The 112,241-nt window shown below is 69.5% G+C and carries 107 protein-coding genes, 2 tRNA genes, 1 pseudogene and 1 riboswitch (2 of these 111 cut by a window edge); of the genes and pseudogenes, 51 read left to right on the forward strand and 59 right to left on the reverse strand.

Annotated features, from left to right (window positions below):
• The 3 genes from BLT78_RS15030 to gshA all read left to right on the forward strand — a co-directional run.
• Positions 1-765, forward strand: the final stretch of a protein-coding gene (locus BLT78_RS15030) for a Tex family protein (RefSeq protein ID WP_090349824.1). It extends 1,563 nt beyond the left edge of the window; 765 of the gene's 2,328 nt are visible here — the last part of the coding sequence; its start codon lies off the left edge, out of view; it ends in the stop codon at positions 763-765.
• 1 nt (position 766) lies between these two features.
• Positions 767-1,150, forward strand: coding sequence for a PaaI family thioesterase (locus BLT78_RS15035; RefSeq protein ID WP_090349826.1), 384 nt, complete (start codon positions 767-769; stop codon positions 1,148-1,150).
• A 240-nt stretch (positions 1,151-1,390) separates the two neighbouring features.
• Positions 1,391-2,968, forward strand: coding sequence for a glutamate--cysteine ligase (gshA, locus tag BLT78_RS15040; protein ID WP_090349829.1), 1,578 nt, complete (start codon positions 1,391-1,393; stop codon positions 2,966-2,968).
• A gap of 106 nt (positions 2,969-3,074) precedes the next feature.
• On the opposite strand, the gene argA is transcribed toward gshA, so the two are convergent.
• From argA to BLT78_RS15060, 4 genes are all read right to left on the reverse strand, one after another.
• Positions 3,075-4,373, reverse strand: coding sequence for an amino-acid N-acetyltransferase (argA, locus tag BLT78_RS15045; protein ID WP_090349832.1), 1,299 nt, complete (start codon positions 4,371-4,373; stop codon positions 3,075-3,077).
• Positions 4,374-4,518: 145 nt separating this feature from the next.
• A complete protein-coding gene (gene argE / locus BLT78_RS15050) occupies positions 4,519-5,676 on the reverse strand; it encodes an acetylornithine deacetylase (RefSeq protein WP_090349835.1) in 1,158 nt (385 codons plus the stop codon).
• Between the two features lie 94 nt (positions 5,677-5,770).
• Entirely contained in the window at positions 5,771-7,036 is a 1,266-nt protein-coding gene (locus BLT78_RS15055) for an inorganic phosphate transporter (protein ID WP_090349838.1), read from the reverse strand.
• A 39-nt stretch (positions 7,037-7,075) separates the two neighbouring features.
• Entirely contained in the window at positions 7,076-7,753 is a 678-nt protein-coding gene (locus BLT78_RS15060; protein WP_090349841.1) for a TIGR00153 family protein, read from the reverse strand.
• A 115-nt stretch (positions 7,754-7,868) separates the two neighbouring features.
• Between BLT78_RS15060 and BLT78_RS15065 the strand changes: the two genes are divergently transcribed.
• From BLT78_RS15065 to BLT78_RS15075, 3 genes are all read left to right on the forward strand, one after another.
• A complete protein-coding gene (locus tag BLT78_RS15065) occupies positions 7,869-9,230 on the forward strand; it encodes a CYTH domain-containing protein (protein WP_090349844.1) in 1,362 nt (453 codons plus the stop codon).
• 210 nt (positions 9,231-9,440) lie between these two features.
• On the forward strand, positions 9,441-11,225 hold the full coding sequence (locus BLT78_RS15070; protein ID WP_090349847.1) for a GspE/PulE family protein: 1,785 nt from the start codon (positions 9,441-9,443) through the stop codon (positions 11,223-11,225).
• Positions 11,226-11,262: 37 nt separating this feature from the next.
• Entirely contained in the window at positions 11,263-12,186 is a 924-nt protein-coding gene (locus BLT78_RS15075; RefSeq protein WP_090349849.1) for an SPFH domain-containing protein, read from the forward strand.
• Between the two features lie 97 nt (positions 12,187-12,283).
• Here the strand turns inward: BLT78_RS15075 and BLT78_RS15080 are convergent, their stop codons facing one another.
• The 10 genes from BLT78_RS15080 to BLT78_RS15125 form a co-directional block, all read right to left on the reverse strand.
• Entirely contained in the window at positions 12,284-12,715 is a 432-nt protein-coding gene (locus tag BLT78_RS15080) for a GlcG/HbpS family heme-binding protein (protein ID WP_090349851.1), read from the reverse strand.
• Between the two features lie 77 nt (positions 12,716-12,792).
• Positions 12,793-13,257, reverse strand: a complete 465-nt coding sequence (gene hpaR / locus BLT78_RS15085; RefSeq protein WP_090349854.1) for a homoprotocatechuate degradation operon regulator HpaR — start codon at positions 13,255-13,257, stop codon at positions 12,793-12,795.
• Positions 13,258-13,337: 80 nt separating this feature from the next.
• Positions 13,338-14,792 (reverse strand): NADP-dependent succinate-semialdehyde dehydrogenase, encoded by a 1,455-nt coding sequence (gene gabD / locus BLT78_RS15090; protein WP_090349857.1) that lies wholly within the window; start codon positions 14,790-14,792, stop codon positions 13,338-13,340.
• Positions 14,793-14,813: 21 nt separating this feature from the next.
• Positions 14,814-15,617, reverse strand: coding sequence for a 4-hydroxy-2-oxoheptanedioate aldolase (gene hpaI, locus BLT78_RS15095; protein ID WP_090349860.1), 804 nt, complete (start codon positions 15,615-15,617; stop codon positions 14,814-14,816).
• Between the two features lie 10 nt (positions 15,618-15,627).
• Positions 15,628-16,431, reverse strand: a complete 804-nt coding sequence (gene hpaH / locus BLT78_RS15100; protein ID WP_090349862.1) for a 2-oxo-hept-4-ene-1,7-dioate hydratase — start codon at positions 16,429-16,431, stop codon at positions 15,628-15,630.
• Positions 16,432-16,463: 32 nt separating this feature from the next.
• Positions 16,464-16,871, reverse strand: coding sequence for a 5-carboxymethyl-2-hydroxymuconate Delta-isomerase (locus BLT78_RS15105; RefSeq protein ID WP_090349865.1), 408 nt, complete (start codon positions 16,869-16,871; stop codon positions 16,464-16,466).
• Between the two features lie 10 nt (positions 16,872-16,881).
• On the reverse strand, positions 16,882-17,802 hold the full coding sequence (gene hpaD, locus BLT78_RS15110; RefSeq protein WP_090349868.1) for a 3,4-dihydroxyphenylacetate 2,3-dioxygenase: 921 nt from the start codon (positions 17,800-17,802) through the stop codon (positions 16,882-16,884).
• Positions 17,803-17,941: 139 nt separating this feature from the next.
• Positions 17,942-19,402, reverse strand: coding sequence for a 5-carboxymethyl-2-hydroxymuconate semialdehyde dehydrogenase (gene hpaE, locus BLT78_RS15115; RefSeq protein ID WP_090349870.1), 1,461 nt, complete (start codon positions 19,400-19,402; stop codon positions 17,942-17,944).
• 10 nt (positions 19,403-19,412) lie between these two features.
• The gene (locus BLT78_RS15120) at positions 19,413-20,192 is read right to left on the reverse strand and encodes a fumarylacetoacetate hydrolase family protein (protein WP_090349873.1); all 780 of its coding nucleotides are present in this window, start codon (positions 20,190-20,192) and stop codon (positions 19,413-19,415) included.
• A gap of 10 nt (positions 20,193-20,202) precedes the next feature.
• Complete coding sequence (locus BLT78_RS15125) at positions 20,203-20,952, reverse strand: fumarylacetoacetate hydrolase family protein (protein ID WP_090349875.1); 750 nt, start codon at positions 20,950-20,952, stop codon at positions 20,203-20,205.
• Between the two features lie 200 nt (positions 20,953-21,152).
• On the opposite strand from BLT78_RS15125, the gene hpaA reads away from it, so the two are divergent.
• Entirely contained in the window at positions 21,153-22,061 is a 909-nt protein-coding gene (gene hpaA, locus BLT78_RS15130; protein WP_090349878.1) for a 4-hydroxyphenylacetate catabolism regulatory protein HpaA, read from the forward strand.
• A 61-nt stretch (positions 22,062-22,122) separates the two neighbouring features.
• Here the strand turns inward: hpaA and BLT78_RS15135 are convergent, their stop codons facing one another.
• A complete protein-coding gene (locus BLT78_RS15135) occupies positions 22,123-23,367 on the reverse strand; it encodes an OprD family porin (protein ID WP_090349880.1) in 1,245 nt (414 codons plus the stop codon).
• A gap of 606 nt (positions 23,368-23,973) precedes the next feature.
• On the opposite strand from BLT78_RS15135, the gene BLT78_RS15140 reads away from it, so the two are divergent.
• The 5 genes from BLT78_RS15140 to BLT78_RS15160 all read left to right on the forward strand — a co-directional run bounded on the left by BLT78_RS15140 (position 23,974) and on the right by BLT78_RS15160 (position 29,158).
• Positions 23,974-24,996, forward strand: a complete 1,023-nt coding sequence (locus BLT78_RS15140; protein ID WP_090349883.1) for a TRAP transporter substrate-binding protein — start codon at positions 23,974-23,976, stop codon at positions 24,994-24,996.
• A 6-nt stretch (positions 24,997-25,002) separates the two neighbouring features.
• Entirely contained in the window at positions 25,003-25,530 is a 528-nt protein-coding gene (locus BLT78_RS15145) for a TRAP transporter small permease (RefSeq protein WP_090349886.1), read from the forward strand.
• A complete protein-coding gene (locus tag BLT78_RS15150; RefSeq protein WP_090349889.1) occupies positions 25,527-26,849 on the forward strand; it encodes a TRAP transporter large permease in 1,323 nt (440 codons plus the stop codon). Before BLT78_RS15145 ends, BLT78_RS15150 begins: the two co-directional genes overlap by 4 nt.
• Positions 26,850-26,909: 60 nt before the next feature.
• Positions 26,910-28,118, forward strand: a complete 1,209-nt coding sequence (locus BLT78_RS15155) for a Bcr/CflA family multidrug efflux MFS transporter (RefSeq protein WP_090349892.1) — start codon at positions 26,910-26,912, stop codon at positions 28,116-28,118.
• A 71-nt stretch (positions 28,119-28,189) separates the two neighbouring features.
• Positions 28,190-29,158 (forward strand): MBL fold metallo-hydrolase, encoded by a 969-nt coding sequence (locus BLT78_RS15160; RefSeq protein WP_231975638.1) that lies wholly within the window; start codon positions 28,190-28,192, stop codon positions 29,156-29,158.
• 210 nt (positions 29,159-29,368) lie between these two features.
• On the opposite strand, the gene BLT78_RS15165 is transcribed toward BLT78_RS15160, so the two are convergent.
• The 18 genes from BLT78_RS15165 to BLT78_RS15250 form a co-directional block, all read right to left on the reverse strand.
• Positions 29,369-31,750 (reverse strand): DUF6701 domain-containing protein, encoded by a 2,382-nt coding sequence (locus BLT78_RS15165; RefSeq protein WP_090349895.1) that lies wholly within the window; start codon positions 31,748-31,750, stop codon positions 29,369-29,371.
• A 269-nt stretch (positions 31,751-32,019) separates the two neighbouring features.
• Complete coding sequence (locus tag BLT78_RS15170; RefSeq protein WP_090349898.1) at positions 32,020-32,418, reverse strand: hypothetical protein; 399 nt, start codon at positions 32,416-32,418, stop codon at positions 32,020-32,022.
• Positions 32,408-33,286 (reverse strand): PulJ/GspJ family protein, encoded by an 879-nt coding sequence (locus BLT78_RS15175; RefSeq protein ID WP_090349901.1) that lies wholly within the window; start codon positions 33,284-33,286, stop codon positions 32,408-32,410. The genes BLT78_RS15170 and BLT78_RS15175 overlap by 11 nt, the downstream gene beginning before the upstream one ends.
• Positions 33,279-33,743, reverse strand: a complete 465-nt coding sequence (locus BLT78_RS15180; protein WP_090349904.1) for a type II secretion system protein — start codon at positions 33,741-33,743, stop codon at positions 33,279-33,281. Before BLT78_RS15180 ends, BLT78_RS15175 begins: the two co-directional genes overlap by 8 nt.
• Positions 33,740-34,189, reverse strand: a complete 450-nt coding sequence (locus BLT78_RS15185; protein ID WP_090349906.1) for a prepilin-type N-terminal cleavage/methylation domain-containing protein — start codon at positions 34,187-34,189, stop codon at positions 33,740-33,742. Before BLT78_RS15185 ends, BLT78_RS15180 begins: the two co-directional genes overlap by 4 nt.
• A 4-nt stretch (positions 34,190-34,193) precedes the next feature.
• On the reverse strand, positions 34,194-34,655 hold the full coding sequence (locus BLT78_RS15190; protein WP_090349908.1) for a type II secretion system protein: 462 nt from the start codon (positions 34,653-34,655) through the stop codon (positions 34,194-34,196).
• A 206-nt stretch (positions 34,656-34,861) separates the two neighbouring features.
• Positions 34,862-35,314, reverse strand: coding sequence for a type II secretion system protein (locus BLT78_RS15195; RefSeq protein WP_090349911.1), 453 nt, complete (start codon positions 35,312-35,314; stop codon positions 34,862-34,864).
• A 47-nt stretch (positions 35,315-35,361) separates the two neighbouring features.
• Positions 35,362-35,850 carry a prepilin-type N-terminal cleavage/methylation domain-containing protein gene (locus BLT78_RS15200; protein WP_090349914.1) on the reverse strand — a complete coding sequence of 163 codons (489 nt, stop codon included), beginning with the start codon at positions 35,848-35,850 and terminating at the stop codon, positions 35,362-35,364.
• A gap of 32 nt (positions 35,851-35,882) precedes the next feature.
• On the reverse strand, positions 35,883-36,389 hold the full coding sequence (locus BLT78_RS15205; RefSeq protein WP_090349917.1) for a hypothetical protein: 507 nt from the start codon (positions 36,387-36,389) through the stop codon (positions 35,883-35,885).
• Positions 36,389-37,630 (reverse strand): type II secretion system F family protein, encoded by a 1,242-nt coding sequence (locus BLT78_RS15210; RefSeq protein WP_090349921.1) that lies wholly within the window; start codon positions 37,628-37,630, stop codon positions 36,389-36,391. Before BLT78_RS15210 ends, BLT78_RS15205 begins: the two co-directional genes overlap by 1 nt.
• Positions 37,630-39,351: a GspE/PulE family protein gene (locus tag BLT78_RS15215; protein WP_090349924.1), complete on the reverse strand. Its 1,722-nt coding sequence runs from the start codon at positions 39,349-39,351 to the stop codon at positions 37,630-37,632. Before BLT78_RS15215 ends, BLT78_RS15210 begins: the two co-directional genes overlap by 1 nt.
• Positions 39,351-40,787, reverse strand: a complete 1,437-nt coding sequence (locus tag BLT78_RS15220; RefSeq protein WP_090349926.1) for a tetratricopeptide repeat protein — start codon at positions 40,785-40,787, stop codon at positions 39,351-39,353. Before BLT78_RS15220 ends, BLT78_RS15215 begins: the two co-directional genes overlap by 1 nt.
• Positions 40,784-41,728, reverse strand: a complete 945-nt coding sequence (locus tag BLT78_RS15225; protein ID WP_090349929.1) for an ExeA family protein — start codon at positions 41,726-41,728, stop codon at positions 40,784-40,786. Before BLT78_RS15225 ends, BLT78_RS15220 begins: the two co-directional genes overlap by 4 nt.
• A 3-nt stretch (positions 41,729-41,731) precedes the next feature.
• Positions 41,732-43,327: a pilus (MSHA type) biogenesis protein MshL gene (gene mshL / locus BLT78_RS15230; protein ID WP_231975639.1), complete on the reverse strand. Its 1,596-nt coding sequence runs from the start codon at positions 43,325-43,327 to the stop codon at positions 41,732-41,734.
• Positions 43,327-43,662 (reverse strand): Type II secretory pathway component, encoded by a 336-nt coding sequence (locus tag BLT78_RS15235; RefSeq protein WP_231975640.1) that lies wholly within the window; start codon positions 43,660-43,662, stop codon positions 43,327-43,329. Before BLT78_RS15235 ends, mshL begins: the two co-directional genes overlap by 1 nt.
• Positions 43,655-44,347 (reverse strand): hypothetical protein, encoded by a 693-nt coding sequence (locus tag BLT78_RS15240; RefSeq protein ID WP_090349932.1) that lies wholly within the window; start codon positions 44,345-44,347, stop codon positions 43,655-43,657. Before BLT78_RS15240 ends, BLT78_RS15235 begins: the two co-directional genes overlap by 8 nt.
• On the reverse strand, positions 44,344-44,967 hold the full coding sequence (locus tag BLT78_RS15245; protein ID WP_231975641.1) for an MSHA biogenesis protein MshI: 624 nt from the start codon (positions 44,965-44,967) through the stop codon (positions 44,344-44,346). Before BLT78_RS15245 ends, BLT78_RS15240 begins: the two co-directional genes overlap by 4 nt.
• Complete coding sequence (locus BLT78_RS15250; RefSeq protein WP_231975642.1) at positions 44,964-45,884, reverse strand: type IV pilus biogenesis protein PilM; 921 nt, start codon at positions 45,882-45,884, stop codon at positions 44,964-44,966. The genes BLT78_RS15245 and BLT78_RS15250 overlap by 4 nt, the downstream gene beginning before the upstream one ends.
• A gap of 105 nt (positions 45,885-45,989) precedes the next feature.
• Here BLT78_RS15250 and trmL point away from each other — a divergent pair, with 105 nt between their 5' ends.
• Positions 45,990-46,451: a tRNA (uridine(34)/cytosine(34)/5-carboxymethylaminomethyluridine(34)-2'-O)-methyltransferase TrmL gene (trmL, locus tag BLT78_RS15255; protein ID WP_090349934.1), complete on the forward strand. Its 462-nt coding sequence runs from the start codon at positions 45,990-45,992 to the stop codon at positions 46,449-46,451.
• Between the two features lie 188 nt (positions 46,452-46,639).
• Here the strand turns inward: trmL and secB are convergent, their stop codons facing one another.
• Genes secB through BLT78_RS15270 form a run of 3 tightly spaced genes read right to left on the reverse strand, consistent with a single transcriptional unit; the run spans position 46,640 to position 47,799 of the window.
• Complete coding sequence (gene secB / locus BLT78_RS15260; protein WP_090349936.1) at positions 46,640-47,101, reverse strand: protein-export chaperone SecB; 462 nt, start codon at positions 47,099-47,101, stop codon at positions 46,640-46,642.
• A 28-nt stretch (positions 47,102-47,129) separates the two neighbouring features.
• Positions 47,130-47,384: a glutaredoxin 3 gene (gene grxC / locus BLT78_RS15265; protein ID WP_090349938.1), complete on the reverse strand. Its 255-nt coding sequence runs from the start codon at positions 47,382-47,384 to the stop codon at positions 47,130-47,132.
• 1 nt (position 47,385) lies between these two features.
• Complete coding sequence (locus BLT78_RS15270; protein WP_090349941.1) at positions 47,386-47,799, reverse strand: rhodanese-like domain-containing protein; 414 nt, start codon at positions 47,797-47,799, stop codon at positions 47,386-47,388.
• A gap of 187 nt (positions 47,800-47,986) precedes the next feature.
• Between BLT78_RS15270 and gpmI the strand changes: the two genes are divergently transcribed.
• The 3 genes from gpmI (at position 47,987) to BLT78_RS15285 (ending at position 52,217) form a co-directional block, all read left to right on the forward strand.
• On the forward strand, positions 47,987-49,525 hold the full coding sequence (gpmI, locus tag BLT78_RS15275; protein WP_090349944.1) for a 2,3-bisphosphoglycerate-independent phosphoglycerate mutase: 1,539 nt from the start codon (positions 47,987-47,989) through the stop codon (positions 49,523-49,525).
• 83 nt (positions 49,526-49,608) lie between these two features.
• A complete protein-coding gene (locus BLT78_RS15280) occupies positions 49,609-50,871 on the forward strand; it encodes a murein hydrolase activator EnvC family protein (RefSeq protein WP_090349946.1) in 1,263 nt (420 codons plus the stop codon).
• 26 nt (positions 50,872-50,897) lie between these two features.
• Entirely contained in the window at positions 50,898-52,217 is a 1,320-nt protein-coding gene (locus tag BLT78_RS15285) for a S41 family peptidase (protein WP_090349949.1), read from the forward strand.
• 67 nt (positions 52,218-52,284) lie between these two features.
• Here BLT78_RS15285 and BLT78_RS15290 read toward each other — a convergent pair whose 3' ends face one another.
• From BLT78_RS15290 to hisB, 5 genes are all read right to left on the reverse strand, one after another.
• The gene (locus tag BLT78_RS15290; RefSeq protein WP_090349953.1) at positions 52,285-53,046 is read right to left on the reverse strand and encodes a substrate-binding periplasmic protein; all 762 of its coding nucleotides are present in this window, start codon (positions 53,044-53,046) and stop codon (positions 52,285-52,287) included.
• A gap of 218 nt (positions 53,047-53,264) precedes the next feature.
• Entirely contained in the window at positions 53,265-54,023 is a 759-nt protein-coding gene (gene hisF, locus BLT78_RS15295; RefSeq protein ID WP_090349956.1) for an imidazole glycerol phosphate synthase subunit HisF, read from the reverse strand.
• Positions 54,024-54,130: 107 nt separating this feature from the next.
• A complete protein-coding gene (gene hisA / locus BLT78_RS15300; RefSeq protein WP_090349959.1) occupies positions 54,131-54,865 on the reverse strand; it encodes a 1-(5-phosphoribosyl)-5-[(5-phosphoribosylamino)methylideneamino]imidazole-4-carboxamide isomerase in 735 nt (244 codons plus the stop codon).
• Positions 54,866-55,081: 216 nt separating this feature from the next.
• The gene (gene hisH / locus BLT78_RS15305) at positions 55,082-55,720 is read right to left on the reverse strand and encodes an imidazole glycerol phosphate synthase subunit HisH (protein ID WP_090349962.1); all 639 of its coding nucleotides are present in this window, start codon (positions 55,718-55,720) and stop codon (positions 55,082-55,084) included.
• A complete protein-coding gene (gene hisB / locus BLT78_RS15310; RefSeq protein WP_090349965.1) occupies positions 55,720-56,313 on the reverse strand; it encodes an imidazoleglycerol-phosphate dehydratase HisB in 594 nt (197 codons plus the stop codon). The genes hisH and hisB overlap by 1 nt, the downstream gene beginning before the upstream one ends.
• Positions 56,314-56,459: 146 nt before the next feature.
• On the opposite strand from hisB, the gene BLT78_RS15315 reads away from it, so the two are divergent.
• The 6 genes from BLT78_RS15315 (at position 56,460) to BLT78_RS15340 (ending at position 60,921) form a co-directional block, all read left to right on the forward strand.
• Entirely contained in the window at positions 56,460-56,864 is a 405-nt protein-coding gene (locus BLT78_RS15315; RefSeq protein ID WP_090349968.1) for an acetyl-CoA sensor PanZ family protein, read from the forward strand.
• A gap of 121 nt (positions 56,865-56,985) precedes the next feature.
• Complete coding sequence (locus BLT78_RS15320) at positions 56,986-59,217, forward strand: AsmA family protein (RefSeq protein ID WP_090349972.1); 2,232 nt, start codon at positions 56,986-56,988, stop codon at positions 59,215-59,217.
• Between the two features lie 78 nt (positions 59,218-59,295).
• Complete coding sequence (gene mutY / locus BLT78_RS15325; protein ID WP_090349976.1) at positions 59,296-60,381, forward strand: A/G-specific adenine glycosylase; 1,086 nt, start codon at positions 59,296-59,298, stop codon at positions 60,379-60,381.
• Entirely contained in the window at positions 60,378-60,650 is a 273-nt protein-coding gene (locus BLT78_RS15330; RefSeq protein WP_090349979.1) for an oxidative damage protection protein, read from the forward strand. Before mutY ends, BLT78_RS15330 begins: the two co-directional genes overlap by 4 nt.
• Positions 60,651-60,738: 88 nt before the next feature.
• A tRNA-Phe gene (locus tag BLT78_RS15335) sits at positions 60,739-60,814 on the forward strand.
• Positions 60,815-60,845: 31 nt separating this feature from the next.
• A tRNA-Phe gene (locus BLT78_RS15340) sits at positions 60,846-60,921 on the forward strand.
• 113 nt (positions 60,922-61,034) lie between these two features.
• Here BLT78_RS15340 and BLT78_RS15345 read toward each other — a convergent pair.
• The 3 genes from BLT78_RS15345 to tesB form a co-directional block, all read right to left on the reverse strand.
• Positions 61,035-61,409, reverse strand: coding sequence for a DUF4345 family protein (locus tag BLT78_RS15345; RefSeq protein ID WP_090349981.1), 375 nt, complete (start codon positions 61,407-61,409; stop codon positions 61,035-61,037).
• A 160-nt stretch (positions 61,410-61,569) separates the two neighbouring features.
• Positions 61,570-62,181 (reverse strand): HAD family hydrolase, encoded by a 612-nt coding sequence (locus tag BLT78_RS15350; RefSeq protein ID WP_090349983.1) that lies wholly within the window; start codon positions 62,179-62,181, stop codon positions 61,570-61,572.
• A gap of 4 nt (positions 62,182-62,185) precedes the next feature.
• Positions 62,186-63,058 (reverse strand): acyl-CoA thioesterase II, encoded by an 873-nt coding sequence (gene tesB, locus BLT78_RS15355; protein ID WP_090349985.1) that lies wholly within the window; start codon positions 63,056-63,058, stop codon positions 62,186-62,188.
• A gap of 185 nt (positions 63,059-63,243) precedes the next feature.
• Between tesB and BLT78_RS15360 the strand changes: the two genes are divergently transcribed.
• Entirely contained in the window at positions 63,244-64,158 is a 915-nt protein-coding gene (locus tag BLT78_RS15360) for a histone deacetylase family protein (RefSeq protein WP_090349988.1), read from the forward strand.
• A gap of 122 nt (positions 64,159-64,280) precedes the next feature.
• Here the strand turns inward: BLT78_RS15360 and speA are convergent, their stop codons facing one another.
• The 3 genes from speA to BLT78_RS15375 form a co-directional block, all read right to left on the reverse strand.
• The gene (speA, locus tag BLT78_RS15365) at positions 64,281-66,191 is read right to left on the reverse strand and encodes an arginine decarboxylase (protein WP_090349992.1); all 1,911 of its coding nucleotides are present in this window, start codon (positions 66,189-66,191) and stop codon (positions 64,281-64,283) included.
• A gap of 82 nt (positions 66,192-66,273) precedes the next feature.
• On the reverse strand, positions 66,274-66,645 hold the full coding sequence (locus tag BLT78_RS15370) for a translation initiation factor Sui1 (RefSeq protein WP_090349995.1): 372 nt from the start codon (positions 66,643-66,645) through the stop codon (positions 66,274-66,276).
• A 10-nt stretch (positions 66,646-66,655) separates the two neighbouring features.
• Positions 66,656-67,702: a DUF2333 family protein gene (locus tag BLT78_RS15375; protein WP_090349998.1), complete on the reverse strand. Its 1,047-nt coding sequence runs from the start codon at positions 67,700-67,702 to the stop codon at positions 66,656-66,658.
• 193 nt (positions 67,703-67,895) lie between these two features.
• Here BLT78_RS15375 and BLT78_RS15380 point away from each other — a divergent pair, with 193 nt between their 5' ends.
• The 11 genes and pseudogenes from BLT78_RS15380 to BLT78_RS15430 form a co-directional block, all read left to right on the forward strand.
• On the forward strand, positions 67,896-69,710 hold the full coding sequence (locus BLT78_RS15380; RefSeq protein WP_090350002.1) for a protein-disulfide reductase DsbD: 1,815 nt from the start codon (positions 67,896-67,898) through the stop codon (positions 69,708-69,710).
• 130 nt (positions 69,711-69,840) lie between these two features.
• Entirely contained in the window at positions 69,841-70,284 is a 444-nt protein-coding gene (aroQ, locus tag BLT78_RS15385; protein ID WP_090350005.1) for a type II 3-dehydroquinate dehydratase, read from the forward strand.
• Between the two features lie 22 nt (positions 70,285-70,306).
• Positions 70,307-70,774, forward strand: coding sequence for an acetyl-CoA carboxylase biotin carboxyl carrier protein (gene accB, locus BLT78_RS15390; RefSeq protein WP_090350009.1), 468 nt, complete (start codon positions 70,307-70,309; stop codon positions 70,772-70,774).
• Positions 70,775-70,791: 17 nt separating this feature from the next.
• Positions 70,792-72,141, forward strand: coding sequence for an acetyl-CoA carboxylase biotin carboxylase subunit (gene accC / locus BLT78_RS15395; protein ID WP_090350013.1), 1,350 nt, complete (start codon positions 70,792-70,794; stop codon positions 72,139-72,141).
• Between the two features lie 177 nt (positions 72,142-72,318).
• Entirely contained in the window at positions 72,319-73,197 is an 879-nt protein-coding gene (gene prmA, locus BLT78_RS15400) for a 50S ribosomal protein L11 methyltransferase (protein WP_090350016.1), read from the forward strand.
• A gap of 86 nt (positions 73,198-73,283) precedes the next feature.
• On the forward strand, positions 73,284-74,729 hold the full coding sequence (locus BLT78_RS15405) for a DUF3426 domain-containing protein (protein ID WP_090350019.1): 1,446 nt from the start codon (positions 73,284-73,286) through the stop codon (positions 74,727-74,729).
• 116 nt (positions 74,730-74,845) lie between these two features.
• On the forward strand, positions 74,846-75,844 hold the full coding sequence (dusB, locus tag BLT78_RS15410) for a tRNA dihydrouridine synthase DusB (RefSeq protein ID WP_090350021.1): 999 nt from the start codon (positions 74,846-74,848) through the stop codon (positions 75,842-75,844).
• Positions 75,841-76,161: a DNA-binding transcriptional regulator Fis gene (gene fis / locus BLT78_RS15415; protein WP_090306550.1), complete on the forward strand. Its 321-nt coding sequence runs from the start codon at positions 75,841-75,843 to the stop codon at positions 76,159-76,161. The genes dusB and fis overlap by 4 nt, the downstream gene beginning before the upstream one ends.
• Positions 76,162-76,234: 73 nt before the next feature.
• Complete coding sequence (purH, locus tag BLT78_RS15420; RefSeq protein WP_090350023.1) at positions 76,235-77,842, forward strand: bifunctional phosphoribosylaminoimidazolecarboxamide formyltransferase/IMP cyclohydrolase; 1,608 nt, start codon at positions 76,235-76,237, stop codon at positions 77,840-77,842.
• 213 nt (positions 77,843-78,055) lie between these two features.
• Positions 78,056-79,348 carry a phosphoribosylamine--glycine ligase gene (gene purD / locus BLT78_RS15425; protein WP_090350026.1) on the forward strand — a complete coding sequence of 431 codons (1,293 nt, stop codon included), beginning with the start codon at positions 78,056-78,058 and terminating at the stop codon, positions 79,346-79,348.
• A gap of 190 nt (positions 79,349-79,538) precedes the next feature.
• A pseudogene (locus BLT78_RS15430) lies at positions 79,539-81,515 on the forward strand (response regulator); the annotation flags it as partial.
• Between the two features lie 3 nt (positions 81,516-81,518).
• Here the strand turns inward: BLT78_RS15430 and BLT78_RS15435 are convergent.
• Complete coding sequence (locus tag BLT78_RS15435) at positions 81,519-82,412, reverse strand: AEC family transporter (RefSeq protein WP_090350029.1); 894 nt, start codon at positions 82,410-82,412, stop codon at positions 81,519-81,521.
• A 108-nt stretch (positions 82,413-82,520) separates the two neighbouring features.
• Positions 82,521-82,970, reverse strand: coding sequence for an azurin (gene azu / locus BLT78_RS15440; RefSeq protein ID WP_231975643.1), 450 nt, complete (start codon positions 82,968-82,970; stop codon positions 82,521-82,523).
• Positions 82,971-83,050: 80 nt separating this feature from the next.
• Here azu and BLT78_RS21460 point away from each other — a divergent pair, with 80 nt between their 5' ends.
• The gene (locus BLT78_RS21460; protein ID WP_157719552.1) at positions 83,051-83,218 is read left to right on the forward strand and encodes a hypothetical protein; all 168 of its coding nucleotides are present in this window, start codon (positions 83,051-83,053) and stop codon (positions 83,216-83,218) included.
• Here BLT78_RS21460 and BLT78_RS15445 read toward each other — a convergent pair.
• Together BLT78_RS15445 and BLT78_RS15450 are read right to left on the reverse strand one after the other, a co-directional pair.
• On the reverse strand, positions 83,215-83,862 hold the full coding sequence (locus BLT78_RS15445) for a response regulator transcription factor (RefSeq protein WP_090350035.1): 648 nt from the start codon (positions 83,860-83,862) through the stop codon (positions 83,215-83,217). The two genes, BLT78_RS21460 and BLT78_RS15445, sit on opposite strands and share 4 nt — an antisense overlap.
• Positions 83,863-83,865: 3 nt before the next feature.
• Complete coding sequence (locus BLT78_RS15450; protein WP_090350038.1) at positions 83,866-86,175, reverse strand: PAS domain-containing sensor histidine kinase; 2,310 nt, start codon at positions 86,173-86,175, stop codon at positions 83,866-83,868.
• 196 nt (positions 86,176-86,371) lie between these two features.
• Between BLT78_RS15450 and BLT78_RS15455 the strand changes: the two genes are divergently transcribed.
• The 5 genes from BLT78_RS15455 (at position 86,372) to BLT78_RS15475 (ending at position 92,979) form a co-directional block, all read left to right on the forward strand.
• A complete protein-coding gene (locus tag BLT78_RS15455; RefSeq protein ID WP_090350041.1) occupies positions 86,372-87,991 on the forward strand; it encodes an acyl-CoA synthetase in 1,620 nt (539 codons plus the stop codon).
• A gap of 123 nt (positions 87,992-88,114) precedes the next feature.
• Positions 88,115-88,444 (forward strand): DUF485 domain-containing protein, encoded by a 330-nt coding sequence (locus BLT78_RS15460; RefSeq protein ID WP_090350044.1) that lies wholly within the window; start codon positions 88,115-88,117, stop codon positions 88,442-88,444.
• The gene (locus BLT78_RS15465; protein ID WP_090350046.1) at positions 88,441-90,114 is read left to right on the forward strand and encodes a cation acetate symporter; all 1,674 of its coding nucleotides are present in this window, start codon (positions 88,441-88,443) and stop codon (positions 90,112-90,114) included. The genes BLT78_RS15460 and BLT78_RS15465 overlap by 4 nt, the downstream gene beginning before the upstream one ends.
• Positions 90,115-90,210: 96 nt before the next feature.
• The gene (locus tag BLT78_RS15470; RefSeq protein ID WP_090350051.1) at positions 90,211-91,992 is read left to right on the forward strand and encodes an acyl-CoA dehydrogenase C-terminal domain-containing protein; all 1,782 of its coding nucleotides are present in this window, start codon (positions 90,211-90,213) and stop codon (positions 91,990-91,992) included.
• Between the two features lie 120 nt (positions 91,993-92,112).
• Complete coding sequence (locus BLT78_RS15475) at positions 92,113-92,979, forward strand: MBL fold metallo-hydrolase (RefSeq protein WP_090350054.1); 867 nt, start codon at positions 92,113-92,115, stop codon at positions 92,977-92,979.
• Positions 92,980-93,188: 209 nt separating this feature from the next.
• Here BLT78_RS15475 and BLT78_RS15480 read toward each other — a convergent pair whose 3' ends face one another.
• The 3 genes from BLT78_RS15480 to mpl are packed head-to-tail and all read right to left on the reverse strand — an operon-like array spanning position 93,189 to position 95,470.
• Positions 93,189-93,476: a YceK/YidQ family lipoprotein gene (locus BLT78_RS15480; protein ID WP_090350056.1), complete on the reverse strand. Its 288-nt coding sequence runs from the start codon at positions 93,474-93,476 to the stop codon at positions 93,189-93,191.
• Positions 93,476-94,105 carry a flavin prenyltransferase UbiX gene (ubiX, locus tag BLT78_RS15485; protein ID WP_090350057.1) on the reverse strand — a complete coding sequence of 210 codons (630 nt, stop codon included), beginning with the start codon at positions 94,103-94,105 and terminating at the stop codon, positions 93,476-93,478. The genes BLT78_RS15480 and ubiX overlap by 1 nt, the downstream gene beginning before the upstream one ends.
• A gap of 12 nt (positions 94,106-94,117) precedes the next feature.
• Complete coding sequence (mpl, locus tag BLT78_RS15490) at positions 94,118-95,470, reverse strand: UDP-N-acetylmuramate:L-alanyl-gamma-D-glutamyl-meso-diaminopimelate ligase (RefSeq protein ID WP_090350058.1); 1,353 nt, start codon at positions 95,468-95,470, stop codon at positions 94,118-94,120.
• Positions 95,471-95,645: 175 nt separating this feature from the next.
• On the opposite strand from mpl, the gene BLT78_RS15495 reads away from it, so the two are divergent.
• The 11 genes from BLT78_RS15495 to BLT78_RS15545 all read left to right on the forward strand — a co-directional run bounded on the left by BLT78_RS15495 (position 95,646) and on the right by BLT78_RS15545 (position 108,464).
• Positions 95,646-97,877 carry a YdbH domain-containing protein gene (locus BLT78_RS15495; RefSeq protein ID WP_090350059.1) on the forward strand — a complete coding sequence of 744 codons (2,232 nt, stop codon included), beginning with the start codon at positions 95,646-95,648 and terminating at the stop codon, positions 97,875-97,877.
• Between the two features lie 15 nt (positions 97,878-97,892).
• Positions 97,893-98,084 (forward strand): YnbE family lipoprotein, encoded by a 192-nt coding sequence (locus tag BLT78_RS15500; protein ID WP_090350061.1) that lies wholly within the window; start codon positions 97,893-97,895, stop codon positions 98,082-98,084.
• 10 nt (positions 98,085-98,094) lie between these two features.
• Positions 98,095-98,439, forward strand: a complete 345-nt coding sequence (locus tag BLT78_RS15505; protein WP_090350062.1) for a YdbL family protein — start codon at positions 98,095-98,097, stop codon at positions 98,437-98,439.
• A gap of 82 nt (positions 98,440-98,521) precedes the next feature.
• Positions 98,522-99,340 carry a M90 family metallopeptidase gene (locus tag BLT78_RS15510; RefSeq protein ID WP_090350064.1) on the forward strand — a complete coding sequence of 273 codons (819 nt, stop codon included), beginning with the start codon at positions 98,522-98,524 and terminating at the stop codon, positions 99,338-99,340.
• A 121-nt stretch (positions 99,341-99,461) separates the two neighbouring features.
• Positions 99,462-99,989 carry an inorganic diphosphatase gene (ppa, locus tag BLT78_RS15515; protein ID WP_090350067.1) on the forward strand — a complete coding sequence of 176 codons (528 nt, stop codon included), beginning with the start codon at positions 99,462-99,464 and terminating at the stop codon, positions 99,987-99,989.
• Positions 99,990-100,115: 126 nt separating this feature from the next.
• Positions 100,116-102,008 carry a putative bifunctional diguanylate cyclase/phosphodiesterase gene (locus tag BLT78_RS15520; protein ID WP_090350070.1) on the forward strand — a complete coding sequence of 631 codons (1,893 nt, stop codon included), beginning with the start codon at positions 100,116-100,118 and terminating at the stop codon, positions 102,006-102,008.
• Between the two features lie 54 nt (positions 102,009-102,062).
• Entirely contained in the window at positions 102,063-102,833 is a 771-nt protein-coding gene (locus tag BLT78_RS15525; RefSeq protein ID WP_090350072.1) for a sulfite exporter TauE/SafE family protein, read from the forward strand.
• Positions 102,834-102,952: 119 nt separating this feature from the next.
• Positions 102,953-103,192, forward strand: coding sequence for an exodeoxyribonuclease VII small subunit (locus BLT78_RS15530; protein WP_090350075.1), 240 nt, complete (start codon positions 102,953-102,955; stop codon positions 103,190-103,192).
• Positions 103,189-104,079 (forward strand): (2E,6E)-farnesyl diphosphate synthase, encoded by an 891-nt coding sequence (gene ispA, locus BLT78_RS15535; RefSeq protein ID WP_090350078.1) that lies wholly within the window; start codon positions 103,189-103,191, stop codon positions 104,077-104,079. Before BLT78_RS15530 ends, ispA begins: the two co-directional genes overlap by 4 nt.
• Before the next feature lie 196 nt (positions 104,080-104,275).
• On the forward strand, positions 104,276-106,186 hold the full coding sequence (gene dxs, locus BLT78_RS15540) for a 1-deoxy-D-xylulose-5-phosphate synthase (RefSeq protein ID WP_090350080.1): 1,911 nt from the start codon (positions 104,276-104,278) through the stop codon (positions 106,184-106,186).
• A gap of 42 nt (positions 106,187-106,228) precedes the next feature.
• Positions 106,229-106,438, forward strand: a riboswitch (cobalamin riboswitch).
• Between the two features lie 94 nt (positions 106,439-106,532).
• Positions 106,533-108,464, forward strand: a complete 1,932-nt coding sequence (locus BLT78_RS15545) for a TonB-dependent receptor family protein (protein WP_090350083.1) — start codon at positions 106,533-106,535, stop codon at positions 108,462-108,464.
• Positions 108,465-108,511: 47 nt separating this feature from the next.
• Here the strand turns inward: BLT78_RS15545 and BLT78_RS15550 are convergent, their stop codons facing one another.
• The 5 genes from BLT78_RS15550 to BLT78_RS15570 all read right to left on the reverse strand — a co-directional run.
• Positions 108,512-109,321: a cobalamin-binding protein gene (locus BLT78_RS15550; protein ID WP_090350086.1), complete on the reverse strand. Its 810-nt coding sequence runs from the start codon at positions 109,319-109,321 to the stop codon at positions 108,512-108,514.
• The gene (locus BLT78_RS15555; protein WP_090350089.1) at positions 109,321-109,743 is read right to left on the reverse strand and encodes an MFS transporter; all 423 of its coding nucleotides are present in this window, start codon (positions 109,741-109,743) and stop codon (positions 109,321-109,323) included. Before BLT78_RS15555 ends, BLT78_RS15550 begins: the two co-directional genes overlap by 1 nt.
• Positions 109,740-110,351, reverse strand: a complete 612-nt coding sequence (ribA, locus tag BLT78_RS15560; protein WP_090350092.1) for a GTP cyclohydrolase II — start codon at positions 110,349-110,351, stop codon at positions 109,740-109,742. Before ribA ends, BLT78_RS15555 begins: the two co-directional genes overlap by 4 nt.
• A 188-nt stretch (positions 110,352-110,539) precedes the next feature.
• On the reverse strand, positions 110,540-111,445 hold the full coding sequence (locus tag BLT78_RS15565; RefSeq protein WP_090350095.1) for a ribose-phosphate diphosphokinase: 906 nt from the start codon (positions 111,443-111,445) through the stop codon (positions 110,540-110,542).
• Positions 111,445-112,241, reverse strand: the 3' portion of a protein-coding gene (locus BLT78_RS15570) for a thymidine phosphorylase family protein (RefSeq protein ID WP_090350097.1). 787 nt of this gene lie beyond the right edge of the window; 797 of the gene's 1,584 nt are visible here — the last part of the coding sequence; its start codon lies off the right edge, out of view; the stop codon is at positions 111,445-111,447. Before BLT78_RS15570 ends, BLT78_RS15565 begins: the two co-directional genes overlap by 1 nt.

Here is a 112,241-nt window from a genome sequence, read left to right on the forward strand (position 1 = left end):
CGCGACGCCAACGGCGCATTCAGGAGCCGCAGCGAACTGAAGAAGGTACCGCGCCTGGGCGACAAGACCTTCGAGCAGGCCGCCGGCTTCCTGCGCGTGATGAACGGCGACAACCCGCTGGACGCCTCGGCGGTGCACCCGGAAACCTACCCGCTGGTCAAGCGCATCGCCGCGGATACCGGCCGGGACATCCGCTCGCTGATCGGCGACTCGGCGTTCCTCAAGCGTCTCGACCCGGCGAAGTTCACCGACGAGACCTTCGGCCTGCCGACCGTCACCGACATCCTCAAGGAACTCGACAAGCCCGGCCGCGATCCGCGCCCGGAGTTCAAGACCGCCGAGTTCCAGGAAGGCGTCGAGAGCCTCAAGGACCTGGTGCCGGGGATGATCCTCGAGGGCGTGGTGACCAACGTCACCAACTTCGGCGCCTTCGTCGACATCGGCGTGCACCAGGACGGCCTGGTGCACATCAGCGCGCTGTCGGAGAAGTTCGTCAAGGATCCCTACGAGGTGGTCAAGGCCGGCGATATCGTCAAGGTCAAGGTCATGGAGGTGGACATCCCGCGCAACCGCGTCGGCCTGTCCATGCGCATGAGCGACACCCCGGGCGAGAAGGTAGATGGCGCACGCAGTGGGCCGCGTGGCGGGCAGTCCCGCGGCAACACCCCGCGCAGCGAGCGCCACTCCGCGCAGGACAAGCCGGCGCCGGCCAACGCCGGGATGGCCGCGCTGTTCGCCAACGCCAAGCAGATCAAGAAGCGCTGAGATGACCGACGTCCGCGAAGTGACCACCAGCGCCTTCAGCCACCTGCTCGGCTGCGAGCCCGTGCGCATCGACGGCGGCGCAGCCGAGGTGCGCCTGCCGCTGAAATCCGAGCTGCGCAACCGCGCCGGCAAGCTGCACGGCGGAGCGATCTTCAGCCTGGTCGACATCGCCATGGGCCTGGCCTGCTCCAGCGCCCACGGCTTCGAGCGCAAGAGCGTCACCGTCGAGTGCAAGATCAACTACATGCGCGCCATCGACGATGGCGAGGTGCTGTGCGCAGCGAAGGTGATCCACCACGGCAGCCGCACCCTGGTGGTGGACGCCGAGGTGCGCCAGGGCGAGGCGCTGGTCGCCCGCGCCCAGGGCACCTTCATGCTGGTCTAACCTGATCGGCAGGGACCGGCAACGACGGCGGGGCTGGCGCTGCCGGCCCTGCCCGAAGCGGGGGACACGGCCCGCGCACGGCGCTGTCGCCGGCCGACAAGCAGCCGTCGCTCCCTGCCATGGTCCACCGGCACGCGGGGGGAAAATCGCTGCCGAGCCTCCATCCGCCAGCGCCCGGCCCTTGAGACCGGCGCCCTGCGCCCCCATAGTGCGCAGACTCTGCGAAAAGGAACCTGACTTTTGAGCGACCTACTTTCCCGCCGCCTGGCCCTGCTCGCGCACGCCGACCAGCGCGACCTGCTGCGCCACTGCCGACACGGGCTGGAGAAGGAAAGCCTGCGCGTCGACCCCGCCGGCCACCTGGCCCTGACTCCGCACGCGCCGGTGCTGGGCTCGGCGCTGACCCACGCGCAGATCACCACCGACTACTCCGAGGCGCTGCTGGAGTTCATCACCGACGCCTGGGAGGATCCGGCGCGCACCCTCGACGAGCTGGACGCCATCCACCGCTTCACCTACGCCAAGCTCGGCGACGAGCAGCTGTGGACCCACTCGATGCCGTGCCAGCTGCCGGACGAGGCGACCATCCCGATCGCCGAATACGGCAGCAGCCACATCGGCCGGCTCAAGCACGTCTACCGCAAGGGGCTGGCGGTGCGCTACGGCAAGGCCATGCAATGCATCGCCGGCATCCACTACAACTTCTCGCTGCCCGAGGCGCTGTGGCCGCTGCTGCAGGCGGCCGAGGACGACGGCCGGCCGGCGCAGGAGTGGCAGTCGGCGCGCTACATCGCGCTGATCCGCAACTTCCGCCGCTACAGCTGGCTGCTGATGTACCTGTTCGGCGCCTCACCGGCGGTGTGCGCCAGCTTCCTCAAGGACCGCGAGCACAACCTGGAAACGCTCAGCGAGGGCACCCTGTACCTGCCGTGGGCGACCAGCCTGCGGATGAGCGATCTGGGCTACCAGAACAACGCCCAGGCCAGCCTGCGCCCCTGCTACAACGACCTCGACAGCTACCTGGCCAGCCTGCGCCAGGCGGTATCCACTCCCTACCCGCCCTACGAAGCCATCGGCACCCGGCAGGACGGCGAGTGGCAGCAGCTCAACACCAACGTGCTGCAGATCGAGAACGAGTACTACTCGACCATCCGCCCCAAGCGCGTGGCCAACTCCGGCGAGCGGCCGATCCAGGCGCTCGGCGCGCGCGGCGTGCAGTACGTCGAGGTGCGCTGCCTGGACATCGACCCGTTCCTGCCGCTGGGCATCGACCTGCCCGCCGCACGCTTCCTCGACGCCTTCCTGCTCTACTGCGCGCTGGAAGACAGCCCGGCGATGCCCGGTGACGAGTGCCGCGAGTGCTCGGCCAACTTCGCCCTGACCGTCAAGGAAGGCCGCCGGCCGGGCCTGCAGCTGAGCCGCAACGGCCAGCCGCACGAGCTGAAGGCCTGGGGCCTGGAGCTGCTCGAACGCATCGCGTCCTGCGCCGCGCTGCTCGACGCCGCCCACGGCGACGACCTGCACCAGCAGGCGCTGGCCAGCCAGCGCGCCAAGCTCGAGGACGCCCGCCTGACGCCGTCGGCACGGGTGCTGCAGAGCCTGCGCGAGGACCGGCTGAGCTTCCACGCCTTCGCCCTGCGCCAGTCCGAGCGCCACGCCGCCTGGTTCCGCGGCCGGCCGCTGGATGCCGCGCAACTGACCGCCTTCGAGCAGTCGGCGCGCGACTCGCTCACCGCCCAGGCCGAGCTGGAGGCCAGCCAGCAGGGCAGCTTCGACGAGTTCGTCGAGCGCTACATGGCGGCGATCGAGCCGGCGTGAGCCGGTAGGGTGGACAACTCGCGCCAGCGATTGTCCACCGCCAGTGGCGCGGAAGATCGGTAGAAGATCGCTGCGCGAGTCTTCTACCCTACCCCTCCCTCAGCCGTCACAGCGGCTTCTCGAACACCTTCGACTGGCGCTGGAAGTTGTACAGCGAGGCGCGCGCCGGCGGCAGCCGCTCGACGCTGCTGGCCTTGAAGCCGCGCTCCTGGAACCAGTGCGCGGTGCGCGTGGTGAGCACGAACAGGGTCTTCAGGCCCTGGGCGCGGGCGCGCTGCTCGATGCGCTCGAGCAGCTGATCGCCGCGACCGCCCTGGCGGTACTCGGGGTGCACGGCCAGACAGGCCAGCTCGCCCCAGTCGGAATCCGGCACCGGATAGAGCGCCGCGCAGGCGATGATCAGGCCGTCGCGCTCGACGATGCTGAACTGGCCGATCTCGCGCTCCAGTACCTCGCGCGAGCGGCGCACTAGGATGCCCTGCTCCTCCAGCGGGCGGATCAGCTCGAGCAGGCCGCCGACGTCGTCGATGCCGGCCTCGCGCAGCTGCTCGAACTGCTCCTGGGCCACCAGGGTGCCGGCGCCGTCGCGGGTGAACAGCTCGTTGAGCAGCGCGCCGTCCTCGGCGTAGCTGACGATGTGGCTGCGCCGCACGCCGCCGCGGCAGGCCTGGGCGGCGGCGTCGAGCAGCTCGCCCTGGTAGTCGCTGCCCAGGCGCGCCAGGTGCGCCGGCACCTGCTGCGGGCGCAGCTCGCGGACCAGCGCGCCGTGTTCGTCGAGCAGGCCGCGCTCGGCGCCGAACAGGATCAGCTTCTCGGCCTGCAGGTCGATGGCCGCGCTCATCGCCACGTCCTCGCAGGCCAGGTTGAAGATCTCCCCGGTCGGCGAGTAGCCGAGTGACGACAGCAGGACGATGCGCCGCTCGTCGAGCAGGCGCTCGATGCCCTTGCGGTCGATACGCCGCACCAGACCTGTGTGCTGGTAGTCGACGCCGTCGACCACGCCGATCGGCCGCGCGGTGACCAGGTTGCCGCCGGCCACGCGCAGCCGTGCGCCCTGCATCGGCGAAGCGGCCATGTCCATCGACAGGCGTGCCTCGATGCCCAGGCGCAGGCCGCCGACCGCCTCGACCACGCACTCCAGGGTCGGCCCGTCGGTGACCCGCAGGTTGCGGTGGTAGCGCGGGGTCAGGCCGCGCGCGGCCAGGCGCGCCTCGATCTGCGGGCGCGAGCCATGCACCAGCACCAGGCGCACGCCGAGGCTGTGCAGCAGCACCAGGTCGTGGACGATGTTGCCGAAGTTGGGATGTTCGACGCCCTCGCCCGGCAGCATGACCACGAAGGTGCGCTCGCGATGGGCGTTGATGTAGGGGGTGGCGTGGCGGAGCCAGTTGACGTAGTCGTGCATGAAGAACCTGCCTGTAGGGGCTGTTCGCGCCCCGGGGTACGCGGCCACCCCGGGGTGTGACCGCGCTCGTGTCTACGGTTGGTAGGAGCCAGCTAGCTAGCGATCCGTGCACCTGCACGAACCATAATCGCGAGCAAGCTCGCTCCTACGGGGTCGGTTGGGCGTCGAGGCAATAGTGCCCGATCAGCCCGCGCAGCAGCTCGACGGTCGGCGCGATGCGCGAAAGATCGAGGTATTCGTCCGGCTGGTGGGCGCAGGCGATGTCGCCGGGGCCGAGGACGATGGTCTGGCAGCCGAGCTGCTGCAGGTAGGGCGCCTCGGTGCCGAAGGCCACCGCCTCGGCGGCATGCCCGGTGAGACGCTCGGCGACGCGCACCAGCTCGCTGTCCGCCGCCTGCTCGAACGGCGGTACGCCGGGGAAGATCGGCCCGTAGTCGATGCGCACGCCGCGCTGCTCGGCCAGCGGCTGCAGCCTGGCGCGGATCGCCGCGCGCAGCTGCTCGGGGTCCATGCCCGGCAGCGGGCGCAGGTCGAACTCCAGGGCGCACTGGCCGCAGATGCGGTTGGGGTTGTCGCCGCCGTGGATGCAGCCGAGGTTGAGGGTCGGCTGCGGCACGTTGAACAGCGGGTTGTTGAACTCCTGCTGCCACTGGCCGCGCAGCGCCAGCAGTGCGCCGATCGCCGCGTGCATGGCCTCCAGCGCGCTGCGCCCGAGGCGCGGGTCGGAGGAGTGGCCGCTCTGCCCCTGGATGTCGATGCGCTCCATCATCACCCCCTTGTGCAGGCGGATCGGCCTGAGGCCGGTCGGCTCGCCGATCACCGCGGCGCGGCCCAGCGGACGGCCGGCCTCGGCCAGCGCGCGGGCACCGCTCATCGAGCTTTCCTCGTCGCAGGTGGCGAGGATCAGCAGCGGCTGGCGAAACGGCTGGTCGAGCAGCGGCCTGACCGCCTCGATGATCAGCGGGAAGAAGCCCTTCATGTCGCACACGCCGAGGCCGTACCAGCGGTCGTCGGCCTCGCGCAGGGCCAGCGGGTCGCTCTGCCACAGCGCGGCGTCGAAGGGCACGGTGTCGCTGTGCCCGGCCAGCACCAGACCGCCGGGACCCGCGCCGTAGCTGGCCAGCAGGTTGGCCTTGCCGGGGGCGATGTCCTGGATCTCGCAGGCGAAACCGAGGTCGCCCAGCCAGGCGGCCAGACGCTCGATCAGCGGGCGGTTGGGCAGGTCGAGGCTCGGCTGGGTGCAGCTCACCGACGGCAGGGCGATCAGCTCGGCGAACTGTTGCTTGAGGCTGGGAAGGGGCATGCAGGCACTCCGGGAGATATGCCTTGCATGATAGGTCGCCAGGGCGGCGGGGGAAACCGCCCGCGCCCGCACGAAGCGGGCGCGGCGGTACGGGTCAGGCGAAGATCGCCTTGAGGATCTCGAAGAACACGATGGCCAGGATGGCGCCGGCCGGCAGGGTGATGATCCAGGACATGAAGATCTTGCCGATCACGCCGAGGTTCAGCGCACCGATGCCGCGCGCCATGCCGATGCCGAGCACCGCGCCGACCAGGGTGTGGGTGGTGGACACCGGCAGGCCGATGGCCGAGGCGCCGACCACGGTGGAGGCGGTGGCCAGTTCGGCGGCGAAGCCGCGGCTGGGGGTCAGCTCGGTGATTTCCTTGCCGATGGTGGCGATCACCTTATAGCCGTAGGTGGCCAGGCCGACCACGATGCCGATGGCGCCGAGCAGCAGCACCCAGCCCGGCACGGCCGACTTGGCGGCGATGTCCGCGGCGCCGCCGGACTGGATCACACCGACGATGCCGGCCAGCGGGCCGACCGCGTTGGCCACGTCGTTGGCGCCGTGGGCGAAGGCCATCGAGCAGGCGGTGAACACCATCAGCACGGCGAACACCTTCTCCACGCTGGCGTAGTGGAAGCCCTTGTCCGCCTCGGTGTCCACCTGGATACGGCTGAGGATGGCCATGCCGAGCAGCATCACCAGCACGCCGACGCCCAGCGCCAGCAGGATGCCCTGGTTGCCGGACAGGTGCAGGCCGACGTGCTTGAGGCCCTTGGTCACGGTCATCAGGGCGACCATGAAGCCGGTGACGAACATGTACAGCGGCACGAAGCGCTTGGCGTTGCGGAACGGCTCGTCGGTGTCGATGATCAGCTTCTGCACGCTCATGAACAGGCCGAAGGCAACCAGGCCGGAGAGGAACGGGGTGACCACCCAGCTGGCGACGATCGGGCCGATGGCGCCCCACTGCACCGCGTCCATGGACACGCCGACCGCGGCGAAGCCGATCACCGCACCGATGATCGAGTGGGTGGTCGATACCGGCCAACCCTTGGCGGTGGCCACCATCAGCCAGGTGCCGGCCGCCAGCAGCGCCGACATCATGCCCAGCACCATCAGGTCGGGGGTGATCACTGTCGCGTCGACGATGCCGTTCTTGATGGTCTCGGTCACCTCGCCGCCAGCCAGGTAGGCGCCGCAGAATTCGAAGACCATGGCGATCAGGATCGCCTGCTTGATGGTCAGCGCACGCGAGCCGACCGAGGTGCCCATGGCGTTAGCCACGTCGTTGGCGCCGACGCCCCAGGCCATGAAGAAACCGAAGGCGCAGGCGAGCACCAGGAGTACGAAGCCGTAATCCGCAATAAGGGACATAGAAGAGTTCTCGTAGATTCCAGACAGAACGCCGGCGCATCAGCGCGCCAGCAGTTGCTCCAGACGGTTGCCGACACGCTCGGCGCGGTCGGCCACATCACCGATCCACTCGATGATCTGGTAGAGGAACATCACGTCGACCGGCGGCAGATCCTTCTCCAGCTTGAACAGGCCACGACGCACTTCGATCTGCAGACGATCGGTGTCACGCTCGATGACCTCGATCTCCTCGACCATGTTTTCCACCAGGGTCGCCTCGCGGCCGGCGAAACCGGTCTCGAGCAGTTCGTCCAGCTCGTTCATCGCCTTCAGCGCCTGGGCGCTGGCGTCGACGGTGCGCTGCACGTAGGCCAGCATCAGCGGCTGCAGGGCCTGCGGGATGGTCATCTGGCGACCCAGCATCAGGCCGGCGATGTCCTTGGCACGGTTGGCCACTTTGTCCTGTACACTGAGCAGCTCCAGCAGATCCGAGCGCGGCACCGGCAGGAACAGGCTTTTCGGCAGGTGGATGCGTACGCTCTTCTTGAGCTTGTCGGCTTCCTGCTCCAGACGCGACATCTCCTGTTGAATCTGCTCCACCCGCGGCCAGTCCTCGGCGATGACGGCCTGGAAGAAGGGCAGGAGATTCGCCGCACATTCATGTGCCTTGGTAATGTGCTGTTGCATCGGCCCGATGGGAGAACGTCCGAACAGGCTGACGAAGGGATTGATCGGCATGGGGTAAAACCCTGTTGAAAAGGACCTCGATTATAAGTCCGCCCCCGCACACCCCGCCAGCACGCCGTCATGGCACCGTAATACACGCATGTTAGGGGCAGAGGCCCCCGCCCTCATGGTCAAAGAAACCGAAATCAAGCTGCGCGCCAGCCGCGCCACCCTCGCCGCGCTGCGCGACCATCCGCTGCTGAAGAAGCGCAACAAGAGCGGCTGGCAGCACGGCGAGCTGTTCAACCAGTACTTCGACACCCCCGCGCGCGACCTCGCCCGCGCCCGCGTCGCCCTGCGCCTGCGCCGCGACGGCGAACAGTACATCCAGACCCTGAAAAGCCGGGGCCAGAGCGTCGCCGGACTGTCCGAACGCAACGAGTGGGATTGGTATCTCGACCAGGCCGAACTCGACCTGGGCAAGCTGAGCGACGACTGCTGGCCGGCCGAACTGGCGGGGCTGGACAAGGCCGGCCTGCAGCCGATCTTCACCACCGACTTCGCCCGCGACAAGGCCGAGATCGCCTGGGGCCGCGGCAAAGCCAAGGTGGTGATCGAGGCCGCGCTGGACCTCGGCAAGGTGCTTGCCGCCGGTCGGGAAGAGGAAATCTGCGAGCTGGAGCTGGAGCTGCGTGAGGGCGAGCCGGCGGCCCTGCTCGAGCTGGCCTGCGAGCTGGCCGCCGAGCTGCCGCTGATGCCCTGCGACATCAGCAAGGCCGAGCGCGGCTACCGCCTGTTCGATCCGGCCTGCTACAGCGTCAGCCTGCCGGAGCCGCAGCTGAACGCCGCACAGCCGCTCGACGACGCCTTCGCCGCCCTCGCCTGGCAACTGCTCGGCAACAGCCAGCGGCTGGCCGAGCAGTACCGCTTCAACGGCCACTGGAAGCTGCTCGAGCAGTGGCTGCAGCAGCTCATCGACCTGCGCGCCCTGCTCGGCAGCCTCGGTCAGGCCGCGCCGCGCGCCAGCTCGCGCGAACTGCGCGAAGGGCTGGACGGCCTGCTCGGCGACTGGCGCCCGCGCCTGCAGGCCGGCCAGCACGACGATGCCGCCCGCCAGGCCGCGCCGGCACAGTTCGCCGCAGAACTGACGCAGACCCGCTGGGGCCGCTTCTCGCTCAACGCCTCGCGCTGGCTGCTGAGCCGCGCCTGGACCGCGCAACGCAACGAGCGCGGCCAGCGTGCCGGGCAGGCGCCCATCGGCCGCTGGCTGGCCCGCCTGCTCAACGAGGAGATCGCCGCCCTGCCGCTGGAGCGCTACCAGAACCAGCCCTATGACCTGCCCGAGCAGCTGCCGCGCCTGGAGCGCATGTGCGCCTGGCTGCGCCTGGCCCGCGGCGTGCTGGACATCCCCGAGGCCGACCGCCTGTACGGCGAGCTGCACAAGCTGGTCGAACTGGCCCGCCAGCCGGCCGACGAGGACACCCTGCAGGCGCGCGCCGCGCAGGTGCAGACCGTGTGGATGCTCAAGGGCTGGAAGGCGCTGAAGTAAGCCCGCGACACCCGTAGGGGGGATGGCCACCCCGTGGAAAACTCGCGCAGCGATTTTCCACCGTGACCATGCCCCCGACGGTAGGAAATGCCTTCGGCAGTTTCCCACCTACGGCAGGTCGACCACCCGAAACATGACCCACCCCGGCGACAGTCCGGACATTTCCCGGCATGCTGGCCCCTTGCTCCAGCCGCTCGCCCGAGGAAGCCGATGACCGCCATGACCACGCCCGCCCAGGACCGCTGGCTCGATCTCAACGACCTGCTGCGCGAACTGATCGCGCAGGGGCGCATCGACCAGGCGGTCGCCGAGCAGTGCCTGGCGATCCGCCGCAGCAGCCTGGACAGCCAGCAGCACCCGCTGGAGTTCCTCGCCGCCCAGCAGGTCGACGACCGCGCCCATCCCGGCCGCAAGCTCGACCTGGAGGGCTTGACCCAGTGGCTGGCCGAATACGCCGGCCAGCCCTACCTGCGCATCGACCCGCTGAAGATCGACGTCGCCGCGGTAACCCCGCTGATGTCGCACGCCTTCGCCCAACGCCACAAGATCCTCGCCGTGGCGGTGGACGCCGAGAGCGTGACCATCGCCAGCGCCCAGCCGCTGGTCGGCAGCTGGGAGGCCAATCTCACCCACGTGCTCAAGCGGCCGATCCGCCGCGTGGTGGCCAATCCGGCGGACATCCAGCGCTTCACCCAGGAGTTCTACCGCATCGCCCGCTCGGTCAGCGGCGCCAGTGCCAGCGAGCAGAAGATCAGCGGGGTCGGCAACTTCGAGCAGTTGCTCAGCCTCGGCGCGGTGGACGGCGAGCCGGACGCCAACGACGCGCACATCGTCACCATCGTCGACTGGCTTTTCCAGTACGCCTTCCAGCAGCGCGCCAGCGACATCCACATCGAACCGCGCCGCGAGCAGGGCACGGTGCGCTTTCGCATCGACGGCGTGCTGCACAACGTCTACCAGTTCCCGGCGCAGGTGGTGATGGCCATCGTCAGCCGGCTGAAGACCCTCGGCCGGATGAACGTCGCCGAGAAGCGCAAGCCGCAGGACGGCCGGATCAAGACCAAGGCGCCGGACGGCGGCGAGGTCGAGCTGCGCCTGTCGACCCTGCCCACCGCCTTCGGCGAGAAGCTGGTGATGCGCATCTTCGACCCCGAGGTGCTGCTCAAGGGCTTCGACAAGCTGGGCTTCTCCGCCGACGACCTCAGGCGCTGGCAGGGCATGACCGGCCAGCCCAACGGCATCATCCTGGTCACCGGCCCCACCGGCTCGGGCAAGACCACCACCCTGTACACCACCCTCAAGCAGCTGGCCACGCCGGAGGTGAACGTCTGCACCATCGAGGACCCGATCGAGATGATCGAGCCGGCGTTCAACCAGATGCAGGTGCAGCCCAACATCGACCTGACCTTCGCCAGCGGCGTTCGCGCGCTGATGCGCCAGGACCCGGACATCATCATGGTCGGCGAGATCCGCGACCTGGAGACCGCCGAGATGGCCATCCAGGCGGCGCTGACCGGCCACCTGGTGCTGTCCACCCTGCACACCAACGACGCGCCCAGCGCGATCAGCCGCCTGCTCGAACTGGGCGTGCCGCACTACCTGCTCAAGGCCACCATCCTCGGCGTGATGGCCCAGCGCCTGGTACGCACCCTGTGTCCGCACTGCAAGGCGCCGCACACGATCGACGCCAGCGACTGGCAGGAGCTGACCCGACCGTGGAGCGCCGCGCTGCCCAGCGGCACGATGCGCGCGGTGGGCTGCAACGAGTGCCGCGACACCGGCTACCGTGGCCGCGCCGGGGTCTACGAGATCATGCTGATGAGCGACGGCCTGCGCCAGCTGATCCACGCCGACACCGACCTTACCGCGCTGCGCCGCCAGGCGTTCAAGGAGGGCATGCGCAGCCTGCGCCTGTCCGGCGCGCAGAAGGTCGCCAGCGGAATGACTACAGTGGAAGAGATCCTGCGGGTCACCCCGCAGAGCGAGCAACGCTGAACAACATCCCTCAACGCAAGGAAAGGAAAGCACGCAGATGGATATCGGAATCGTCATGCTGCTGTTCGTCGCCCTGGCCGTGGCCATCGTGTTCATGGGCTTCAAGGTGGTGCCGCAGGGCAGCGAGTGGACGGTGGAGCGCTTCGGCCGCTACACCAATACCCTCAAGCCCGGCCTCAACATCATCGTCCCGGTGATGGACACCATCGGCCACAAGATCAACATGATGGAGCGGGTGCTCGACGTGCCGCCGCAGGAGGCGATCAGCGCCGACAACGCCATGGTGCAGATCGACGCGGTGTGCTTCTTCCAGGTGGTCAACGCGGCGCAGGCGGCCTACGAGGTCAGCGAACTGGAGTACGCCATCCGCAACCTGGTGATGACCAACATCCGCACCGTGCTCGGCTCGATGGAGCTCGACCAGATGCTCAGCCAGCGCGACGCGATCAACGAGCGCCTGCTGCGCACCGTCGACGAGGCCACCGCGCCCTGGGGCGTCAAGGTCACCCGCATCGAGATCAAGGACATCAGCCCGCCGGCCGACCTGGTCGAGGCGATGTCCAGCCAGATGCGCGCCGAGCGCCTGAAGCGCGCCCAGGTGCTGGAGGCCGAGGGCAAGCGCCAGGCGGAGATCCTCACCGCCGAGGGCGAGAAGCAGGCGGCGATCCTGCGCGCCGAGGGCGAGCGCCAGGCCGCCTTCCTCGAGGCCGAAGCGCGCGAGCGCGCCGCCGCGGCGGAAGCCGAGGCGACCCGCGTGGTGTCCGAGGCGATCGCCGCCGGCAACGTGCAGGCGATCAACTACTTCGTCGCACAGAAGTACGTCGACGCCCTCGGCAAACTGGCCGCGGCGAACAACAGCAAGGTGGTGCTGATGCCGCTGGAGGCCAGCCAGGTGATCGGCGCGGTCGGCGGTGTCGGCGAGCTGGTGAAGGCGACCTTCGGCGACAAGGGCAAGGCGTGAGGTCGCCCGCCTGAGCTTGGCGCGCCGCCTGGTGCGGCGCGGCGGGTGGATGGCCACGCGGTGGGAAATCGCCACGCGAGTTTCCCACCCTACGAAATTACTGAGCGAGCGCCTCGAGAATCGCGCGCACGCCGGCCTCGGCGCACTGCTCGTCCTGCGCCGCGGTGGCGCCGGACACGCCGATGGCGCCGACCGTGGCGCCGTCCACCTTGACCGGCACGCCGCCGCCGAACATGGCCAGACGCGGGCGCTGCAGCAGGCCGTCGCGCACGCTGGGCGGCATGCTGGCCAGGCGCTCTTCCCAGGCGCTGGTGGCCAGGCCGAAGCCGGTGGCGGTCCAGGCCTTGTCATGGGCGATGTCGCGGCTCGGCGCCGGCGCGCCGTCCATGTGCGCCAGGTTGATCAGCTGGCCGCCGGCGTCGACGATCGAGGCGCTGATGCGCACGCCCAGGCGGCGCGCCTCGGCGAGCACGGCGGGCATGGCGATGAGGGCCAGCTCGAGGGACAGGGACGGTTGGTTGCGCAGCATCGGGGGACCTCACGGGAAGTTGTTGTTATCGGGGCGGCGAACGAACCCCGCAGCGGGCGCCACGGGGCGGGGCTGGCTCAGGCGCTCTTGCGCGGCGACGGCGCGCCGGGGCTGATCTTGCCCAGTTCCTGGAGCAGGCGCATCAGGGTCTGGAAGTTCTCCGGACCGAACTGACGCTGGATTTCCTTGTACTGGCGGGCCATCTCGCCGCTCATCTCCTCGAACAGCTCGGCGCCCTTGGGAGTGAGACTGACGCACAGGCGGCGCTGGTCGTTGGCCGGCTTCCAGCGGCGCACCAGACCGTCGCGCTCCAGGCGCACCAGCACGCCGGTCATGCTCGGGCGCAGGATGCAGGCCATCTCCGCCAGCTGGTGGCTTTCCAGCTCGCCGTGCGGGTACTGGCTGAGGATGCGGATCACCCGCCACTGCTGTTCGGTGAGATCGTGCTGGTTGAGCAGCGGGCGGAAGAAGCTCATCGCCGCTTCGCGCGCCTGCAGCAGCGCCAGGGTGAGGGACGGGTCTTGCTTGTGGGTGGACGCCATGATGATCCTGCCAAAAACGACATAACGCCGCCCCCGTGAGGGAGCGGCGCCATGTTTTACCACAGATGAACGACGGCCTTTCAGCCACCGATCCCCAGACACATGTATTTCAGCTCAAGGTAGTCGTCGATGCCGTACTTGGAGCCCTCGCGGCCGGTGCCGGACTCCTTGATGCCGCCGAACGGGGCGATCTCGGTGGAGATGATGCCCTCGTTGACGCCGACCATGCCGTACTCCAGCGCCTCGCCGACCCGCCAGGCGCGGCCCAGGTCGCGGGTGTACAGGTAGGAGGCCAGGCCGAACTCGGTGTCGTTGGCCATGGCGATGGCTTCGGCCTCGGTCTGGAAGCGGAAGATCGGCGCCAGCGGGCCGAAGGTCTCGTCGCGCGCCACCAGCATCGCCGGGGTGACGTCGCCGAGCACGGTCGGCTCGAAGAAGCTGCCGCCCAGGGCGTGCGGCTTGCCGCCGGCGAGCACCTTGGCGCCCTTGGCCACCGCGTCGTCGATGTGCTCCTGGACCTTGAGCACCGCCTTGGCGTTGATCAGCGGGCCCTGCTGGGCGCCGTCCTCGTGGGCCGGGGCGACCTTGAGCGCATTGACCGCGGCGACCAGGCGCTTGGCGAACTCGTCGTAGACGCCGTCCTGCACCAGGATGCGGTTGGTGCACACGCAGGTCTGGCCGCTGTTGCGGTACTTGGAGGCCATGGCGCCGGCCACCGCGGCGTCGAGATCGGCGTCGTCGAAGACGATGAACGGGGCGTTGCCGCCCAGCTCCATGCTGACCTTCTTCATGGTGTCTGCGCACTGCGCCATCAGCATCTTGCCGATGCCGGTGGAGCCGGTGAACGACAGCTTGCGCACGCTCGGGTTGCGGGTCAGCTCGCCGCCGATGGCGCGGGCGTTGCCGGTGACCACGTTGACCACCCCGGCCGGGATGCCGGCACGGCTTGCCAGTTCGGCCAGGGCCAGGGCCGACAGCGGGGTTTCCGAAGCCGGCTTGATGACGATGGTGCAGCCGGCGGCCAGTGCCGGGCCGGCCTTGCGGGTGATCATCGCGTTGGGGAAGTTCCACGGGGTGATCGCGGCGACCACGCCGATCGGCTGCTTGATCACCACCAGGCGGCGGCCCTGCTTGTCGTGCGGGATCACGTCGCCGTAGACGCGCTTGGCTTCCTCGGCGAACCACTCGATGAAGCTGGCGCCGTAGGCAATCTCGCCGCGGCTCTCGGCCAGCGGCTTGCCCTGCTCCCAGCTGAGCAGGCGGGCCAGGTCTTCCTGGTTAGCCATCATCAGCTCGAACCACTTGCGCAGCAGCGCCGAGCGCTCCTTGGCGGTCTTCTCGCGCCAGGCCGGCAGGGCGGCCTCGGCGGCGGCGATGGCGCGCTCGGTTTCCGCGGCGCCCACGGAGGCGACGCTGCAGATGGGCGACAGGTCGGCCGGGTTGGTCACCGCGAAGGTGGCGCCGTCGTCGGCGTCGACCCACTCCCCGCCGATGAAGGCCTGGGTGCGCAGCAGGGTGCTATCGGTCAGTTGCATGGCGAATCTCTCGAAAGGAAGTCAGTAGACGCTGCTGCCGGGCGCGGCCACGGCGGGCGCGCTGCCCTTGAAGCTGGCGGCGAGGTTCTTCAGCGAACGCATCAGCAGGCTGGTGTCGACGCCCACGGCGACGAACGAACAGCCCAGTTCCAGGTAGCGGCGGGCCAGCTTCTCGTCGGCACTGAGGATGCCGGCGGCCTTGCCGGCGGCGCGGATGCGCGCGATGGCGTCCTCGATGGCGGCCTGCACCTCCGGGTGGCCCGGGTTGCCGCGGTGGCCCATGGCCGCCGACAGGTCGGCCGGGCCGATGAACACGCCGTCGACGCCCTCGACCGCGGCGATGGCGTCGAGGTTCTCCAGGCCCTTGAGGCTCTCCACCTGAACCAGCAGGCACATCTGCGCGTCGGCCTCGGCCAGGTAGGTGGGGATGTTGTTCCAGCGCGAGGCGCGCGCCAGGGCGGCGCCGACGCCACGGATGCCCTTGGGCGGGTAGTGCATGGCGCGCACCAGCTCCTCGGCCTGCTCGGCGCGCTCGACCATCGGCACCAGCAGGGTCTGCGCGCCGATGTCGAGCAGCTGCTTGATCAGCACCGCATCGCCGACCGGCGGACGGACGATCGGGTGGCTCGGGTAGGCCGCCACCGCCTGCAGCTGGCCGAGCAGCGCGCGCAGGTCGTTGGGCGCGTGCTCGGCGTCGAGCAGCAGCCAGTCGAAACCGGCGTTGGCCGCCAGCTCGGCGCAGTACGGGTCGGCCAGGCCGACCCACAGGCCGATCTGCTGTTCGGCGCTCAGGCGCTGCTTGAAGGTGTTGACGGGCATCTGCATGGCGGTTTCCTCAGACGAAGCGGCAGGAGATGGAGCCCAGCATGTCATAGTCGACGTGGAAGGTATCGCCGGCCTTGGCCGCCACCGGACGGGTGAACGAGCCACCGAGGATGATCTGTCCCGGCTCCAGACTCACGCCGTAGGGGGCCAGCTTGTTGGCCAGCCAGGCCACGCCCTTGGCCGGGTGGTTGAGCACCGCGGCGGACACCCCGGACTCCTCGATCACGCCGTTGCGGTAGAGGATCGCCGGCACGCGGCGCAGGTCGACGTCGTGCGGACGGATGGCGCGGCCGCCGAGGACGATGCCGGCGTTGGCGGCGTTGTCGGAGATGGTGTCGAACACCTTGCGGGTGATGCCGGTTTCCGGGTCGACGTTGTGGATGCGCGCGTCGATGATCTCCAGCGCCGGGATCACGTACTCGGTGGCATCCAGCACGTCGAAGATGGTGCAGTTCGGGCCACTCAGCGGCTTGCCGAGGATGAACGCCAGCTCGACCTCGACGCGCGGCACGATGAAGCGGCTCATCGGGATGTCCGAGCCTTCCTCGAACTGCATGTCGTCGAGCAGCACGCCGTGGTCCGGCTCGGTGATGTTGGAGGAGACCTGCATGGCGCGCGAGGTCAGGCCGATCTTGTGGCCGATCATCTTGCGGCCGCCGGCGATCTTCTTCTCGACCCAGGCGCGCTGGATGGCGTAGGCGTCGGCGATGGTCATGTCCGGGTTCTCCAGGGAGAACTGGCGGATCTGCTCGCCGGTGCGCTCGGCGGTGTCGAGGCGCTCGGCGGCTTGCTGGATCAGTTGGGCGTCAAACATGAAGACCTCGGAACTCTCGATTCTTGGAGCTTTCAATTCTTGGTGAACAGCGGGTGCAGGCTGCTGTGCTTGGCGTCGTAGACCTGCGCCGTGCTCTCGTCGATCTGCAGGGTCACGCCGATCGGGCGCTGCGCCAGCAGGCCGTCGAGGCGCGCGCGCAGCACCGCCAGCAGGCTGTCGCCGACCTGCTGGTGCACCGCCGCACTGCGGCCGGCACCCATGCGCAGGTTGGCGTAGAAGAAGCCGTACTCGCCCTGGCCATCGGCGATCGCCGCGTGCGCCGCCGGGTAGGCCAGCACGCGGGTGCCGCCGGTGGGGAACACCTGGCGGCCGTTCTCGTCGCGCTGGGTCAGCATGCAGTCGGCCAGCTCGCGGCACAGGCCTTTGATGTCGACGTCGCGCTCGATGTCGGGGCTGTAGTAGAGGACCAGATGGGGCATGGCGCGCTCCTTACAGGCGGCTGGCGGCGATGAAGTCCGGATTGGAGGCCTGCGCCGCCGGGATGGTCGAGCCGTCCTGCGGGGTGACCGGGAACACTGCGTTGATCTGGCCGGTGCCGGAGGAGCCGAAGTACGGGGTCAGCACCTCGGCCTTGCCGTCGTACTTGGTCCAGCCGAGGGCGCCGAGCAGCATCGCGGTGTCGTGCATGAAGCCTTCGCCGTGGCCCTTGACCGCGTACTCCGGCAGCATGGTGCAGAAGGTGTCCCAGTCGCCCTCTTCCCACATCTTCACCACGCGATGGTCGAGGGTCTCGAGGAACGGGCTCCACACCTTGGTGGCGAAGTCCGGTGCCGTGCCGTTCTGGGCGAAGCGATGCGACAGCGAGCCGCTGGCGAGGAAGGCCACGGTGCCGTCGTAGTGCTCCTCGACCGCCTTGCGCATGGCCCAGCCCAGGCGCGCGCTGTCGGCCAGGTAGTGGGAGGTGCACAGCGCCGACACCGAGATCACCTTGAAGCGCTGGTCGGCGTTCATGTAGCGCATCGGCACCAGGGTGCCGTACTCCGGGCCGAGAGTGGTGGCGTCGTGGGCCATGGTCTCCACGCCCAGACGGTTGGCCTCCTCGGCCAGCAGGCGGCCCAGCTCCGGGTTGCCGGGGAACTCGTACTCCATGTTGCTGATGAAGTGCGGCAGCTCGTTGCTGGTGTACACGCCCTTGAAGTGCGGCGCGCAGTTGATGTGGTAGTTGGCGTTGACCAGCCAGTGGGTATCGAACACCACGATGGTGTCGACGTTCAGCTCGCGGCAGCGGCGGGCGATCTCGATGTGGCCGTCGATGGCCGCCTGGCGGAAGCCGTGGCGCGGACCGGGCAGCTCGGACAGGTACATGGAGGGAACGTGGGTGATCTTGGCGGCCAGAGCGAGTTTGCCCATGACGATTCTCCTTGCGGCCTTATGCGCGCGGCGCACGCGGCGATGATTCGGGTTGTGCAGGGCCGAAAACGGGCAGTCCCCCGAGGGGAGCTGCCCGTTCCGACGCGGGCGACCGTCGGACGGTCGCTAGTGGCCTGCCTCAGACACCCCAGCGCGGGATGTGGTGGCTGCCCATGGAGATGCACACGTTCTTGATCTCGGCGAACACCTCGAAGCTGTACTCGCCGCCCTCGCGGCCGGTGCCCGAGCCCTTCACGCCGCCGAACGGCTGACGCAGGTCGCGCACGTTCTGGCTGTTGATGAACACCATGCCGGCCTCGATGCCACGGGCCAGGCGGTGAGCCTTGCCGATGTCCTGGGTCCAGATGTAGGAAGCCAGGCCGTACTCGGTGTCGTTGGCCAGGCGCAGCGCCTCGGCCTCGTCCTTGAACTTGATCAGGCACACCACCGGGCCGAAGATCTCTTCCTGGGCGATGCGCATGCGGTTGTCGACGTCGGCGAACACGGTCGGCTGGATGAACTGACCCTTGGCCAGGTGGGCCGGCAGGTTGGCCGGACGCTCCAGGCCACCGGCGACCAGGTTGGCGCCCTCTTCCATGCCGATCTTGATGTAGCCGGTCACCTTGTCGTAGTGCGCCTGGGTGATCATCGAGCCGACCTGGGTCTTCGGATCCTGCGGATCGCCGACGATCAGGCGCTTGGCGCGGGCGGCGAACTCGGCGACGAACTGGTCGTAGACGGTTTCCTGGATGAAGATCCGGCTGCCCGCGGTGCAGCGCTCGCCGTTCAGCGAGAAGATGGTGAACAGCGCGGCGTCGAGGGCACGGCCCAGATCGGCGTCGTCGAAGATCAGCACCGGCGACTTGCCGCCCAGCTCCATGGAGTACTTCTTCAGACCGGCGGTCTGCATGATCTTCTTGCCGGTGGCGGTGCCGCCGGTGAAGGAGATCGCGCGCACGTCCGGATGGCGGACCAGGGCGTCGCCGGCGGTGGCGCCGTAACCCTGCACCACGTTGAGCACGCCCGGCGGGATGCCGGCTTCCAGGGCCAGGCGGCCCAGCTCGTTGGCGGTCAGCGGCGACAGCTCGGACATCTTCAGCACCGCGGTGTTGCCCAGCGCCAGGCAGGGCGCGGTCTTCCAGGTGGCGGTCATGAACGGCACGTTCCACGGCGACACCAGGCCACACACGCCGACCGGCTGGTACAGGGTGTAGTTGAGCATCTGGTCGTCCACCGGGTAGGTGTGACCGTTCATGTTGGTGCAGACCTCGGCGAAGAACTCGAAGTTGTGCGAGGCGCGCGGGATCAGCACGTTCTTGGTCTGGTGGATCGGCAGGCCGGTGTCCAGGGTCTCCAGCTCGGCCAGCTTCGGCACGTTCTGGTCGATCAGCTCACCCAGCTTGCGCATCAGCCTGGCGCGTTCCTTGGCCGGGGTGTTGGCCCACTTCGGGAAGGCTTCCTTGGCCGCGGCCACGGCCTGGGCGATTTCCTCGGCGCCGCCGCTGGCCACCTCGCCGATCACCTCGCCGGTGGCCGGGTTCAGGTTCTGGAAGACTTCTTTGCTCTCGACCTCGCGGCCGTTGATCCAGTGCTTGATCATTGTTCTACCCTCACTGCGCTGCTGCGGCGTTCTTGGCAGCGAAGAAATCGGCTTCGCTGACGATGGTGTTGACGAGGCGACCGACGCCCTCCACTTCCACGACCACTTCGTCGCCCGGGACCACGTCGGCCAGGCCTTCCGGAGTGCCGGTGGCGATCATGTCGCCCGGCTGCAGGGTCATGAACGCGGACAGGTATTCGATCAGGAAGGGGATGTCGAAGATCATGTCCGCGGTGGTGCCTTCCTGGCGCAGCTCGCCGTTGATCCAGGTGCGCAGCTTGAGGTTCTGCGGATCGGCGATCTGGCTGCGGTCGATGATGTACGGGCCGACCGGGGTGGTGCAGTCGCGGTTCTTCACCCGCAGGTTCGGCCGGTAGTAGTTCTCCAGGTAATCGCGGATGGCGTAGTCGTTGCACACGGTGTAGCCGGCGACGTACTCCAGTGCGTCCTCGCGCTTGACGTTGCGCGCGGTCTTGCCGATCACCGCCACCAGCTCGCACTCGTAGTGCATGTAGGCGACGTTGTCCGGGCGCCAGGTGATCTGGCGGTGGCCGGTGTAGGTGTTCGGCGCCTTGATGAACACCAGCGGCTCGGTCGGCGCCTTGAACGCCAGCTCGGCGGCGTGGTCGGCGTAGTTCAGACCGAGGGCGAACATGCTGCCGGTGGCCGGCGGCAGCCACTCGACCTGGTCCTCGGCCAGCAGGGTGCCATCGACCAGACGGACGGCGTTGTTGTCCTCGACGGACACGTTGTGGACTTCGCCCTGGTAACGGATGCGTGCGTGTTTCATGTCCGGCTCCTTATTCCGCGACCACGGTGTTGCTGAGGCGGCCTACGCCTTCGATTTCGACTTCGACCAGGTCGCCGACCTTGAGGTCGACGCGGCCTTCCGGCACGCCGGTGATGATCAGGTCACCCGGCTCGAAGGTCATGAACTGGCTGAGGAAGCTGATCAGCTCGGGGATCGAACGCACGAAGTTGGCGGTGCTGTTCTGCTGGCGGACTTCGCCGTTGACCAGCAGCCTGATCTCCAGGGCGTGCGGATCTTTGATGTCGGCGGCGTCGACCACCACCGGGCCGACCGGGCAGAAGGTATCGCGGCACTTGGCCTTGACCGCCGGGCGGTAGAAGCTGACTTCCGGCAGGGTGACCTCGTTGACCGCGGTGTAGCCGCCGACGTAGTCCATGGCCTCGGCCTCGGAGACGCGGCTGGCGCGCTTGCCGATCACCACGCCCAGCGCAGGTCCCGCCTGGATGCTGTCGACGCCGGCCGGGAAGACGATGCTGCCTGCATGACCGACCACGGTGTTCGGGGTCTTGATGTACAGCACCGGGGTCTTCGGCGGGGTCTTGTACGGATCCTGGTTGAACTCGGCCAGCTTGCTGTCGAGCAGGCCCTGATAGTTCAGCGCGATGCCGAACACGGTACCGCTGAACGGGGCTTTCCAGGCGTCAGGCTTGACGGCCTGGCCGTTCACGAGCGGCTGACCGTTGTCGTCAACCGTCGCCTCGAGGACCTTACCGTCCACTTCAATCATCGCTCGGCGCATGCCAGCTTTCTCCACAGACCAGTTGAGGGATCCGCCCGCGAGCGGGATCCGGTGCTTACCGTGACCGTGCCGTCGCTTGACGGCCGATTAACATGTGAACTTTATAATTAACATGTTAATCATGGTCAAGTCCCCGATCGTCGCTCTGCCGCACGGGGTATCATGCAGACAGGCGCAGACAGCCTGGGGAGCCCGAAAAAATGCGGGATAACGAGCCGATTCCGAACATCAACATCGGCCAGGTCTACGACCAAAGATATGTCCACGAGGACGTCCACTACGAGGCGCTGGGCAAGCTGGCCGACTTCTTCGGCCGCAACATGCCGGTGCATCGCCACGACCGCTTCTTCCAGGTCCACTACGTGACCAGCGGCGCGGCGCGGGTGTACTTGGACGACCGCCAGTACAGCGAGAACGCTCCGCTGTTCTTCCTCACCCCGCCGACCATCCCGCACGCCTTCGTCACGCTACCGGACAGTGAAGGCCATGTACTGACCGTGCGCCAGCAGCTGGTCTGGCCACTGCTCGAGGCGCACCTCAACCAGGGCGGCGAGCCGCGCCTGGTGTCGCCGACCTGCGTGGCGCTCAACACGCTGGACGCCAGCTACGCCGGCGAGATCGAGCGCCTCAACCGCCTGTTCGAGATGCTCGCCGCCGAGTTCGCCGCCCATCTGCCGGGCCGCGAGGCCAGCCTGCAGGCGTTGACCCAGCTGATCTTCATCACCCTGCTGCGTCTGGCCGCCGAGCCGGTGAAGAACCAGCACGTGCGCCACGACAACCTGCAGATCTTCCACCGCTTCAACGCGCTGATCGAGGACCACTACCGCGAGCACTGGCCGCTGTCGCGCTACGCCGAGGCGATGGGCGTCACCGAGGCGCGCCTCAACGACATCTGCCGGCGCATCGCCGACCTGCCGTCCAAGCGCCTGGTCCATGAGCGCCTGATGCAGGAGGCGCGGCGCCTGCTGCTGTTCACCGCCGGCTCGGTCAACGAGATCGGCTACCAGCTCGGCTTCAAGGACCCGGCCTACTTCACCCGCTTCTTCAGCCGCGAGGCCGGCATGACCCCCAGCGAGTACCGCAGCCGCGAGGGCGAGCGCTCCGAGTGAGGCGCCACAAATGCAAAGGCCCGCCGGTGAGGGCGGGCCTTTGCAGACTGCCGGGTGCTGGTTAGAGCAGCGGCAGGGTGTAGCTGATGATCACGCGGTTTTCGTCGACGTCGCGAGCAACGCGCGACTCGGCGCGGTAGGTCAAGTTGCGCAGGTGGAAGCGCAGCCCCTTCAGAGTGCCACCCTGCAGGGTGTACACCAGATCGGAGTCGCGTTCCCACTCCTTGCCGTCGTCGTAGGTCTTGGCCGCATTCTCGATGTTCGAGCCGCTGACGTAACGGGTCATGAAGGTCAGACCCGGAATGCCCAGCGAGGCGAAGTCATAGTCGTAGCGGGCCTGCCAGACATCCTCTTCCTGACGGGTGAAGGTCCAGAAGGTGGACAGGTTCTGGCTGTACGGGTCGCCACCGTTCATGAACGGGAACACGCCGTCGCCGGACAGGCTCTGGTAGCCCAGACCGAACTTGTGGGCACCGACGCCCAGGGTGAACATGCCCTGGTACATGTCGTTGTCGAACTTGCCGGCCTTCTTGTCGCCATCGTCGCTGGTGTTGAAATAGCGCAGGTCGGTGGTCAGGCTCAGACCCTCGCCCAGCGGCAGCTTGTGCATCAGCCCGCCGAAGTGCTGCGCGTAGATGTCTTCCAGCTCGCCGTAGTAGTAGCTGGCGGTCAGTTGCGGATTGAAGGCGTAGGAACCACCCAGCAGATCGAAGTGAGCGCTCTCCGCGGCACCGAAACCTACCGACTGGCGATCGGAGGAGTCACGCAGGCTGACGTCTTCCAGACGGCCGGCATGCACGGTCAGGCCGGAGACTTCCTGGGAAGTCAGCAGACCGCCGGTGAAGGAGCTCGGCAGCAGGCGGGTGTTGTTGTAAGACACGACCGGCAGGGTCGGCAGCAGGGTGCCCATGTGCAGGGTCGACTTGGAGATGCGCGCCTTGGCGGTCAGCCCCAGCTGGCTGTATTCGTCAACCGGGCTGCCGTCGGTTTCCAGCGGCAGCATGTTGCCGGCGGTGCGGCCGGGACCGGAGTCCAGCTTGACGCCCAGCAGGGCCAGCGCGTCGACGCCAACACCAACGGTGCCTTCGGTGTAACCGGATTCGAACTTGCCGATGAAGCCCTGAGCCCAGGTCTCACCGTAGTTGGCACCGGTTCCCTCACGGAAATCACGGTTGAAGTACATGTTGCGCAGCTCGAGGGTAGCCTTGCTGTCCTCGACGAGAGCGGCCTGAGCAACGGAAGGAAGAGCAATACTTGCTGCAACGATGCTCAAAGCCAGCTTCGAGCGCTGAGAGATCCTGATCATTCTTTTTATGTCTCCAGGGGACTTTTTATGATCGATCGAATAAAACCCGGCATCCGGCAGCGGTATGACGGGCAGGAGCGCCTTTTACCATCCGATTAAGATGTTAACAACCCTAGGATCGGCGGCAACGGCTTCGGCAACTCCCGGATCGACCTCGTCAAAAAATCGTAAAAACGCCGCGAGGTCAAGCCTGCCGACCTTTTTTCGCCACGCCAACCGGTCAGCCCCCCTCCTTTAGGATGACTTGACTCTACCCGTGCGCTGGCCGAGCATGACTGAGTTAACTTGTTAACGAAATCCTCCTGCCGCCTGCACGTCTTAGCCCGAGCGCATTCGCCCGGCGTCAGCGCGACGATCCATCCGCAGGAGCGCCAAGATGAACCCGCCACCAACAATTCCTACCAAAGGCGCGGTCCAGCCTCTCCAGCTACGCTGGATCAGGCACGACGACTGCGGGCCTCGCCTCCCGCAGCAGGCTTCATCTGCGACCCAAAGTCGAGCGCACAACCGAGACCGCAGAAGTCCGACGGACCGCCTGCAGAAACTTGATGCAATCGCTCGATTAACATGTTACTAATTTGGGTACAACAAAAACGGGAGACCCCCATGCGTACCTTGAACCTCGTTGCCCTCGCTGTATCCCTCGGTGTCGCCGGCGTTGCCCAGGCGGCCGATAGCTACACCCTCAAGGTGGCTCACTTCCTGCCGTCCACCTCCAACGCCCAGGTCAACATCATCGAGCCTTGGTGCGAACAGCTGCGCCAGGAGTCCAACGACCGCATCAAGTGCCAGCTGTATCCGTCCATGCAGCTGGGCGGCACCCCCGCCAAGCTGGCCGACATGGCGCGCAACGGCGTGGCCGACATCGTCTGGACCGCTCCGGCCTACTCCGCCGGCAAGTTCCCGCGCGTCGAGGCGCTGGAGCTGCCGTTCATGCTGCCCTACGGCGGCAAGGCCGGTAACGACATCATCTGGAAGTTCTACGAGCAGTACGCCAAGGACGACTTCAAGGGCTACAAGGTGCTCTCCGTGTTCGGCGACGGCGGCATGGACCTGCACACCCGCGGCAAGCAGGTGAAGACCCTTGCCGACCTGTCCGGCCTGAAGCTGCGCGCCTCCAGCCGTACTGCCGCCAAGACCATCGAAGCCCTCGGCGCCACCCCGGTGAGCATGCCGCCGGCGCAGATGACCGAAGCCATCTCCAAGGGCGTGGTCGACGGTGCCCTGGCCTCCTGGGAAGTGGTCCCGGCCACCAAGCTGAACGAGGTCACCCAGTACCACAGCGCCACCCCGGCCGGTCAGCCGGCGTTCGGCTACACCGTGCTGACCATGCTGATGAACCAGCAGAAGTTCAACAGCATGCCGAAGGACCTGCAGGAAATCATCGATCGCAACAGCGGCCAGGCACTCAACGACCGCTTCGCCACCGCCTGGGACAAGGCGATGGACAGCGCGCGCAGCGCCACCCCGGCCGACGGCCTGGTGGCCATCGACGAGGCCGCCTACAAGGGCATGCAGGATGCCGCTGCCGGCGTCGCCGACGCCTGGATCAAGGAGACCAGCGAGAAGGGAATCGACGGCAAGGCGCTGGTTGAAGGCGCCCGCAATCTGTCCTCCGCTACCCGGTAATCCGTCATGCAAGAGTCGCTCTCCTTCGAGAGCGGCCTGACCGTGGAACACGGCGCCTGCCGCCGTGTCCTGCACCACGTCGCCCAGGGCTTCGCCCTGGCCGGCGGGGTGGTCATGCTGCTGCTCATCAACATGTCCCTGATCTCCATCATCGGTCGCAAACTGTTCGCCACGCCGATCCGCGGCGATATCGAACTGATGGAGATCGGCGCATCGATCGCCATCGCCGCCTTCCTGCCGCTGTGCGAGCTGCGCGGTACGCACATCAAGGTCGATGCCTTCACCATGAAGCTGTCTTCGGGTGCCCTGCGCGTGCTCGACGGCTTCGCCCATCTGCTGTGTCTGCTCGCCGCGCTGCTGCTGGCCTGGCGCACCAGCCTGCAGATGCTCGACAACATGGAGTACGGCGACGTCTCCACCCTGCTGTCGATCCCGATGTGGATCCCGCTGATGTGCATCGTGCCCAGCCTGATCCTGCTGGCGCTGTGTTCGCTGGCCCGTATCACCGACATGATCCGTGGAGGTCGCGCATGAGCGGTCTTTCGCTCGGCCTGATTGCCCTGGCCATCACCCTGACCCTGCTGGCGCTGCGCGTGCACATCGGCATCACCATGCTGATCGGCGGCGCGGCCTGCTTCTGGGCGGTCAACGACGGCGACCTGTCCTCGCTGCTGTTCACCCTCAACAACCTGGCCTACTCGCGGCTGTCCAACTACGACCTGGCGGTGATCCCGCTGTTCGTGCTGATGGGCCAGTTCGCCACCCACGGCGGCCTGTCACGCGCCATCTTCCGCTGTGCCGCCGCCTTCATCGGCCACTGGAAGGGTGGCCTGGGCATGTCGGCGATCGGCGCCTGCGCCGGCTTCGGCGCCATCTGCGGCTCCTCGCTGGCCACTGCGGCGACCATGAGCCACGTCGCCCTGCCCGAGCTGCGCCGCTACAACTATTCCGGCCGCCTGGCCACCGCCACCGTGGCCTGCGGCGGCACCCTGGGCATCCTCATCCCGCCGTCGGTGCCGCTGATCATCTACGCGGTGCTGACCCAGGAGTCGATCGCCAAGCTGTTCGTCGCCGCCGTCATCCCCGGCATCATCGCGGTGATCGGCTACATGGTCGTGCTGCGCATCATGGTCGCCCGCGAAGGCGGTCACGACCACGAACTGCAGAAGGCCAGCGCCGGCGAGCGGCTGAAGGCCTTCGTCAACGTGCTGCCGGTGGTCGGCGTGTTCCTCGTGGTGATCGTCGGCATCTACGGTGGCTGGGCCAACCCCACCGAGGCCGCCTCGATCGGCGCCGCGGCCTGCGGCATTCTCGCCGTGCTCCAGGGCGGCATGCGCTGGCAGGGCATCCGCACCAGCCTGCTCGGCACCGCCGAGACCACCGCGATGATCTTCCTCGTGCTGCTCGGCGCCGATCTGCTCAACTCCGGCCTGGCGCTGACGCAGATGCCCAACGAGCTGGCCGAGTGGGTGAAGAACAGCGGTCTGGCGCCGATGCTGGTGCTGTTCGCCATCCTCGTGCTGTACCTGCTGCTCGGCTGCGTGATGGACTCGCTGGCGATGATCCTGCTGACCATCCCGATCTTCTATCCGGTGATCATGGGCCTGGACTTCTTCGGTCTGGACGCCAGCGAGAAGTCGATCTGGTTCGGCATCCTCGCCCTGATGGTGGTGGAGATCGGCCTGGTGACGCCGCCACTGGGGATGAACCTGTTCATCGTCCAGCGCGCCGCCGGCAACGTACCGCTGACCGAAACCGCCAAGGGCGTGATTCCGTTCCTCACCTCGGACATCCTGCGCATCATCCTGCTGGCGCTGTTCCCCGCAGTCACCCTGTGCCTGCTGCAGCTGTAACGCTCTGGGCCGCCTGCGGGCGGCCCTGTTTTTCTCCCCCCGGCTTTCCATGGTAAGTGCATGTCCGCCGTCGCCAACCCCCAACGCCTGATCGTCCTGCTCGCCGCGCTGGTGGCCTTCGGCCCGCTGTCGATCGACATGTACCTGCCCAGCCTGCCGCTGATCGCCAGCGACCTCGCTGCCCCGCAGGCGCAGATCCAGCTGACCATCAGCGTGTTCCTCGCCGGCCTGTGCGCCGGCATGCTGTTCTATGGCCCGCTGTCCGACCGCTTCGGCCGGCGCCGGCTGCTGCTCGGCGGCATCGCCCTGTACATGCTGGCCAGCGTCGGCTGCATTCTCGCCGCCAAGGCCGAGCACCTGGTGTTCTGGCGCATCCTGCAAGCCCTCGGCGGCGCCGCCGCCTCGGTGCTGGCGCGGGCCATCGTCCGCGACCTGTTCCCGCTCAAGGACGCCGCGCGCGTGCTGTCGCTGATGCATCTGGTGACCATGGTCGCCACCCTGATCGCCCCGCTGGTCGGCGGCTACCTGATCCTCATCGCCGGCTGGCGGGCGATCTTCGCCGTACTGCTGGCCTTCGCCGGCCTGTGCCTGCTGCTGGTGGCCTGGAAGATTCCCGAGACCCACCCGGCCGACAAGCGCGGCGCCTCGATCGCGGCCGCCTTCCGCGCCTATGGACACATCGCCCTGCAGCCCCAGGCGCTCGGCTACATCCTGTGCATGGGCCTGTCGTTCGGCGGCATGTTCGCCTTCATCACCGCCTCGCCGTTCGTCTACATCGAGTATTTCGGCATCAGCCCGCAGCACTACGCCTGGCTGTTCGCCCTCAACGTCGCCGGCATCATGGTCATGACCCTGCTCAATGCCCGCCTGGTCGGCCGTATCGGCCCGCAGCGCATGCTCACCTTCGGCGCCGCTGTCGCCGCACTGTCCAGCCTGGCCCTGGCGGTGCTGGGCTCGAGCGGCATCGGCGGCCTGCCCGCCATTGTCGTCTGCCTGGTGCTGTTCGTCAGCGTCACCGGCCTGCTCGGCGCCAACTGCGTGGCCAGCCTGCTGGCGCGCTTCCCCAGGCAGGCCGGCGCCGCCGCCGGCCTCGCCGTGGCCCTGCAGTTCGGCCTCGGCACCGCCTGCAGCGCGCTGGTCGGTGCCCTGCACGACGGCAGTCCGCTGCCGATGAGCCTGGTGGTCGGCGCTGCCGGCCTCGGCAGTCTGCTGGCACTGCTGCTGACCCGCATTCCGGAGCGCCCGGCTCCGGCCACTCCGGCCGCCTGACGACGGCCGGAGGCTTCACCGGGGCGCCCGACGCCCCAGCAATCCCACAATAACTACAAGAGAGAAACCCCATGTCCTTGCTCAAGAAGCTTCTGCCCTGCCGCCGCACCCTGCTGGCGGTCGCCACCAGTCTGGCCCTGTCAGGCAATGCCGCATGGGCCGCCGTCGGCGAACAGCCTAACGTGCGCCTGCTGCTGCTCGGCACCAAGGGCGGCCCGTCGCTGCTGCAGACCAAGAGCCTGCCGCAGTCCACCGTGCTGCTGGTGAACAACGACGCCTACCTGCTCGACGCCGGCTACGGCGCCAGCCTGCGCCTGGTCGAGGCCGGCATCCCGCTGCGCAACATCAAGGGTATCTTCATCACCCACCTGCACAGCGACCACGTGCTCGACTACCCGTCGGTGCTGATGAACGGCTGGGCGAGCGGCCTGAAGACGCCGATCAAGGTGTTCGGCCCGCAGGGCATCCAGGAAATGACCGACCACGCCTGGAAGACCTTCGACGTCGATATCCAGCTGCGCATCGTCGACGAGGGCAAGCCCGACCCGCGCCCGCTGGTCACCACCCAGACCATCCGCGAAGGCCTGGTCTATCAGGACCAGAACATGAAGGTCAGCGCCGTGTCGGTGCCGCATCCGCCGTTCGACAAGGGCCAGGCCTTCGCCTTCCGCTTCGAGGTCGGCGGCAAGAGCATCGTGCTCTCCGGCGACACCAACTACTCCGCCGACCTGGCCAGGTTCGCCAGGGACGCCGACGTGTTCATCAGCGAGGTGGTGCACGTCGAGGGCGTGCAGCGCCTGTCCGAGCGCATCGGCAACGGCTCCAAGCTGGCCGAAGCGATCATCTCCCACCACGTCACCGCCGAGGACGTCGGCCGCATGGCCAGCGACGCCAAGGTCGGCAAGGTGGTGCTCAGCCACTTCGTTCCCGCCGACGACCCCAGCCTGACCGCCGAGCACTGGCGCAGCGCCGTGGCCAAGACCTATTCCGGCGAGATCGTGGTCGGCCACGACGGCATGGAAATCCCGCTGCAGGACTGACCGCAGACCGGACCCGAAACCTGGCACGCGATCTGCATTAGATTAAGCGTCCAGTTTCGGGGACCACGGTATAGGCAGGCCGGGGAATCCCCTTTTTATGCCAGAGCCCCGGATCGCGCAGCGGTCCGGGGCTTTTTCATGCCCGCGCCCCATGCGCCTGCCTGTCGGATTGGCGCCAACCGGACATCCCCGAGCGGCCCTGAGGATCGCTCAGCGATAGATTTCCCGACGGAAGATCAACGGCGCGCTGCCGCGGTAGATGCCGAAGGTCGCCAGGCCGCGCGCGGCCTCACGGGCTCCGTCGCCATTCCAGTCGTAGAGCAGCCACGGCAGCAGCGGAGAAGCCCCTTCGAGTCCGCCCAGGCCGACGCCGACGCTGCCCTCCTTGCCCGGCGCCGGCAGACGCACCATGCCCTGCCCGGCCAGCGGAGCGCTGACCGTCGGCCCGATGATATCCGCCGGCTGCAGGCTGCCGGCGACCGCTTGCAGTGCAGGACTGCCCAGCCATGGTGCAGAACAGCTGTCGCCGCTCTCGCTGCGGAAGCCGTTCAGCCCCCCGCCCAGCGCCTGCCAGCTTTCCAGCCAGAACGGCACGTCCAGCCCCTGCAACTCCGAACCGAAGGCGTTGCCGAAGCGCAGGCGGCCGAGGCGTACCTCGCTGCCGCCGAAATCGAACGCGAAGTCGCTGCAGCCGCCGCTGGCATGGCAGACGCCGTCAGCGTCGGTGAGCTGGGTCGCGGCCAGACGCAGGCGGGCGATGGCGGAGCCGGCGACGCCGAACGGCAGGTCGTCGGCCTGTGGCTGCGCCGCCGCCGTCCACAGCAGGCGGTCGTCGGCCCAGCGGAACTGCCGGGCACCGTCGCCGGCCAGATCGCTGGCCAGCGCCGTGCCCTGTGCACTGCCGGAAGTCTGCAGCCGGCCGGCGACATCCAGGCCGGCGCGGCCGGTGATCGACAGGTAGTCCTGGCGCTGCGGCGCGGCCAGGCGCCAGAACTCGCCACGGTCGTAGTTGCGGGTCACCCCGCCCTGGCGGTTGTAGCCGGTCACGGTGAGCAGCGGCCCCTGACCGCCGACGAAGCCGATCGGCTGCTGCTGGTAACTGAACGCACCGCAGGCCTTGTCGAGCTGGGCGCTGGCGCTGGCCCCCAGCCAGGCCGGGGTGAAACGACCGACCAGGCCGCTCTCGCCACCGTCCACCGTGTAGCCGAAGTAGCCGCCGCTCGGCGGCGTGGCCGTGATGCGGAAGATGCCCACCTCGCGCTGACTGGGATTGAGCGTGGTCTGGCTGCCGAGGGCATGGCTGTAGCTGGTCAGCGACAGGCTGCCGCTGTCGCCGCCAGCAGGGGCGACCAGGGCGCTGGCCAGGGCGATGCCGCTGAGGCGGAAGTTCGGCGTGCTCGGGTTGTCGGCCAGCGCCGCCGCGCTGCGCGCCTCGCCATCGGCCTGCCAGGCCACCGCGCGGATACGCAGCGGGAAACTGTCGCCGGCGGCGCGCAGCACCGTGCAGCCGGCCACGCTGGCGGCGCTGCAACTGGCGTCGGTGGCCAGGTGCAGGCCATAGGGGCGACTGACGAAGGGATCGGCGCCACTCATCACCAGTCCTGCGTCACCGTAGGTCGCGCTGCCCAAGTAGCTCGCGTCCAGCTGCAGTTGCCCGGCGTCGGCGTAGCTCAGGCTGGCGCTGGCCTGACCGCTGGCGTTGAAACTCAGGGACAGGGTTGTCGGGCTGGCCGAGGTGGTGGAAATCGCAGTGCCGCCGACCACCACCGCCTGGTTGCCCAACTGGGCGGTAGCATCCGGATCAAGGTAGCTACTCCACAACTGCACCGGACGGATGACGTTGGCGAAAGCCGGTACGCAGGATGCGCTGTTGTCGCTCTTGCGCACAGCCGTCACGGTCAGCGTGTCAGGTCGCCGGGCGAGCAGATCAGGGGCCTGCACCAGCAGACCGGCGTCGGAGAAGGTCAGGTTGCAGTTGTTCGAAGCCGCGCCGCCGTCGATGCGGCACTGGGTGGCATTGGCGGGCGCCGGGTTGGCTCCACTGACATCCAGCGTCACGGTCTGCGCAGTGCGCAAGGCAACAGCGGTGGTGGTACTACCGGTGAAGCTGACTGGACTACCGCCTGGAGTGACACTCAGGCTGCTGCTACCCGCAGTGTAGGACGAGCTGCAGCTGGCATCGGGACAGGCGATCACCGTGACCGCATGCGGCTGGCAGGTCAGCGCCTGACTGGCGAAGGACAACTGGTAATGGTGCAGGCTGCCATCGCTGCATAGCCCCGGCAGATCGAAAGCGGCGGCAGCCCCCGAGTCGTAAGTAACCTTGGCCTTGCTGTCCAACGTGACTGTGCCCTTGGCCGTGATCGCACCGTAGACTTCAGCCTGCGGCTGGGCATCGACATTCCCCGTGGCGTAGATCAGCGCGTTGATGGTGTTCTGTGTACCAATGGTCAGGTTACCGCGGACGATGATCACCAGATCCTGCGGCCGGCCACCGGAGTCTCTGGCCACCGAATAGGGGTTGATCGTCGATTGCGGTTGCAGCGTCAGATCGCCATCGAAGAACAGCCAAGTGGTTGCTCCGGCCTTCACCGTGATGGCACTCCAAGTGCCTAAGGTTCCTGACTTGTAGTACCAGTCGTTCGACGTCGCGTAATGCACACTCGAGCCGGAGAAGGTCGAGTAGTCGCTCGCACTCAGGCCAGCGAAGATCGCATCTACAGATGCTGAAAGATCAACACCACTGGAGGTGGTGTTGGCTGGAAACACCTGAGAACAGGCTGCCGCCCGAGTCAGCGGGCTGGCCAAAAGCCCAACGGCGAAGAGCAAGGCTATCAGTACGTCTCGCAAGCCTCCCATGCTCACCTCCCCACCGTCGCCGTCAGCCGCCGCCAGGCGTAGTCGCCCCGACTACCGGGAGCACCGTTGCTCGCGCTGGCCTCGAGGCGAAACAGGCTGAACGCCGCGCCCGTCTCGTCCGTGTAGTCGCGCCGGCTGCAGGTGAGCGACACGCCGAAGTCGGCGAGATTGCCGCCGGCCATGCTCACGCTGCCGCTGGCACAGGCACCGGTGGCCCGCACCCGGTTGATCCCCCACTCCAGCGCGGCGCGCGCGGCCTGGTAGGCACGCGCCTGCTGCAGGGCGAGATCGGCGTCGGCGCTCTGGTTGACCGCCATACGGCCCATGGTGACCACCACCAGGGCGATCACCACCATCAGGAAGACCGCCGCCACCAGGGCGAAACCGCGTTCATGGCGCATTGTCGATATGGACCTGCTCAGTGAGTTCGACGCTCTCGCCCCCCAGGCTGAGGCGCAGGCGCAGACTGGCCAGCCCGGCGCGGCTGCCGATGCCGCGGCGGTATGCGAAGCCGCAGGCGGCCACGTCGCCGGCGACGGCCGCACTGTTCGCGCCGGACGGGATGCTCGCCGGCAGCGTGGCCAGCAACTGGCTGTATTCGTAGCGGCGCAGTTCGCCGCCGACGCAGCGGTAGCCGACCACCTTGTCGGCCAGATAGACCCGCCGCTGCGGCGAAGCGTAGGCGAAGCGGAAGTCGCCGGGCGTGCTCACCTGCAACAGGCTCTCGCCGGCCGGCGCGCCGCTCAGCGCCGTGAAGGATGTACCGCTCGGCGTGACCACGCCGGGATTGGCGTAGGCCCACAGGTTGCTGCCTGCCAGCGGCACGCCAGCGGACTCGGCGCCGACGTTGTACAGCACCAGCCAGCGCGCACCGCTCGGGTCGAGGCCCGACTCGAGCAGCTGGAAGGCATCGCAGCGCTGGCCGGTCGCGGTGCAGGTGGCGGCGGTGCCGCTGGCGAAGGCCAGCGCGTCGCTGCCGCTGCGATTGGGCCGGTAGCGACCGGCGCCGTGGATATTGAGCAGCTCCAGGGCCTGGCCGTCGGCACTCACCCGCAGCGAGTTGGGCACCGCCAGGCGGATGTCGCGCTGCATGCGGCTGAGCGCCAGCGCGCCGCGGTCGACCAGTTCGGCGCGGCGACTCTGGTCGACGAAGCTGGTCAGCGGATGCGACAGCACACTGCCGATCATCACCGCGACCACCGCGCTGAGGGCGATCACCAGCACCAGCTCGACCAGGGTAAAACCGTACAGACGCCGGCGTTCAGTCATGGCGCACCCGATAGCCGCCCAGGCGCAGCTCCTGGTTCGCCGGATCGCGGACGCTGACCTGCACGTAGAGCACATCGCTCGCCGCCAGACCGTTCCACGCGGTCGGCGTCACGCTGACGCTGACCCGGTAGCCGCCGAGACCGGCCAGCGCCTCGCCGTAGGCGTTGCGTGCGCCGTTGTCGACCAGCCCGGCGTAGTCGCAGACGTTGTCGTAATTATGGCGCTGCGCCTGCGCCGCCGGGCACTGGGTCGCCGTGGCCGGATCGAGGAAATCCTGCAGCAGCACCTCCTCCAGATAGGCCTCGGCCAGCGCGAGACTCTGCTGGCGCAGCAGCGGGTCGGCCGAGCGACCGCCGATGCTCGCCATCGCGCCGTACAGCGCCGCGGCGGCGATGCCGACGATGACGATGGCGATCACCAGTTCGACCAGGGTGACCCCGCGCTGGCGCCTGATCATCGCACCAGCCCCGTGCCGGCCTCGACGCGCAGGACATGGCCGCCGAGGCTGGCGCTGACCGCCGTATCGGCACGGCCGAGCGAGTCGAAGATCACGCTGAAACCGCCTGCCGGAGTCAGACCGATCCCGGCCGGCGCGCTGCCGATGTAGGGCGTCTGGCCGCTGGCCGGATCGATGACCGCGGCGGTGAAATCGCTGGTGCTGCTGTCGCAATCGGCATCGCGCAGCAAGCGGTAGCCGCTGGCATCGAGGCTGAAGCGGATGCGGCAACCCCCGGCGAGCGCCAGCTTCTGCGCATGGCGCAATGCCGCGCGGGCGCCCTCGGCATAGAGGCGGTCGTCGAACACCTGGCGCTCGAAAAAGCGCGGCCCCACCACGGCGGCGAGGATGCCGATGATCACAATCACCAGGATCAGCTCGACGAGGGTGAAGCCGCGGGAATGCATGGAGTCAGCAGCCACCGGTCTGGATGACGATGGCGGGAGACACGCTACCCGTCGTGTTGGCCTGGGTGTAACGCACGTAGCAGTTGGCCGCGGAGGTCATGCCGGCGGGGCGAACGGTTACCGAACTGGCGGTCCCGGCGATGGCGAAGTTGTTGCCGTCGATACCGGCTGCATCGGTGATATCGCCCAGTCCGGCCAAGGTGACGTGGGCCTGGGGATAGCCGCCGACCAAGATCACGGTGCTTCCCTCCATGTCCAGATAACCGTCTACCCCCCCCTTGGCCAGCCATGCCGCATGCGACGTGGCCGAAGCCGAGCGGATGGACGCCGCAGCCCCCTGCACGCTGGCGATGCGCGCATCCCGGCCAAGGTCGGCGAAACGCGGCAGGGCGAAGGCGGAGAGGGTGGCGAGCATCACGATTACCAGAATGAGTTCGATCAGGGTGAAACCACGTTGGCGGTGCATGGGGACTGTCCTTGTCCGGGCAGAGCGGCCAGCTCCGAGCCGGCACTGAAGTTCATTTGCATCACTTGCTCCAAGATGCACATGTTGCCGGAGCTTACTGGGATGGTAGAGCCAGCGGTAAAGAGAGCACTCAGCTCTCCCAAAATCTGGGGCATTCGAAGATCCGTGCCCACGCGAAAACGTGGGCACGGATCAGCCTTAGAAAATTAGTTGCAATTGGCAGAAGTAAGAGCCGTTGAAGTGATGGTCGGCACCGTATCAGCAGCAGCCATCTTATAGCTGAAAGTGCAGGAAGCTTTGCCAACGGCCTGAACTATATAAGTGTCAGCAGTAGTTGTGTCGATAGTGTAATCGCCGGATACAACTCCTGAAGCAGCACCTATACCAGCTGCGGTCGGTGCAGGATACAGACCAACCATATCCACATCGCCCCCCTCGAGGGTCACATCCGCGTTGGCCGCATTGTTCCTAGCCAATGCGGCAGAGTGAGCGATGGCAGCGGCCGATTTGACCGAGGCCAACGCACCCTGCATGGACGCTAAGCGCGCATCACCGCCCAGGTTGGCAAACCGCGGCAGCGCAAACGCAGCCAGAATGCCCAACACCACAATGACCATGATCAGTTCGATCAAAGTGAAACCACTTTGCTGTTGCTTCATGATTAAGCCCTTAAAAGGTTGATTACTTGAGTTAGAGACAGAAAAAATCAGTTGGCATCGACGGTCACGACGCCAGTAGCGGTGTCGTACTGAATGCTGCGGGTGCTGCCGCCATCCAGGCTGTAGCCGTAGGTGCAGGTCGTGGTGCCGGTGGCGACATAGTCAGCGGTACCGCTGGTAGCCACGACAGACGGCGCCGAGCCCTGCAGCACGCCCTTCCAGATCTCCACACAGGCAGCCGCATCGCCGCTGGTGGAGGTGCCGATCGGCCAGCCACCGGCGCTCACGTCCACAGTACCGTCGCCAAAGCCAGTCACGTTGGTGTTGCCGGTGGTTCCCTTGGCCTTGTTCAGCTCCCACTGCGAATGAACCAACGCCACCCCGGCTGCCAGCGCACCACCGGTACCCTTGACGGCAGCGGTATGCGCATCCTCGGTGGCATCCATGAAACGCGGCAGCGCCACCGCGGCGAGTACGCCGAGGATCACGATCACCACCACCAGTTCGATCAGGGTGAAACCCTTCTGTTTCTGCATTTCCATCTCCATCTGCCCTTCTGCGGGCCTGCTCATCGGTCCGTTACCGCCCGCAGTTCCACGGCAGTCATCTGCCGCGCATCCTGTGCGGTGCCCATCGGTTGTTGCGGAAGAGCCACCAGCTGCCAGACCAGCACCCCCTCCTCCCCGCCATTGCGCCAGCCACTGAAGCGGGCGCGGTACAGCACCCGGGCCTGCTGCGGCAGGAAGTACCAGCAGCCCCGGTGCGGCAGCTGGCCCTCGGCCAGCTCACCGCAGTAGTTGCCCTGCTGCCCACGCAGCAGGGCAAACGGGTTGCGCCGGGCCCAGTCCGCATCCAGCGGCTGGTCCCGGGCCATATGCTCGGCGGCCAGGGCGTTGAGGCTGTGCGCCAGATTCGCCACCGTCGCCCGTACCCCTTGTTCCTCGCTGGTAACGGCCATCTGCCAGAACGCGACCAGCGTCACGCTGCCGAGCATCAGCGCCAGCGTCCTCACCGCCGCCAGACGCAGCGGCGCGGTCAGCAGCCAGCGCGCATGGCGGGCCGGCAGCGGCCGCACTACTTGAGCCCCTTGGCGGCGCTCGACAGTTCCCACATCGGCAGGAACACCCCGAGCGCGAGGATCAGCACCATCGCGCCCATGGCGACGATGAGGATCGGCTCGATGGCGTCGGCCAGCCGCTTGAGGTCGTAGTCGACCTCCTGCTCGTAGAAGTCGGCGACCTCGACGAACAGGTCGTCCAGCGCGCCGGTCTCCTCGCCCACCGCCATCATCTGCAGCACCAGCGGGGTGAACAGGCCGCTGGCCGCCGCACCGCGGGTCAGCGCTTCGCCGCGCTCGACACCCTCGCGCATGGCGGTGATCGCCTGGCCGATGTGCCGGTTGCCCACCGTGTGGCTGTTGATCGACAGGGTCTGCAGCAGCGGCAGGCCGGCGCGGTACATCATCGCGAAGGTGCGGGTGAAGCGCGCCAGGGCGATGCGCTCGAAGATGCCGCCGACGATCGGCAGCCTGAGCTTCCAGCGATCCCAGACCAGCGCACCGGCCGCGGTGGCGATCCAGCGGCGGAAGGCGACCAGACCGCCAGCAAGCGCGATGCCCATCAGCCACCACCAGGCCTGCATGAATCCGGAAAAACCGATCAGCACGCGGGTCGGCCAGGGCAGTTCGGCGTGGAACTGGGCGAACACCTTGGCGAACGCCGGGATCACCAGAAGGTTGATCACCGCCAGCGCCACGCCCATGGCGATCAGCACGAACAGCGGGTAGCGGGTGGCCTGCTTGATGCGCTTGCGCGTCTCGCGCTCCATCTCCAGGTAGCCGGCCAGCTGGCGGAAGGCCTGGTCAAGCTGACCGGTGTTCTCGCCGACGCTGATCATGCTGACGAACAGCGGGTTGAACACCCGCGGATGGTTGCCGAGCGCCATGGCCATCGCCGTGCCGGCTTCGAGGTCGCTGCGCAGGGTCTGCAGCACCTCGCGGAAATAGGGATTGCGGGTCGAGTCGGCGAGGCCGCCGATCGCGCTGATGATCGGCACGCCGGCCTTGCTCAGGCTGTGCATCTGCCGGCTGAAGATGATCAGCTCCTCCAACTCGACACGCTCGCGGCCGAGCAGTTTCTTCAGCTGACGCCAGGCATCGCCGGCGCCGGCGGCCTGCTCGGCCATGGCGTCGATGCTCAGCGGGTCGATGCGCTCGGCCAGCAGCACGCCGGCGAGCGCCTCGGCACTCGCCGCCTGGCGGGTGCCGCTCACCTTGCGGCCCTGGGCATCGCGCCCGCTGAAGCGGAAGCTCGCCATCAGGCCACCCGCTCGTCACTGAGGCTGGCGCTGACCCTGAGCACTTCCTCGACGCTGGTCAGCCCGGCCAGGGCGAAGTCCAGCGCGGCGGCGGCCAGCGGCCGGTAGGCGGGCTGCGCCCGGGCGGCGTCGATGAACGCCTGCGGGTCGTTGCGGCGCAGCGCGGCGGCCAGCGGCGCGTCGATCTCCAGCAGCTCGTAGACGCCGATGCGCCCGAGGTAGCCGGTGTTGTGACACTGGTGGCAGCCGCGGCCGTGGACGAAGCGGCGACCGCCCAGCGCAGCGCCATGGATCGCCTCCAGCCAGCGCAGTTCGCGCTCGTCCGGGGTCTGCTCGCTGCGGCAGTGCTCGCAGACCCGCCGCACCAGGCGCTGGGCGACCACGGCGTTGAGCGCGTTGGCCACCAGGAACGGCTCGGCGCCCATGTCGACCAGGCGCAGCGGCGAGGTCAGCGCATCGTTGGTGTGCAGGGTGGACAGCACCAGGTGACCGGTCATCGCCGCGCGCAGGGCGATCTCGGCGGTCTCTTGGTCGCGGATCTCGCCGACCAGCACGATATCCGGGTCCTGGCGCAGGGCGGCGCGCAGCACGCGGGCGAAGGTCAGCTCGATCTTCGGGTTGACCTGCACCTGGTTGATCCGCGGCAGGCGGTACTCCACCGGATCCTCGACGGTGATGATCTTCTTCTCCGGGCTGTTCAGCTCGGCCAGGCCACCGTACAGGGTGGTGGTCTTGCCCGAGCCGGTGGGGCCGGTGACCAGCACCAGGCCGTGCGGGCGCTGCAGCAGCACGCGCAGGCGCGCCAGCATCTCGGCAGGCATGCCGGTGCGTTCGAGCTGGAACACCCCGGCGCTCTGGTCGAGCAGACGCAGCACCACCGATTCGCCGAACTGCACCGGCATGGTCGATACGCGCACGTCGAGGTTGTGGTTCTTGACCCGGATGTTGAAGCGGCCGTCCTGCGGCAGGCGCTTCTCGGAGATGTCCAGGCCGGCCATGATCTTCAGGCGCAGGACCAGTGCCGAGGCGATGCGCGCCTCCTTGATCAGCTGCTCGTTGAGCACGCCGTCGATGCGCTGGCGGATGCGCAGCACCTGCTCGTCCGGCTCGATGTGGATGTCCGAGGCCTTCATCTGCACGGCATCCTCGAACAGCATCTGCAGCAGGCGCACCACCGGGGCGTCGCTGTTGTCGAGGCTGAGGCCGCTGAAGTCGAAGTCGCTCTCCTCCAGGCGCTCGTCGAGCTGGCCGGCCAGCGAGGCGATCTCGCTGGTGCGCCGGTAGAAGCGGTCGAGGCAGTCGAGCAGGTCGCGCTCCAGCACCACCGCCGGCTTGAGCGGCTGACGCAGCACGCGGGCCATCTCGTCGAGGGCGAACAGGTCGAGCGGGTCGCTCATGCCGACCAGCAGGCCGTCGCCCTCCTCGATCAGCAGGATGACCCGGAAACGGCGGGCCAGGGCCTCCGGCAGGCGCTGTACCAGTTTCTCGTTGAACTTGAACTGGCGCAGGTCGACGTAGGGGATGTCGAGCTGGCGCGACAGCGCCTCGAGCAGCTTCTGCTCGCTGATGAAGCCCATCTCGACCACCGCGCGGCCGAGCTTGGCGCCACTGCGCTTCTGCTCGTCGAGCGCCAGCTGCAGCTGGCCTTCGCTGATCAGCCCGGACTGGACCAGCAGGTCCCCCAGGCGCACCTTGCGCCGGTGCAGTTCTTGGCTGTCCATCAGGACTGTCCTCCCAGGGCCTGTGCCCGCTCGCGGGCGTAGCGCCGGCTGTCGTCGTCGAGGCCGCTGCCCTGCAGCGCCTGGCGATAGTGGTGGCCGGCGGCGGCACGTTCGCCGAGCTGTTCGAGGGCGATGCCGAGGCCCAGCTGCCAGCTGGCCTGTTCTGGGCGCAGCAGCACCAGATTGCGGTACAGGCGGGCACTCTCCTGCCACTGCCCCGCCTGCTGGTAGATGGCAGCGAGCAGGGCGTGGTAGGCCGGATCGCCGGCCAGCGGCGGCATCCGCGCGGCCAGGTTGGCGATCGCGGCCGACGTGTCGCCGGCCTGCAACTGGGCGCGGGCGAGCAGCACGCGCAGCTCGCTGTCGGCGGGGAAGCGCGCCAGCTGTGCCGGCAGCTCGGCGAGCAGCCGCGCGCCCTGGCCGTCGGCCAGCCAGGCGCGGGCCAGCCAGCGCAGCGCCTCGCGGTGCTCCGGCTGCTGCCGCACGAGCTGTTCGAGCAGGGCGATGGCACGGCCGCGCTCGCCGACGAGCAGCGCCTGGCGCGCCTCGCTCAGCGTATCGGGACGGTGACTGGCGACGCTGGCCCGCGCGGCGCTGGCCTGCGCGGTGCTGACCGGCGCCGCGCTGGTCTGCGGCGCCCGAGCCACCGCCACTGGCGCGGCGGGTGCTGTCGGCGCGACGCTCGGGGCCGGCGCCACGACGGGCTGGATACGCGTGGCGCGCGCCTCTTCGCCGGCGCGGGCCTGCGGTGCGGCGGCGGGTTCGTCGGCGCTCGCCACCGGCAGCTCGGCCGGCGGCGGCTCGGCCTCCGCCTGCAGCGGCACCTCGACCCACAGCTGCCAGCGCTCGCCGGCAGGCTCCAGCCGGTCGAGCACCTGCAGGTCGTCGCCGAGGCCGACCAGCAGTAGTTCGGCGCCCTCGCCCAGCGGCTGCAGGCTCCAGTTCAGGCTGCGCCCGTCGCGCTCCAGGCGGCCGGCGCGCGGGCCGCCGTCGTTCATCTGCAGGTGCGGCAGGCGCAGGCTGACCACGCCGCTCTGCTCGCTGCGCCGGTATTCCGGGGCGCGGTCGAGCAGCAGCTGGAGGACGAAGCGCTGCTCGCTCTGCTGCGGCAGGGTGGCCAGCAGCTGGATCGCCGCAGGCGCGCGGCTGTCGGCCGGCGCGGCGACAGCCGCAGCCACCGGTTCGGCTACGGCGGCCGCGGCGTTCACGCCCGCGGCGGGCGGCTGCGCGGGCACGGGCGCGGGCAACTGACGCACCAGCAGCACGGCGACCAGCGCCAGCGCCGCTGCGGGCAACAGCAGCCACAGCCGGCGCTGCGCGGCGCGACGTCCGGCGGCGCCCTCGTCGACCGCCCGCAGGCTGCCCAGCGCGGCGCGCTCGTCCGCAGACGCCTGGCGGCTTTCCAGGTCGCGCAGCATGTCGTTGACCAGGCTCACGGCAGCAGCCCTCCGTGCCCCAGCCAGCCCTGCAGCGAGGGCCACAGCAGCACCAGCGCGAGCAGGCCGCCGGCACTGGCCAGGCTCCAGCCCAGCGGCAGGAAGCCGGCCTGCAGGAAGGACCGGGCGCCCTCGGTGTCGCGCAGCGCGCGCTGCACGTGAGCGGCACGTACGCGGCGGCTGCCGGCGCCGTAGGCGGCCATCAGCGCCTTGTGGGCGAGGATGTTGATCAGCCGCGGAATACCGCCGCTGTCGGCGGCCAGGCGGCGCACGGCCCGCGTGTCGAACAGCGCCTGGCCCTGGTAGCCGGCCTGGCGCAGGCGCTCCTCGAGGTAGCGCCGGGTGTCGGCGGCATCCAGCGGCCGCAGGCGGTAGGAGAAGGTGATGCGCTGGCGTAGCTGGCGCAGCTCCGCGCGCTCGAGCAGCGCGTCCAGCTCCGGCTGGCCGAACAGTACCACCTGCAGCAGCTTGTGACGTTCGGTTTCCAGGTTGGTCAGCAGGCGCACCGCCTCGAGAGTCTCCGGCGGCAGCGCCTGCGCCTCGTCGATCAGCAGCACGGTGCGCCGCCCCTGTCTGGCCAGCTCGATCAGCCGGCGGTTGAGCGCCGTCAGCAGGCCGTGCTGGTCGAAGCGGTCGACATCGTCGATGCGCAACTCCTGGGCCAGGGCACGGCGCAGACCGTTCGGGGTGAGCGAGGGGTTGGGCAGCCAGGCCAGCTGCCAGCGCTCGGCATCCCGGCCCAGCGCGTTGATCAGCGCGCGGCACAGCAGGGTCTTGCCCGTGCCGACCTCGCCGCTGACCTTGATGAAACCCTCGCCTTCACCCAGGGCCACGCGCAGCAGGTTGAGACAGGCCTGATAGGGGGCCAGCCGCACCAGGAAGGCGGTGTTGGGGGTGAGGGCGAAGGGTTTCTCGCGCAGGCCGAAGAAGTCGAGGTACATGCCTTACCTCAGCTCGCGGAAGCTGGCCGCGCTCTTCTGCAGCTCGTCCAGCCAGGTGTCGGCGCCGATCACCTGCGGGCGCAGGAGGATCACCAGCTCGCTGCGCTCCAGATCCTTGCGCTGCTGCTGGAAGAACCAGCCGAGGAACGGCAGCTTGGACATCCAGGGCACGTTGGCGTCGGTGTTGCTGTTGATATCCTCGAGCAGGCCGCCGATCACCACCACCTGGCCGCTGCGCGCGCGGACGATGGAGTCGGACTGGCGGGTGGTGGACAGCGCCAGCGGCAGGTTGAGTTCCTTGTCCTCGCCGAGGGTGATGACCTTGTTCTGGTCCTGCACGCGGCTCACCGTCGGCCGCACGTGCAGGGTGACCTCCTCCTGCCGGTTGATCTGCGGCGTCACGTCCAGCGAGATGCCGGAGAAGAACGGCGTCAGGGTGACGTCCTGGGTCGGCTCGGAGACGCCGGCCAGCGTCGTGGTGTTGGTCGAGGAGATGTCGGTGACGAAGTACTCGTCGGTGCCGACCTTGATCACCGCCTTCTGGTTGTTCAGCGTGGAGATGCGCGGGCTGGACAGTACACGCACCTGGCCCTGGGTCTCCAGCAGTTGCAGCAGGGCGCTGAAGTCGCCGCTGGTGTACAGCGCGCTGAACACCCCGCCGATGCCCGAGGCGCCGCTCAGCGCCTCGCCGGTCAGGTCGAGGTCGAGCCGGCTGCCCAGCTGGGTCCAGTTGATCCCGGCCTGGAACTGGTCGCTCAGGCGCACCTCGAGGATCTTCGCCTCGAGGATCACCTGGCGCTGCAGGTTCTGCTCGGCCTGCTTGAGGAAGGCCTCGACGTTCTGCTGGTCGGCGCTCGAGGCGCGCACCACCAGCAGGCTGGCCTGCGGGTTGACCACCACCTTGTTGCCCGCCTCGTCACCGATCAGCGCGCCGATCACGTCGGCCACCTCGCGCCAGAAGTCGACCTGGCTGGAGGTCACCACCTGGCTGGCGTTGACCGTGTTCGCCCGGTTGCTGGTGGTGGTGCCGTCGTTGCTGTCGTTGCTGGTTTCCTCGGAAGTGGTGACCGTGCCGGCGCTGACCCGGGTGTCGGTTTCACCGCGACGCTGCAGGTTGAGGTAGTTGAGGTCGTAGGTGCGGGTCAGCAGCTGGTTGGGCAGGATGCGGTAGCCGTAGCTGGTTCGCTGGAAGTCGTAGCCGTAGCTGTCGCGCACCGCGGTCAGCACCTCGTCGAGGGTGACGTTGCGCAGGCTGAAGGTGATGGTGCCGGTCACCTCGGGGTGCACCACCAGGTTCTGTCCGGCGCTGTCCATCAGGCTGAGGAAGAACTCGCGGGCGTCCATGTCGCGCGCCGCCACGTCGAAGCGCGGCCCGCCGGCCAGCGCGGCGACCTCGGGCAGCAGCGGCGGCAGCAGCGCGGCCTGTACCGCCGGCGGCGGCGTCTGGCTCTGGCGGCTCTGCGCCAGGGCCTCGTCGAACAGGCGGTCACCCTGCTCGCGCAGCTGGCGGTCGCCGTCGGTGAAGGTCTGGCAGGCGGCCAGCAGGCAGCCGGCGGTGAGCAGGCCCAGGTGCTTCAGGCGAAAGGGCATGATGGACATCAACGGCTCGGGCTCCGGGTGGCGGGAGTCACAATGGGATGGCTCAGGTGCAGCTCGCTGCGCTGCCCCTGACGTTCGATCAGCACGCTGCGCGCGCGAATGGCCAGCACGCGCAGCTCGCCGAGGCGTTCGCCGACCGCGAGGCTGCGGCCGCCGATCACCGCGCGGGCGCCGGCCGGGCCGCGCAGGATGGCCTGCAGCAGCGCTGCGGATGCCGCCTCGCCGGCCGCCGCGGCCGGGCCGCTCGGCGCCCGCGGCGGCTGGGTCGGATCGAGGGCGGCGCCAGCCAGCGGCGGCACGGCCAGGGCAAGGATCAGCAGCAGCGCCCTAGACACCGACCCACCCCGCTTCACGACTCAGCGTGTACAGTTCGATGGTGATCCGCGCCTTGCCCGGGCCGGCTTCGCCGACCTGGTAGTCGAGGCGCTCCCAGAACAGCCGGCGACCGCCGACGACCTGGCTCTGCTGCTCGATACCGCGCAGGTAGTCGCGCAGCTCGAAGTAGCTGCCCTCCAGGGTCACGCGCATGCCGTGGCGATACAGCAAGGGGGCGGCCGCGACGGCCGGTGTGGAGCCGATCTTGGCCTCGGCCGGCGCCGCGCCAGGCAGCTCGAGCGGGGCGGAGAAGCTCTCCAGCCCGAGCAGGTGCAGACCGGGGCGCTGCTGCAGCAGGTCCTGCAGCACCCGCTGCATGCGCGGCGGGTCGATCAGCGCGGCGGTACCGGCCGCCAGCTCCGCCAGCTGCTGCTCGCGCAGCGCCTGGGCAGCGAGCAGGGCCTGGCGCACCGCCAGGTCGGGATCGACCGCGGCGCGGGCCAGCAGCTCCGCCTGCGCGGTGCGCGCCTCGAGGGTCCGGGCCTGCGCCGCCTGGCGCGCGCTGTCGAGCTGGCTCACGCGCTGGCTCAGCGGCTCGTGGCCGAGCGCCAGCCAGGCCATGCCCGGCAGCAGCAGGGCGACCAGCACGGCCAGCCATTGCTCGCGCGGCCCCAGGGCCTGCCAGCGTTGCAACAGGGCATTCATTGCCCGTCCTCCTTGGTGGTCGCCTGCGAGGCGAGGCGAAAGCGCAGCACGTCGGCGGCGTCGCGCTCGAGATCGAAGCGGGCGAACTGGCGGCCGGCGAAGGCCGGGCTGCGCCCCAGGCTGTTCAGGTAGACGGGCAGCAGCGCCGGCTGCTGGCTGGCCCCCTCCAGCAACAGGTCGCGGCCGCCCTGCTCGAGACGAATGGTGCTCAGCCAGACGCCACCCAGGTGACGCTCGGCGAGGGCGTCGAGCGCCGGGCTGAAGCCGCCACTGCGCTCGGCCTGCAGGACCTTCAGGTAGTCGGCGACGCGCTGCAGCTCGCGGTTGTCGCGTTCCACCTCGGCCAGGCGCTGCGGCAGGCGCGGATCGGCCTGCGGCTCGCGGAACTCCCGGCGCGCGGTCGCCAGTTCGGCCTCGGCCTGGGCGGCCTCCTGCTCGGCCGTGGCCACAAGGCTTTCCAGGCCGTGCAGGCGCCACAGTTGCCAGGCGGCATCGCCCAGCACGGCCAGCAGCAGCGCCAGCACAGCGCACAGCAGCAGGGCACGGGACGGCCGGCCCGCGCTCGCCGGTTGCGCCGGCTGGTAGAGATTGAGGTTCGGCATCGCGGTCCCTGCGCTCATCGGCCACGTTCCTGGCGCAGCGCCGCGCCTATGGCCGGCAGGTACTGCGCCTGCTGGTTCGTCGGCAGCTCGAGCAGCGGCGCGCCGGCGAACAGCTCGTCCAGCGCCAGGCGCTCGATGCGCAGGCTCAGGCGCTGGCGCAGCTCGGCGAGCAGCAGCTCCTCCTGCTCGGCCAGCGGCAGCAGGCACAGGCGGCTGACCGCGCCCTTGCCGAGATGGCTCTCGAAGTAGTCCAGCGAGCGCTGCACCTCGAGGGCCAGCAGGGCGCTGTTCTCGCCACGGTTGTCCTGACCGTGCTCGATGCGCCGCACCATGTACAGGTCGCTGCCGTTCTGCACGCAGATCAGACCGTTGCGCGCGCCGACCTGCAGCACCGCGAGGTTCTGCCCTTCGGCGCCGGCGAGCAGGCCGAGATTGCGCAGGGCCATCTCGGGAATGTCGATGCTGCTCAGGCGCAGCCCGGCACCCTCCACCCAGTCGGCCAGCGCCTGCATGCGCGCGCGCGGCAGCACTGCGCAGTAGGCCATCGCCGTGCGGCCGCGGTAGGCATCGGTCGGCAGGGGGAAGGCGTCGACCACCAGGGTATCGAGGGGAGCGTTGACCAGATCGCGGATGCGCCAGCGGATCGCCGCGCCCAGTTCGGCGGCGGCCACGTCGGGGCGCTCGACCAGCAGCAGCTGATAGTCGCTGGCGGCGAGCAGCAGATTGACCGGCTGGTCGGCGAGCCCCAGTTCATCGACCCGCCGGCGCAGGACCTCGAGGTCGCTCGCCGGCGCGGCGGCGACGAACTCGCTGGCCAGCAGGCGCGTGCCTGCGGCGCCACGCTGCACGCGCGCGAGCACGCAGCCGCCCGGCACCGGGGCCAGCCCGAGCAGCGTATCGGCAACACCTGTGGTTCGTTTCAGCCAAGCCAGCAATGGCTTCTCCTTGCCCAGCGCGGGTCGCCCCTGCCCGGTGACGCGCTACTGCGAATCGCAACCCGCTAGAATGCGCGCCAACCCGAATACACCAGGCATGACCCAATGTTTCATGTTGTTTTGTTTGAACCGGAAATCCCGCCGAACACCGGCAATGTCATTCGACTGTGCGCCAATACCGGCTGCCAATTGCACCTGATCGAACCGCTGGGCTTCGAACTGGACGACAAGCGCCTGCGCCGGGCGGGACTCGACTACCACGAATACGCGACAGTAATTCGACACAAGTCCCTGGCGGACTGCCTGGAGTCGCTAGGAGATGTCAGAATACTGGCACTCACCACCAAAGCCAAGAACTGTTATGCGGAAGTCGAGTATCGTCCGGGCGACGTGCTGCTGTTCGGCCCCGAAAGTCGCGGCCTGCCCCCCGAGGTACTGGCCAGCCTGCCGGCCGAGCAGCTGCTGCGCCTGCCCATGCAACCGGGATGCCGCAGCCTGAATCTGTCCAACGCGGTCGCCGTGACCGTCTACGAAGCCTGGCGCCAGCAGGATTTTCGTCTCGACTGAGCAGTCGGGACAGGACCGTCAACTCTGCGGCGCCAGCATGCCAAACCCGTGATTGCGCGTACTGATGCATATCAACTTAGCGAAGTGCGTCACGTTTTTGAATACACCTTCCGGATGAGCAGGCAAAAAAAAGCCTCGCACGGGCGAGGCTCTTGCTCACGACACTGCCGCCACCGGCGGCGCCAGGCTCAGGCCTGGGCTTCAGCGCCTTGCTGGCGGGCCAGCTCCTGGGCGTAGAGGGCATCGAAGTTCACCGGGGAGAGCATCAGCGCCGGGAAGGAGCCACGCACCACCAGGTTGTCCAGCGCCTCGCGGGCGTAGGGGAACAGCAGGCTCGGGCAGAAGGCGCCGAGGGTGTGGCTCATGGAGGCGGCATCCAGCCCCTTGATCAGGAAGATGCCGGCCTGCTGCACCTCGGCGATGAACGCGGTGTCCTCGCCGTTCTTCACGGTCACCGAAACGGTCAGCACGACTTCGTGGAAGTCGCCACCCAGGTCCTTCTGGCGAGTGTTGAGGTCGAGGGTGATGCCCGGCTTCCACTCCTGGCGGAAGATTTCCGGCGACTTCGGGGCCTCGAAGGACAGGTCGCGCACGTAGATGCGCTGCAGGGAGAACTGCGGCTGGGCGGCGCCGTTGGCTTGTTCGGTCATGCTTTGCTTCCTTGTTCCGGTAGGGGTGTCAATGGCTGAGCAGCACGTCGAGCTTGCCGGCGCGCTCCAGAGCGTAGAGGTCGTCGCAGCCGCCGACATGGGTGTCGCCGATCCAGATCTGCGGCACCGAGGTGCGCCCGGCCTTGCGGGTCATTTCCGCGCGCAGCGCCGGCTGGCCGTCGACCTTGATCTCGGTGAACGCCACGCCCTTGCGCCCGAGCAGCTGCTTGGCGCGCACGCAGTAGGGGCAATAGTCGCTGGAGTAGATGACGACGTCCGCCATGTCACTTGACCACCGGCAGGTTGTCGCCGCGCCAGCTGGCGATGCCGCCGGAGAGGCGGGAGACGTTGTAGCCGGCCTTCTTCAGCTTGCTGCACACGCTGCCGGCATGCTGACCCATGGCGTCGACCACGATCAGGGTCTTGGACTTGTGCTTGTCCAGCTCGGCGATGCGGCTGTCCAGCTTGTCGTAGGGGATGTTCAGCGCGCCGGTGATGTGGCCGGTGCTGAATTCCTTGTGCGGGCGCACGTCGAGCACCACGCCCTCGCCGCCGTTGAGCAGCGCGGTCAGCTCGCGGCAGCTCAGGTTGCGTCCGCCGCGCCGCGCCTCGTGGGCGATCAGCAGGGCGAGCAGCACCACGAACAGGGTGCTGAGGACATAGTGGTTAGAGGCAAATTCAATCAGCTGGGCAACCATCGCAAGCATCCGGCACGGTAAAATGGTCCGCAGTATACACAGCCAGTTCGAGCGGCTGAACCCGAGCGCACGCCCGGTCGCACGACGACGACCGGCAGGCTGACCGCCGCCAGTCACGTTGCCGTGACGCTCGCCGCCAGAGCCCGTAAACTGGCGTCTTTTCGCCCCCAACTCACGAGTCGGACGCATGCCTGCCACGCCCAAACCTCTGGTCCTGATGATCCTGGACGGCTTCGGTCACAGCGACAGCCCGGATTACAACGCCATCCACCACGCCAACACCCCGGTCTGGGACCGCCTGCGCGCCGAGCGCCCCTGGGGCCTGATCTCCGGCAGCGGCATGGACGTCGGCCTGCCCGACGGGCAGATGGGCAACTCCGAGGTCGGCCACATGAACCTCGGCGCAGGCCGCGTGGTGTACCAGGACCTGACCCGCGTGACCAAGGCGATCCGCGACGGCGAGTTCTTCGACAACGCGGTGATCAACGCCGCGGTGGACCAGGCGGTCGCCGCCGGCAAGGCGGTGCACATCCTCGGTCTGCTCTCCGAAGGCGGCGTGCACAGCCACCAGGACCACATCGTCGCCATGGCCGAGCTGGCCGCTCAGCGCGGCGCCGAGCAGATCTACCTGCACGCCTTCCTCGACGGCCGCGACACTCCGCCGAAGAGCGCTGCGCCGTCCATCGAGCTGCTCGACGCCACCTTCGCCAAGCTGGGCAAGGGCCGCATCGCCAGCCTGACCGGCCGCTACTTCGCCATGGACCGCGACAACCGCTGGGACCGCGTCGAGCAGGCCTACAACCTGATCGTCGACGGCCAGGGCGAGTTCGCCGCCGCCAGCGCCGCCGAAGGCCTCGCGAACGCCTATGCGCGCGGCGAGAGCGACGAGTTCGTCAAGGCCACCACCATCGGTACGCCGGTGCGGGTGGAGGACGGCGATGCCGTGGTGTTCATGAACTTCCGCGCCGACCGCGCCCGCGAGCTGACCCGCGCCTTCGTCGAGGGTGACGAGTTCGCCGGCTTCCAGCGCCAGCGCGTGCCGCGACTGGCCGGCTTCGTCATGCTCACCCAGTACGCGGCGAGCATCCCGGCGCCCTGCGCCTTCCCGCCGGAGGCGCTGACCAACGTGCTCGGCGAGTACCTGGCGAACAACGGCAAGACCCAGCTGCGCATCGCCGAGACCGAGAAGTACGCCCACGTCACCTTCTTCTTCTCCGGCGGTCGCGAGGAGCCGTTCGCGGGCGAGGAGCGCATCCTCATCCCCTCGCCGAACGTCGCCACCTACGACCTCCAGCCGGAGATGAGCGCGCCGGAAGTCACCGACCGCATCGTCGAGGCCATCCTGCAGCAGCGCTACGACGTGATCATCGTCAACTACGCCAACGGCGACATGGTCGGCCACACCGGCGTGTTCGCGGCGGCGGTCAAGGCGGTGGAGTGCCTGGACGGCTGCATCGGCCGCATCGCCAGCGCGCTGGACAAGGTCGGCGGCGAGGCGCTGATCACCGCCGACCACGGCAACGTCGAGCAGATGGAGGACGAGGTGACCGGCCAGGCGCATACCGCGCACACCTGCGAGCCGGTGCCGTTCCTCTATTACGGTCCCCGCCAGCTGCGCATCCGCGAGGGTGGCGTGCTCGCCGACGTGGCACCGACCATGCTCAGACTGCTGGACATGCCGATCCCGGCCGAGATGACCGGCACGCCGCTGGTCGAACTGCAGTAAGGATCACGCCCCGGCCCGCCGGGGCGTTCTTTTTGTGCGGCGCCGGAGGCATACTAGGGCGCTCCCGAACCGGAAACCTGCCCATGCTGCGTGCCGCCCTGCTTGCCCTGCTCGCCTGCTGCCTCGTGCCGGCCATTGCCGACGAGCGCGCCGATGCCCAGCGCCAGCTGCAAGCCGCGCAGAAGGACATCGCCGAACTGCAGAAGCTGCTCGGCACCCTGCAGCAGGAGAAGTCCGGCGTGCAGCAGCAGCTGCAGGGCACCGAACGCGAGATGGGTGATCTGCAGAAGCAGATCGACGCCCTCGAGCAGCAGCTCAAGGACGGCGAAGCCGAAGTCGAGCGCCTCGATCAGGAGAAAAAAAAACTCCAGAGTCAGCGCGCTGAACAGCAGCAGCTGGTCGCCCTGCAGATCCGCGCCGCCTACCAGAGCGGCCGCCAGGAATATCTCAAGCTGCTGCTCAACCAGCAGCAACCCGAGCAGTTCGCCCGCAATCTCACCTATCACGACTACCTGAGTCGCGCGCGCAGCGAGCAGCTCGCCGCCTACAACCAGACCCTCGAGCAGCTGCATGCCGTCGAGGCCGAGCTGGCCAGCCAGCACGCCCTGCTCGCCGGCCAGCAGGTGGAACTGCAGGATCGCCGCGCCGCGCTGGACAAGGTGCGCGGCGAACACCGCGAGGCGCTGGCCAGGCTCAACGCCGAACTGAGCGACGGCAACCGCAAGCTCAAGGCCGGGCAAGAGGAAGAGGCCAAGCTCGCCGGGGTGCTCAAGACCATCGAGGAAACCCTCGCCCGTCAGGCCCGCGAGGCCGAGCAACGCCGCCTCGCCGAGCAGCGTGCTCGCGAGGAGGCCGAGCGCCAGCGCCTGGCCGCCGGCAGCGAACGCAAGAGCGCGCCCAGCGGCGGCCAGCTGGTATCCAGCGGCGCCCCGAGCTACGGCGGCCCCTTCGCCGAGGCGCGCGGCCAGCTGCCGTGGCCGGTGGATGGCCGCCTGCTGGCGCGCTTCGGCTCGCCGCGCGACGATGGCCGCCTGAAGTGGGACGGCGTGCTGATCGGCGCCGCGGCCGGCACCCGGGTGCGCGCCATCCACGACGGCCGCGTGGTGTTCGCCGACTGGCTGCGCGGCGCCGGCCTCTTGGTGATCATCGACCACGGCGGCGGCTATCTCAGCCTCTACGGCCACAACCAGAGCCTGCTCAAGGCCGCCGGCGACCTGGTCAAGGCCGGCGAGGCCATCGCCAATGTCGGCAGCAGCGGCGGGCGCGACAGCCCGGCGCTGTACTTCGCCATCCGCCAGAAGGGCCAGCCCAGCGATCCGCTGGCCTGGTGTCGTTCCCAAGGCTAGCCGCACGCCTTACTCAGGAGTCATCCATGTCGTCGCGTTTCCCTCTCTCCGCCCTGGCCCTGTCCCTTGCGCTGCTCGGCGCCGCGCCGCTGGCCGTGGCCGCGGCGGCAGACGAGGAAGCCAGCCCGGCGCCGGCCGCCGCCAAGGCCAGCCTACCGCTGAACGAACTGCGTACCTTCGCCGAGGTGCTCGACCGCATCAAGACCGCCTACGTCGAGCCGATCGACGACAAGACCCTGCTGGAGAACGCCATCAAGGGCATGCTCAGCAACCTCGACCCGCACTCCGCCTACCTGGAGCCGGACGAGTTCGAGGAGCTGCAGGAGAGCACCAGCGGCGAGTTCGGCGGCCTGGGGATCGAGGTCGGCCAGGAGGATGGCCTGCTCAAGGTGATCGCGCCGATCGACGACACCCCGGCTGCCCGCGCCGGCATCGAGGCGGGCGACCTGATCGTCAGGATCGACGGCCAGCCGACCAAGGGCTGGTCGCTGGTGCAGGCAGTGGACAAGCTACGCGGCAAGCCGGGCAGCAAGATCGAGCTGACCCTGGTGCGCGAGGGCGGCAAGCCGTTCGACGTCCGCCTGGAACGCGCGGTGATCAAGGTGCGCAGCGTGAAGAGCGAGCTGCTGGAGAAGGGCTACGGCTACCTGCGCATCACCCAGTTCCAGATCAACAGCGGCGAGGAAGTGGCCAAGGCACTGACCAGGCTGAAGAAGGACAACGGCGGCAAGCTCAAGGGCCTGGTCCTCGACCTGCGCAACAACCCCGGCGGCGTGCTGCAGTCGGCGGTGGAGGTCTCCGACCACTTCCTCACCAGCGGCCTGATCGTCTACACCAAGGGCCGCATCGCCAATTCCGAGCTGCGCTTCTCCGCCGACAACGCCGACGCCAGCGAAGGCGTGCCGCTGGTGGTGCTGATCAACGGCGGCAGCGCCTCGGCCGCCGAGATCGTCGCCGGCGCCCTGCAGGACCACAAGCGCGGCGTGCTGATGGGCACCGACAGCTTCGGCAAGGGCTCGGTGCAGACCGTGCTGCCGCTGACCAACGACCGCGCCCTCAAGCTGACCACCGCGCTGTACTTCACCCCCAGCGGCCGCTCGATCCAGGCCCAGGGCATCGTCCCCGACATCACCGTCGAGCGCGGCAAGGTGACCCGCGACGACAGCCCGAGCCAGGGCGTCAAGGAAGCCGACCTGCCCGGCCACTTGGGCAACGGCAACGGCGGTGCCGACAAGCCGAGCAACGGCCAGGCGGCCGCGGCGCCCCGCAAGTCGCAGGACGAGGACTACCAGCTGAGCCAGGCGCTCAACCTGCTCAAGGGCCTCAACATCACCCGCAACCAGTGATGCCGGCGCCGGGAGCCAGCGACCTGACTCCCGGCGCAGCCACCTCCACCTTCCTCCGGGCGCCGACCTACTCCAGGTAGGCGCTCAACGCCTTGTCGAGGAAGCCTTCGCTGCGCAACCCGTCCAGCGCCGCCTGCAGACGCTGCACCGCCTCGTCCGGCGTCTTCCGGTTGAGGGCGAGGAACAGCTGGCCACCCTCGATGCGCAGCACCGTCTTCAGCCCCGTCACGCCCTCCTCCCTGGCCAGGTAGCGACCGGACGGGTCGCCGGTGGCCCACAGGTCGATCTGCCCCTTCTGCAGCTTGTGCGCGTTGTCCTGGTCGCGCAGCGCCTCGGCCAGCGGCAGGCCCTTGGCCTTCAGCTGCTCGGCGATGACGTCGCCCTTGTAGGCGCCGACGCGGTATTGCCTGGCGTCCTCCAGGCTGGCGAGGCTGATCGGGCTGTCGGCCCTGGCCAGCAACTCCCAGGCATGGGCGCCGATCGGCCCGACCCACTTGAACTGCTGCTCGCGCTCGGGCGTGCGCACGGTGACGAACACGCCATGGTCCGGGTTGTCCAGCGCCATCTGGTAGACCCGCGCCCAGGGGAAGCGCAGGGTCATCTCGCAGGCGATGCCCGCGCGCTTGCAGGTCTCGCGCAGCACGTCGACGGCGAAGCCGCGCAGGTTTTCCTCGCGGGCGAAGTTCTTGCCTCCCACCGCCATGTTGAACGGCGGGTAGTTCTCGGTGAGCAGCTGGATCTTGTAGCCGGGCGGCAGGGCGGCGGCGGCCGCGCCGGAGCACAACGCGCCGGCGGCAAGGGCCAGGGCGAGCAGGTGTTTCAACGACATATCCGTTTCCTTGTTCTTGTTGTCAGCGGCCCTCTGCGACCAAGGTCCGATTGCGGATCTGGCGGGATGCCGCAGCGGCAGATTGCCACCAGCCGGTCAGCCGATTCGGCCGTTCTGTCGACCGATTGCGCCGGGAGGTCGCGGATGGGATGCCCTGCCCAGAAACGACGAAGCCCGGGACCGGCCCGGGCTTCGCATCCATCCGCACGACGCGCCGTTCAGCGCACCACGATGCCGCGGCTGGCCAGGTAGGCCTTGGCCTCCGGCACGGTGTACTCGCCGAAGTGGAAGATGCTCGCCGCCAGCACCGCGTCGGCCTTGCCCTCGAGGATGCCGGCGGCCAGGTGCTCGAGATTGCCGACGCCGCCCGAGGCGATCACCGGGATGCCCACCGCCTCGCTGATCGCGCGGGTCACGCCGAGGTCGTAGCCGCTCTTCACGCCGTCCTGGTCCATGCTGGTCAGCAGGATCTCGCCGGCGCCGAGGCCTTCCATCTTCTTCGCCCACTCCACCGCATCCAGCCCGGTCGGCTTGCGCCCGCCGTGGGTGAAGATCTCCCAGCGCCCCGGGGCGACCTTCTTGGCGTCGATGGCGACCACGATGCACTGCGAGCCGAAGCGTGCGGCGGCCTCGCCGACGAACTCCGGGGTGAACACCGCGGCGGTGTTGATCGACACCTTGTCGGCGCCGGCGTTGAGCAGGTTGCGGATGTCCTGCACGGTGCGCACGCCACCGCCGACGGTCAGCGGGATGAACACCTGACTGGCCATACGCTCGACGGTGTGCAGGGTGGTGTCGCGCCCTTCCGAGCTGGCGGTGATGTCGAGGAAGGTGATCTCGTCGGCGCCCTGCTCGTCGTAGCGGCGGGCGATCTCCACCGGATCGCCGGCGTCGCGGATGTTCTCGAACTTGACGCCCTTGACCACGCGGCCGTTGTCCACGTCGAGGCAGGGAATGATGCGTTTGGCGAGGGCCATGGCTGTCTCTCTCGTCGATTGCATGCCGCCGGGCGGCTTCTCGTAGGGTGCGCCGTGCGCACCATGGACACGCAGGAGGTGCGCACGGCGCACCCTGCGCGCTCAGTTCACTGGAAACCGTCGCACAGCGCCTGGGCTTCGGCCACGTCGAGGGTGCCCTCGTAGATGGCGCGGCCGGTGATGGCGCCGACGATGCCCGGGTTGCGGGTGTCGAGCAGCTTCTGGATGTCGCCGAGGTTGTGGATGCCGCCGGAGGCGATCACCGGGATGCGGCTGGCGTTGGCCAGGGCCACGGTGGCCTCGACGTTGCAGCCCTGCATCATGCCGTCCTTGGCGATGTCGGTGTAGACGATCGCCGCCACGCCGTCGGCCTCGAAGCGCTTGGCCAGGTCGGTAGCCTGCACGCTGGAGACTTCGGCCCAGCCATCGGTGGCAACGAAGCCGTCCTTGGCGTCCAGGCCGACGATCACCTTGCCCGGGAACGCCTTGCAGGCTTCGGCGACGAACTCCGGCTGCTTGACCGCCTTGGTGCCGATGATCACGTAGCTGACCCCGGCCTTGACGTAGTGCTCGATGGTCTCCAGCGAGCGGATGCCGCCGCCGATCTGGATCGGCAGGTTGGGGTAGCGCCTGGCGATGGCGGTGACCACCTCGCCGTTGACCGGCTGGCCCTCGAAGGCGCCGTTGAGGTCGACCAGGTGCAGACGACGGCAGCCGCCCTCGACCCACTTGGCGGCCATCGCCACCGGGTCGTCGGAGAATACGGTGGCGTCGTCCATCAGGCCCTGGCGCAGACGCACGCAGGCGCCGTCCTTCAGATCGATTGCGGGGATGATCAGCATTGCAATAATTCCTCTTGCTGGGCTCGCTTCAGGCGGTGAGCGAGCGCAGGCGAATCAAGAAGCCCGGAGCACAGGAACCGGAATGTACACGAGTACATGAGGATGACTCGCTGCGCTCGCCCTTCGGGCCGTATTACATACGTTCGTCAGCGCAGCTGCCGTCCGAGCACCGCGCGACGCAGAGTCGGCAAGCGCAGCCGCCGACTGGAGTGAGACCTACCAGCGGCCGTTCCAGCCGACGAAGTTCTGCAGCAGCTGCAGGCCGTGGCTGTGGCTCTTCTCCGGGTGGAACTGCACGGCGAAGCGCGAGCCGTCGGCCAGTGCCGCGGCGAAGTCCTTGCCGTAGTGGCCGCGCCCGGCCACCTGTACCGGGTTGCCGGCCTCGACGTAGTAGCTGTGCACGAAGTAGAAGCGCCCGCCGTCGGGAATGTCGTGCCACAGCGGATGCTCGAGGCTCTGGAACACCTCGTTCCAGCCCATGTGCGGCACCTTGAGCGGCGCGCCGTCCTCGACCATGTCCTTGCCGAAGAAACGCACCCGACCGGGGAACAGGCCGATGCAGTCGACGCCGTCGTTCTCCTCGCTGTGCTCGAGCAGCGCCTGCATGCCGACGCAGATGCCGAGGAACGGGCGGTCCTGGCTGACCTCGCGGACCAGGGCGTCGAAGCCCAGGCGGCGGATCTCGGCCATGCAGTCGCGGATCGCGCCGACGCCGGGGAACACCACGCGGTCGGCCTCGCGGATCACCTGGGCGTCGCTGGTCACCAGCACGCGACCGGCGCCGACGTGCTCGAGCGCCTTGGCCACCGAGTGCAGGTTACCCATGCCATAGTCGATGACGGCGACGGTCTGCATCACAGGCACCCCTTGGTCGACGGCATCTGTCCGGCCATGCGCGGGTCCAGTTCGACGGCCATGCGCAGGGCGCGGCCGAAGGCCTTGAACACCGTCTCGATCTGGTGGTGGGTGTTGCTGCCGCGCAGGTTGTCGATGTGCAGGGTCACCAGCGCGTGGTTGACGAAGCCCTGGAAGAATTCCTGGAACAGGTCGACATCGAAGCGGCCGACGCTGGCGCGGGTATAGGGCACGTGCATGGTCAGCCCGGGACGACCGGAGAAGTCCACCACCACGCGCGACAGCGCCTCGTCCAGCGGCACGTAGGAGTGGCCGTAGCGGGTCATGCCCTTCTTGTCACCGACCGCCCGGGCGAAGGCCTGGCCGAGGGTGATACCGACGTCCTCAACGGTGTGGTGGTCGTCGATGTGCAGGTCGCCCTTGCACTCGATGTCGAGGTCGATCAGCCCGTGGCGGGCGATCTGGTCGAGCATGTGCTCGAGGAAGGGTACACCGATGTCGAATCGGGCCTTGCCGGTGCCATCCAGGTTGATGGAAACCTTGACCTGGGTTTCCAGGGTGTTGCGCTCGACGGACGCCTTGCGTTCGGCCATTGCCAGCTCCACAGAATCACGGGCGGATTGAGCGCGCATTATAGGCCGGGGCCAGCTTGCCGGGCTACCGCGCCGGCTGTGGCACAGGTCGGAGCACGCGGCGGGCAAAAGGCATAAGATGCGCCCATCGTTCGAAGGAGAACCCCATGCCCGTCATCGTCGAAGCCGTCGTCCAGCCCAGCGCGCAGGACCGTACCGACCTGGAGAAGATCTACGCCGACGCCCCCGCCTGGCTGCTGGCTCCGCATGCCGACGCCGCCGGCCTGATCGACGCCGGCCTGGCCCGCGGCTGCCTGATCGCCGGCCGCTTCAACGACCGCCTGCTCGGCGCCGCCTGGCTGGAGCAGGCCGCCGACGGCTGGCGCCTGGCGCACATCTGCGTGCGCAAGATCACCCGCGGCCGCGGCGTCGGCCAGCGCCTGATCGCCGCGGCCCGCCAGCGCGCCGCCGACACCTGCCAGCCGCTGGCGCTGCTGGCGCCGCGCAACCATCTGGAGGTGCAGGCCCTGGCCCGGCGCCTCGACCTGCCGGTCATCGATCCGGCCGACTGAGCCGCCGCGCGGGAACCATCCCCGCGCCCTGCCCCTCCAATCCTGCCGAACCCCTGGCGCCAGCACGCCGGGGGCGCCTTATACTTCGCCTGCTCCCGCACCGCACAAGGACTCGTCCGCCATGAAAGCCTTCGGCAAGTTTCTCGGCCTGCTCCTGCTCGGCCTGCTGCTGGTCATAGTCGCGCTGGGCTTCGCCCTCACCCACCTGCTCGACCCCAACGACTACAAGGACGAGATCCGCCAGCTGGCCCGCGACAAGGCCGGCGTCGAACTCGAACTCAAGGGCGAGATCGGCTGGAGCCTGTTCCCCTGGCTCGGCCTCGAGCTGCACGACACCCGCGTGGCCAGCCTCGCCACGCCGCAGCAGCCGCTGGCCGACATCGGCATGCTCGGCCTCTCGGTGCGCGTGCTGCCGCTGCTGCGTCGCGAGGTGCAGATGAGCGACATCCGCATCGACGACCTCAGCCTGCATCTCAGCCGCGACGCCCAGGGCCGCGGCAACTGGCAGGATCTCGGCCGCCCGGCGCAGCCGGCGCCGAACGGCAAGGACCAGCCGGCGCCCAGCGCGCCGGCCACCACCCCGGCGGCGGAGCCCGCCGAGAATGCCGGCCCGACGCTCAAGCTGGACATCGACAGCCTGGCGATGAGCAACGCGCGCATCGACTACCGCGACGAAAAGAGCGGGCAGAGCTTCACTCTCGAGGGCATCGACCTGCGCACCGGGGCGATCCGCGAGGGCGCGGCCATCCCGCTGACCCTCAAGGGCTACTTCGGCACCAACCAGCCGCTGCTGCGCGCGCGCGGCGAGCTGACCGCCAGCCTGCGCTTCGACACCGCGCTCAAGCGCTACCTGCTGGAGGACGCCAACCTCAAGGGCGAGCTGTCCGGCGCGCCGCTGGCCAACCAGACCCTGGCCTTCAGCGCCCACGGCCAGCTGCTCGCCGACCTCGCCGCCCAGGTCGCCGAATGGAACAGCCTCAAGCTCACCGCCAACCAGCTCAGTGCCCTCGGCGAGCTGAAGGTGCGCGACCTGGACAAGACTCCGCAGCTGGAAGGCGGCCTGTCGATCGCCGAGTTCGACCTGCGCGCCTTTCTCGAGGGCCTCGGCCAGCAGCTGCCGGCGATGGCCGACGGCAACAGCCTGCGCCGGGTCGCCCTGGCCACCGGCCTGGCCGCCACGCCGAGCAGCCTGACCCTGCAGGATCTCAAGCTGCAGCTCGACGGCAGCAACCTCGGCGGCCAGCTGGCGATCGCCGACTTCAGCCGCCGCAGCCTGCGCGCCCAGCTGCAGGGCGACCGTCTCGACCTCGACCGCTACCTGCCACCGCCGGCCAAGGAGGCGGACGCCGCCAGCGCCACGCGCAAGGCCGAGGTTGCCGGCAGCAGCCAGGCCGCCGGCAACGGCAGCACCCCGCTGCCCGACAAGCCGACCAGCCACGCCTGGAGCGACGCGCCACTGCTGCCGCTGGAGGCGCTGCGCCAGCTGGATGCCGACGTGGCCCTGAACATCAACCAGCTCACCCTGCGCAAGCTGCCGCTGCAAGGCACCAGCCTCAAGCTCAGGGCGCGGGGCGGCCAGCTCGCCCTCGACGAGCTGAGCGCCGGCCTGTTCGACGGCCGCATCGAGCTCGCCGGCCGCCTCGACACGCGCAGCGACACCCCGCAACTGCAGTTCGCCCCCAAGCTCAGCGACATCCCGCTGGAGCGCCTGCTGACCACCCTCAAGCCGCAGGAGAAGGCGCCGCTGCGCGGCAACCTGCAGCTCGACGGCCAGCTCGAGGCCCGCGGCAACAGCGAGAAGGCGCTGATCGACAGCCTCGGCGGCAACGCCAGCTTCATCATCGACAACGGTGCGCTGGCCGACGCCAACCTCGAGCAGCAGCTGTGTCGCGGCATCGCCACCCTCAACCGCAAGGTGCCGACCCGCGAGTTCACCGACAAGGACACCCCGCTGCGCGAACTGCGCGGCAGCCTGCAGCTGCGCAATGGCGTGGCCAGCAACCAGGACCTGCGCGCGCGCATCCCCGGCCTGACCGTCAACGGCAAGGGCGACATCGACCTGCGCGTGCTTGGCCTCGACTATCGCCTGGGCGTGGTCCTCGAGGGCGACCAGCGCGAGATGCCCGACCCGGCCTGCCAGGTCAACGAGCGCTACGTCGGCCTGGAGTGGCCGGTGCGCTGCCGCGGCCCGCTGGAGCTGGGCGCCAAGGCCTGCCGCCTCGACCAGGACGGCCTGGGCAAGATCGCCGCGCAGCTGGCCGGCGAGAAGCTGACCGAGAAGCTCGACGAGAAACTCGGCGACAAGGTCAGTCCGGAACTCAAGGACGCGCTGAAGAACCTGTTCCAGCGCTGACCCCACGCCCTGTGGGGGCGAAATCGACCGCCATGGCCCTGTACCATGGCGGTCGATTGCCACTGCCGCGCCTTGCCGATGACTGCCAACCTCCCCGCCCCCGACTTCGCCACCCGCGTGCTCGCCTGGTTCGACCGCCACGGCCGCCACGACCTGCCCTGGCAGCAGGACATCACCCCCTACCGGGTGTGGGTCTCGGAAATCATGCTGCAGCAGACCCAGGTCGCCACCGTGCTCGGCTACTACGCACGCTTCATGACCGCCCTGCCCACGGTGCAGGCGCTGGCAGCCGCCAGCGAGGACGAGGTGCTGCACCTGTGGACCGGCCTCGGCTACTACAGCCGCGCGCGCAACCTGCACAAGACCGCCAGGATCGTGGTCGCCGAGCACGGCGGCGAGTTCCCGCGCTCGGTGGAAGCGCTCGCCGAGCTGCCCGGCATCGGCCGCTCCACCGCCGGCGCCATCGCCAGCATCAGCATGGGTCTGCGCGCACCGATCCTCGACGGCAACGTCAAGCGCGTGCTGGCGCGCTACCTGGCGCAGGACGGCTATCCCGGCGAGCCCAAGGTGGCCGCCCAGCTGTGGGACGCCGCCGAGCGCCTCACCCCGCACTCAAGGGTCAACCACTACAGCCAGGCGATGATGGATCTGGGCGCCACCCTGTGCACGCGCAGCAAGCCGAGCTGCCTGCTCTGCCCGCTGGTAGCCGACTGCCGGGCGCACGCCCTCGGCCGCGCCACCGCCTACCCGCAGCCCCGGCCACGCAAGGAGCTGCCGCAGAAGCGCACGCTGATGCCGCTGCTGCACGACGGCGCCGGCGCCGTGCTGCTCTACCGGCGGCCGTCGAGCGGGCTGTGGGGCGGACTGTGGAGCCTGCCGGAACTGGACGGGCGCGCGCAGCTCGCCGAACTGGCCGCGCAGCACGGCCTCGAACTGGGCGCCGAGCAGGCGCTGGCACCGCTCGGCCACACCTTCAGCCACTTCCAGCTGCACATCGAACCGCTGCTGGTCGCCACCGCCGCCCAGGGACCGCGCGTGGCCGAAGGCGACTGGCTCTGGTATAACCTCGCCACCCCGCCGCGCCTAGGGCTCGCCGCCCCGGTGAAGAAGCTGCTCAAGCGCGCGGCCACCCTCCTCAACCCGACTCCAGGAGCGCCGCAATGACCCGCATGGTGATGTGCCGCAAGTACCAAGAAGAACTCCCCGGCCTCGACCGTCCGCCCTACCCGGGCGCCCGGGGCGAGGACATCTTCAACCACATCTCGAAGAAGGCCTGGGACGAGTGGCAGAAGCACCAGACCATGCTGATCAACGAGCGCCGGCTGAACATGATGAACGGCGAGGACCGCAAGTTCCTGCAGGCCGAGATGGACAAGTTCTTCGCCGGCGAGGACTACGCGCAGGCCGAAGGCTACGTGCCGCCGAGCCCCTGAACCTCGCTAAGCACTTAAAAAAACTGATTTTTTCATCGTCGCCTGTTGACGTTGCGCCGGCAGAAAAGGTTTAATGCCGGCCGTTGTTGCCCAGGTAGCTCAGTTGGTAGAGCAGGGGATTGAAAATCCCCGTGTCGGCGGTTCGATTCCGTCCCTGGGCACCACTCCTTCTCCGGGTGGTGCAGACGACCCTTTGCCCAGGTAGCTCAGTTGGTAGAGCAGGGGATTGAAAATCCCCGTGTCGGCGGTTCGATTCCGTCCCTGGGCACCACTGATTATCTACGGAAAGCCCCGGCCATGCGCCGGGGCTTTCTGTTTTCCGCCTCTGGAAAATCCCTCCGCACCGCTCCTCCATATCCACGCCCGGCGTAGCAACCGGCCCGCTCACAGCCGGCGCAACGCCACCCAGGCCAGACCGGCGGCGACCGCCTCGAGCAGCAGAGCATACAGGTTGAAGGTCTGCTGCGCGCCACCGTCCAGCCCCAGGCCGAGCAGCCGGGCCAGTGCCGGCGCGGCGTTGACCAGCAGCATCAGCAGCAGCGCCGGGCGCAGCTGCCCTTCGCGCAGCGCCAGCAGCAGATAGAGCGCCAGGCCGATGGCGAGACCACCGTACCAGGCGCGCACATCGGTGACCGCCGCCGCTTCCATCGGCAGCAGTCCGCTGAGGTTGACCATCTCGTGGGGACGCAGCAGGCAGGCCAGCCCCCAGGCGGCGAGGAGGAAGGCCTGCACGATCAGCAGGAGGCGGGCGAGCAGCATGAAAATCTCCCTGAAGGCGGCTGAAACCGGCAAACCCGGGCCGGCCTGCCACGAGCATAGGCGCCAATGGCAGCCTGCGCTGCACCACGGGGGCCGGGGTCACTGCAGTAGAGACCCGCGCGGCGCCAAGAGATTCCCCGCTCAGGAGTCGCGCGCCAACCTAGCTCGCGCAGGCGCCCAGCAGGCGCTGCAGCTCGGCGCAGTCGCGGGCGAACAGGTCGGTCAGCTCCGGCCAGGGATTTTCCGGGTGGTTGACCAGCACGCTGCGCGCGCCGGCGGCGCGTGCGCAGGACAGGTCGTGGACGAAGTCGCCGACCATCGCCAGCGCCTCCGGCGCCACCTGCCAGCGCTCGGCGATCTGCAGCAGGCCATGCGGCTGCGGCTTGGGCGGCGCCTCGTCGCGGCCGAGGATGTCGTGCACCGCGAAGCAGTCGAGCAGGCCGATCGCCTCCAGGGTGACCAGTGCCAGCGGCCGCGCGTTGCGGGTAAGGATGCCCAGCCGGCAGCCCTGCCCGTGCAGTGCGCGCACCAGCGCGGCGGCGCCCGGCGCCGGGCGCGCCGCCGCGGCCAGCTCGCGCTCGTGGGCGAGCAGCCAGGCGTGCTTGGCCGCCGCCTCGGCGGCCGGCAGCGCGGCGAGATGGGCGAGAATGTCGGCCTGCGCGGGAATGTCCAGCGCCCGGCGGATCGCCGCGAAGTCGTGCACGGCGATGGTCAGGGTGCCGTCCATGTCGAACACCCAGTGGCGCAGCCGCGCCGCCTCGCGCCCGTCCATCGCCTCAGGCCCAGTCCGGCCGCTGGCGGATCAGTCCTTCCTGGGTCACCGAGGCGACCAGCTCGCCGGCGCGATTGAAGATGTTGCCGCGGGTGAAGCCGCGACCGTTGCCGGCCCACGGGCTGTCGAGGGCGAACAGCAGCCAGTCGTCGGCGCGCACGTTGCGATGGAACCACAGCGAGTGGTCGAGGCTGGCGATCTGCATGTTGCGCTGCCAGAACGACACGCCGTGCGGCAGCAGCGCGGTGGTCAGCAGACCGAAGTCGCTGGCGTAGGCCATCAGGTACTTGTGCAGCGCCGGATTGTCCGGCAGCGTGCCGGCAGCGCGCACCCACAGGTACTTGTAGGGCGCGCGCGGCTGCGGGTGACCGACGTCGGCCGGCTCGACCGGACGGATCTCGATCGGCATATCGAACTGCCGACGCTCGCGCATGCCCTCAACCGGCTCCGAGCCCAGCGCGCCGCACAGCTCCTGCTCGGAGAGCAGATCCTCCGGCCCGGGCACGTCGGGCATCGTCGGCACCTGATGGCTGAAGCCCTCCTCCTCCTGCTGGAAGGACACGCTGCAGCTGTAGATCGGTCGCCCCTTCTGGATCGCCAGCACGCGACGGGTGTTGAAGCTGCCGCCGTCGCGCACACGGTCGACCTGGTAGACCACCGGCAGGGTGGCATCACCGGGACGCAGGAAGTAGGCGTGCATGGAGTGCATGTGGCGGTCGGCGCTGACCGTCTGGCTGGCCGCCGACAGCGACTGGCCGATCACCTGGCCGCCGAACAGCTGGCGAAAGCCCAGATCCTGGCTGACGCCGCGAAACAGGTTTTCCTCGATGGTCTCCAGACTGAGCAGGGCCACCAGTTCGTCGAGCACCTGGGTCATGCGGACTCTCCTTCGGATGGTTCAGGGCCGCGCCATGGCGGCCACACGAGATTGCCGGCGGCGGGCGGCCCGCCCGTCGCGCGAATGCTGCGATGGTAACGGCTTTGCCGCCGGCTGTCGGCAGGCACGCGCATCCGCCGCGGCGCATAATGGCCGCCTGTTTCCCTCGCGACGGCCGATCGCCCATGCCCCTGCCGCTGGTATACCACGCCGACTACAGCCCGGCGCTGCCCGACGGGCACCGCTTCCCCATGGAGAAGTACCGCCTGCTGCACGATCACCTGCGCGCCAGCCTGGCGGCGGCGGACTGGCACGCCCCCGAGCCGTGCCCGGCGGACATCCTCGCCCTCGCCCACGCGCCGGACTACATCGCCCGCTTCCTCGCCGGCGAGCTGTCCGCCGGCGAGCAGCGCCGCCTCGGCCTGCCATGGAGCGAGGGGCTGGTGCGACGCACCCTGCGCGCCCAGGGCGGCTCGCTGCTGACCGCCGAGCTGGCCCTCGCGCGCGGCCTGGCCTGCCACCTGGCCGGCGGCACCCATCACGCCGACCACGACCGGCCGTCCGGCTTCTGCGTGTTCAACGACCTGGCGGTGGTCGCCCGCCAGCTGCTGGAAAGCGGCCGCGTGCAGCGCGTGCTGATCTTCGACTGCGACGTGCACCAGGGCGACGGCACCGCGCGCCTGCTGGAGGACTGCCGCGACGCGGTGACCGTGTCGCTGCACTGCGAGCGCAACTTCCCGGCGCACAAGGCGCACAGCGACTGGGACATCCCGCTGCCGGCCGGCATGGGCGACGCCGCCTACCTGCAGACGGTGGACGACGCCCTCAACTACCTGCTGCCGATCTACCAGCCCGACCTGGTGCTCTACGACGCCGGGGTGGACGTGCACCGCGACGACGTGCTCGGTCTGCTCGAGCTCAGCGACGCCGGCATCGCCGCACGCGACCTGGCGGTGTTGCGCCACTGCCTGTCGCGCGACATCCCTGTGGCCGGCGTGATCGGCGGCGGCTACGGCCGCGACCGTCAGGCTCTGGCGCGCCGCCACGGCATCCTGCACCACAGCGCGGCGCGGGTGTGGCAGGAGTTCGGCTTGCGCTGAAGGCTCAGGGCGCCAGCCGCGTAGGGTAGAAAACTCGCGCAGCGATTTTCTACCGCCCCACGACAAGGGTCAGCGTGCCGTCATGGTGGACAAGACTGCGCCGTTGTCCACCCTACGCCAGCTCAGGGCGCCAGGTAGGAGGAGCGGGTCAGCCCCAGGCGCAGCAGGTCGAGGAAGTCGGTGCGCTCGCGGGCAGCGAGCGGCGCGCCGGCCACCTTGTCGCGGTACAGCGCCATCAGCTCGCTCGGCTCCAGGTGCACGTAGCGCAGCATGTCCTCGATGGTGTCGTGGGTCTCGATGCCGGCGTGGAACACGCTGCCGTCGGCGCGCTGGTAGACGTTCACCGAGTCGGTGTCGCCGAACAGGTTGTGCATGTCGCCGAGGATCTCCTGGTAGGCGCCGACCAGGAACACGCCGAGCAGGTAGTCCTCGCCGTCGCGCAGCTCGTGCACCGGCAGGCTGGTCTCGATGCTCTGCTCGTCGACGTACTGGCGGATCTTGCCGTCGGAATCGCAGGTCAGGTCTTGCAGCACGGCACGCCGCCCCGGCTGCTCGTCGAGACGGTGGATCGGCAGGATCGGCAGGATCTGCTCGATCGCCCAGGTGTCGGGCAGGCTCTGGAACACCGAGAAGTTGCAGATGTACTTGTCCGCCAGCTTGTCGTTCAGCTCGTCGAGCACCTGGCGGTGCGAGCGCTGGCGCGCCTTGAGTTGGTCGTGCAGACGCCGGCAGATGGCGAAGTAGCACTGCTCGCCGAGCGCCTTCTGCAGCAGCGACAGCTTGCCGGCGGAATACTGCGCGGCCACCTCGCCGACGAAGTGGGTGGCGCGCCAGTAGGTCTCGGCGACCATCTCCGGATCGGTGGGGCCGAGCAGGCCGACCAGCTCCTGCAGCGCCTCCGGATGCTCGACGCCCGGATCGAGCTGCGGCAGCGCGTCGTTGGGCCGCTCGACGTCGGTAACCTGCACCACCAGCACCGCGTGGTGCGCGGTCATCGCCCGGCCGCTCTCGGAGAGGATGTGCGGGTGCGGCAGCTCCTGGCGGTCGCAGAACTCCTTGAGCATGCCGACCACGGTGGCGGCGTAGTCGTCCATGTCGTAGTTGATCGAGCTGGCGTTGCGCGAGTGGGTGCCGTCGTAGTCGACGCCCAGGCCGCCGCCGACGTCGACGTGGTCGACCGGCAGGCCGAGGCCGCGCAACTCGGCGTAGTAGCGGATCGCCTCGCGGAACCCCCTGCGGTAGTCGGCGATGTTGGCGATCTGCGAACCCATGTGGAAGTGCAGCAGGCGGATGCCCTGGTCCAGCCCGGCGGCGCGGAAACGCTCGACCACGCGCAGGATCTGCGCGGCGGACAGGCCGAACTTGGACTTCTCGCCGCCGGTGTCCGCCCACTTGCTGGAGGACAGCGAGGACAGGCGCACGCGCAGGCCGATCTGCGGCACCACCGCGAGGGCGGCGGCCTCTTCGATCAGCAGCGCCACCTCGGACTCCTTCTCGATGACGATGAACACGCTGTGGCCGAGCTTCTGGCCGATCAGCGCCAGGCGGATGAACTCGCGATCCTTGTAGCCGTTGCAGACGATGGTGCCGCCCTTGGGCGCCAGCGCCAGCACCGCCATCAGCTCCGGCTTGGAGCCGGCCTCCAGGCCGATGGCGACGTTCTCGGTAGCGATGATGTTCTCCACCACCGCCTCCTGCTGGTTGACCTTGATCGGGTACAGCGCGGTGTAGCGGTTCTGGTAGCCCTGGCGGGCGATGTTGGCGTCGAACGCGCCGGTGAGCTGGCGCACGCGGTTCTGCAGGATGCCGGGAAAGCGCACCAGCAGCGGCAGGCTGAGCCCGGACTGGCGCAGCTGGCCGACCAGCTGGTGCAGATCGATGGGCGCGCCGTCGGGGCCCTGCGGGCGCACCTCGACGTTGCCGGTGTCGTTGATCGCGAAGTAGCCGGCGCCCCAGTGGCGAATGCCGTAGACGCGGCGGCTGTCGGCCACGCTCCAGGGGCTGTCGTCGTCCTTGCGGGTTGCTCGGGCCATGCGCTGTCTCCCTGTGCTGGCGGCCGGCGCAGCGGCCGCGTTGGAAAGGTGCGCCCGACCCGCCGGGCCGGGCAGGCAGCCGTCAGCCGCCGGACTTCTTCGCCCTGAAGCCGCGCTTCTCCAGCTCGCCGAGAAGCAGCTCGACGTGATCGCCCTGGATCTCGATCACGCCGTCCTTGAGCGCTCCGCCGGTGCCGCAGCGCTTCTTCAGCGCGCTGGCCAGCTCCTTGAGCTCCTCGCCGGCCAGCGACACGCCGCTGACCGTGGTCACCGTCTTGCCGCCGCGGCCCTTGGTCTCACGGCGCACCCGGGCGATGCCGTCGCCGGCCGGGATCACCGGCTGGCCACAGATGCATTCGCCGATCGGCTTGCCGCAGTCCGGACAATGCCGGCCGGCGTCGGTGGAGTAGACCAGGCCGCCGAGGGCGGCGAGGGAGGATGCCTTCTTGCTCACGTCGCGCTCCTCAACCCTGCTCGAGCAGCTGGCGCAGGTCGATGATCGCCGCGTTGGCGCGCGAGATGTAGTTGGCCATCACCAGCGAGTGGTTGGCCAGCACGCCGAAGCCGTCGCCGTTGAGCACCATCGGGCTCCACAGCGGCGCCTGCGCGGCCTCCAGCTCGCGGATGATCTGCCGCACGCTGACCGTGGCGTTCTTCTTCGCCAGCACGTCGGCGAAGTCGACCTCGATGGCGCGCAGGAAGTGCGACAGCGCCCAGGCCTGGCCGCGCGCCTCGTAGAACACGTTGTCGATCTGCAGCCAGGGGGTCTTGACGATCTCCTCGCTGCCCTCGGCGACGCCGACGTCGCTGTCGGTGTGCAGGCGCAGCTGGCCGACGCTGGCGGACAGCCGCTGCGACAGCGAGCCGAGGCGGGTCTCGACGTCGGCCAGCCAGTTGCGCAGGTTGTCGGCACGGGCGTAGAACTGCGCCGGCTGCCCCGGATCGGTGAGGCGATTCTGGAAGCGGGTGAGCAGGCGGATGCCCTCGCGGTACTCCTGCTCGCTGGCCGGCAGCGCCCAGCTCTTGTTGTCGAAGTTGAACTTCGGCTCGGCCTTGGCCAGGTCGGCGTCCTCGGTCGACTGCGACTGCGAACGGGCGAAGTCCTTGCGCAGCGCGCGCGACAGGTCGCGCACCTGCACCAGGGCGCCGTATTCCCAGTTGGGCATGTTGTCCAGCCACAGTCCGGGCGGCGCCAGGTCGTTGGACAGGTAGCCGCCCGGCTTGTCGAGCAGGGTGTTGGCCACGGTCTTCAGGGTTTCCACCGTGGTATAGCCCGGCACCAGCTTGACCTGCGCCCGCTCCGCAGCCGCCCGGGCGTTCTGCTGCACCGGGATCAGCTCCGGCTCGAGGCTCCAGTACCAGCCGACCACCAGCGCGCCGAGCAGGTAGGCCCCGAGCAGGCCGCCGACCGCGCGGCTGGCCCACATGCCGCCGAAGTAGCTGCGCGCGTCCTGTACCGAATCGTCGACGCTGTCGCGCACCTCATCGACCTTCTTTTTCCAGTCCAGCATGGCTTCGTCCTTAACTCACCAGGAAACAGTTTCGACTTGGCAGTCTCGCCCGGGCGACTGCACATTGCCTTGCACTATAAAGCAATAAAGCACGACTGCACCGGACGTCGGCAGAAAAGCGCGGCCATCTGCCGCCACTGGGTTGACGCCGCCTTTCCGGTATCATGCCGGCGTTCCCGACCGAGAGACTGCAATGCGTCGTCTGCTGCCCCTCCTTCTGCTGCTGTTGATCCTGCCGGCCAGTGCCGGACTGTTCGACAGCCGCCCCAGCCCGGTGTTCGGTGGCGGCGCGCCACTGAACAACAGCGGCGACTTCCTGCCGGTGGCCGAGGCCTTCCAGCTCAGTCTGGTCGAGGCCGATGACCGGCGGGTGAAGCTGCGCTTCGTCAACGCCGAGGGCTACTACCTGTACCGCCACCGCTTCCAGGTGCAGAGCGAGCCCGCCGGGCTGCTCGGCGGCGCGCCGCAACTGCCGCCGGGCAAGGCCAAGCACGACGAGTACTTCGGCGACGTCGAGGTGTACTACGGGGTGACCGACCTGGAGGTACCGCTCGCCAATCCGTCCGGCCAGCCGTTCACCCTGCGCGTCACCTACCAGGGCTGCGCCGACCTGGGCCTGTGCTATCCGCCGGAGACCGCGACCCTGGCCATCGCCGGCCGGGCGCCGGCAGGCGCCAGCCAGGCCGCGGCGCCCGCCGTCGCTCCGGCCGCCAGCCCCGCCACCACGGGCGCCGCCTGGCAGTGGCGCGAGCTGGCGCTGTTCTTCCTCGCCGGCCTCGGCCTGACCTTCACCCCCTGCGTGCTGCCGATGCTGCCGATCCTCTCCGGGGTGGTGCTGCGCGGCCAGGTCGGCGGCATGCGCGGCCTGGTGCTGTCGCTGGCCTACGTGCTGCCGATGGCCGCCTGCTTCGCCCTGCTCGGCGCGCTGATGGGCCTGTTCGGCGCCGAACTCAACCTGCAGGCGCGCCTGCAGTCGCCCTGGGTGCTGATCCCCTTCGCGCTGTTCTTCGCCACCTTCGCCCTGGCCATGTTCGGCGTCTACGAGCTGCGCCTGCCGGCCTTCATCCGCGAGCCGCTGGACCGCCTGGCCGGGCATACCCGCGGCGGCTCGATCTGGGGCGCGGCGCTGCTCGGCGTGTTCTCCAGCCTGCTGGTGTCGCCCTGCGTCTCCGCGCCGCTGGCCGGCGCCCTGCTGTACATCAGCGCCAGCGGCGACGCCGTGGGCGGCGGCCTCAAGCTGTTCGCCCTGGGGCTGGGCATGGGTGCACCGCTGGTGCTGTTCGCCACCGGCGGCGGCGCCCTGCTGCCGCGCTCGGGGGTGTGGATGACCACGGTGCGCAACGCCTTCGGCGTGCTGCTGCTGGCGGTGGCGATCTGGCTGCTCGAGCGCATCCTGCCCGGCCAGCTCAGCCTGGCGCTGTGGGGCCTGCTGGCCGGCGGCGTGGCGCTCAACCTCGGCGCGCTGGAGATGGTGCCCAAGACCCACCGCCAGCGCGTCGCCCAGCTGTTCGGCCTGCTGCTGCTGGTCTACGCGCTGACCGCCTGGGTCGGCGCGCTGCGCGGCGAAAGCGACCCGCTGCGCCCGCTCGGCCGCCCGGCACCGGCCCTGGCCAGTCCGGGAGCCACCCCGGCGGCCCACGCCGGCTGGCAGACCATCAGCACCCCCGCCGAGCTGGACGCCGCCTTCGCCGCCGCGAGAAGCGCCGGCCGGCCGCTGCTGCTCGACTGGTACGCCGACTGGTGTATCAGCTGCAAGGTGATCGAACGCGAGGTGCTGCAGGCGCCGCAGGTCGTCGCACAGCTGGCCGCCTGGCAACTGGTGCGCTTCGACATCACCGAGAGCCGCGCCGAGCAGCGCGCGCTGCTCGACCACTACCGGCTGTTCGGCCCGCCGGCCATGCTGCTGTTCGCCGCCGACGGCAGCGAATGGCAGGATCTGCGGGTGATCGGCGAAATCGACGCCGACACCTTCGCCGCCCGTCTGGAACAGGCCGCGGCGCGCTTCTGAAGGGCCGATTCCGGCCATCTTCAGCCATCATGCAGTCATCTACGGCAAAAACCGGGCCGCTGGACAGTCGCCCGGGTTTTCCGGCATAGTCCCGCAACTTTTCTGCCCCATCCCTGACAGGACTGCACGCATGGCCACCTTCCTGGTGCTGCACGGCCCCAACCTGAACCTGCTGGGCACCCGCGAGCCGGGCGTCTACGGCGCCACCACCCTCGCCGACATCAACGCCGACCTGGAGGCGCGCGCCCGCGCCGCCGGCCATCATCTGCTGCATCTGCAGAGCAACGCCGAGTACGAACTGATCGAGCGCATCCACGCCGCGCGCGGCGAAGGCATCGACTTCATCATCATCAACCCGGCCGCTTTCACTCACACCAGTGTCGCATTGCGTGACGCGCTGCTGGCGGTGAGCATCCCATTCATCGAAGTTCACCTGTCGAACGTGCACAAACGTGAACCCTTCCGCCACCACTCCTACTTCTCGGACGTGGCGGTGGGGGTGATCTGCGGCCTCGGCGCCAGCGGCTACCGCCTGGCGCTGGAAGCGGCCATCGAACAACTGCAACGACCCTGACCACATTTCTGGAGTGCCCCTGATGGACATTCGTAAAGTCAAGAAACTGATCGAACTGCTGGAAGAGTCCGGTATCGACGAGCTGGAAATCTGTGAGGGCGAAGAGTCCGTTCGCATCAGCCGCCACAGCAACAAGCAGCCGCAGTACGCCGCCCAGCCGGTCTACGCCGCCGCTCCGGCCCCGGCTCCGGCCGCCGCCCCGGCTGCCGCTGCCGCCCCGGCCGCTGCCGCCGCTCCGGCCGCCCCGGCGCTGACCGGCAACGTGGTGCGCTCGCCGATGGTCGGCACCTTCTACCGTGCCTCCTCGCCGGACGCCAAGCCGTTCGTCGACGTCGGCCAGACCGTCAAGAAGGGCGACATCCTGTGCATCGTCGAAGCGATGAAGATGATGAACCACATCGAAGCCGAAGCCAGTGGCACCATCGGCCAGATCCTGGTCGAGAACGGCCACCCGGTTGAATTCGACCAGCCGCTGTTCACCATCGTCTGACACGCGGAGATCCTGCGATGTTGCAAAAAGTCCTGATTGCCAACCGCGGCGAGATCGCCCTGCGCGTGCTGCGCGCGTGCAAGGAACTGGGCATCAAGACCGTGGCGGTGCACTCGACTGCCGACCGCGATCTGATGCACGTCTCGCTGGCCGATGAGTCCGTGTGCATCGGCCCGGCGGCTTCCGCCCAGTCCTACCTGAGCATCCCGGCGATCATCGCCGCCGCCGAGGTCACCGGTGCCGACGGCATCCACCCCGGCTACGGCTTCCTCGCCGAGAACGCCGACTTCGCCGAGCAGGTGGAGAAATCCGGCTTCACCTTCATCGGCCCGACCGCCGACGTGATCCGCCTGATGGGCGACAAGGTCTCGGCCAAGGACGCGATGAAGAAGGCCGGCGTGCCGACCGTGCCAGGCTCCGACGGCCCGCTGCCGGAAGACGAGGAAGAAGCGCTGAAGATCGCCCGCGAAGTGGGCTATCCGGTGATCATCAAGGCCGCCGGCGGCGGCGGTGGTCGCGGCATGCGCGTGGTGCACAAGGAAGAGGACCTGATCGCCTCGGCCAAGCTGACCCGTACCGAGGCCGGTGCCGCCTTCGGCAACCCGATGGTTTACCTGGAGAAGTTCCTGGTCAACCCGCGTCACGTGGAGATCCAGGTGCTGGCCGACGGCCAGGGCAACGCCATCCACCTGGGTGACCGCGACTGCTCGCTGCAGCGCCGCCACCAGAAGGTGATCGAGGAAGCGCCCGCTCCGCTGATCGACGAGGAAGCCCGTCGCAAGGTCCAGGCCCACTGCGTGCAGGCCTGCATCGACATCGGCTACCGCGGCGCCGGCACCTTCGAGTTCCTCTATGAAGACGGTCGCTTCTACTTCATCGAGATGAACACCCGCGTGCAGGTCGAGCATCCGGTCACCGAGATGGTCACCGGCATCGACATCGTCAAGGAGATGCTGCTGATCGGCGGCGGCCAGAAGCTGTCGATCAGGCAGGAAGACGTTGTGATCCGCGGACACGCCATCGAGTGCCGGATCAACGCCGAAGACCCGCGCACCTTCATGCCCAGCCCCGGCAAGGTCAAGCACTTCCATGCCCCGGGCGGCAACGGCGTGCGCGTCGACTCGCATCTGTACGACGGCTACTCGGTACCGCCGTACTACGATTCGCTGATCGGCAAGCTGATCACCTTCGGCGCCACCCGCGACGAAGCCATGGGCCGCATGCGCAACGCCCTGGACGAGCTGATCGTCGACGGCATCAAGACCAACGCCCCGCTGCACCGCGACCTCACCCGCGATGCCGGCTTCTGCAAGGGCGGCGTCAACATCCACTACCTGGAAAAGAAACTGGGTATGGACAAGCACTGAGCCACAAGCCCGGTGCTGCATGCAGAGGCCGCCTTCGGGCGGCCTCTGTCGTTTCTGCCCGGAGTGCCGCACGCATTTCCCGGCGCGCGAGGCGCACCCTACGGCTGGCCGCGCCTTGCGCCCTCCAGTAAGCTTGCCGGCCATTCGTATCCGTGCTCCGCTCAAGAGGTTCTGCCCATGCCCTGGCTGCAAGTCCGACTCGCCATCACCCCCGACCAGGCCGGAGTGCTGGAAGACCAGCTGCTGGAGCTGGGCGCCGTCTCGGTGACCTTCATGGACGCCGAGGACCAGCCGATCTTCGAACCGGACCTCGGCACCACCCCGCTGTGGACCCACACCCACCTGCTCGCCCTGTTCGAGGACGGCACCGACGGCGACGCGGTGCTCGCCCACCTCAGGCTGCTGCGCGGCGGCGAGCTGCCCGAGCACCAGGTCGAGCGCATCGAGGATCAGGACTGGGAACGCAGCTGGATGGACAACTTCCAGCCGATGCGCTTCGGCCGCCGCCTGTGGATCGTGCCGAGCTGGCATGAGGCGCCGGAGCCGGACGCGGTCAACCTGCTGCTCGACCCCGGCCTGGCCTTCGGCACCGGCACCCACCCGACCACCGCGCTGTGCCTGGAGTGGCTGGACGGGCAAGAAATGGCCGGCTGCCGGGTGCTCGACTTCGGCTGCGGCTCGGGCATCCTCGGCATCGCCGCACTGCTGCTCGGCGCCGAGTCGGCGCTGGGCACCGACATCGACCCGCAGGCGCTGGAAGCCTCGCGCGACAACGCCGGGCGCAACGGCCTGCCGGCCGAAGCCTTCCCGGTCTACCTGCCGGCCGACCTGCCGCAGCAGGCGGTCGACGTGGTGGTCGCCAACATCCTCGCCGGCCCGCTGGTGCAGCTGGCGCCGACCATCACCGCGCTGGTCAAGCCGGGCGGCCGCCTGGCGCTGTCCGGCATCCTCGCCGAGCAGGCCGAGGAAGTGCGCGCCGCCTACCAGGGCGCCTTCGACCTCGACCCCACCGCCGAGAAGGACGGCTGGGTGCGCATCAGCGGCGTGCGCCGCTGAGCCGAGCCGCGCGGCCCCGCCAGTGGCTGCCGGGGCCCGTTGCGCTGCGCTAGAATGACCATCTGACCTTTGCGGATTGTCCTTGCATGACCGAGTCGTTCGTCACCCAGTGCCCCCATTGCCAGACCCGCTTCCGCGTCACCCGCGCGCAGCTCGGCATGGCCCGTGGCGCCGTGCGCTGCGGCGCCTGCATGCAGGTGTTCAACGCCGCCGAGCACCTCGACGAGGCTGCGCGTGAAGCACGGGCGCCGGCCAGCGCGCCGCAGCCCGCGGCACCCGGCGCAGCGGCCGCGCGCGAGGCGGTGCACCGGGCGGTCGAGGCCGCCGATGTGCGCGGCAGTCTCGGCAAGGCGCTCGGCAGCGCGGCGGCGGGCGGCGTGACAGCGGCGGCGACCGAACCCCCGGCCGCCAGCAGCGCCCTGCCCAAGCCGCGCGAGACGCCTCCACCCACTCCGCCGCAGAGCCGGGAAGCCAACTCGGCCAGCGTGACGCCACCGCCGCCCGCACCGGCGCCCGACGACACCCTGTGGATCCATGACGATCTCGACCTCGACAACCTCGATCTCGAACTCGACGACGAGCTGGACAAGCTCGGCCCGGCCGACTTCGAGCTGAGCAACGAATTCCGCGACTACCAGCCGCCCCGATCGCCCTTCGCCGCCCCCGAGCCGCCGCGCGAAGCCCACGACGAAAGCTGGGCCGAAGCCCTGCTGCACGAGCCGGCCATGACCGCCAGGCCGGCGGCCAGAGCGGCGGCCGCGCCGCCCGCGCGGGTGGTCGACGAACCGCCGCTGGAAGGCGCCAGCGGCGACGAGCAGTTCCCCGAGCTCGACGACGATGCCGAGGAGGCCGAACGGCGCGCCCCGGCGGGCCTCAGCGCCGAGCGCGACGAACCGATCTCGGTCAGCGCCGCCGCCGCCAGCCTGGGCGCCGCCGCGACCGGCAGCGCGACGCCAGCCGCCCGCCCGGGCGAGCCGCGCCTGCGCGACGAGGGCCTGCTCAACCTCGCCGACGAGCCGCTGCAGCTCGACTGGCAGCCGCCGCGCACCAGCTGGCTGCGCCGCCTAGTATGGCTGCTGCTGATCCTGCTGGCGCTGGCCGGCCTGGCCGCGCAGTACCTCTACTACCACTTCGACGAACTGGCCCGTCAGGAGCGCCTGCGCCCCTGGCTCGAACAGGCCTGTGCGCCGCTCGGCTGCACGCTGCCGCCGCGCGTCGACGTCGGCCTGGTGAAGAGCAGCAACCTCACCGTGCGCAACCACCCGACCCATCCCGGCGCGCTGACCGTCGACGCGATCATCTACAACCGCGCCGACTTCGCCCAGCCGTTCCCGCTGCTCGAGCTGCGTTTCGAGGACATCAACGGCAAGCCGCTGGCCAGCCGGCGCTTCAAGCCGAGCGAGTACCTCGCCGGCGAACTGGCCGGGCGCCGCGAGATGCCGCCGCAGACGCCGATCCACATCGCCCTGGAGATCATCGATCCGGGCACCCACGCGGTGAACTACAGCCTCGCCTTCCACTCGCCGGACTGAACCGTCCGGCGACTGTTCAAAAAACACTCAGAACAACCTTTATCCAGACGGCGAGAGCGGGTATCATCGCCACCCTTTTCCAGCAGCTGATTTGCCCCCTGCGGCAGGGATAACCCATGTCGGTGGTACGCATCGGCCCCTACACCCTCCCCAATCGCGTGATCCTGGCCCCGATGGCCGGCGTCACCGATCGCCCGTTCCGCCAACTGTGTCGCCGCCTGGGCGCCGGCCTGGTCGTGGCCGAAATGCTCACCAGCGACGTGCGCCTGTGGCACAGCCGCAAGTCGCGCCTGCGCATGCTCCACGACGGCGACCCCGAGCCGCGCTCGGTGCAGATCGCCGGCGGCGACCCGCAGATGCTCGCCGAGGCGGCACGGCGCAACGTCGAGCTGGGCGCGCAGATCATCGACATCAACATGGGCTGCCCGGCCAAGAAGGTGTGCAACAAGGCCGCCGGCTCGGCGCTGATGAAAGACGAGCAGCTGGTCGGGCAGATCCTCGACGCCGTGGTCGCCGCCGTCGACGTGCCGGTGACCCTGAAGATCCGCACCGGCTGGGACCGCGACAACAGGAACGGCGTGACCATCGCGCGCATCGCCGAACAGGCCGGCATCGCCGCCCTCTCCGTGCACGGCCGCACCCGCGCCGACCTGTACACCGGCCAGGCCGAGTACGCCACCATCGCCGCGATCCGCGAGGCGGTCAGCCTGCCGCTGTTCGCCAACGGCGACATCGACTCGCCGGCGAAGGCCCGCGCCGTGCTCGACGCCACCGGCGCCGATGCGGTGATGATCGGCCGCGCCGCCCAGGGCCGGCCGTGGATCTTCCGCGAGATCGACCATTACCTGGCCACCGGCGAGCTGCTGCCGGCGCCCACGCTCGAGGAAGTCGAGCGCATCCTCCTCGACCACCTGGCCGACCTGCATGCCTTCTACGGCAGCGAGATGGGCGTGCGCATCGCCCGCAAGCACGTCGGCTGGTACCTGGCGACCCTGCCCGGAGCCCGGGATTTCCGAACCGATTTCAACCGCCTGGACTGCCCCGCCGCCCAGCACGAGCAGGTGCGCGGCTTCTTCGCCAGGCAAAGGGACATCTGCAGAGGGACGGCCGCATGACGACCCTGACCGAGAATTTTGTGAGTGGAACGACAGCCGTGAGCGACAACGCCAACCTGAAACAGCACCTCATCGCCCCCAGCGAGGAGCGGCAGACCCTGCGCGACAGCGTGGAGCAGGCCCTGCACAACTACTTCGCCCACCTCGACGGCCAGCCGGTGACCGACGTCTACAATCTGGTGCTGTCGGAAGTGGAGGCGCCGCTGCTGGAGACCGTGATGCGCTACGTCAAGGGCAACCAGACCAAGGCCTCCGAGCTGCTCGGCCTGAACCGCGGCACCCTGCGCAAGAAGCTCAAGCAGTACGACCTGCTGTAACCCGATCCGCTTGATCAGGGGAGCAGCCGGCCTGCTCCCTTTTTCGTCCAATCCTGTCCTGATGGAATCCGAGATGACCGACCAGACCACCCGCCTTCCCGTCCGCCGCGCGCTGATCAGCGTGTCCGACAAGACCGGCGTCGTCGACTTCGCCCGCGAGCTCGCCGCCCTCGGCGTCGAGATCCTCTCCACTGGCGGCACCTTCAAGCTGCTGCGTGACAACGGCATCGCCGCCGTGGAAGTGGCCGACTACACCGGCTTCCCGGAAATGATGGACGGCCGGGTGAAGACCCTGCATCCGAAGATCCACGGCGGCATCCTCGGCCGTCGCGACCTGGACGGCGCGGTGATGGCCGAGCACGGCATCAATCCGATCGACCTGGTGGCGGTCAACCTCTACCCGTTCGCCGCCACCGTGGCCAAGCCGGGCTGCACCCTGCCGGACGCCATCGAGAACATCGACATCGGCGGCCCGACCATGGTCCGCTCGGCGGCGAAGAACCACAAGGACGTCGCCATCGTGGTCAACGCCGGCGACTACGCCGGCATCGTCGCGTCGCTGAAGGCTGGCGGCCTGACCTACGCCCAGCGCTTCGACCTGGCGCTCAAGGCCTTCGAGCACACCGCCGCCTACGACGGCATGATCGCCAACTACCTGGGCACCATCGACCAGGCCGCCGAGACCCTGTCCACCGAAGGCCGCAGCGAATTCCCGCGCACCTTCAACAGCCAGTTCGTCAAGGCCCAGGACATGCGCTACGGCGAGAACCCGCACCAGAGCGCGGCCTTCTACGTCGAGGCCAACCCGGCCGAAGCCTCCGTGGCCACCGCCAAGCAGCTGCAGGGCAAGGAGCTGTCGTTCAACAACGTGGCCGACACCGACGCCGCCCTGGAGTGCGTGAAGAGCTTCACCAAGCCGGCCTGCGTGATCGTCAAGCACGCCAACCCGTGCGGCGTGGCCGTGGTCCCGGAAGCCGACGGCGGCATCCGCAAGGCCTACGACCTGGCCTACGCTACCGACAGCGAATCGGCCTTCGGCGGCATCATCGCCTTCAACCGCGAGCTGGACTTTGATACCGCCAAGGCCATCGTCGAGCGCCAGTTCGTCGAGGTGATCATCGCCCCGAGCGTGTCCGCCGAGGCCCGCGAGGTGGTCGCCGCCAAGGCCAACGTGCGCCTGCTCGAGTGCGGCCAGTGGCCGGCCGAACGCATCGGCGGCCTGGACTACAAGCGCGTCAACGGCGGCCTGCTGGTGCAGAGCCGCGACATCGGCATGATCAGCGAGGCCGATCTGAAGGTGGTGACCCAGCGCGCGCCGAGCGAGCAGGAACTGCACGACCTGATCTTCGCCTGGAAGGTGGCCAAGTTCGTCAAGTCCAACGCCATCGTCTATGCCAAGAACCGCCAGACCGTCGGCGTCGGCGCCGGCCAGATGAGCCGCGTCAACTCCGCGCGCATCGCCGCGATCAAGGCCGAGCACGCCGGCCTGGAAGTGAAGGGTGCGGTGATGGCGAGCGACGCCTTCTTCCCGTTCCGCGACGGCATCGACAACGCCGCCAAGGCCGGCATCACCGCGGTGATCCAGCCGGGTGGCTCGATGCGCGACGCCGAGGTGATCGCCGCCGCCGACGAGGCCGGCATCGCCATGGTGTTCACCGGCATGCGCCACTTCCGCCACTGAGGTCGGCCGCACTGTAACCGGCATCTGCTGCGTTGCCCCGGACTCCGCCAATGCTCATTGCCAGTAGGCAACTGCGCTTGTCGAAGCCCGGGGCGCCTTGCATCTACCGGCTCCATTGCGACCTCGTACCCGGTCGCCTTTTTTCGTAGGGTAGAAAACCGCGCAGCGTTTTCCACCGCTGGACCCCAGGTCCACCTCCCCGAGGAGAGCAACATGAACGTACTGATCATCGGCAGCGGCGGCCGCGAGCACGCCCTGGCCTGGAAAGTGGCGCAGGATCCGCGCGTCGAGAAGGTGTTCGTCGCCCCCGGCAACGCCGGCACCGCCACCGAGGCCAAGTGCGAGAACGTCGCCATCGGCGTGCTGGAGCTCGAGCGCCTGGCCGACTTCGCCGCCGCCAACGTGCAGCTGACCATCGTCGGCCCCGAGGCGCCGCTGGTCGCCGGCGTGGTCGACCTGTTCCGCTCGCGCGGCCTGGACATCTTCGGCCCGACCGCCGGCGCCGCCCAGCTGGAAGGCTCCAAGGCCTTCACCAAGGACTTCCTCGCCCGCCACGCCATCCCCACCGCCGCCTACCGGAACTTCACCGAGGTCGAGCCGGCGCTGGCCTATCTGCGCGAGCAGGGTGCGCCGATCGTGGTCAAGGCCGACGGCCTGGCCGCCGGCAAGGGCGTGATCGTCGCCATGACCCTCGAGGAAGCCGAGGAAGCGGTGCGCGACATGCTCTCCGGCAACGCCTTCGGCGATGCCGGCGCGCGCGTGGTGGTCGAGGAGTTCCTCGACGGCGAGGAAGCCTCGTTCATCGTCATGGTCGACGGCGAGCACGTGCTGCCGATGGCCACCAGCCAGGACCACAAGCGCGTCGGCGACGGCGACAGCGGCCCGAACACCGGCGGCATGGGCGCCTACTCGCCGGCCCCGGTGGTCACCCCGGCGGTGCACCAGCGGGTGATGGACGAGATCATCTACCCGACCGTGCGCGGCATGGCGGCCGAGGGCAACGTCTACACCGGCTTCCTGTACGCCGGCCTGATGATCGACAAGAGCGGCGCGCCCAAGGTCATCGAGTTCAACTGCCGTTTCGGCGACCCGGAAACCCAGCCGATCATGGTCCGCTTGGAGTCCTCGCTGGTCCTGCTGGTCGAGGCCGCCCTGGCCAAGGCGCTGGACAAGGTCGAGGCGACCTGGGATCCGCGTCCCACCGTGGGCGTGGTGCTGGCCGCCGGCGGCTACCCGAGCGACTACGCCAAGGGCGACGTGATCGAGGGTCTGGCCGAGGCGGCGAAGATCGACGGCAAGGTGTTCCACGCCGGCACCGCGCTGAACGCCCAGGGCCAGGTGGTCACCGCCGGCGGCCGCGTGCTGTGCGCCACCGCCATCGGTTCGAGCGTGTCGAACGCCCAGCAGCAGGCCTATCGCCTGGCCGAGCAGATCCGCTGGAACGGCATGTTCTACCGCAAGGACATCGGCTACCGCGCCATCGCCCGCGAGCGCGGCGAGGACTGATGCCCGCGGCGCCGGCCCCGCTGCAGCGGGGCCGGCGCTCCTCCCGCCGGTCAGGCCGCGGCTGACTCGGCACGGCGCTTCCTGTATATTTTTTGACCAGAAGCGCTTCCCCTTCCCATGCTCCTATAATTCGTCCACCTCACCCAGATAGGGATGCCTGAACGTGCGCTGGCCTCGGATTGCCGTCACCCTGGTTGCCAGCCTGCTGCTGGCACTGCCCGCTGTTGCCCTGCTGCTGCTCGAACACGCCGCCGGCGCGCGCGCCTGGTTGCCGGCCGGCCTGGATGCCAACCTGCTGCTCGGCGTCCTGGGCGGGGGCCTGCTGATGCTCGCGGTCTATCACCTGATGCATTTCGGCCATGCCCGCGAGCGGGGCAACCTGCTGCTCGGCGTGCTCGCCGGCCTGCCGCTGGCACTCGCCGCCGGCGGTCTCTGGCCACCGCTGTCGGCCAGCGCTGACGCCGCCCTGCTCGGCGGCGGCCTGCTCGCCCTGTTCCTCGCCTCGCTGGTCCTGCGCGAGCGCCAGCATCAGCGCACCCTCGAACGGGTCAGCTCCAGCCACGCCGAGGCCGCCAGCCGCGCCGAGCTGGAAGGCAAGGCCAAGTTCCTCGCGCGCATCAGCCACGAGATCCGCACGCCGATGAACGGCGTGCTGGGCATGACCGAGCTGCTCCTCGACACGCCGCTGTCGGCCAAGCAGCGCGACTACGTGCAGACCATCCACAGCGCCGGCAACGAGCTGCTGCTGCTGATCAACGAGATCCTCGACATCTCCGCCCTGGAGTCCGGCGAGATCGAGCTGGAGCACGTGCAGTTCGACCTGCACGCGCTGGTCGACGAATGCCTGGACATCTTCCGCGCCCGCGCCGAGCAGCAGGGCGTCGAGCTGATCGGCTTCGTCCCGCCGCAGGTGCCGCGCACCATCAGCGGCGATCCGGCACGCCTGCGCCAGGCCCTGCTCAACCTGCTCGACCATGCCTTCCGCCATACCGACGAGGGCGAGGTGATGCTGATCGCCGCGCTGGATCGCGAGCAGCCCCAGCCGCGCCTGCGCCTGGCCGTGCAGGACAGCGGCCGGCCGCTGAGCAGCGCCGACCGCGCCGAGCTGCTCGGCAGCCGCCAGCTGAGCCGCGACTACCTCGAGCAGACCCAGCCCGACGGCCGCCTCGGCCTGCTGATCAGCCGCGAGCTGGTCGGCCTGATGCATGGCGAGTTCGGCATCGAGAGTGGCAACCAGCAGGGCAACACCCTGTGGCTCAGCCTGCCGCTGGACAGCGCCAGCCTGACCCCGACGGCCTTCCCCGCCGAGCTGCAGCTGCGCGAGGCGCGGGTGCTGGTGGTCGACGACAACGAGACCTGCCGCAAGGTGCTGCTGCAGCAGTGCGCGAGCTGGGGCCTGCAGGCCAGCAGCGCGGCCTCCGGTGCCGAGGCGCTGGCCCTGCTGCGCACCAAGGCCAACCTGCGCGAGTACTTCGACGCGGTGCTGCTCGACTACGACATGCCGGGCATGAACGGCCTGCAGCTGGCCGCCAAGATCAAGGCCGACCCCTTCCTCAACCACGACCTGCTGCTGATCATGCTCGGCGGGCAGAGTCAGGCGCCGAGCAAGCTGGTGGCGCGCAACGCCGGCATCAGCCGCATCCTCGCCAAGCCGGTGGCCGGCTACACGCTCAAGGCCACCCTCGCCGAGGAGCTCGGCCGCAGCCGCCGTCCGCTCACCCCGGGCAGCCAGCGCCAGCCGCCGGCGCTGGCGGTACCGGCCGACTTCCGCGTGCTGGTGGCCGAGGACAACAGCATCTCCACCAAGGTCATCCAGGGCATGCTCGGCAAGCTCGACCTGGTGCCGGATCTGGTCAGCAACGGCCGCGACGCCCTGCGCGCCATGCAGACCAAGCAGTACGACCTGGTGCTGATGGACTGCGAGATGCCGGTGCTCGACGGCTTCCGCGCCACCGAGCAGCTGCGCGCCTGGGAGACCGCCGGCCAGCGCCCGCACACCCCGGTGGTGGCGATGACCGCGCACATTCTCGAGGAACACAAGGAGCGCGCGCTCAGGGTCGGCATGGACGGCCACGTGGCCAAGCCGGTGGAGCTGTCGCAGCTGCGCGCGCTGGTCGAGCACTGGATCGCCCACAAGGAGCAGCGCAGCCGCGTGGCGCAGCCGTAGTGATCAGGCGGCCAGCAGCATCCACAGCGGCAGGCTGAACACCGCCAGCGCGGTGGAGAGGAATACCTCGGAGCCGAGGGTGCGGTTGTCCTCGGCGGTGCTGGCGAAGGCCAGCACGTTGACCCCGGTCGGCCCGGCCGCCATCAGCAGCAGCACGCTGCGCGCCACCTCGCCGAGGCCGAGCAGGCCGGCGCACCACCAGACCAGCGCCGGGAACGCCAGCAGCTTGACCGCGGTGAGGGCGAACACCGCCGGCGCCGGATGGAAGCGGTAGCGGCACAGGCCCATGCCCAGCACCATCAGCGCGCAGGGCAGCGCGGCCTGCGCCAGCCAGTCGGCAACCTTCCACAACATGCCGGGCAGCGGCAGGTCGAGGGCGTTGACCAGCGCGCCGAGCAGCAGGCCGTTGATCACCGGATTGAACAGGTTCTTCACCAGGCTGCGCGCATCCAGGCGGCTGCCGGTGCCCAGCGCCACGTACAGCGAGTGCAGGCTGAACAGCACCAGGCTGTGGAACACCAGCACGGCGAACACGTAGACCAGCTTGTCGGCGCCAAGCAGGGTGGTCACCAGCGGGATGCCGATCAGCACGTTGTTCGAGTAGGCGGCGGCCAGGCCGTAGGGGCTGGCGCCGCCGCGCTGGCGGTGGCTCCACCAGTTGACCAGCGCGAACACCAGCAGTACCGGCAGGAAGTAGGCCAGCAGCAGGCTGGGCGCCAGGCCCTCGCCGAGATCGGCGCGGGCGATGCCGGTGAACAGCAGGGTCGGCATGAACAGCTTGAAGGTCATGGTCGACAGCCCGGCCACCGCCTCGCCGGCCAGCCAGCCGCGCCAGCACAGCAGGTAGCCGAGGCCGACCAGCAGGAAGATCGGCACTATGGCCTGAAACGCGATCATCGGCGCAGACTCCTTGCGCAGCCAATGGCAGAGGTCCGCCGGCGGATTTCCCGCGGCGGGCGGCACAGGATACGCCGCCCGCTCGTCGCCTGGCGATGGCCGCCGCCGTCAGTCGACCAGGCGCAGGGTGCCCTTCATCAGCGCGGCATGGCCGGGGAAGGTGCAGAAGAACAGGTACTGCTCGTCGGCCCGCAGGCGGCTGACCGGGAAGGTCACCGAGGCCGACTCGCCGCCGCCGATCACCGGAGTGGCGGCGATCACCCGCGCGTCGCCCGGGCGGGTGAAGCTGTGCGCCAGACCGCCGACCAGGCCGGCGCTGTTGACCCCCTGCTGGTCGGCGGCGCGCGCCAGCACCCAGTTGTGGCCCATCAGGGTCTTTTCCAGCGTGCCGGTGTGGTGCAGGTTGACGGTGAACTCCCGGCAGCTGCGGCTGACTTCGATGCGGTGCACATTGAAGGCGATCCGGTCGCTGGCCTCGATATCGACGCTGCAGTCCGCCGCCCACGACAACGGACTGAGCAGGGCCAGCAGGCCGGCGACTAGGGTTGGGCGGCTCAAACGGGGCTTCCTCGGCATTGGCGATGACTACCCCCCTGCGACCGTCATCCCGCCGGGCAAGTTCCACCCGATGGTCGGCTATGCTGCCCATAGAGGGATTCAAACGGCGCCCGGCCAGCCGCCGCGCGACACTGGTGCCGGAATACCCACGGGAGGGCTCGACCATGACCATCCACGACTTTCTCGACCGCCTGTTCGCGGCCTACGCCGACTATGCCGGCGCGGTGTGCGGGGCCAGCGCCGACTAGGACGCCTCGCCGCGCGGGGCGAGCGGATCGAGCAGCCCCGCCACGCAGGCCATGCCGACCAGGTCGGTGAGACGCTCGGCCTGCATGCGCTTCATCACCCGCGCGCGGTACAGGTCGACGGTCTTCACGCTGATGTCGAGCTGCTCGGCGATCTCGCGGCTGGTGTAGCCCTGCACCAGCGGCAGCAGCACGTCGCGCTCGCGCGGGGTGAGGCTGTCCAGCCGCGCGCGCAGCGCCGCCGCGCCGCCCTCGCGGGCCAGCCGCTCGGCGTGGCGGCGCAGCGCCTGCTGCACGCTGTCGAGCAGCTGCTGCTCGTTGCACGGTTTCTCAAGGAAGTCGCAGGCCCCCGACTTGAAGGCGCGCACCACGATCGGCACGTCGGCGTGGCCGCTGACGAAGATCACCGGCAGCTCGAGACCGCGCGCGCGCAGCTCCTCCTGCACGTTCAGCCCGCCCATGCCCGGCATGCGCACGTCGAGCAGCACGCAGGCCGGCCGCGTCGGGTCGCAGGCGGCGAGGAAGTCGCGGCCGTTGGTGAACGGCAGCGCCCTGAGCCCCACCGACTCGAGCAGCCACACGGTCGAATCGAGCATGCCCTGGTCGTCGTCGACCACGTACACCACCTGTTCCTGCGCCACCACCATTGCTCACTCCTGTCGTTCTGGTTGTCCCGCGTCGGTCTCGCCGCGTCCGGCCAACGGCAGGCTGCAGGTCAGCCGCAGCCCCTCGGCCTGGCGGCTGGCGCCCAGCTCGCCGCCGAAACCCTCGACGATCGAGCGGCTCATCGACAGCCCCAGGCCCAGGCCCTCGGCCTTGCTGGTGTAGAAGGGCGTGAAGATCTGCTCCAGCTGCGCCTCGCCGACCCCCGGCCCCTGGTCCTCGACGCCGATGCACAGGCGCTGGCCGCCGCCCTCCAGGCCCGCCGCCAGGCGGATGCGCGAGGGCGCGCCGGGATGCGCCTCGCGGTTGGCCTCGATGGCGTTGCGCAGCAGGTTGAGCAGCACCTGCTCGAGCAGCACGCGGTCGGCGTACACCGGCGGCAGATTGTCCGGCAGATCCTCGTCGATCGCCACCTGCGCCTGCGCCGCCTCCCAGGCGCACAGGCGCACCGCCTCGCGCGCCACCGCCGCACCATCGAGCGCCTGCATGCGCCGCTGGCCCTTGCGCAGGAAGGCGCGCAGGCGGCGGATCACCTCGGCGGCGTGGTTGGCGTGCGCGGTGATCCGCTCCAGCCCCTGGGCGACCCGCTCGGCGGCCTGAGGATTGCTTCCCAGTGACTGCAGGTAGCGCTGGCTGGCGCTGGCGTAGTTGACCACCGCGGCCAGCGGCTGGTTGATCTCGTGGGCGATCCCCGAGGCCAGCTCGCCCATGGTCACCAGCCGCGCGGTGTGCGCCAGCTCGTCCTGGTGGCGGCGCAGCTGCGCCTCGCGCAGCTCGCGCTCGGTCATGTCGCGCGCCACCAGCGAGAAGTAGCGACCGCCGTCGGCGCCGCGATGGGCCAGGAGGACCAGCGACACCGGCAGCGAGGTCGCGCCGTCCGGGGCATGCAGACGCATGTCGCTGCGCCACACGCCGTTGCGCTCGGCACAGGCCAGGCCCTCGTCGAGCAGGCGCGCCAGCTCGGCGGGGGCGAGCAGCGCGCCGAGCGGCGGCGGCGCTTCCTCGCCCAGGCCTAGGGTGCGCCGCGCCGCCTGGTTGAGATAGGTGAGATTGCCGGCGCGGTCGGTGAACAGCACCAGGTCGGTGGTCGCCTCGATCACCTCGGCCAGGCGCCGGCGCGCCTCCTCGCCGCGCACCCGCGCGGTGATGTCGCGCGACACGCTGACGATCTCCACCACCGTGCCGGTGTAGGTCTCGCGGATCGCCCGCGCGGCGGTCTCGAACCACAGGTAGTAGCCGTCGCGGTGGCGCAGGCGGTAGCTCATAGTGTGATAGCCGAGACGCTCGAGCTGTTCGCGCGCCTGGCGCATCTGCTCGAGGTCGTCGGGATGCAGCAGCTCGCGCACGCGCAGGCCGCGCAGCTGCTCGGGCCAGTAGCCGAGCAGGGTCCAGGACGCCGGCGAGGCGTCGAGGAAGCGGCCGTCCGGGGTGTGCCGGGAGATCAGGTCGGTGGTGTTCTCGGTGATCACCCGGTACAGCCGGCGCGCCTGCGCCGCCTCGCGCTCGCCGCGCAACTGCTCGCTGGCATCGCGGCCGCGCGCCAGCACGCGGCCGCCATCGGCGGGAATGAACTGCCAGAGCAGGCTGCGCCCGCCGACCTCGGCGCTCACCGGCCCCACCGCGCGCTGCTGGGTGCGGCAGGCCTGCGCCAGCTGGCGGTGGTTGACCGGCAGCAGCGCCAGCGGCACCGCCAGCGCACAGTCCTGCTGCAGGCGGTGGGCGGCGCGGTTGAGGTCGAGCAGGCTCTCGTCGGCATCGAGCAGCAGGCTCGGCGCGTCGTCGGCCTGCAGCAGCGGCGCCGGCGGCGCCTGCTCGCGCGCCTGACCGAGCAGCGCCCGCAGCAGCTCGCCCAGCCAGCCGGCCAGCCCCGCGGCGACGCCCTCGGCGAACACCAGCAGCAGCAGGCCGGGCTCGCCGGGCGCCAGCTCCAGCGCCAGCGCCACGCCGTTCCGGATCGCCGCACGGCGCAGCCGCCCGGCCAGCCAGCAGGGCAGCGCGCGCAGGCTTTCGACCTGCAGCTGGCCGTGCGCCGCCAGCGCGGCGAACAGCGCGGCGTCGCTGGCCTGTGCCAGGTCGCCGGCACCCGGCGGCAGGCGCCGCGCGCTGCCCAGCTCGGCGTAGGTACCGGCCGCCGGTTGCCAGGCCAGGTAGTAGGCCTGCGCCACCTCCGCCCGCGCCTGCGCCAGGCGCAGCAGGGCATCGGCCAACTCGTCGCGGCTCACCCCCGCGCCGGCGAGGCGCAGCAGCTCGCGCAGTTCGCGTGACGGGGCCGCGGCCTGGCGGTCCGAATGCGGCATGATCTCTGGCCTCCCTCGATTTTTATAGTACTTATACCATACGAGGTTAGATAAAAACCTATACACATTTCCGCAAAACCGATCTATGCTCGGGACAAGTCACCACAGGGATGTGGTGCCGCAGGTCGTCGATCCGGCTGCGCCGCGTCGATGCACCAACAAGAACAGAGCTAACAATCAGCCAGCGGATACAGTCATGTCGATCTACGAGCAGGGCCTCGCGCCCGCCCCCGTCAATCATCTCGCCCTCACTCCGCTCAGCTTCATCGAGCGCACCGCCAGCATCTACCCCGAACGCCTCGCCGTGATCCACGGCGCCATCCGCCGCAACTGGCGCGAGACCTACCGGCGCTGCCGGCGCCTGGCCTCGGCGCTGGCCGGTCGCGGCATCGGCCAGGGCGACACCGTGGCGGTGATGCTGCCCAACATCCCGGCGATGCTCGAGGCGCACTTCGGCGTGCCGATGATCGGCGCCGTGCTCAACACCCTCAACGTGCGCCTGGACGCCGAGGCGATCGCCTTCATGCTGCAGCACGGCGAGGCCAAGGTGCTGATCGCCGACCGCGAGTTCGCCGAGGTGGTGCACGCCGCGGTGGGCATGCTCGGCCGGCCGATCCTGGTGGTCGACGTCGACGACCCGGAGTACGGCGAGGGCGCGGCGCTCAGCGAGCTGGACTACGAGGCGCTGCTCGCCGAGGGCGACCCGGAATTCGCCTGGCGGTGGCCGGACGACGAGTGGCAGGCGATCAGCCTCAACTACACCTCCGGCACCACCGGCAACCCCAAGGGCGTGGTCTATCACCACCGCGGCGCCTTCCTCAACGCCATGGGCAACCAGATGACCTGGGCTATGGGCCACCACCCGGTGTACCTGTGGACGCTGCCGATGTTCCACTGCAACGGCTGGTGCTATCCGTGGACCATCACCGCGCTGGCCGGCGCCCACGTGTTCCTGCGCCGGGTCGACCCGCAGAAGATCCTCACCCTGATCCGCGAGCACCGCGTCACCCACCTGTGCGGCGCGCCCATCGTGCTCAACGCGCTGGTCAACATGCCCGAGTCGGCCAAGGCGGCCATCGACCACCCGGTGCACGCCATGGTCGCCGGCGCCGCGCCGCCTGCCAAGGTGATCGGCGCGGTGGAGGAAATGGGCATCAAGGTCACCCACGTCTACGGCCTCACCGAGGTCTACGGCCCGGTCACCGTGTGCGCCTGGCACGAGGAGTGGGACGCCCTGCCGCTCGACGAGCGCGCACGCATCAAGGCGCGCCAGGGCGTGCGCTACCCGACCCTGGAGGGGGTGATGGTCGGCGACCCGAAGACCCTCGAGCCGGTGCCGCGCGACGGCGAAACCCTCGGCGAGATCTTCATGCGCGGCAACACGGTGATGAAGGGCTACCTGAAGAACCCCAGCGCCACCGAGGAAGCCTTCGCCGGCGGCTGGTTCCACACCGGCGACCTCGCCGTGTGCCACCCGGACGGCTACGTGGAGATCAAGGACCGCCTCAAGGACATCATCATCTCCGGCGGCGAGAACATCTCGACCATCGAGGTCGAGGGCGTGCTGTACCGCCACCCGGCGGTGCTCGAGGCCGCGGTGGTGGCCCGCCCGGACGAGAAGTGGGGCGAGACGCCGTGCGCCTTCGTCACCCTCAAGCAGGGTCACGCGGCCAGCCAGACGGAGATCATCACCTTCTGCCGCGAGCACCTGGCGCACTTCAAGGTACCCAAGACCGTGGTGTTCGACGCCCTGCCGAAGACCTCCACCGGCAAGATCCAGAAGTACGTGCTGCGCGACTGGGCGCGGGCGCTCTAGTCCGCCCCCCGGTCGACACGGATGACGGCGCCGCCCACCGCGACGGCGCCACCCCGCGGCCTGCCCGGCAGCGCCGCGGGCGTCATGGCGATCCCCGACTACAACAACAATCCGGAGCCTCTCATGGACCTCAGCGTTTCCCGTCACGCGCAGAGCTACGACCACATCCGCAACAATCCCAAGTTCCGCCAGCTGGCGCAGAGCCGTTCGCGCCTGGCCTGGTCGCTGAGCGCCGCGGTGCTCGGCGCCTACTTCCTGTTCATGGCCATCGTCGCCTTCGCCCCCGAGCTGCTGCACCGGCCGCTGGCCGCGGGCAGCCCGCTGAGCATCGGCCTGCCGGTCGGCGCGGCGGTGATCCTGTTCTCCTGGCTGCTCACCGGCTGGTACGTGCGCTGCGCCAACACCCGCTTCGACGCCCTGAGCGCCGAACTCGTGCAGGAGAGCCGCCAATGAAGCGCCCGCACCTCGCCAGCCTGGGCCTGGCCGCCCTCGCCCTGCTGCCCGTCGCCGCCTTCGCCGGCCCCACGGTGGCCGCCGCCGAGAAGCAGCCGCTCAACCTGCACGCCATCGGCATGTTCTTCGTGTTCGTCCTCGCCACCCTGGCGATCACCTGGTGGGCCGCGCGGCAGACCCGCTCCACCTCCGACTTCTACACCGCCGGCGGCGGCATCAGCGGCTTCCAGAACGGTCTGGCGATCGCCGGCGACTACATGTCCGCCGCCACCCTGCTCGGCCTGTCCAGCCTGATGTTCGCCAAGGGCTACGACGGCTTCGTCTACACCGTGGCGTTCTTCGTCGGCTGGCCGCTGATCACCTTCCTGATGGCCGAACGGCTGCGCAACCTCGGCCGCTTCACCTTCGCCGACATCGTCTCCTACCGTCTCGACCAGACGCGCATCCGCACTTTCGCCGCGTTCGGCTCGCTGACCGTGGTGTGCTGCTACCTGGTGGTGCAGATGGTCGGCGCCGGCCAGCTGATCAAGCTGCTGTTCGGCCTCGACTACCCGGTGGCGGTGATGGTGGTCGGCGCGCTGATGCTGGTCTACGTGATCTTCGGCGGGATGATCGCCACCACCTGGGTGCAGATCATCAAGGCGGTGCTGCTGCTCGCCGGCGGCACCACCCTGGCCCTGCTGGCCATGGCCGAGTTCGGCTTCAGCTATTCGACCCTGGCCACCCGCGCCGTCGACACCCACGCCATCGGCCAGGCGATCATGGGCCCGGGCAGCATGCTCGCCGACCCGTTCAACGCCGCCTCGATGTCGCTCGGCCTGGTGTTCGGCATCGCCGGCCTGCCGCACATCCTGATGCGCTTCTTCACCGTGCCCAACGCCAAGGAGGCGCGCAAGTCGGTGTTCTACGCCACCGGCTTCATCGGCTTCTTCTTCCTGGTGGTCGCCACCCTCGGCTTCGCCGCCATCGTCATCGTCGGCAGCGACCCGCAGTACTTCGTCGGCGGCGACACCAGAGGCGCGCTGATCGGCGGCGGCAACATGGTGGCCATGCACCTGGCCAAGGCGGTCGGCGGCAACCTGTTCCTCGGCTTCCTCTCCGCGGTGGCCTTCGCCACCATCCTCGCGGTGGTGTCCGGCCTGGCCCTGGCCGGCGCCTCGGCGATCTCCCACGACCTCTACGCCACCGTGCTGAAGAAGGGCCAGGCCAGCGAGAAGGACGAAATGCGCATGACCCGCCTGGCCACCGTGGGCCTGGGCATCGTCGCCATCCTGCTCGGCATCCTGTTCGAGAAGCAGAACGTCGCCTTCCTGGTCGGCCTGACCTTCGGCGTCGCCGCCTCGACCAACTTCCCGGTGCTGATCATGGCCATGTACTGGAAGGGCCTGACCACCAAGGGCGCGCTGTGCGGCGGTATCGCCGGCCTGGTCAGCGCCATGCTGCTGGTGATCCTGTCGCCGGCGGTATGGGTCACCGTGCTCGGCAACGCCAAGGCGATCTTCCCCTACGACCACCCGGCGCTGATCTCCATGCCGCTGGCGTTCCTGGTCATCGTGGTGGTCTCCAAACTCGACCGCAGCGCCCGCGCCGCGCGCGAGCGCGCCGCCTTCGACGACCAGTTCGTGCGCGCACAGACCGGCCTCGGCTCGGCCGCCGCGGTCGCCCACTGACCTTCCGTCCTGCAACAGCGCTCCGGCGGCCGGCGACGGCGGCCGGAGCGCGCGAACCACCCGGCGCCCCGGCGCCCGATCCATCGAGGTTTCCCCATGCCCGAGTTCAACGCCCCGCTGCGCGACATGCGCTTTGTCCTCCACGAAGTCTTCCAGGCCCCGAGCCTGTGGGCGCGCCTGCCGGCGCTCAGCGAGACCATCGACGGCGACATCGCCGACGCCATCCTCGAGGAGGCCGCCAAGGTCACCGGCGGCCTGCTCGCCCCGCTCAACCGCAGCGGCGACGAGGAAGGCGCACGCTTCGACAACGGTTCGGTGACCACCCCGGCGGGCTTCCGCGCGGCCTATGCCACCTACATCGAGGGCGGCTGGGTCGGCCTGGCCGGCAACCCGGCCTACGGCGGCCTGGGCATGCCCAAGATGCTCGCCGTGCAGTTCGAGGAGATGCTCTACGCCGCAGGCTCCAGCTTCGCCCTGTACTCGGCGCTGACCTCCGGCGCCTGCCTGGCCATCGACGCCCACGCCAGCGAGGAACTCAAGCAGACCTACCTGCCGCGCCTGTACAGCGGCGAGTGGGCCGGCACCATGTGCCTGACCGAGGCGCACGCCGGCAGCGACCTCGGCCTGCTGCGCTCGCGCGCCGAGCCGCAGGCCGACGGCAGCTACGCGATCAGCGGCAGCAAGATCTTCATCACCGGCGGCGAGCAGGACCTCACCGAGAACATCGTCCACCTGGTGCTGGCGCGCCTGCCCGACGCCCCGGCCGGCTCGCGCGGCATCTCGCTGTTCTTGGTGCCCAAGTTCCTGGTCAATGCCGATGGCAGCCTCGGCGCGCGCAACCCGGTCACCTGCGGCTCGATCGAGCACAAGATGGGCATCAAGGCCTCCGCCACCTGCGTGATGAACTTCGACGGCGCCACCGGCTGGCTGGTCGGCGAACCCAACCGCGGCCTCGCCGCGATGTTCACCATGATGAACTACGAGCGCCTGTCGATCGGCATCCAGGGCATCGGCTGCGCCGAGGCGTCCTACCAGAGCGCCGTGGCCTACGCCCGCGAGCGCCTGCAGGGCCGCGCGCCGGCCGGCGCCGTGCAGCCGCAGAAGAGCGCCGACCCGCTCATCGTCCATCCCGACGTGCGGCGCATGCTGCTGACCATCAAGGCGCTCACCGAGGGTGGCCGCGCCTTCTCCACCTGGGTCGGCCAGCAGCTCGACCTGGCCAAGTTCGCCGTCGACGACGCCGAGCGCGAGCACGCCGAAGCGCTGGTCGCCCTGCTCACGCCGGTGGCCAAGGCGTTCTTCACCGACACCGGCCTGGAGAGCTGCGTGCTCGGCCAGCAGGTGTTCGGCGGCCACGGCTACATTCGCGAATGGGGCCAGGAGCAGTTGGTGCGCGACGTGCGCATCGCGCAGATCTACGAGGGTACCAACGGCATCCAGGCGCTCGACCTGCTCGGCCGCAAGGTGCTCGGCAACCAGCGCGCCAGCCTGCGCCTGTTCGCCGCCGAGATCCGCGCCTTCGTCGACAGCCCGGCCGGTACCGCGCAGCCCTACGCCAGCGAGCTGCTCGCCGCCGTCGAACGCCTGGAGAGCGTCAGCCTGTGGCTGGAGCAGCAGGCCGCGGCGAACCCCGCCGAGGTCGGCGCCGCCGCGGTCGACTACCTGCAGCTGTTCGGCTACGTCGCCTACGCCTACATGTGGGCGCGCATGGCCAGTGTCGCCAGCCTGCGCCGCGCCGACGATGAAAGTTTCTACGCCGGCAAGCTGGCCACCGCGCAGTTCTACTTCCGCAAGCTGCTGCCGCGCATCCACAGCCTGGAAGCGAGCATCCGCGCCGGCAGCGCGCCGCTGTACGGGCTGGACGACGAGCAGTTCTGAGTCCCCTTGGCCGCGGCGGTCGCCTGCCCGACCGCCGCGGCCTTTTTTCTGCTGCGGGATGCCCGGGGCGGGAGTAGCCTTGGCGGTATCGTCCCCCGACAAGAACAACAAGGATTGACCATGCGTACCCTGACCACCCTGTCCGGCAACAGCCAGAAGCTCGACGGCGGCGCCATGTTCGGCAACGCGCCGCGCGCCCTGTGGGAGCGCTGGATGCCGGCCGACGCCCTGCACCGCATCGACCTCGGCTGCCGCGCCCTGCTGGTGCGCGAGGACGGCCGCAACATCCTGGTGGAGACCGGCATCGGCGCCTTCTTCAGCCCGGAGCTGAAGGAGCGCTACGGCGTGCAGGAAGACCGCCACGTGCTGCTCGACAACCTGGCGAAGCTCGGCCTGACCGACGCCGACATCGACGTGGTGCTGCTCACCCACCTGCACTTCGACCACGCCGGCGGCCTGCTCGCCCCCTGGGAGGAAGGCCAGCCGCCGCGCCTGCTGTTCCCCAACGCGCGCTTCGTCACCGGCCGCCGCCAGTGGCAGCGCGCCATGGCGCCGCACGCCCGCGACCGCGCCTCGTACATCCCCGAGCTGCTCGAGCTGCTGGAGGCCAGTGGCCGCCTGGAGCTGCTCGCCGACGGCGAGAGCTCGCCGACCCTCGGCCCGGACTGGCGCTTCCATGTCAGCGACGGCCACACCCCAGGCCAGTTCCTCCCCGAGGTCGCCATGCCCGGCGGCCCGGTGGTGTTCGCCGGCGACCTGATCCCCGGCGCGCCCTGGGTGCACCTGCCGATCACCATGGGCTACGACCGCTTCCCGGAAGGGCTGATCGAGGAAAAGACCGCACTGCTGGAAGACCTGCTGGCGCGCAATGGCCGGCTGGTGTTCACCCACGATCCGAAGGTGGCCATGGGCCGGGTCAGCCGCGATGCCAGGGGCAAGTACGGCCTGAGCGAGAGCTGCGGCGAGGTGGTGGGGCTGGCGGAGTAGTGTCGCCCAGCCATGCGGCCGCCGACTGCCAGCGGCGACCGCCATTTGCGCAGGCAACAAAAAACCCGCCGAAGCGGGTTTTCTAGACCAGGCCGGCGTCCTGCCGGCTGACATCCTGTCGGCTGCACTCCGTGCAACGGTCGGTCATCCTTGAGCTGGGTTCAGCCTAGGCGACAAGTGTTGCACTCGTGTTAAGGCACACGCCGCGCTCAGTTGCCGCCGCGCACCTGCAGGCCGATGCCCAGCTCGGCGGCGATCGAGAACGGCAGCAGCAGGGTATCCAGCAGCGCGCTGGCCGGCAGGTCGAGACCGGGGTGTTTCGGCGCCTCGGCGCCGAAGTGGTCGCGCGGGCAGCAGCCGCCGTTGAGCGCGTACCAGTCCAGGCGGGTGCCGGCGTAGATCAGCGGCGCACCGGGCTGGGCGGCGTCGAGGGTGCGCACGCTGGCGCAGCCGCCCAGCAGCAGCGGCGCCAGCAGCAGGGGAAGGAAGCGGCGCATCAGTCCTCGCTGACCCGGTGGTGCTCGCCCCAGCGCGGCAGCATGTCCTGGGGAATGTTCAGCAGGTTGAGGATGCGCGCCACCACGAAGTCGATCAGGTCGTCGATGGTCTGCGGCTGGTGGTAGAAGCCCGGTGCGGCGGGCAGGATCACCGCGCCCATGTTCGACAGCCTGAGCATGTTCTCCAGGTGGATGGTGGAGAACGGCGCCTCGCGCGGCACCAAGATCAGCTGGCGGCGCTCCTTGAGCGCCACGTCGGCGGCACGCTCGATCAGGTTGTTGCACGCCCCCGTGGCGATCGCCGACAGCGAGCCGGTCGAGCAGGGCACCACCACCATGGCCGCCGGCGCGCTGGAACCGGAAGCGGGCGGCGCCATCCAGTCGTCCTGGCCGAACACGCGGATCTGCCCGGGCGCCGCGCCGGTGTACTCGCTGAGGAAGGCCTGCATCGCCCGCGGCTTGGCCGGCAGGGCGACGTCGGTCTCGGTGGCCATCACCAGTTGCGCCGCCTTGGAGATCAGGAAGTGCACCTCGCGCTCCTCCTGCACCAGGCAGTCGAGCAGGCGCAGGCCGTACTGGGCGCCGGAGGCGCCGGTCATCGCCAGGGTGATGCGTTCGGGACCGCTCATCGCCATTGCTCCTTATCCGGCCAGCGCCTTGGCCAGCTTGCCGTGCAGGCCGCCGAAGCCGCCGTTGCTCATGATCACCACCTGGGTGCCGGGGATGGCGCAGCCCTTGACCGCGGCGATGATGCCCTCCAGCGAGTCGCACACCGTGCTCGGCACCGTGGCGCCGGCCACCGTGGCGGCCAGGTCCCAGCCGAGGTTGGCCGGCGCGTACCAGATGGCGCGGTCGGCCTGGTTCACCGAGTCCGCCAGACCCTCGCGGTGCGCGCCGAGCTTCATCGAATTGGAGCGCGGCTCGACCACCGCGATGATCGGCGCGCTGCCGACGCGCTTGCGCAGGCCGTCGAGGGTGGTGGCGATGGCGGTCGGGTGGTGGGCGAAGTCGTCGTAGATCGTGATGCCGTTGACCTCGGCGACCTTCTCCATGCGCCGCTTGACGCTCCTGAACGATCCCAGCGCCGCGCAGCCCTGCGCCGGGGTGACGCCGACGTGGCGCGCCGCGGCCAGGGTGGCCAGCGCGTTGGCGACGTTGTGGCGACCGCTCAGCTCCCACTCCACCGTGCCCTGCACGACGCCCTCGAACAGCACCTCGAAGCGCGAGCCGTCCTCGGCGAGCAGGTGGGCCTGCCACTGGCCGCCGTGGCCGGTGGTCTGCACCGGGGTCCAGCAGCCCATCTCCAGCACCCGGCCGAGCGCCTGCTCGGCGGCCGGGCGGACGATCAGCCCCTGACCGGGCACGGTGCGCACCAGGTGGTGGAACTGCCGCTCGATGGCCGCCAGGTCGGGGAAGATGTCCGCGTGGTCGAACTCCAGGTTGTTGAGGATCGCGGTGCGCGGACGGTAGTGGACGAACTTGCTGCGCTTGTCGAAGAAGGCGCTGTCGTACTCGTCGGCCTCGACCACGAAGAACGGCGTGCCGCCCAGGCGCGCGGAGACGCCGAAGTTCTGCGGCACCCCGCCGATCAGGAAGCCCGGGCTCATCCCGGCGTCCTCCAGCACCCAGGCCAGCATGCTGCTGGTGGTGGTCTTGCCGTGGGTGCCGGCCACCGCCAGTACCCAGCGCCCCTGCAGCACGTGGTCGGCCAGCCACTGCGGGCCGCTGACGTAGGGCAGGCCGGCGTTGAGCACATGCTCCACCGCCGGATTGCCGCGCGACAGGGCGTTGCCGATCACCACCAGGTCCGGCGCGGGATCGAGGTGCGCCGGCTCGTAGCCCTGCAGCAGCTCGATGCCCTGGGCTTCCAACTGGGTGCTCATCGGCGGGTAGACGTTGGCGTCGGAGCCGGTGACGCGGTGGCCGAGTTCCTTGGCCAGCACCGCCAGCGAGCCCATGAAGGTGCCGCAGATGCCGAGAATATGGATATGCATGGGTGTCCTCGAATACGGGCAGGCAAGGCCCGGAAAACTGTCGCGCAGGTTAGCACAGCCCCCGATGGACCACAGACGCGACCGCCAATTCCGGGACCTTGCGCATGCCGCCGCTTGCCTTGCCCGGCAGCGCACCGCACCCTTGGCGCAGGACATCCGCGATGAGGACCTCCCGATGCCGGCACGCCCGCGCCGCTGGCGCCGTCTCCTGGGCTGGAGCGCCCTGCTGGTGCTGGCCGCCGCACTGAGCGCCGGCGGCTACGGCGCCTGGCTGTGGCAGCGCGTGCAGTCCGAGCAGGGCATCGTCGGCCTGGACTGGCAGGGGCTCGAGCTGTCGCCTGCCGGCCTGCGCCTGGCGCGCCTGGAGCTGCGGCAGCTGGCCGCCGATGGCCGGCGCCTGCACCTGGTGGCCGAGGCGCTGCAGCTGGACTGGTCGCTCGAACGGCGCGGCGCCGTGCTCGAGCGCATCGCCGTGCAGCGCCTCGGCCTGGACTGGCAGGCGCCCGCCAGCCCCGGCGGCGAGGCCAGCCGCCTGCCCACCGCCGACGCGCTGGTCCGCCTGTTCGCCTGGCTGCCGCGCCAGCTGCACGTCGCCCGCATCGACGCCCGCCTGCCCTGCCCCACCGCCGCCTGCCAGCTGAGCGGCAGCCTCGCGCTGCAGCAGCCCGGCGCCGCGCTGCTGCCGGCCAGCCTGCGGCTCGAACTGCACGAGGGCGAACACCGCCTGCTGCTCGCCGGCGCGCTGCGCGGCAGCCCGGAGGCCGCCGAGCTGCAGCTGACCCTCGCACTCGACGAGCGCCCGCACCTCGTCATCGCCGCCAGCCTGAGCGGCGACACCGAGGGCCGCGCGCTGCACGGCACGCTGCAGCTGCCGGCGCGCCCGCCGGCCGCCTGGCTGCACGCCTGGCTGGCGCAGATGCTCGGCGCCGCCGCCGCGCCGCTGGCGCAACTGCCCGACGACCTCGCGCTGCAGGGCGAATGGACCGTGCGCCTGCCCGCCGCCTGGCAGCCGCAGCAGGGCTTGCCGGCGCAACTGGCGATCGACCGGCTGCGCCTGCAGGCCCGCCTGCCGCAGTGGCGCCAGGGCGACATGGCGTTGCACGAGCCCAGCGCCGAGTTGACCCTGAGCGGACAGTGGCAGGCGCCGGCCCTGCGCCTGCGCTTCGCCGACGGCTCGCAGATCGCCGCCCGCCGCCTGGACGGTGCGGCGGCCGCCGTGCGCCTCGACGCGCTGCGCGCCGACCTCGCCGGTCTGCAACTCGAGCAGGCGGCGGATGGCGCAATGCGGCTGAGCGGCCCGCTGGCCGTGCGCATCGGCAACCTGCAGCACGCCCGCCTCAAGCCCCAACGCTGGGACTGGCGCGGCACGCTGCACGCCGCGACGGGCGAACAGCGTCTCGCCGGCCGCCTGGACAACGCCGCCGGCCTGACCCTGCGCCTCGACGCCCGCGCGGCCGGCGACAGGCTCGACCTGCAGGCCGAGCTGCCCGCGCTGGCGCTGGCCGGCGCCAACCCGCTGGCCAGCAGCCTGACGGACTGGCCGGCGCTGCTGGAGCTGTCCGCCGGCTCGCTCAGCGCCAGCGGCCAGCTCCGCCTGGTTGCCGGCGGCCAGCCGCAGGCCGGCCTCGACCTGCAGCTGGTCGGCGCCACCGGCATCTACGACCGCGCCGAGCTGCAGGCGCTGGACGCCCGTCTCGAGGCCCGCCTGCAGGACGGCGAGCTGCGCCTGGGCCTGCCCGCCCTGCGCCTGGCCCGCCTCAACCCCGGCGTGCCGCTCGGCCCGCTCGCGGCACGCGCCAGCTACGTCGCCGGGCTGGACGCCCCGCAGGCCGGCACCCTGATCCTCTACCAGCTGGACGGCACGCTGCTCGGCGGCCGGCTGCGCGCCCGCCCGGAGGCCTTCGCCGTGGCACAGCGGCCATTGGCCCTGCGCCTGCAGGCCGACGGCCTGGAACTGGCCGAACTGCTCAAGGTCTATCCGGCCGAAGGGCTGACCGGCAGCGGCCTGCTCGACGGCGAACTGCCGCTGCGCCTGGCCGACGACGGCCTGCACGTCGACGGCGGCCGGCTGACGGCGCGCCCCCCCGGCGGCGTGCTGCAGCTGCGTTCGGAGCGCATCCGCGCCTTCGGCCGCAGCAATCCCGCGTTGCAACTGGCCACCACGGCACTGGAGGATTTCCGCTACGATCGGCTGGACGGCCAGGTCGACTACGCACCCTCCGGTCGCCTGCTGCTGACCCTGCAGCTGTCCGGGCGCAACCCGGCGCTGGAAGGCGGTCGGCCGGTGAACTTCACCATCAACCTGGAAGAGAACGTCCCGGCCCTGCTGACCAGCCTGCAGCTGTCCGGCCGGGTCAACGAAGCCATCCAGCGCCGCGTGCAGCAACGGCTGCAGCGGCGCGACTGACACGGGAGACGCGCCATGCGCCTGCGCACCCTCGCCTGCGCCCTGCTGCTCGGCCTGCCGCTGGCCGCCTGCACCCCCACGGTGCAACTGGCCGCGCCCAAGGAGCCGATCAACATCAATCTCAACGTGAAGATCGAACACGAGATCTACATCAAGGTCGACAAGGCGCTGGACGGCATTCTCGACCAATCCAGCGGCCTGTTCTGAGGAGCCCGCCATGACCCTGACCAAGCGCATCGTCACCCTGCTGCTCGCCCTTGGCCTCAGCCTGCAGGCGCTGGCCCTCGACCTGTCCGGAGCGATGACCGCCCTGCCGGCCGCCAAGGCCGCCGGCCAGCTCGGCGAGCAAACCGACGGCTACCTCGGCGTGGTCCGGCCCGGCGGCCAGGCCGGCGAGATCGCCCGCCTGATCAACCAGGCACGCCGGGCCGAATACCAGAAGCTCGCCACCCAGAACGGCATCAAGCTCGGCGACGTCGAGGCGCTGGCCGGCAAGAAGGCCATCGACAAGACTCCCGCCGGGCAGTACATCCGCATCGACGGCCAGTGGCGGCGCAAGTAGCCGCAGCGCCAGCGGGGCACCGCGGCCGGGTGGCGATGGCGTACAATCGCGCTCCCGTCCGTCGCCCCAGGAACCACCTGCCGTGTTCTTCCGCAACTGGCGGCGCCGCCGCCTGCTCGCCCGCCACCCGCTCGACCCGCAGCTGTGGGCCGCGGTGTGCGCCGAGCTGCCGCTGCTCGCCGGCCTGGACCTGGCCGAGCGCCAGCGCCTGGGCGAGCTGAGCCTGCTGTTCCTCCACGACAAGCAGCTGACCTGCCTGCCCGGGGTCGAGCTGGACGACGGCGCACGCCTGCGCCTGGCCGCCCAGGCCTGCCTGCCGCTGCTCAAGTTGCCCGACCTGGACTGGTACCAGGGCTTCCACCAGCTGCTGCTGTACCCCGACGACTTCCTCAGCCCGCAGCGCCATCGCGACGAGGCCGGCGTCGAGCACGTCTGGGACGACGAGCGCAGCGGCGAGGCCTGGCACCAGGGCCCGGTGATCCTCGCCTGGCCGGGGGTGCAGGCCAGCGGCACGCTGGACGGCTACAACCTGGTGATCCACGAGCTGGCGCACAAGCTCGACATGCTCAACGGCGACGCCAACGGCCTGCCGCCGCTGCACCCGGACATGCGCATCGACGCCTGGGCCACGACCATGCAGCAGGCCTACGACGCGCTCAACGCCGAACTGGACCGCGACCCCGACGCCGCGACCGCCATCGACCCCTACGCCGCGGAGAGCCCGGCCGAGTTCTTCGCGGTGACCAGCGAATACTTCTTCAGCGCCCCCGACCTGCTCGCCGCCGCCTTCCCGGCGGTGTACGCGCAGCTGGCCGCCTTCTACCGCCAGGATCCGCTGCCCCGCCTCGCGCCGCTGACCGCCGCCCTGCAGGCCGGCATGGCGCACGAGCAGGGCGCGTAGCCGCGCCCGTCCTGCCGGCGGTCGCACACGGCGCCGCCGGCGCTGCGACAACGTGGCGCATCCCGTCGAATGCGCCTATAATACGCGCCACTTTTTTGGCCCCAACCCTGTGGAGTCACCCATGAGCTACAGCAAGATCCCGGCCGGCAAGGACCTGCCGAACGACATCTACGTCGCCATCGAGATCCCGGCCAATCACGCGCCGATCAAGTACGAGATCGATCACGACAGCGACTGCCTGTTCGTCGACCGCTTCATGGCCACTCCGATGTTCTACCCGGCCAACTACGGCTTCATCCCGCACACCCTGGCCGACGACGGCGACCCCCTCGACGTGCTGGTGGTGACGCCCTACCCGGTGGCTCCGGGTTCGGTCATCCGCTGCCGCCCGGTCGGCGTGCTGCACATGACCGACGAAGGCGGCGGCGATGCCAAGCTGCTGGCCGTACCGCACGACAAGCTGACCGTCCTGTACAAGGACGTGCAGAACTACACCGACCTGCCGGCCCTGCTGATCGAACAGATCAAGCATTTCTTCGAGAACTACAAGGACCTCGAACCGGGCAAGTGGGTCAAGGTGGAAAGCTGGGGCGACGCCGAAGAGGCCCGCCAAGTGATCCTCAAGGCGGCAGCGGCTTACCAGAAGTAAGTCGAACCCGCTACGGTAAAGCCGGCCACAAGCCGGCTTTTTTATGCCCGATCGTTTTATCCAGGATTCTCCTGCGCGCACCTTTGAGCTAAGGTGACCGGTCTCAACGCTGGACTCGTCCGCCCCATGCCCCTGTCTCTGCTGTACGGACTGCTCGCATCGCTCGCCCTCCTGCTGCTGGCGCTCGGCGGCCTCTGGCTGCAGCAGCACCGGCGCGACAGCCGGCGCCTCAACGCCCTCGCCGCGGCAGCCGATGCCTTCGCCGCCGGCGACAGCCAGGCGCGCGGCGCAGACGTCAGCGACGATGCCATCGGCCAGTTGGCCCGCCACCTCAACCGTGTGATCGGCCAGCTCGAGGACGAGCGCCACGCCCTGCGCGACAGCGAGCAGCTGCTGCGCAGCCTGATCGACGCCGCGCCCATCGGCATGCTGGTGGTCGACCGCGACGGCTGCATCGAGTCGGCCAATCCGGCCGCCGTACAACTCTTCGAGCGCGGCGGCGAGCCCCTCGGCGGGCAGTGCATCGACCAGTTGCTGCTCGGCCAGGACGCCTGGGCGCGCCTGCTCGCCCAGCCCAACCGCAACCTCGAGTTCGCCGCCCGCCGCAGCAGCGGCAGCTTCCCGCTGGAGGCCTCGTGCACGCCATTCCAGCGCGACGGTCAGACCCTGCAGCTGCTGCTGGCGCGCGACATCGGCAACCGCAAGCAGGCGGAGAACCGCCTGCACTACCTGGCCCACTTCGACCCGCTGACCGGCACCGCCAACCGCACCCACCTGCTCGCCCGCCTCGAGCTCGGCCTGCAGTGCGGCGAGGCGCAGACCCTGCTGTTCATCGACCTCGATCACTTCAAGCGGATCAACGACACCCTCGGCCACGCGATCGGCGACCAGCTGCTGCGCGCGGTGGCCGAACACCTGCGCAAGCGCCTGCCGCCGCGCGCCATGCTCGCCCGCCTCGGCGGCGACGAGTTCGTCGTGCTGCTCACGGCCGAATTCGCCAGCCACGGCCAGGCCCTCGCCGAGCAGCTGCTGCAGGACTTCCGCCAGCCGTTCCACATCCAGCAGTACGAGCTGTTCACCAGCCCGAGCATCGGCATCGCCCAGCAGCCGCCCGGCGCGCCGGGCGACGCCACGCAGCTGCTCAAGCAGGCCGATCTCGCCCTCTACCAGGCCAAGAGCCGCGGCCGCAACCGGCTGGCCCACTTCGACCAGCGCCTGGCCGAGGAAGCCGAACAGCGCCACCGCCTGGAGGCCGAGCTGCGCAACGCCCTGGCACGCGACGAGTTCGAGCTGTACTACCAGCCACAGGTCGACCTGCGCGGCGGCCGCTGCACCTTCGAGGCGCTGCTGCGCTGGCATTCGCCGCAGCGCGGACTGGTCAACTCGGCGCAGTTCATGGCCGTGCTCGAGGAAACCGGGCTGATCATCGAGGCCACCCGCTGGATCTTCCGCCAGGCCTGCCGCCAGCTGCGCCGCTGGCAGGACGAAGGCCGCGACTGGGGCATCGCGGTCAACCTGTCGCCGCTGGACTTCCGCCAGAGCGACCTGGCCGGCACCCTGCTGGCGATCCTCGCCGAGGAGCGCCCGCCGGTGCAGCGCCTGGAGCTGGAGATCACCGAGACCACCCTGCTGGACGCCGACCAGCAGGTGCACGATACCCTGCACGCGCTGAAGCAGGCGGGCCTGACCCTGTTCCTCGACGACTTCGGCACCGGCTACGCCTCGCTGGCCTACCTGCAGTTCTTCCCGTTCCACGGGGTGAAGATCGACCGCCAGTTCGTCACCGGCCTGCCCGCCTGCCGCGAATCGGTGGCACTGGTGCGCGGCATCCTGGTGATCGCCGAGCAGTTGGGCATGCGCGTGGTCGCCGAGGGCGTGGAGAATGTCCGCCAGGCCGACTTCCTGCTGGACAACGGTTGCCACCACCAGCAGGGCTTCCTCTACGGGCGGCCGCAGCCGGCCGCCATCTGGAGCGAGGCCGGCCAGCCCCTCGCGCCGACCTGCGCCGAGAACAGCTGAACCGGCTGGCCGACCTGCTAAGCTGACGCACCATTTTCGTGCGAGGATCGCGCCATGCCCCTGTCAGACCTGTTCCTGCTGCTGCTCGCCGGCTTCGCCGCCGGCGGCATGAATGCCCTGGCCGGCGGCGGCACCTTCTTCTCCTTTCCGGCGCTGCTGGCCACCGGCCTGCCGCCGGTCACCGCCAACGCCACCAACGCCGTGGCCCTGTGGCCGGCCAGCATCGCCGGCGCCTGGGCGGCGCGCAGCTCGCTGCGCCCGCTCGGCGACTACCTGCTGCCGCTGCTCGGCGCCGGGCTGGCCGGCGGTCTGGGCGGCGGCCTGCTGCTGCTGGCCGGCGGCGACGAGGTATTTCGCGTGCTGATCCCCTGGCTGCTGCTGGCCGCCACCGCGCTGTTCGCCGCCAGCCCCTGGCTGAGCCGCGCCCTCGCCGCGCGCCGCCGCGAGGCCAGCGCGGTGCCGCCGCACGGCCCGCTGTCGCTCGGCGCGCATGCGCTGGTGTCGGTGTACGGCGGCTACTTCGGCGCCGGCATGGGCATCCTGCAGCTGGCAGCCTTCTCCATCGAGGGCCACGCCCTGGCCAGCGCCAACGCGCTGAAGAACCTGATCTCGGCGGTGATCTACAGCGTCGCCAGCGTCACCTTCATCGTCGCCGGACGGGTCAGCTGGAGCGAACTGGCCATCCTGCTCGCCGGCGCCACCCTCGGCGGCTACGCCGGCGGCGCGCTCGGCCAGCGCCTGCCGGCGCGCTGGCTGCGCGTGCTGGTGATCGCCGTCGGCAGCGGCATGACCCTCTACTACTTCTGGGCCACCTATGCGCACTGAGCCGCCCATGGTGCGCATGGCGCACCGGAACAGGCGCCCCTGCCACTCGGCTGCCATTTGCCCGCCATCCGCGGCTCTGCTAGTGTCGCGCCCGTTTTCCGCCGTCCGAGAATGCCGCCATGGCCCGCAAGAAAACCGCCCCCGATTTCGAGCAGTCGCTGAGCGAACTGCAGACCCTGGTCGAGCGCCTGGAAAGCGGCGAACTGTCCCTCGAGGACTCGCTGGCCGCCTTCGAGCAGGGCGTCCGCCTGACCCGCGAATGCCAGGGCGCGCTCAGCCAGGCGGAACAGAAGGTGCAGATCCTCCTCGGCCAGGACGGCCAGACCGCCCCCTTCGCGGTGGAGGGCGAGCAGGCATGAGCCTCCAGCAGTACCAGTCCACCTGCCAGGCGCGCGTCGACGCCGCCCTGGACGCCCTGTTCGTCGCCCCGCGCAGCGAGCTCGAACGCCTCTACCAGGCCATGCGCTACAGCGTGATCAACGGCGGCAAGCGCGTGCGCCCGCTGCTCGCCTACGCCGCCTGCGAGACCCTCGGCGGCGCCGCCGAACGGGCCGACGGCGCGGCCTGCGCGGTGGAGCTGATCCACGCCTACTCGCTGGTCCACGACGACCTGCCGGCGATGGACGACGACGACCTGCGCCGCGGCCAGCCGACCACCCACATCGCCTTCGACGAGGCCTGCGCCATCCTCGCCGGCGACGGCCTGCAGGCGCTGGCCTTCGAGGTGCTGGCCGACACCGCGCGCAACCCGCAGGACGCCGAGACCCGCCTGGACATGATCGCCAGCCTGGCGCGCGCCGCCGGCCCCGCCGGCATGGTCGGCGGCCAGGCCATCGACCTCGGCTCGGTCGGCGTGCAGCTCGACCAGGCCGCGCTGGAAACCATGCACCGGCACAAGACCGGTGCGCTGATCGAGGCCAGCGTGCGCCTCGGCGCCCTGGCCAGCGGGCGCAGCGACGCCAGCAGCCTCGCCGCCCTGCAGCGCTACGCGCGCGCCATCGGCCTGGCCTTCCAGGTCCAGGACGACATCCTCGACGTGGAAAGCGACACCGCCACCCTCGGCAAGACCCAGGGCAAGGACCAGGCCAACGACAAGCCGACCTACCCAGCGCTGCTCGGCCTCGACGCCGCCAAGGCCTACGCCCTGGAACTGCGCGACCAGGCGCTGGCCGCGCTGACCGACTTCGACGAGCGCGCCGACGCCCTGCGCCAGCTGGCCCGCTACATCGTCGAACGTCGCCACTGAGGCCCGTCCGAGCGGGTGGAAACCGCGCCGCGGATTTCCACCGCAGGCCGCGCCGGAGCAGGCGGCGCCGTCAGCCGGCCGCCGCACCGCGCACGCCGTGTAACAATCCCGTCACTCCTCGACCTTCGCTTGCTTGGGCGCCCCGGCCGCTTCGGGTAAACTCGCCCATCCTTTGCCGATTGCCGTAGTACGTCCGATGCCCAAGACGCTGCACGAGTTCCCCCGCCAGCGGCCCGACACGCCCCTGCTCGACCGTATCGACAGCCCCGCCGCGCTGCGCGCCCTCAGCGAAGCCGAGCTGGATACCCTGGCCGACGAGCTGCGCCAGTACCTGCTCTACACCGTGGCGCGCACCGGCGGGCACTTCGGCGCCGGCCTCGGCGTGGTCGAGCTGACCATCGCCCTGCACCACGTCTACCACACCCCGGAAGACCGCCTGGTGTGGGACGTCGGCCACCAGGCCTACCCGCACAAGATCCTCACCGGGCGCCGCGAGCAGATGGCGACCCTGCGCCAGAAGGGCGGCCTGGCCGCCTTCCCGCGGCGCAGCGAGAGCGCGTACGACACCTTCGGCGTCGGCCACTCGAGCACCTCGATCAGTGCCGCGCTGGGCATGGCGCTGGCCAACCGCCTGCAGGGCAACGACAGGCGCACCGTGGCGGTGATCGGCGACGGCGCACTGACCGCCGGCATGGCCTTCGAGGCGCTCAACCATGCGCCCGAGGTCAAGGCCGACATGCTGGTGGTGCTCAACGACAACGACATGTCGATCTCGCGCAACATCGGCGGGCTGAACAACTACCTGACCAAGATCCTCTCCAGCCGCACCTACGCCAGCATGCGCGAGGGCAGCAAGAAGATCCTCTCGCGCATTCCCGGCGCCTGGGAGATCGCCCGGCGCACCGAGGAGCACGCCAAGGGCATGCTGGTGCCCGGCACCCTGTTCGAGGAGCTGGGCTGGAACTACATCGGCCCGATCGACGGTCACGACCTGCCGACCCTGATCGCCACCCTGCGCAAGATGCGCGAGCTCAAGGGCCCGCAGTTCCTGCACATCGTCACCAAGAAGGGCAAGGGCTTCGCCCCGGCCGAGGCCGACCCGATCGGCTACCACGCGATCAGCAAGCTGGAGATCGGCAGCCAGCAGGCCGCGAAGAAGCCGTCCGGGCCGAAGTACTCGGCGGTGTTCGGCCAGTGGCTGTGCGACATGGCCGAGCAGGACCCGCGGCTGATCGGCATCACCCCGGCGATGAAGGAAGGCTCCGACCTGGTGGCCTTCGCCGACCGCTATCCCGAGCGCTACTTCGACGTGGCGATCGCCGAGCAGCACGCGGTGACCCTGGCCGCCGGCCTTGCCTGCGAAGGCGCCAAGCCGGTGGTGGCGATCTATTCGACCTTCCTGCAGCGCGCCTACGATCAGCTGATCCACGACGTCGCCGTGCAGGACCTCGACGTGCTGTTCGCCATCGACCGCGCCGGCCTGGTCGGCGAGGACGGGCCGACCCACGCCGGCAGCTTCGACCTCTCCTACCTTCGCTGCATCCCCGGCATGCTCGTCATGACCCCCAGCGACGAGAACGAGCTGCGCCTGCTGCTCACCACCGGCTACCAGTACAGCGGCCCGGCGGCGGTGCGCTACCCACGCGGCTCGGGGCCCAACACGCCGATCGCGCCGGAGCTGCAGACGGTGGAGATCGGCAAGGGCGTGCTGCGCCGCCAGGGCCGCCGCGTCGCCCTGCTGGTGTTCGGCGTGCAGCTGAGCGAGGCCCTGCAGGTCGCCGAGCGGCTCGACGCCACGGTGGTCGACATGCGCTTCGTCAAGCCGCTGGACGAAGCGCTGCTGCGCGAGCTGGCCGCCAGCCACGAGCTGCTGGTCACCGTCGAGGAGAACGCCATCATGGGCGGTGCCGGTTCGGCGGTCGCCGAGTTCCTCGCCCGCGAGGCCATCGTCCGTCCGCTGCTGCAGCTCGGCCTGCCCGACTGCTACGTCGAGCATGCCAAGCCGGCGGAGATGCTCGCCGAGTGCGGCCTGGATGCCGCCGGCATCGAAACCGCGGTGCGGACGCGGCTGGCGCTGCTTGAAGGAAATTCAAGACAAGCGGTCTGAAAGATGCTTGAGTTTCAGGACGCCGCGCACTAAGGTGCGCGGCGTTTTGCTTTTCGTCAGGGTGCGCGGGCCATCAGCCTGCGTTAAACGGGAAGCCGGTGCGCTCCATGCGAGCAAGGCCGGCGCTGCCCCCGCAACGGTAATCGACCGCAGGCCCGAGGCCTGCAACCTTGCCCAACGGCCACTGGGATTTCCCGGGAAGGCGGGCCAAGGGTCGACAGCCCGGAGACCGGCCCGGACGGATTCGACAGGTGTTGCGGAGGGCCGCACCGTCAGTCGCGCGCCGCGGCGCGTCTCTGTCTCCTGCCCTCCTCGAAAGTCTGCCTTCCACTTTTGAGGACTTCCCATGAAGCTTTCCCGTCTGGCGCTGGCCGTAGCCCTGGCGCCCACCCTGGCCCTGGCCGGCGAGCCCGCCGACGACGTCCAGCCGCTGATCGTCACCCGCGCCACCCCGCTGGAACAGCCGGCCCCGGCCAGCGTGCGGGTGATCAAGCGCGCCGAGATCGAACGCAGCGGCGCCCAACACCTGGTCGACGTGCTGCGCAACCAGGCCGGCGTGCAGCTGCGCGACGTCATCGGCGACGGCAGCCGCGCCACTCCCAGCCTGCGCGGCTTCGGCGAAAACGCGGTGAACAACACCCTGATCCTGGTCGACGGCCGCCGTCTCAACCAGCCGGCGCTGGCCGGCGCCGACCTCAACAGCGTGCCGCTGGCCAACATCGAGCGCATCGAGATCCTGCGCGGCGCCGGCACCGTGCTGTACGGCGACCAGGCGGTCGGCGGGGTGATCAACATCATCACCCGCACCCCACGCCGCAACGAGGCCTACGTGGAAACCACCCAGGGCAGCCACGACCTCGAGGCCTACCGCGGCCACGTGTTCCAGCAGCTCGGCGGCGGCTTCTCCGCCTACGCCAGCGGCGAAACCCGCCACACCGACAACTACCGCGACCACAACAACGCCGACTACAGCAACGCCTTCGGCCGCCTGCGCTACGATCACGCCCGGGGCTGGGCACTGTACGAATACCAGACGGTGGACGACGAGCTGCGCCTGCCCGGATACCTGAGCGAGGCCGAGCGCCGCGCAGATCGCAAGGCCAGCTACGCTGCCAATACCAACGGCTTCAACGACAGCCAGACCCAGGTGCACCGCTTCGCCGCCGAGCAGCGCCTGGATGAGATCTGGGCTGCCGACTTCGATTACAGCCACAGCGACCAGGATGGCGTCGGCGCTTACAACAGCGCCTGGGGCAGCTCGCCGTTCACCCAGGGCACCCGCGTGGAAAGCTTCAGTCCGCGCCTGACCGCGCGCTGGGACAGCGGCCTGGGGCGCAGCGAGTGGCTGCTCGGCCACGACCACATCACCAGCGACTACCAGGCGTCCTGGGGCACCGACTTCCGTCAGACCCTGCGCGACTGGTACACCCAGCTCAGCCAGCCACTCGGCCATGATCTGACCCTGACCCTCGGCTACCGCGCCAGCGAGGCCGAGGATCGCAACCATGCGGTCGGCAAGACCCATACCGACCGCGAAGGCAGCAGCAGCGTCGGCCTGAGCTGGCAGGCCGACGCACAGACCCGCGTGTTCCTCAGGCGCGAGGACGTGCTGCGCTGGGCCAACATCGACGAGAACGGCTGGACCAGCCCTGGCGTCGAGTTCCTCGCGCCGCAGACCGGCGAGTCCTGGGAAAGCGGCGTGGAATGGGACGACGGCGTGCAGCGCTACCAGCTCAGCGTCTACCGCCTCGACCTCGACGACGAGCTGATGTACGACCCCAGCGCTCCCGGCCCCTTCGGCCTCGGTGCCAACATCAACCTCGACCAGACCCGCCGCGACGGCCTGCTGCTCGAGGCGCAGCGTCAGCTGACCGAGCGCCTGAGCGTCAGCGGCCAGTACAGCTTCACCGACGCCGAGTACCGCGCCGGCAGCTTCAAGGGCAACGATGTACCTGGCGTATCGCGGCACAGCGCCGGTGCCCAGCTCGACTACCTGATCCTGCCGGGCCTCAACGGCCATCTGGAAGCACTGTACACCGGCGCCAGCTACCTGTCCGGCGACCACGCCCACGCCATGCCCCGCGAGGGCGGCTACACGGTGTTCAACGCTGCGCTGAGCTGGGACTATCGCCAGTTCACCAGCAAGCTGCGGGTCAACAACCTGACCGGCAAGCAGTACGACGCCTTCGCCAACTACTCCGTGTGGGCGCCAGGCAACAAGGCGCTCTACCCGGCCCCCGAGGAAGACGTGCAGCTGAGCGTCGGCTACCGCTTCTGAGTCCGGCCAGGAACGACGAGGCCCCGCACTGCGGGGCCTCGTCGTTTTCAGCGCGCCGTATCCAGCAGCGCGCACAGCTTCTCGGTGGCGGCGAGCATCTGGAAGCTCGGCCGCTCGATGCCCTCGTCGGGCACCTCCCAGACCTGACCGCGCTGCACCGCGGTCAGCTGCGGCCAGTCCTGCCAGGCCGCGGCCTGGCCCGGTTCGCCGACCAGGATCACCGCCGGGTCGCGGGCCAGCACCGCCTCGACGCTGACCTGCGGCGCCGGCAGCTGCAGATCGGCGAACACGTTGCGCGCGCCGCACAGGCGCAGGGCGTCGCTGATGATCTGCCGCCCGCCGAGGGTGTACAGCGGGCGATCCCACACCTGGTAGAACACCGTGAGCGGCTCGGCACGGGCATGCCGCGCGGCCAGATCGGCGAGGCGCTGGCGCAACCGGGCGGCCAGGCGGGTGCCCTGCCCGGCATGGCCGACCGCGGCGCCGATGGTCTCGAGCTCGCCGGCCAGTTCGTCGAGGCTGTGCGGCTGGGTCTCGATCAGCGGGATGCCCAGCGCGCGGAGCTGCGCGTGCATGGCCGGGCCGACGCTGTCCGGCCAGAGCAGGATGAGGTCCGGCTGCAGGGCGAGCAGGGCTTCCAGATTGAGCTGGCCATGCCGGCCGAGTGACGGCAGGTGGGCGAGCGCCGGCAGGCGCGGCCCGGCGTCGAGCACACCGACCAGGCGCTCGCCGGCGCCCAGCTCGACCATGATCTCGCTGAGCGAGGGGGCCAGCGCCACCACCCGCTGCGCGCCCTGCTGCGCCGCCTGCGCCAGGCCGCTGGCGAGCAGCAGGACGGCGAGCAGCAGCGGGCGCATCAGCCGAGCTGGCGCGGCAGACGGTAGAGGATGGCGATCACCACGCTGGCCAGCGCCAGCAGCAGCACGGGCACGCCGTGCAGGTCGGCGAGACGGCCGAGGGCGGCGATCCAGGCCGGCAGCATGGCGCCGAGCAGGCCGTTGCGCTGGGTGCGGGCCAAGGCTGCCCAGCCGGCGGCTTCGTCGGGAGTGTCGAGCACGCGCGCGCAGGCGATCAGCGCCAGCTTGAAACGACGGAACAGCGGCAGGCCGACGAACATCGACAGCAGCGCGGCGATGAACAGCGGCATGGCCAGCGCGGCCGGTAGCGGCGGCCGCGCCGGGCCGAAGGCGCCGAGCAGCAACAGCGGCAGCATGGCCAGCGCCAGCAGCCCCCACCAGCGACGGGCGAAGCTCAGCCGCTGCAGGCGCACCGCACTCATTCGTCCTCGGCCTGATGCAGGTTGCCGAGCAGGTGGCCGAGCTTGCCGGCCTTGGTCGCCAGATAGAACTTGTTGTGCGGGTTGAGTCCGCTGTGCAGCGGCACGCGCTCGGCCAGCTGGATGCCGTAGGTCTCCAGCGCCTTGAGCTTGCGCGGGTTGTTGGTCATCAGCTTGAGCTCGCGGATGCCCAGGTGGTCGAGCATCGGCCGGCACATGGCGTAGTCGCGCTGGTCGGCGCCGAAGCCCAGGCGCTCGTTGGCCTCCACGGTGTCGGCGCCGCCGTCCTGCAGCTCGTAGGCGCGGATCTTGTTGAGCAGGCCGATGCCACGCCCCTCCTGGCGCAGGTAGAGCAGCACGCCACGGCCCTCGGTGGCGATGGCGCGCAGCGCCGCCTCGAGCTGGGCGCCGCAGTCGCAGCGCAGGCTGAACAGGGCATCGCCGGTCAGGCATTCGGAGTGCAGGCGGCCGAGCACCGGTGCGCCGTCGGCCACGTCGCCCATGGTCAGGGCCACGTGCTCCTTGCCGGTGGCTTCGTCGAGAAAGCCATGCATGGTGAACACGCCAAACGGGGTTGGCAGCTTCGAAGCGGCGACAAAGACGACGGACACCGGAACACTCCTGCGAGATGTAAGGCGTCGATTGTAACAGCAGCATCGCCGAGGCGGTCAGTCGGGAATTGCATGGCAGACATGCCGGTGGAGAGCGGTCGGCCAGGGTCGAAAAGCCGCGCCGTGGTTTTCCGCCAGCCCTGGCAAGCCGGCCGGCGGACAATCGCCGCGCGAGTTGCCCCGCCTCGTCACGCCGTGCCGACGCCCAGCTGCGCCAGCGCTCCGGCCAGCAGCGGCGCGACGCTGACCGCGTTGCTCGGATGGACGATGCAGTCGCTGCTCCACACCTCGCGCACCCCGGCTGCGTGCACGCTGGCCAGCGCGTCGGCGGCGAACAGCGCGTGGGTCACCGCCACGTCCACCGAGGCGGCGCCGGCCGCCAGCAGCAGCTCGGCGGCGCGCGCCAGGGTGCGTCCGGAACTGGCCACGTCGTCGAGCAGTACCACCGCCCGGCCGCGCACGTCCAGCGCGGGCAGGGCGATGTCGACCTGCCGGTCGCCGTGGCGCTCCTTGCTGCACACGCCGTAGTCGAAACCATGCCCGGCGGCGGCAGCCTCGATCCACTGCCGCGACTCGGCGTCCGGGCCGATCAGTAGCGGATTGGCGACCTTGCCGGCGATCAACCCGGCCAGCAGCGGTGCGCCGGACAGGCTGAGCGCCTGGCCACGGGGGATCGCCTCGCCCAGGCTGGCGATGCGGTGCAGGTGCGGATCGACGGTGATCACCGCGTCGAACAGCCTGGCGAGGAATTCGCCGACCACCCGCTGGCTGACCACCTCGCCGGGATGGAAGGCGATGTCCTGACGCATGTAGGCCAGGTAGGGCGCCACCAGCAGCAGGCGCCGCGCACCGAGGCGGCGCGCCTCGCCGGCCGCCAGCAGCAGCTCGACCAGCTTCTCGTTGGGCCGATCGAGGCTGCGGTACAGCACCAGGGTGTCGGCCAGCGCGCCGTCCGCGCCCAGCGGCAGGCGCAGACGCAGCTCCTCGTCGGGGAAGCGGTGGCGTGCGATGCAGGCGGCCGGCAAGCCGGCTGCCGTGGCGAGGCGCAGGGCGGGGGCGGCCTCGTCGGCGAAATACAGCAGCTGGCAGCTCATCAGAACTCCACGAACAGGTGCGACAGCTCGGCGGCGCTGCCGATGGCGAAGCCGGCGCTGCGCTGGCAGGCCTGGCGGGCGAACTCCAGGTCGGCGGGGAAGGCCGCGTACACGCGATACAGCGGCGCACCGGCCTCGACCCGCTCGCCGAGCTTGTGCAGCAGGTCGACGCCGGCGCCCTGCACCTTGGGCGCGCCGGCCAGACGGGCGACGCGCGCCAGGTGCAGGTTGTCGATGGCGATCACCACGCCGTCCTGCTCGGCGCACACCTCGAAGGACAGCGGCGCCAGCGCCGGAGCGTCGGGATCGAAACCGCGGCCGCCCTGGGCGGCGATGATCGCCTGCATCTTGGCCAGCGCGCGGCCGGAATCGAGGATGTCGCGGGCGATGGCGAAACCGTCGCCGCCGCGCACGTCGGGATCGAACTCGAGCATGCGCCCGGCCAGGCGCAGGGCCTTCTGGCGCAGGTCGTTGGGCGCGCGCGGATCGTTCTCCAGCACGCGCATCACGTCGCGCGCCTCCAGCACCGGACCGATGCCGCTGCCCACCGGCTGGCGGCCGTCGGTGATCACCACGTCGATGGTCAGCCCCATGCGCGCGGCGACGAACTCGAACAGCTTGCGCAGGCGCTGCGCCTCGGGCATCGAGCGCACCTTGGCGGTCGGCCCGACCGGGATGTCCAGCACCAGGTGACTGGAGCCGGCGGCGACCTTCTTGGACAGGATCGAGGCGACCATCTGTCCCGGCGAGTCGATCGACAGCGGCCGCTCCACCGAGATCAGCACGTCGTCGGCCG

The sequence above is a fragment of the Pseudomonas oryzae genome, from assembly GCF_900104805.1.
GTDB classification, from domain to species: Bacteria; Pseudomonadota; Gammaproteobacteria; order Pseudomonadales; family Pseudomonadaceae; genus Geopseudomonas; species Geopseudomonas oryzae.

Coding starts and splice junctions, on each gene's coding strand:
- BLT78_RS15035 (WP_090349826.1), top strand. CDS start 767: ATGACCGACGTCCGCGAAGTGACCACCAGCGCCTTCAGCCACCTGCTC.
- argA (WP_090349832.1), bottom strand. CDS start 4,373: ATGCACGACTACGTCAACTGGCTCCGCCACGCCACCCCCTACATCAAC.
- argE (WP_090349835.1), bottom strand. CDS start 5,676: ATGCCCCTTCCCAGCCTCAAGCAACAGTTCGCCGAGCTGATCGCCCTG.
- BLT78_RS15055 (WP_090349838.1), bottom strand. CDS start 7,036: ATGTCCCTTATTGCGGATTACGGCTTCGTACTCCTGGTGCTCGCCTGC.
- BLT78_RS15060 (WP_090349841.1), bottom strand. CDS start 7,753: ATGCCGATCAATCCCTTCGTCAGCCTGTTCGGACGTTCTCCCATCGGG.
- BLT78_RS15065 (WP_090349844.1), top strand. CDS start 7,869: ATGGTCAAAGAAACCGAAATCAAGCTGCGCGCCAGCCGCGCCACCCTC.
- BLT78_RS15070 (WP_090349847.1), top strand. CDS start 9,441: ATGACCGCCATGACCACGCCCGCCCAGGACCGCTGGCTCGATCTCAAC.
- BLT78_RS15075 (WP_090349849.1), top strand. CDS start 11,263: ATGGATATCGGAATCGTCATGCTGCTGTTCGTCGCCCTGGCCGTGGCC.
- BLT78_RS15080 (WP_090349851.1), bottom strand. CDS start 12,715: ATGCTGCGCAACCAACCGTCCCTGTCCCTCGAGCTGGCCCTCATCGCC.
- hpaR (WP_090349854.1), bottom strand. CDS start 13,257: ATGGCGTCCACCCACAAGCAAGACCCGTCCCTCACCCTGGCGCTGCTG.
- gabD (WP_090349857.1), bottom strand. CDS start 14,792: ATGCAACTGACCGATAGCACCCTGCTGCGCACCCAGGCCTTCATCGGC.
- hpaI (WP_090349860.1), bottom strand. CDS start 15,617: ATGCAGATGCCCGTCAACACCTTCAAGCAGCGCCTGAGCGCCGAACAG.
- hpaH (WP_090349862.1), bottom strand. CDS start 16,431: ATGTTTGACGCCCAACTGATCCAGCAAGCCGCCGAGCGCCTCGACACC.
- BLT78_RS15105 (WP_090349865.1), bottom strand. CDS start 16,871: ATGCCCCATCTGGTCCTCTACTACAGCCCCGACATCGAGCGCGACGTC.
- hpaD (WP_090349868.1), bottom strand. CDS start 17,802: ATGGGCAAACTCGCTCTGGCCGCCAAGATCACCCACGTTCCCTCCATG.
- hpaE (WP_090349870.1), bottom strand. CDS start 19,402: ATGATCAAGCACTGGATCAACGGCCGCGAGGTCGAGAGCAAAGAAGTC.
- BLT78_RS15120 (WP_090349873.1), bottom strand. CDS start 20,192: ATGAAACACGCACGCATCCGTTACCAGGGCGAAGTCCACAACGTGTCC.
- BLT78_RS15125 (WP_090349875.1), bottom strand. CDS start 20,952: ATGCGCCGAGCGATGATTGAAGTGGACGGTAAGGTCCTCGAGGCGACG.
- hpaA (WP_090349878.1), top strand. CDS start 21,153: ATGCGGGATAACGAGCCGATTCCGAACATCAACATCGGCCAGGTCTAC.
- BLT78_RS15135 (WP_090349880.1), bottom strand. CDS start 23,367: ATGATCAGGATCTCTCAGCGCTCGAAGCTGGCTTTGAGCATCGTTGCA.
- BLT78_RS15140 (WP_090349883.1), top strand. CDS start 23,974: ATGCGTACCTTGAACCTCGTTGCCCTCGCTGTATCCCTCGGTGTCGCC.
- BLT78_RS15145 (WP_090349886.1), top strand. CDS start 25,003: ATGCAAGAGTCGCTCTCCTTCGAGAGCGGCCTGACCGTGGAACACGGC.
- BLT78_RS15150 (WP_090349889.1), top strand. CDS start 25,527: ATGAGCGGTCTTTCGCTCGGCCTGATTGCCCTGGCCATCACCCTGACC.
- BLT78_RS15155 (WP_090349892.1), top strand. CDS start 26,910: ATGTCCGCCGTCGCCAACCCCCAACGCCTGATCGTCCTGCTCGCCGCG.
- BLT78_RS15160 (WP_231975638.1), top strand. CDS start 28,190: ATGTCCTTGCTCAAGAAGCTTCTGCCCTGCCGCCGCACCCTGCTGGCG.
- BLT78_RS15170 (WP_090349898.1), bottom strand. CDS start 32,418: ATGCGCCATGAACGCGGTTTCGCCCTGGTGGCGGCGGTCTTCCTGATG.
- BLT78_RS15175 (WP_090349901.1), bottom strand. CDS start 33,286: ATGACTGAACGCCGGCGTCTGTACGGTTTTACCCTGGTCGAGCTGGTG.
- BLT78_RS15180 (WP_090349904.1), bottom strand. CDS start 33,743: ATGATCAGGCGCCAGCGCGGGGTCACCCTGGTCGAACTGGTGATCGCC.
- BLT78_RS15185 (WP_090349906.1), bottom strand. CDS start 34,189: ATGCATTCCCGCGGCTTCACCCTCGTCGAGCTGATCCTGGTGATTGTG.
- BLT78_RS15190 (WP_090349908.1), bottom strand. CDS start 34,655: ATGCACCGCCAACGTGGTTTCACCCTGATCGAACTCATTCTGGTAATC.
- BLT78_RS15195 (WP_090349911.1), bottom strand. CDS start 35,314: ATGAAGCAACAGCAAAGTGGTTTCACTTTGATCGAACTGATCATGGTC.
- BLT78_RS15200 (WP_090349914.1), bottom strand. CDS start 35,850: ATGCAGAAACAGAAGGGTTTCACCCTGATCGAACTGGTGGTGGTGATC.
- BLT78_RS15210 (WP_090349921.1), bottom strand. CDS start 37,630: ATGGCGAGCTTCCGCTTCAGCGGGCGCGATGCCCAGGGCCGCAAGGTG.
- BLT78_RS15215 (WP_090349924.1), bottom strand. CDS start 39,351: ATGGACAGCCAAGAACTGCACCGGCGCAAGGTGCGCCTGGGGGACCTG.
- BLT78_RS15225 (WP_090349929.1), bottom strand. CDS start 41,728: ATGTACCTCGACTTCTTCGGCCTGCGCGAGAAACCCTTCGCCCTCACC.
- mshL (WP_231975639.1), bottom strand. CDS start 43,327: ATGTCCATCATGCCCTTTCGCCTGAAGCACCTGGGCCTGCTCACCGCC.
- BLT78_RS15240 (WP_090349932.1), bottom strand. CDS start 44,347: ATGAATGCCCTGTTGCAACGCTGGCAGGCCCTGGGGCCGCGCGAGCAA.
- BLT78_RS15245 (WP_231975641.1), bottom strand. CDS start 44,967: ATGAGCGCAGGGACCGCGATGCCGAACCTCAATCTCTACCAGCCGGCG.
- trmL (WP_090349934.1), top strand. CDS start 45,990: ATGTTTCATGTTGTTTTGTTTGAACCGGAAATCCCGCCGAACACCGGC.
- secB (WP_090349936.1), bottom strand. CDS start 47,101: ATGACCGAACAAGCCAACGGCGCCGCCCAGCCGCAGTTCTCCCTGCAG.
- grxC (WP_090349938.1), bottom strand. CDS start 47,384: ATGGCGGACGTCGTCATCTACTCCAGCGACTATTGCCCCTACTGCGTG.
- BLT78_RS15270 (WP_090349941.1), bottom strand. CDS start 47,799: ATGGTTGCCCAGCTGATTGAATTTGCCTCTAACCACTATGTCCTCAGC.
- gpmI (WP_090349944.1), top strand. CDS start 47,987: ATGCCTGCCACGCCCAAACCTCTGGTCCTGATGATCCTGGACGGCTTC.
- BLT78_RS15280 (WP_090349946.1), top strand. CDS start 49,609: ATGCTGCGTGCCGCCCTGCTTGCCCTGCTCGCCTGCTGCCTCGTGCCG.
- BLT78_RS15285 (WP_090349949.1), top strand. CDS start 50,898: ATGTCGTCGCGTTTCCCTCTCTCCGCCCTGGCCCTGTCCCTTGCGCTG.
- BLT78_RS15290 (WP_090349953.1), bottom strand. CDS start 53,046: ATGTCGTTGAAACACCTGCTCGCCCTGGCCCTTGCCGCCGGCGCGTTG.
- hisF (WP_090349956.1), bottom strand. CDS start 54,023: ATGGCCCTCGCCAAACGCATCATTCCCTGCCTCGACGTGGACAACGGC.
- hisA (WP_090349959.1), bottom strand. CDS start 54,865: ATGCTGATCATCCCCGCAATCGATCTGAAGGACGGCGCCTGCGTGCGT.
- hisH (WP_090349962.1), bottom strand. CDS start 55,720: ATGCAGACCGTCGCCGTCATCGACTATGGCATGGGTAACCTGCACTCG.
- hisB (WP_090349965.1), bottom strand. CDS start 56,313: ATGGCCGAACGCAAGGCGTCCGTCGAGCGCAACACCCTGGAAACCCAG.
- BLT78_RS15315 (WP_090349968.1), top strand. CDS start 56,460: ATGCCCGTCATCGTCGAAGCCGTCGTCCAGCCCAGCGCGCAGGACCGT.
- BLT78_RS15320 (WP_090349972.1), top strand. CDS start 56,986: ATGAAAGCCTTCGGCAAGTTTCTCGGCCTGCTCCTGCTCGGCCTGCTG.
- mutY (WP_090349976.1), top strand. CDS start 59,296: ATGACTGCCAACCTCCCCGCCCCCGACTTCGCCACCCGCGTGCTCGCC.
- BLT78_RS15330 (WP_090349979.1), top strand. CDS start 60,378: ATGACCCGCATGGTGATGTGCCGCAAGTACCAAGAAGAACTCCCCGGC.
- BLT78_RS15345 (WP_090349981.1), bottom strand. CDS start 61,409: ATGCTGCTCGCCCGCCTCCTGCTGATCGTGCAGGCCTTCCTCCTCGCC.
- BLT78_RS15350 (WP_090349983.1), bottom strand. CDS start 62,181: ATGGACGGGCGCGAGGCGGCGCGGCTGCGCCACTGGGTGTTCGACATG.
- tesB (WP_090349985.1), bottom strand. CDS start 63,058: ATGACCCAGGTGCTCGACGAACTGGTGGCCCTGCTCAGTCTGGAGACC.
- BLT78_RS15360 (WP_090349988.1), top strand. CDS start 63,244: ATGCCCCTGCCGCTGGTATACCACGCCGACTACAGCCCGGCGCTGCCC.
- speA (WP_090349992.1), bottom strand. CDS start 66,191: ATGGCCCGAGCAACCCGCAAGGACGACGACAGCCCCTGGAGCGTGGCC.
- BLT78_RS15375 (WP_090349998.1), bottom strand. CDS start 67,702: ATGCTGGACTGGAAAAAGAAGGTCGATGAGGTGCGCGACAGCGTCGAC.
- BLT78_RS15380 (WP_090350002.1), top strand. CDS start 67,896: ATGCGTCGTCTGCTGCCCCTCCTTCTGCTGCTGTTGATCCTGCCGGCC.
- aroQ (WP_090350005.1), top strand. CDS start 69,841: ATGGCCACCTTCCTGGTGCTGCACGGCCCCAACCTGAACCTGCTGGGC.
- accB (WP_090350009.1), top strand. CDS start 70,307: ATGGACATTCGTAAAGTCAAGAAACTGATCGAACTGCTGGAAGAGTCC.
- accC (WP_090350013.1), top strand. CDS start 70,792: ATGTTGCAAAAAGTCCTGATTGCCAACCGCGGCGAGATCGCCCTGCGC.
- prmA (WP_090350016.1), top strand. CDS start 72,319: ATGCCCTGGCTGCAAGTCCGACTCGCCATCACCCCCGACCAGGCCGGA.
- BLT78_RS15405 (WP_090350019.1), top strand. CDS start 73,284: ATGACCGAGTCGTTCGTCACCCAGTGCCCCCATTGCCAGACCCGCTTC.
- dusB (WP_090350021.1), top strand. CDS start 74,846: ATGTCGGTGGTACGCATCGGCCCCTACACCCTCCCCAATCGCGTGATC.
- fis (WP_090306550.1), top strand. CDS start 75,841: ATGACGACCCTGACCGAGAATTTTGTGAGTGGAACGACAGCCGTGAGC.
- purH (WP_090350023.1), top strand. CDS start 76,235: ATGACCGACCAGACCACCCGCCTTCCCGTCCGCCGCGCGCTGATCAGC.
- purD (WP_090350026.1), top strand. CDS start 78,056: ATGAACGTACTGATCATCGGCAGCGGCGGCCGCGAGCACGCCCTGGCC.
- BLT78_RS15435 (WP_090350029.1), bottom strand. CDS start 82,412: ATGATCGCGTTTCAGGCCATAGTGCCGATCTTCCTGCTGGTCGGCCTC.
- BLT78_RS21460 (WP_157719552.1), top strand. CDS start 83,051: ATGCTGCCCATAGAGGGATTCAAACGGCGCCCGGCCAGCCGCCGCGCG.
- BLT78_RS15445 (WP_090350035.1), bottom strand. CDS start 83,862: ATGGTGGTGGCGCAGGAACAGGTGGTGTACGTGGTCGACGACGACCAG.
- BLT78_RS15450 (WP_090350038.1), bottom strand. CDS start 86,175: ATGCCGCATTCGGACCGCCAGGCCGCGGCCCCGTCACGCGAACTGCGC.
- BLT78_RS15455 (WP_090350041.1), top strand. CDS start 86,372: ATGTCGATCTACGAGCAGGGCCTCGCGCCCGCCCCCGTCAATCATCTC.
- BLT78_RS15460 (WP_090350044.1), top strand. CDS start 88,115: ATGGACCTCAGCGTTTCCCGTCACGCGCAGAGCTACGACCACATCCGC.
- BLT78_RS15465 (WP_090350046.1), top strand. CDS start 88,441: ATGAAGCGCCCGCACCTCGCCAGCCTGGGCCTGGCCGCCCTCGCCCTG.
- BLT78_RS15470 (WP_090350051.1), top strand. CDS start 90,211: ATGCCCGAGTTCAACGCCCCGCTGCGCGACATGCGCTTTGTCCTCCAC.
- BLT78_RS15475 (WP_090350054.1), top strand. CDS start 92,113: ATGCGTACCCTGACCACCCTGTCCGGCAACAGCCAGAAGCTCGACGGC.
- BLT78_RS15480 (WP_090350056.1), bottom strand. CDS start 93,476: ATGCGCCGCTTCCTTCCCCTGCTGCTGGCGCCGCTGCTGCTGGGCGGC.
- ubiX (WP_090350057.1), bottom strand. CDS start 94,105: ATGAGCGGTCCCGAACGCATCACCCTGGCGATGACCGGCGCCTCCGGC.
- mpl (WP_090350058.1), bottom strand. CDS start 95,470: ATGCATATCCATATTCTCGGCATCTGCGGCACCTTCATGGGCTCGCTG.
- BLT78_RS15495 (WP_090350059.1), top strand. CDS start 95,646: ATGCCGGCACGCCCGCGCCGCTGGCGCCGTCTCCTGGGCTGGAGCGCC.
- BLT78_RS15500 (WP_090350061.1), top strand. CDS start 97,893: ATGCGCCTGCGCACCCTCGCCTGCGCCCTGCTGCTCGGCCTGCCGCTG.
- BLT78_RS15505 (WP_090350062.1), top strand. CDS start 98,095: ATGACCCTGACCAAGCGCATCGTCACCCTGCTGCTCGCCCTTGGCCTC.
- ppa (WP_090350067.1), top strand. CDS start 99,462: ATGAGCTACAGCAAGATCCCGGCCGGCAAGGACCTGCCGAACGACATC.
- BLT78_RS15520 (WP_090350070.1), top strand. CDS start 100,116: ATGCCCCTGTCTCTGCTGTACGGACTGCTCGCATCGCTCGCCCTCCTG.
- BLT78_RS15525 (WP_090350072.1), top strand. CDS start 102,063: ATGCCCCTGTCAGACCTGTTCCTGCTGCTGCTCGCCGGCTTCGCCGCC.
- BLT78_RS15530 (WP_090350075.1), top strand. CDS start 102,953: ATGGCCCGCAAGAAAACCGCCCCCGATTTCGAGCAGTCGCTGAGCGAA.
- ispA (WP_090350078.1), top strand. CDS start 103,189: ATGAGCCTCCAGCAGTACCAGTCCACCTGCCAGGCGCGCGTCGACGCC.
- dxs (WP_090350080.1), top strand. CDS start 104,276: ATGCCCAAGACGCTGCACGAGTTCCCCCGCCAGCGGCCCGACACGCCC.
- BLT78_RS15545 (WP_090350083.1), top strand. CDS start 106,533: ATGAAGCTTTCCCGTCTGGCGCTGGCCGTAGCCCTGGCGCCCACCCTG.
- BLT78_RS15550 (WP_090350086.1), bottom strand. CDS start 109,321: ATGCGCCCGCTGCTGCTCGCCGTCCTGCTGCTCGCCAGCGGCCTGGCG.
- BLT78_RS15555 (WP_090350089.1), bottom strand. CDS start 109,743: ATGAGTGCGGTGCGCCTGCAGCGGCTGAGCTTCGCCCGTCGCTGGTGG.
- BLT78_RS15565 (WP_090350095.1), bottom strand. CDS start 111,445: ATGAGCTGCCAGCTGCTGTATTTCGCCGACGAGGCCGCCCCCGCCCTG.